General features: G+C 63.3%; 86 protein-coding genes and 1 pseudogene (1 of these 87 cut by a window edge). 43 read left to right on the forward strand and 44 right to left on the reverse strand.

Annotation, left to right across the window (positions count from 1 at the left end; genetic code table 11):
* On the reverse strand, nt 1-1520 hold the 5' end (the start) of the coding sequence (locus VT03_RS05715) for an error-prone DNA polymerase (RefSeq protein WP_231870605.1). It extends 1657 nt beyond the left edge of the window; the window shows 1520 of its 3177 coding nt (coding positions 1-1520); its start codon is at nt 1518-1520; the stop codon falls past the left edge of the window.
* Nucleotides 1504-3069, reverse strand: a complete 1566-nt coding sequence (locus tag VT03_RS05720; RefSeq protein ID WP_082845969.1) for a Y-family DNA polymerase — start codon at nt 3067-3069, stop codon at nt 1504-1506. Before VT03_RS05720 ends, VT03_RS05715 begins: the two co-directional genes overlap by 17 nt.
* A gap of 646 nt (nt 3070-3715) precedes the next feature.
* Between VT03_RS05720 and VT03_RS05730 the strand changes: the two genes are divergently transcribed.
* The gene (locus tag VT03_RS05730; RefSeq protein ID WP_075092105.1) at nt 3716-4501 is read left to right on the forward strand and encodes an SOS response-associated peptidase; all 786 of its coding nucleotides are present in this window, start codon (nt 3716-3718) and stop codon (nt 4499-4501) included.
* A gap of 330 nt (nt 4502-4831) precedes the next feature.
* Nucleotides 4832-5644: an IS5 family transposase gene (locus tag VT03_RS05735; protein ID WP_075092106.1), complete on the forward strand. Its 813-nt coding sequence runs from the start codon at nt 4832-4834 to the stop codon at nt 5642-5644.
* A 50-nt stretch (nt 5645-5694) separates the two neighbouring features.
* Here VT03_RS05735 and VT03_RS05740 read toward each other — a convergent pair whose 3' ends face one another.
* From VT03_RS05740 to VT03_RS34090, 5 genes are all read right to left on the reverse strand, one after another.
* Nucleotides 5695-6045 carry a carboxypeptidase-like regulatory domain-containing protein gene (locus VT03_RS05740; RefSeq protein ID WP_156514313.1) on the reverse strand — a complete coding sequence of 117 codons (351 nt, stop codon included), beginning with the start codon at nt 6043-6045 and terminating at the stop codon, nt 5695-5697.
* Between the two features lie 214 nt (nt 6046-6259).
* Nucleotides 6260-7249 carry a DUF1559 domain-containing protein gene (locus VT03_RS05745; RefSeq protein WP_075092108.1) on the reverse strand — a complete coding sequence of 330 codons (990 nt, stop codon included), beginning with the start codon at nt 7247-7249 and terminating at the stop codon, nt 6260-6262.
* Between the two features lie 382 nt (nt 7250-7631).
* Complete coding sequence (locus VT03_RS05750) at nt 7632-8324, reverse strand: response regulator (protein ID WP_075096948.1); 693 nt, start codon at nt 8322-8324, stop codon at nt 7632-7634.
* A gap of 103 nt (nt 8325-8427) precedes the next feature.
* Nucleotides 8428-8631: a hypothetical protein gene (locus VT03_RS05755; protein WP_075092109.1), complete on the reverse strand. Its 204-nt coding sequence runs from the start codon at nt 8629-8631 to the stop codon at nt 8428-8430.
* A gap of 446 nt (nt 8632-9077) precedes the next feature.
* Entirely contained in the window at nt 9078-14144 is a 5067-nt protein-coding gene (locus tag VT03_RS34090; protein WP_075092110.1) for a PAS domain S-box protein, read from the reverse strand.
* A 251-nt stretch (nt 14145-14395) separates the two neighbouring features.
* Between VT03_RS34090 and VT03_RS05765 the strand changes: the two genes are divergently transcribed.
* Complete coding sequence (locus tag VT03_RS05765; protein WP_197489209.1) at nt 14396-18214, forward strand: PAS domain-containing protein; 3819 nt, start codon at nt 14396-14398, stop codon at nt 18212-18214.
* A gap of 1470 nt (nt 18215-19684) precedes the next feature.
* Here VT03_RS05765 and VT03_RS05770 read toward each other — a convergent pair.
* Nucleotides 19685-20230 (reverse strand): DUF1003 domain-containing protein, encoded by a 546-nt coding sequence (locus VT03_RS05770; protein ID WP_075092112.1) that lies wholly within the window; start codon nt 20228-20230, stop codon nt 19685-19687.
* Between the two features lie 128 nt (nt 20231-20358).
* Here VT03_RS05770 and VT03_RS05775 point away from each other — a divergent pair, with 128 nt between their 5' ends.
* Nucleotides 20359-20649 (forward strand): hypothetical protein, encoded by a 291-nt coding sequence (locus VT03_RS05775; protein ID WP_075092113.1) that lies wholly within the window; start codon nt 20359-20361, stop codon nt 20647-20649.
* Between the two features lie 75 nt (nt 20650-20724).
* Here the strand turns inward: VT03_RS05775 and VT03_RS05780 are convergent, their stop codons facing one another.
* The 5 genes from VT03_RS05780 to VT03_RS05800 form a co-directional block, all read right to left on the reverse strand.
* Complete coding sequence (locus VT03_RS05780) at nt 20725-20913, reverse strand: hypothetical protein (RefSeq protein WP_075092114.1); 189 nt, start codon at nt 20911-20913, stop codon at nt 20725-20727.
* Between the two features lie 51 nt (nt 20914-20964).
* Entirely contained in the window at nt 20965-21654 is a 690-nt protein-coding gene (locus VT03_RS05785) for a response regulator transcription factor (protein ID WP_075092115.1), read from the reverse strand.
* A 421-nt stretch (nt 21655-22075) separates the two neighbouring features.
* A complete protein-coding gene (locus VT03_RS05790) occupies nt 22076-22780 on the reverse strand; it encodes a response regulator (protein ID WP_075092116.1) in 705 nt (234 codons plus the stop codon).
* A gap of 385 nt (nt 22781-23165) precedes the next feature.
* Nucleotides 23166-24209 (reverse strand): DUF3459 domain-containing protein, encoded by a 1044-nt coding sequence (locus VT03_RS05795; protein ID WP_075092117.1) that lies wholly within the window; start codon nt 24207-24209, stop codon nt 23166-23168.
* Nucleotides 24210-24278: 69 nt separating this feature from the next.
* Nucleotides 24279-24683, reverse strand: a complete 405-nt coding sequence (locus VT03_RS05800; RefSeq protein WP_315850211.1) for an alpha-amylase family glycosyl hydrolase — start codon at nt 24681-24683, stop codon at nt 24279-24281.
* 5 nt (nt 24684-24688) lie between these two features.
* On the opposite strand from VT03_RS05800, the gene istA (VT03_RS05805) reads away from it, so the two are divergent.
* Nucleotides 24689-26179, forward strand: a complete 1491-nt coding sequence (gene istA / locus VT03_RS05805; protein WP_075092119.1) for an IS21 family transposase — start codon at nt 24689-24691, stop codon at nt 26177-26179.
* Nucleotides 26176-26937, forward strand: coding sequence for an IS21-like element helper ATPase IstB (istB, locus tag VT03_RS05810; RefSeq protein ID WP_075092120.1), 762 nt, complete (start codon nt 26176-26178; stop codon nt 26935-26937). Before istA (VT03_RS05805) ends, istB (VT03_RS05810) begins: the two co-directional genes overlap by 4 nt.
* Before the next feature lie 391 nt (nt 26938-27328).
* Here the strand turns inward: istB (VT03_RS05810) and VT03_RS05815 are convergent, their stop codons facing one another.
* The 3 genes from VT03_RS05815 to VT03_RS05825 all read right to left on the reverse strand — a co-directional run bounded on the left by VT03_RS05815 (nt 27329) and on the right by VT03_RS05825 (nt 32805).
* Nucleotides 27329-28054 carry a hypothetical protein gene (locus VT03_RS05815; protein WP_156514314.1) on the reverse strand — a complete coding sequence of 242 codons (726 nt, stop codon included), beginning with the start codon at nt 28052-28054 and terminating at the stop codon, nt 27329-27331.
* Nucleotides 28055-28158: 104 nt separating this feature from the next.
* Nucleotides 28159-32220, reverse strand: a complete 4062-nt coding sequence (locus tag VT03_RS05820) for a serine/threonine-protein kinase (RefSeq protein WP_075092122.1) — start codon at nt 32218-32220, stop codon at nt 28159-28161.
* Nucleotides 32221-32232: 12 nt separating this feature from the next.
* Complete coding sequence (locus tag VT03_RS05825) at nt 32233-32805, reverse strand: sigma-70 family RNA polymerase sigma factor (RefSeq protein WP_075092123.1); 573 nt, start codon at nt 32803-32805, stop codon at nt 32233-32235.
* 375 nt (nt 32806-33180) lie between these two features.
* Between VT03_RS05825 and VT03_RS05830 the strand changes: the two genes are divergently transcribed.
* Nucleotides 33181-34194, forward strand: a complete 1014-nt coding sequence (locus VT03_RS05830; protein ID WP_156514315.1) for a hypothetical protein — start codon at nt 33181-33183, stop codon at nt 34192-34194.
* A 310-nt stretch (nt 34195-34504) separates the two neighbouring features.
* On the opposite strand, the gene VT03_RS05835 is transcribed toward VT03_RS05830, so the two are convergent.
* Nucleotides 34505-35062 (reverse strand): hypothetical protein, encoded by a 558-nt coding sequence (locus VT03_RS05835; protein WP_075092125.1) that lies wholly within the window; start codon nt 35060-35062, stop codon nt 34505-34507.
* Between the two features lie 55 nt (nt 35063-35117).
* Here VT03_RS05835 and VT03_RS05840 point away from each other — a divergent pair, with 55 nt between their 5' ends.
* From VT03_RS05840 to VT03_RS05860, 6 genes are all read left to right on the forward strand, one after another.
* The gene (locus VT03_RS05840; RefSeq protein ID WP_075092126.1) at nt 35118-35597 is read left to right on the forward strand and encodes a hypothetical protein; all 480 of its coding nucleotides are present in this window, start codon (nt 35118-35120) and stop codon (nt 35595-35597) included.
* Entirely contained in the window at nt 35594-35803 is a 210-nt protein-coding gene (locus VT03_RS33240) for a hypothetical protein (RefSeq protein ID WP_156514316.1), read from the forward strand. Before VT03_RS05840 ends, VT03_RS33240 begins: the two co-directional genes overlap by 4 nt.
* On the forward strand, nt 35800-36177 hold the full coding sequence (locus VT03_RS05845) for a recombinase family protein (protein ID WP_075092127.1): 378 nt from the start codon (nt 35800-35802) through the stop codon (nt 36175-36177). Before VT03_RS33240 ends, VT03_RS05845 begins: the two co-directional genes overlap by 4 nt.
* Nucleotides 36178-36250: 73 nt before the next feature.
* Nucleotides 36251-37741 (forward strand): IS21 family transposase, encoded by a 1491-nt coding sequence (gene istA / locus VT03_RS05850; protein WP_075092119.1) that lies wholly within the window; start codon nt 36251-36253, stop codon nt 37739-37741.
* Nucleotides 37738-38499, forward strand: a complete 762-nt coding sequence (gene istB / locus VT03_RS05855) for an IS21-like element helper ATPase IstB (RefSeq protein WP_075092120.1) — start codon at nt 37738-37740, stop codon at nt 38497-38499. Before istA (VT03_RS05850) ends, istB (VT03_RS05855) begins: the two co-directional genes overlap by 4 nt.
* 151 nt (nt 38500-38650) lie before the next feature.
* Entirely contained in the window at nt 38651-39370 is a 720-nt protein-coding gene (locus tag VT03_RS05860; protein WP_075092128.1) for a zinc ribbon domain-containing protein, read from the forward strand.
* A 404-nt stretch (nt 39371-39774) separates the two neighbouring features.
* Here VT03_RS05860 and VT03_RS05870 read toward each other — a convergent pair whose 3' ends face one another.
* From VT03_RS05870 to VT03_RS33245, 3 genes are read right to left on the reverse strand one after another with little or no spacing between them, the layout of a single operon-like run.
* Nucleotides 39775-40674: an ImmA/IrrE family metallo-endopeptidase gene (locus tag VT03_RS05870; protein ID WP_082845975.1), complete on the reverse strand. Its 900-nt coding sequence runs from the start codon at nt 40672-40674 to the stop codon at nt 39775-39777.
* The gene (locus tag VT03_RS05875) at nt 40601-41002 is read right to left on the reverse strand and encodes a hypothetical protein (RefSeq protein ID WP_075092131.1); all 402 of its coding nucleotides are present in this window, start codon (nt 41000-41002) and stop codon (nt 40601-40603) included. Before VT03_RS05875 ends, VT03_RS05870 begins: the two co-directional genes overlap by 74 nt.
* A complete protein-coding gene (locus VT03_RS33245) occupies nt 40999-41592 on the reverse strand; it encodes an RNA polymerase sigma factor (RefSeq protein WP_075092132.1) in 594 nt (197 codons plus the stop codon). Before VT03_RS33245 ends, VT03_RS05875 begins: the two co-directional genes overlap by 4 nt.
* A 147-nt stretch (nt 41593-41739) precedes the next feature.
* Here VT03_RS33245 and VT03_RS05885 point away from each other — a divergent pair, with 147 nt between their 5' ends.
* Nucleotides 41740-42228 (forward strand): lamin tail domain-containing protein, encoded by a 489-nt coding sequence (locus tag VT03_RS05885; RefSeq protein WP_075092133.1) that lies wholly within the window; start codon nt 41740-41742, stop codon nt 42226-42228.
* A 65-nt stretch (nt 42229-42293) separates the two neighbouring features.
* On the opposite strand, the gene VT03_RS05890 is transcribed toward VT03_RS05885, so the two are convergent.
* From VT03_RS05890 to VT03_RS05920, 7 genes are all read right to left on the reverse strand, one after another.
* Nucleotides 42294-42617, reverse strand: a complete 324-nt coding sequence (locus VT03_RS05890; RefSeq protein WP_075092134.1) for a hypothetical protein — start codon at nt 42615-42617, stop codon at nt 42294-42296.
* 46 nt (nt 42618-42663) lie between these two features.
* Nucleotides 42664-43347 (reverse strand): hypothetical protein, encoded by a 684-nt coding sequence (locus VT03_RS05895; protein ID WP_075092135.1) that lies wholly within the window; start codon nt 43345-43347, stop codon nt 42664-42666.
* Between the two features lie 123 nt (nt 43348-43470).
* Nucleotides 43471-44313, reverse strand: coding sequence for an HNH endonuclease (locus tag VT03_RS05900; protein WP_156514317.1), 843 nt, complete (start codon nt 44311-44313; stop codon nt 43471-43473).
* Nucleotides 44306-45913 carry an ATP-binding protein gene (locus tag VT03_RS05905; protein WP_075092137.1) on the reverse strand — a complete coding sequence of 536 codons (1608 nt, stop codon included), beginning with the start codon at nt 45911-45913 and terminating at the stop codon, nt 44306-44308. The genes VT03_RS05900 and VT03_RS05905 overlap by 8 nt, the downstream gene beginning before the upstream one ends.
* 12 nt (nt 45914-45925) lie before the next feature.
* Entirely contained in the window at nt 45926-46348 is a 423-nt protein-coding gene (locus tag VT03_RS05910; RefSeq protein WP_075092138.1) for an EcoRII N-terminal effector-binding domain-containing protein, read from the reverse strand.
* Nucleotides 46338-48263 carry a DEAD/DEAH box helicase gene (locus tag VT03_RS05915; RefSeq protein WP_075092139.1) on the reverse strand — a complete coding sequence of 642 codons (1926 nt, stop codon included), beginning with the start codon at nt 48261-48263 and terminating at the stop codon, nt 46338-46340. Before VT03_RS05915 ends, VT03_RS05910 begins: the two co-directional genes overlap by 11 nt.
* Before the next feature lie 134 nt (nt 48264-48397).
* Nucleotides 48398-48673: a hypothetical protein gene (locus VT03_RS05920; protein WP_075092140.1), complete on the reverse strand. Its 276-nt coding sequence runs from the start codon at nt 48671-48673 to the stop codon at nt 48398-48400.
* Between the two features lie 153 nt (nt 48674-48826).
* Here VT03_RS05920 and dcm point away from each other — a divergent pair, with 153 nt between their 5' ends.
* From dcm to VT03_RS05935, 3 genes are read left to right on the forward strand one after another with little or no spacing between them, the layout of a single operon-like run.
* A complete protein-coding gene (gene dcm, locus VT03_RS05925; protein WP_075096949.1) occupies nt 48827-50086 on the forward strand; it encodes a DNA (cytosine-5-)-methyltransferase in 1260 nt (419 codons plus the stop codon).
* Nucleotides 50079-50570, forward strand: a complete 492-nt coding sequence (locus VT03_RS35180) for a very short patch repair endonuclease (RefSeq protein WP_075092141.1) — start codon at nt 50079-50081, stop codon at nt 50568-50570. Before dcm ends, VT03_RS35180 begins: the two co-directional genes overlap by 8 nt.
* Nucleotides 50542-51789 (forward strand): type II restriction endonuclease, encoded by a 1248-nt coding sequence (locus VT03_RS05935; protein WP_075092142.1) that lies wholly within the window; start codon nt 50542-50544, stop codon nt 51787-51789. The genes VT03_RS35180 and VT03_RS05935 overlap by 29 nt, the downstream gene beginning before the upstream one ends.
* A gap of 137 nt (nt 51790-51926) precedes the next feature.
* On the opposite strand, the gene VT03_RS05940 is transcribed toward VT03_RS05935, so the two are convergent.
* Genes VT03_RS05940 through VT03_RS05950 form a run of 4 tightly spaced genes read right to left on the reverse strand, consistent with a single transcriptional unit; the run spans nt 51927 to nt 53093 of the window.
* Nucleotides 51927-52148, reverse strand: a complete 222-nt coding sequence (locus tag VT03_RS05940) for a hypothetical protein (protein WP_075092143.1) — start codon at nt 52146-52148, stop codon at nt 51927-51929.
* Nucleotides 52145-52342, reverse strand: a complete 198-nt coding sequence (locus VT03_RS33250) for a hypothetical protein (RefSeq protein WP_156514318.1) — start codon at nt 52340-52342, stop codon at nt 52145-52147. Before VT03_RS33250 ends, VT03_RS05940 begins: the two co-directional genes overlap by 4 nt.
* A gap of 5 nt (nt 52343-52347) precedes the next feature.
* Nucleotides 52348-52785: a DUF5675 family protein gene (locus tag VT03_RS05945; RefSeq protein WP_156514319.1), complete on the reverse strand. Its 438-nt coding sequence runs from the start codon at nt 52783-52785 to the stop codon at nt 52348-52350.
* Nucleotides 52782-53093 (reverse strand): hypothetical protein, encoded by a 312-nt coding sequence (locus tag VT03_RS05950; RefSeq protein WP_197489211.1) that lies wholly within the window; start codon nt 53091-53093, stop codon nt 52782-52784. The genes VT03_RS05945 and VT03_RS05950 overlap by 4 nt, the downstream gene beginning before the upstream one ends.
* A gap of 364 nt (nt 53094-53457) precedes the next feature.
* Between VT03_RS05950 and VT03_RS05955 the strand changes: the two are divergent.
* A pseudogene (locus VT03_RS05955) lies at nt 53458-53895 on the forward strand (ISAs1 family transposase); the annotation flags it as partial.
* An 85-nt stretch (nt 53896-53980) separates the two neighbouring features.
* On the opposite strand, the gene VT03_RS35185 reads toward VT03_RS05955, so the two are convergent.
* On the reverse strand, nt 53981-54454 hold the full coding sequence (locus VT03_RS35185; RefSeq protein WP_156514951.1) for an ISAs1 family transposase: 474 nt from the start codon (nt 54452-54454) through the stop codon (nt 53981-53983).
* Between the two features lie 383 nt (nt 54455-54837).
* Nucleotides 54838-56094, reverse strand: coding sequence for a hypothetical protein (locus tag VT03_RS05965; RefSeq protein WP_075092148.1), 1257 nt, complete (start codon nt 56092-56094; stop codon nt 54838-54840).
* A gap of 139 nt (nt 56095-56233) precedes the next feature.
* Between VT03_RS05965 and VT03_RS05970 the strand changes: the two genes are divergently transcribed.
* The 12 genes from VT03_RS05970 (at nt 56234) to cutA (ending at nt 85713) form a co-directional block, all read left to right on the forward strand.
* Complete coding sequence (locus tag VT03_RS05970; protein ID WP_156514320.1) at nt 56234-57718, forward strand: hypothetical protein; 1485 nt, start codon at nt 56234-56236, stop codon at nt 57716-57718.
* Nucleotides 57719-58341: 623 nt separating this feature from the next.
* Nucleotides 58342-60927, forward strand: a complete 2586-nt coding sequence (locus VT03_RS05975) for a heavy metal translocating P-type ATPase (protein ID WP_075092150.1) — start codon at nt 58342-58344, stop codon at nt 60925-60927.
* 603 nt (nt 60928-61530) lie between these two features.
* Nucleotides 61531-62190, forward strand: coding sequence for an RNA polymerase sigma factor (locus tag VT03_RS05980; protein ID WP_075092151.1), 660 nt, complete (start codon nt 61531-61533; stop codon nt 62188-62190).
* Nucleotides 62191-62292: 102 nt separating this feature from the next.
* On the forward strand, nt 62293-72090 hold the full coding sequence (locus VT03_RS05985) for a VIT domain-containing protein (protein WP_075092152.1): 9798 nt from the start codon (nt 62293-62295) through the stop codon (nt 72088-72090).
* A gap of 265 nt (nt 72091-72355) precedes the next feature.
* A complete protein-coding gene (locus tag VT03_RS05990; RefSeq protein ID WP_075092153.1) occupies nt 72356-74173 on the forward strand; it encodes an arylsulfatase in 1818 nt (605 codons plus the stop codon).
* Nucleotides 74174-74259: 86 nt separating this feature from the next.
* Nucleotides 74260-74640 (forward strand): BlaI/MecI/CopY family transcriptional regulator, encoded by a 381-nt coding sequence (locus tag VT03_RS05995; protein WP_075092154.1) that lies wholly within the window; start codon nt 74260-74262, stop codon nt 74638-74640.
* Between the two features lie 3 nt (nt 74641-74643).
* Complete coding sequence (locus VT03_RS06000) at nt 74644-77427, forward strand: M56 family metallopeptidase (RefSeq protein WP_075092155.1); 2784 nt, start codon at nt 74644-74646, stop codon at nt 77425-77427.
* A gap of 236 nt (nt 77428-77663) precedes the next feature.
* Nucleotides 77664-80069 carry a DUF1549 and DUF1553 domain-containing protein gene (locus tag VT03_RS06005; RefSeq protein ID WP_075092156.1) on the forward strand — a complete coding sequence of 802 codons (2406 nt, stop codon included), beginning with the start codon at nt 77664-77666 and terminating at the stop codon, nt 80067-80069.
* A gap of 61 nt (nt 80070-80130) precedes the next feature.
* Nucleotides 80131-81486, forward strand: coding sequence for a DUF1501 domain-containing protein (locus VT03_RS06010; RefSeq protein ID WP_075092157.1), 1356 nt, complete (start codon nt 80131-80133; stop codon nt 81484-81486).
* A gap of 109 nt (nt 81487-81595) precedes the next feature.
* On the forward strand, nt 81596-84520 hold the full coding sequence (locus VT03_RS06015) for a tetratricopeptide repeat protein (RefSeq protein ID WP_075092158.1): 2925 nt from the start codon (nt 81596-81598) through the stop codon (nt 84518-84520).
* 207 nt (nt 84521-84727) lie between these two features.
* The gene (locus VT03_RS06020; protein ID WP_075092159.1) at nt 84728-85387 is read left to right on the forward strand and encodes a metalloprotease; all 660 of its coding nucleotides are present in this window, start codon (nt 84728-84730) and stop codon (nt 85385-85387) included.
* Complete coding sequence (cutA, locus tag VT03_RS06025) at nt 85384-85713, forward strand: divalent-cation tolerance protein CutA (RefSeq protein ID WP_075092160.1); 330 nt, start codon at nt 85384-85386, stop codon at nt 85711-85713. Before VT03_RS06020 ends, cutA begins: the two co-directional genes overlap by 4 nt.
* A gap of 16 nt (nt 85714-85729) precedes the next feature.
* Here the strand turns inward: cutA and VT03_RS06030 are convergent, their stop codons facing one another.
* A complete protein-coding gene (locus VT03_RS06030) occupies nt 85730-86173 on the reverse strand; it encodes a PaaI family thioesterase (protein ID WP_156514321.1) in 444 nt (147 codons plus the stop codon).
* A gap of 392 nt (nt 86174-86565) precedes the next feature.
* Between VT03_RS06030 and VT03_RS06035 the strand changes: the two genes are divergently transcribed.
* The gene (locus tag VT03_RS06035; protein WP_075092162.1) at nt 86566-88740 is read left to right on the forward strand and encodes an alpha-amylase/4-alpha-glucanotransferase domain-containing protein; all 2175 of its coding nucleotides are present in this window, start codon (nt 86566-86568) and stop codon (nt 88738-88740) included.
* A gap of 152 nt (nt 88741-88892) precedes the next feature.
* Here VT03_RS06035 and VT03_RS06040 read toward each other — a convergent pair whose 3' ends face one another.
* On the reverse strand, nt 88893-89240 hold the full coding sequence (locus tag VT03_RS06040; protein ID WP_075092163.1) for an HPF/RaiA family ribosome-associated protein: 348 nt from the start codon (nt 89238-89240) through the stop codon (nt 88893-88895).
* A 679-nt stretch (nt 89241-89919) separates the two neighbouring features.
* Here VT03_RS06040 and VT03_RS06045 point away from each other — a divergent pair.
* The 10 genes from VT03_RS06045 to VT03_RS06090 all read left to right on the forward strand — a co-directional run bounded on the left by VT03_RS06045 (nt 89920) and on the right by VT03_RS06090 (nt 102543).
* On the forward strand, nt 89920-91242 hold the full coding sequence (locus tag VT03_RS06045) for an asparagine synthase-related protein (RefSeq protein ID WP_075092164.1): 1323 nt from the start codon (nt 89920-89922) through the stop codon (nt 91240-91242).
* Between the two features lie 74 nt (nt 91243-91316).
* A complete protein-coding gene (locus VT03_RS06050; protein ID WP_075096950.1) occupies nt 91317-92288 on the forward strand; it encodes a radical SAM protein in 972 nt (323 codons plus the stop codon).
* 9 nt (nt 92289-92297) lie between these two features.
* On the forward strand, nt 92298-93830 hold the full coding sequence (locus VT03_RS06055; RefSeq protein ID WP_075092165.1) for an NAD(P)/FAD-dependent oxidoreductase: 1533 nt from the start codon (nt 92298-92300) through the stop codon (nt 93828-93830).
* Nucleotides 93831-94019: 189 nt separating this feature from the next.
* On the forward strand, nt 94020-94862 hold the full coding sequence (locus VT03_RS06060) for a hypothetical protein (protein WP_156514322.1): 843 nt from the start codon (nt 94020-94022) through the stop codon (nt 94860-94862).
* Between the two features lie 109 nt (nt 94863-94971).
* The gene (locus tag VT03_RS06065) at nt 94972-95883 is read left to right on the forward strand and encodes a dihydrodipicolinate synthase family protein (RefSeq protein ID WP_075092167.1); all 912 of its coding nucleotides are present in this window, start codon (nt 94972-94974) and stop codon (nt 95881-95883) included.
* 461 nt (nt 95884-96344) lie between these two features.
* Nucleotides 96345-96941 (forward strand): hypothetical protein, encoded by a 597-nt coding sequence (locus tag VT03_RS06070; protein WP_082845981.1) that lies wholly within the window; start codon nt 96345-96347, stop codon nt 96939-96941.
* Nucleotides 96938-99139: a response regulator gene (locus VT03_RS06075; RefSeq protein WP_075092168.1), complete on the forward strand. Its 2202-nt coding sequence runs from the start codon at nt 96938-96940 to the stop codon at nt 99137-99139. The genes VT03_RS06070 and VT03_RS06075 overlap by 4 nt, the downstream gene beginning before the upstream one ends.
* Nucleotides 99129-100076: a diguanylate cyclase gene (locus tag VT03_RS06080; RefSeq protein ID WP_075092169.1), complete on the forward strand. Its 948-nt coding sequence runs from the start codon at nt 99129-99131 to the stop codon at nt 100074-100076. Before VT03_RS06075 ends, VT03_RS06080 begins: the two co-directional genes overlap by 11 nt.
* A 135-nt stretch (nt 100077-100211) precedes the next feature.
* Nucleotides 100212-101570, forward strand: coding sequence for a phytoene desaturase family protein (locus VT03_RS06085; protein ID WP_075092170.1), 1359 nt, complete (start codon nt 100212-100214; stop codon nt 101568-101570).
* A gap of 70 nt (nt 101571-101640) precedes the next feature.
* The gene (locus VT03_RS06090; protein WP_075092171.1) at nt 101641-102543 is read left to right on the forward strand and encodes an RNA polymerase sigma-70 factor; all 903 of its coding nucleotides are present in this window, start codon (nt 101641-101643) and stop codon (nt 102541-102543) included.
* A gap of 336 nt (nt 102544-102879) precedes the next feature.
* Here VT03_RS06090 and VT03_RS06095 read toward each other — a convergent pair whose 3' ends face one another.
* From VT03_RS06095 to VT03_RS06125, 7 genes are all read right to left on the reverse strand, one after another.
* On the reverse strand, nt 102880-103728 hold the full coding sequence (locus VT03_RS06095) for a glycosyltransferase family 2 protein (RefSeq protein WP_075096952.1): 849 nt from the start codon (nt 103726-103728) through the stop codon (nt 102880-102882).
* A 157-nt stretch (nt 103729-103885) separates the two neighbouring features.
* Nucleotides 103886-105022: an FAD:protein FMN transferase gene (locus VT03_RS06100; RefSeq protein WP_197489212.1), complete on the reverse strand. Its 1137-nt coding sequence runs from the start codon at nt 105020-105022 to the stop codon at nt 103886-103888.
* On the reverse strand, nt 105019-106668 hold the full coding sequence (locus VT03_RS06105) for a response regulator (RefSeq protein WP_075092172.1): 1650 nt from the start codon (nt 106666-106668) through the stop codon (nt 105019-105021). The genes VT03_RS06100 and VT03_RS06105 overlap by 4 nt, the downstream gene beginning before the upstream one ends.
* 3 nt (nt 106669-106671) lie before the next feature.
* On the reverse strand, nt 106672-107130 hold the full coding sequence (locus tag VT03_RS06110) for a response regulator (RefSeq protein ID WP_075092173.1): 459 nt from the start codon (nt 107128-107130) through the stop codon (nt 106672-106674).
* The gene (locus VT03_RS06115; protein ID WP_075092174.1) at nt 107123-108550 is read right to left on the reverse strand and encodes a sensor histidine kinase; all 1428 of its coding nucleotides are present in this window, start codon (nt 108548-108550) and stop codon (nt 107123-107125) included. The genes VT03_RS06110 and VT03_RS06115 overlap by 8 nt, the downstream gene beginning before the upstream one ends.
* A gap of 506 nt (nt 108551-109056) precedes the next feature.
* The gene (locus tag VT03_RS06120) at nt 109057-110280 is read right to left on the reverse strand and encodes a M20 family metallopeptidase (RefSeq protein WP_197489213.1); all 1224 of its coding nucleotides are present in this window, start codon (nt 110278-110280) and stop codon (nt 109057-109059) included.
* 89 nt (nt 110281-110369) lie between these two features.
* Entirely contained in the window at nt 110370-111119 is a 750-nt protein-coding gene (locus VT03_RS06125; RefSeq protein WP_075092175.1) for a glutamine amidotransferase, read from the reverse strand.
* Nucleotides 111120-111472: 353 nt separating this feature from the next.
* Here VT03_RS06125 and VT03_RS06130 point away from each other — a divergent pair, with 353 nt between their 5' ends.
* The gene (locus VT03_RS06130) at nt 111473-111772 is read left to right on the forward strand and encodes a hypothetical protein (protein ID WP_075092176.1); all 300 of its coding nucleotides are present in this window, start codon (nt 111473-111475) and stop codon (nt 111770-111772) included.
* A gap of 350 nt (nt 111773-112122) precedes the next feature.
* Here the strand turns inward: VT03_RS06130 and VT03_RS06135 are convergent, their stop codons facing one another.
* Together VT03_RS06135 and VT03_RS06140 are read right to left on the reverse strand one after the other, a co-directional pair.
* Nucleotides 112123-113145 (reverse strand): S1C family serine protease, encoded by a 1023-nt coding sequence (locus VT03_RS06135; RefSeq protein ID WP_075092177.1) that lies wholly within the window; start codon nt 113143-113145, stop codon nt 112123-112125.
* 261 nt (nt 113146-113406) lie between these two features.
* Complete coding sequence (locus VT03_RS06140) at nt 113407-113796, reverse strand: TraR/DksA family transcriptional regulator (RefSeq protein WP_075092178.1); 390 nt, start codon at nt 113794-113796, stop codon at nt 113407-113409.
* 319 nt (nt 113797-114115) lie between these two features.
* Here VT03_RS06140 and hpnH point away from each other — a divergent pair, with 319 nt between their 5' ends.
* Nucleotides 114116-115240, forward strand: coding sequence for an adenosyl-hopene transferase HpnH (gene hpnH, locus VT03_RS06145; protein WP_075092179.1), 1125 nt, complete (start codon nt 114116-114118; stop codon nt 115238-115240).
* The last annotated feature ends 103 nt before the right edge of the window (nt 115241-115343 follow it).

Genomic DNA, 115343 nt, shown 5'->3' on the forward strand with positions numbered 1-115343 from the left:
TGCCGCGGAAAGCCCATCATCTCGCGAACGAGGTGAATCAGTTGCCGGATGGTTCGCGTCGTTGGGTTCACTCCCGCCTCGCGGAACCGACGAGTGAGCTCCTCGGGCGTGTCGACGTGATCGACCGATTTGGCCAGCGTATCGACGCGGTCGAGCGACAATCCCAATGCCTTGCCCACGTCGCGAACAGCCGAGCGAGGCCGGTACGTGATCACCTCGGCCGTCATGCCGGCCCGTTCCCGGCCGTACTTCTCGTAGATGTACTGCAGGACCTCTTCCCGCCGCTGGTGCTCAAAGTCGATGTCGATGTCCGGGGCTTCCGAACGCTCCTTGCTGATGAACCGCTCAAAGAGCACGTCGATGCGGTCTGGATCGACCGAGGTGACGCCGAGGCAGTAGCACACTGCCGAGTTGGCCGCGCTGCCTCGACCTTGGCAGAGTATCCCTCTCCCGCGGGCGAAGTGGACGAGGTCCCAGACCGTCAGGAAGTAGGCCTCGTAATGCAGTTCCTCGATCAGGGAGAGTTCGTGTTCGATCTGGTGGTGCACCTTGTCCGGCACTCCCGCCGGATAGCGGCCCTGAGCCCCTTCCCAGGCCAGCCGGGACAGGAACGACAGCGGTGTATCACCGGCCGGGCAGAGCTCCTCCGGATAGTCGTACCGCAGTTCGTCGAGTGAAAATGAGCAGCGGTCGGCGATCTCCACAGTCCGGGCGACAGCGTCAGGGCACCCCGACCAGATCTCCCACATCTGCCGACCGGCCTTCAGGGCCCGCTCGGCATTCGGCTGGCGATCGTCTCCAAGATCCGTGACCGGCCTGCCGAGGCGAATCCCTGTCAGTACGTCCTGCAGGTAGCGGCGCTGCCGGTGGTGGTACAGAACCCGGTTCGCGGCGACGAGCGGGACACGGGCGTCCGCCGACATCTGCTGCATGCGGGCGAGAATCCATGCGTCATGGGGGCCGCGGTGCAGAGCTCCCAAGGCATAGGCCCGATCGCCGAACAGGTCCCGCCATTTGCAGAGTTCGTCCGCGTGATTCACCGACTTTCCGGGGTCGAGCAGGACGCCGGCCAAGAGCCCGTCCGAATACTCGGCGACATCCTCCCACCGAAGCAGGCACTGACCCTTTGGAGCCGAGGTTCGCCCGCGGGTGAGCAGGCGGCACAGGTTCCCGTAGCCTCGCCGATTCATGGCCAGCAGCGTGACGCGGGAATGTCCCACCGGCTGAATCTCAGCACCGACCAGCAGTTTGAGACCGGTCGCTTTGGCTGCGACGTGAGCCCGCACGACACCCGCCACACTGTGATCGTCAGTCACGGCCAACGCCGCGAGGCCGAGTTCCACGGCCCGGTTCACCAGCTCGTCCGGATGCGATGCCCCTGTCAGGAACGAGTAGTTCGTCTGGCAGCAGAGTTCCGCATAGGGCACAACCCTGCCGGCTACCGCTGGGACAACGGGAGCGTCAGCCTGTTGCTTCTCGGGAGGCGGCATCGGCATGGCATGCTCAATCAAAGAGGCCATGGACGAACCAGTCGCCCGTGGTCAGACACCGGAAGATCCACAGAAACTGCCCGCGGTCCGTGCTGACGCGGTAGTAGTCCCGCTGGACGTCCTCCGTTCGCTGCCAGCCCGTCTCAATCCGTTCGGCGGACGACGCGTTCGTGATCCCGAGCTCCTGCCCTTTCCAGAGCAGGCGGCGCGTTCCATCGGCTTTCTGTCGGAGGCGTTCCGGACGCGCGAGCAAGCGGAGAGGACGGCACCGGGCAGCTCCCCGTTCTGGTAGGCCTGAGTCGGCCGGACCGATCCGAAGGTCTAACGGGCAGTCCTCGATCGAACGGAGTTCGTAGGAGAGCTCTGGTTGCGGATCCGAGACCAGAACCGGCCGTCCCACCGCTTCGCTTCCGAGACGGCTGATGAGCCGGTCCAACCACGGCGCCAGCAGACGCTGGGCTCGGTCCTCCGGCTCATCGAAGAGCGTGATCTGACGAGGGTACGTTCGACCGGGGGCGGTCACGAGAACGCGGACCAAAACGACGCCTTCCGGAATCGGGTGCCGCTCCCGCTGGAGGTCGAGAAGGTCGAGCAGGTAGCGGGTCTCAAACGCCGGTCGGTGCAGTCGCAGCTCCAACCGGACCTGCCGCTTGTTCTCAGTGACGTGCAGGATCTCCAGCTCGCGGATACCGAGCCGCTGTTGAGCCAGCTTTGCCAGGACCTCGCTTAGAAGCTTCTCCCACAGATTCTCGAGGTAGGTCAGGCCATTGAGAGCCTCTTCGCTCGCCCAGGTTGCGGAAACGGGTTCCGCGAGCCGTTCCGTCGTGAATGACTCCGACACACACCCCAGGGCCTGATCGAGCCGCCGAAGGAGCTCCGGACCGAACCGAGACGGCAGCGACTCCCGCGGCAGGGATCGCAACCGGGTGATCGTGTTGACCTCCAGGGCGGCCAACTTGTCGAGACAGGCTGGAGGCAGTCGCAGCGCCGCAGGATGAAGAGGGCCGAGGCCCACGGCCGCCCGTCCCGTCGGAACGATCGTGTGCCGGCCGGAGCCATACCGCGAGACGGCCCAAGCCGTTCCCAGCGTCTCGGCAATGCACGCCACCGCTGATAGCCGCCGCTCCGAGAGCTCCTTCAATACAGCTCGACAAAGGGCTTCCTCCCCGCCGTACAGATGCACGCAACCGGAGATGTCGAGCAGGAGGCCATCCGGTGGCTCGACCGGCATCAATCCCACGAGCGGGCTGAAGACCTGCAGGAACTGAGCCAGGCTCTTCAGCCGGGCGAGGTCGCCCTCGGCGTCGTGCTCAAGGGAAACGACCTTCAGCCTTCGGCCATCGCCTGCTCCAAGCAGTGCCTTTGCCTCAGCCAGCGGCAGTCCCGCGTGGACTCCGTAGCGATTGAGACCTAGCGAGCAGGCGATTACGACCAGTCGCTGCCGTCGCTCGCCAAAGAGCAGAACGGCCGACCTCTCAAGCTCCGGCCGCTCGTTCAACAGTCGCTGTATGGGCCAATTGGGGAACCAAAGTGAGAGAACCCTCTGCATCACACACCTGCACGTGGAACGTTCCCTCATGGAATCCGCGGCAGTAATCCAATCCCACCTCAACTGTCCGACCTGCCAGATCCTGCTGGCCTCCTCGACTGCACCACCGTTGGTCGACGCCGGTTCCAGTGCTCGACTGCTCCGAACGGAACAGCACTCCTAAGCCGCCGCCGATCTCGGCGGCTCGCTTCCATCGCCGGAGCCAACGGTCCGCGTGGCGACCGACCTGGCACCAGGTCACGGCGACCGCCGGCGATCGCAAGCAGTGCTCGACGGCCCAGGCGACGTCCTCGTCACTCCGCGGTCGAATCACCACCGTGCGCTCGAGCGGGATCCCCCATCCCCAAGCCGCCGCCGGGACGAACTCTCCGCTGGCGTCCACAACCGCCCAGACACCCGGCCGCGACGCCAAGACGTCTCGGACAACTGACAAGCTGACCGTGGCCGCTCCGCTTCCTTCGCAGCTGTTCCATTCCACAAGCGATCCGGGTGGCGGAGCCTTCAGCGGGTCAGCATCGACGGCGACCGGAGCCGCGATCTTCTTCAGCTGTTTGCGAAGCGCTTCGATCTCCGGCCGGGTCATGGTGCTGCTCCACGGGAAGTGTTCAAATGTTTACTTTCGACGGGCTGGCGGCGTCAAGGGTGTTTTCGGAGACTGAAGTCGGAGGGCGGAAGAATGTGCACGCGGATCAATCAATTCGTTACGCCTGGCAACATCCAGGAGTGGTTCGACATTGCCAGTGATCGAATCCCCTCGTTTCCAGCTCATCACAACAACGCCATCAACACGAAGGAGCCGCAGATCATCACGATCCGGCAGCGCGACGGTGAGCGTGTTGCGGACGTTCGGCGGTGGGGTCTAGTTCCCCACTGGTGTCGTGATCCCAAGGATGCACCGGCGACGCACAACGTCCGTTCCGAGACCATGAAGGAGAAGCCCTCCTTCAAGACGGCCTGGAGTCGCGGCAACCGTTTGATCATTCCCGTCCCGGGCGTCTACGAGTGGCCGAAGCCAACCTGGGGCCCGGGCACGCCGGCCCGGTACATCTTCCGACAGGACGGGGAGCCGATGCTGATCGCTGGACTCTGGTGGGACTGGAAGCACAAAGCACCGGACGGCACGGAGGCCGTGCTGCCGACCTTCACCATGAACACCTGCGAGCCAAACGGCGTTCTCAAGTCGATCCCACACGACCGCATGCTCTGCATTCTCGATCGGAAGGACATCGACGCCTGGCTGGATCCGGAGAACGCGGCGGCGGACCAGCTGTTGCGGCCCTGCCCGGATGAATGGCTCGACTACTACGTGACCACGGGATTCGTGAATAAGTGTGACAAGGAGCACCAAGGGCCGGCGTGTATCGAGAAGGGACCGTCTGGATCCGAACTGCCTCCGCCGCCCAAGGAGACGAAGACGCAGGTCCCCAGGAAGAAAGCCGCTCCGGCCAAGGACACGGATTAAGAATGATCCGACGCTGCAGAGCAGGAAGTCGCCATAGAGCCGGCGGCGGGCGCGACGGGCGAGGTAGGCAAAATGGTCAGGCCCAGCAGCGGCATCGACGTCGATCGAGAGCGCTTACTGGATCGCTCGCATCTCACCAGATCGCCTAGCACATGAAAAGTTGCGGCGACGAAGGGACGGTAGGCTGGGGCCAACCTACCCACCACCCCTTCGCTCTCGGCCGTTGTTGATACCGGCCGTCGAACGCGAAACGAACGCGGCGCCTGGCTCCACAAGACGAACTAGAGCCTGTTGTGGAGTTTTGTCATGGCCTGGCGCTAGTTTGCGTCGATGGAAAAGCCACGGAAGGTCTATCCCAGCGATGTCAGCGACGAAGAGTGGGAGTTCGTCGTTCCCTATCTCACTCTCATGCGGGAGGACGCCCCTCAAAGGGAGCATTCCCTGCGGGACGTCTTCGACGCCCTCCGCTGGTTGGTCAAGACCGGCGGTCAGTGGCGATATCTCCCCGGAGACTTCCCTCCCTGGCAGGTCGTCTATCAGCAGGCCAGAAGATGGGTGGCTGCCGGCGTTTTCGAGGCCATCGTCCATGATGTCCGGGAACTGCTGCGTCTGGCGGGAGATCGGAAGGCGAGTCCCTCGGCGGTCATCCTCGACGCCCGAACGATCCAGTCGACGCCGGAGAGCGGATCGCGAGCGGGGTACGACGGACACAAGCGGCGGAACGGCTCCAAGGTCCACGCCGCTGTGGATCCGCTCGGTCATCTCCTGGCTCTGACGGTGACACCCGCCAGCGAGCAGGAGCGGGCTCAGGTGGCCGAGCTGGCAGAACAGGTCCAGCAGGCAACGGGGCGAACCGTGACGCTGGCCTATGTCGACCAGGGTTACACGGGGGAGGCCCCAGCCGAGGCGGCTCGCGCGAAGGGAATCGACCTGGAGGTGGTGAAGCACACCGAGGCCAAGAAAGGCTTCGTTCTACTGCCTCGGCGATGGATAGTGGATCGAACCTTCGGGTGGCTGGCCCGCTTCCGACGTCTGGCCCGGGACTACGAACGTCTCGACTCCACGCTGGCCAGCTGGCACTGGCTGGCCTTCGCCACTCTCATACTCCGCAGAATGATGAATCTCGTCGCCGATAGTGCATAACAGGCTCTAGGGAAAACCCCTGGTAATTCGGTCGGGACCGCTTCATTGAGCTATTTCGACTTGAGCTCAAAATCCTTCGTCGTCCCGCCCGCAGGCACGTCGACGTAGAGCTCCGAAACGTCGAAGTCGTTGTACCTCCGAGGCATCATTTCAACGGCGCCAACGTCGGCCGCTGATTTGTCTGGAGGAACCGGCGACCCATCTTTCATCCCCATCCGAGAGATGATCACCTTGTATTTGCCGGGTTGAACCCCCGTCTCTTGCCCACGCCATTTCAATTCATACTTTCCTTGGTCGTCGGTAAACCCTACCGCCCCTAGCCCTCCTTTCTGACCGTCGGCGACGTAGGTCACCGCAGCCGACGTGAGCGGTTTCCCGTCCATCACGATCTTTCCGGACACGGGAACGAGTGTTGACGGTGGCTTTGAGCCACCGCCGCAACCCAGCAGGCAGACTACGAGTAGAACAGCGAACGAGCGAGGCATTTTGGCAGCCTGAAAAATGTGTGTGGCGATGAGAGATGGAGCGGACGTAGCGCGGCCCGAACGGTACGCCCGCTTCTGATAAGCGAGACCTGGATGTCACACGGGAACACCCGTGTAGCGGCAAGGGTGTTCAGAATTCTCCGGGAGGCAGGCCGTCCGAGACGCGCGAGAGACGTTGACGGATCACTAGGTCAAGCGAATCTGTCACGAACCGAGCTGCACCATCCCCGAGGAGAACGGTCGCGCCTCCTGCATGCACGCTGCCGGGAGCGCTCCATGTGCCGAGCTTTGGGGGTTGCTGAGTAATCGGCAACGCCCAAGCGCAGCAGTTCCAATCATTGATTGGAACACCTCTCGCGAAGTCGACACCCATTCCGACCCACTTCGAATAGCCCCACGTTCCAGTGATACCGTCCCGGATGTCTAGGGTCGTTTCACTGATGGCGACCGAATTGCTCATTCCATCGGGGACGTCCCGGATACGAGCAGCACTGTTGACGCCGAACATTCGCTTGTCGGTGCTGGCGACAGCCTCGTAATTGGTGCACGTACTCGACCAAGCATGTGTGCTGAACTCGTAGCTGGCCTTCGCTCCAAAGCGACCGGCCGTCGCGCCGGTTGGAGTGATGGAGTAGTTGGTATCGGTAGTCGAGCGGAAGAAGCGATCGCCGAAGTCTGAGGGGCACAGGAACGTTGGGATTGAAGTGGAAACGACCTCCTCGTTTCGCGGGACGCATGTCCCGACAAGTGGCCCCCCACCGGATCTTGTGTAATTCGAGGCCGGCGCGTCGTGGTCGTACTTGTTGTAAAGCGTCTGCTGATCGACGTACGGCAGAAGCATCGTCCACCCCCGCGTGTTCTTCGCGAAGGGAGGAATGAACGTCGCAGTGCAGGCTCCAGGGTGAGCCACCGAAAACGGAAAAATTCCGTGTGTCTCGTGGTAGTTGTGTAGAGCAACCCCCATCTGTTTCAAATTGTTGAGACATTGAGATTTGCGAGCGGCCTCACGGGCCTGCTGGACTGCCGGAAGCAAGATGGCGACTAGGACAGCGATGATGGCGATGACGACGAGTAGCTCAATGAGCGTGAACCCGCGAGAGCCGAAAGCACAAGCCCGCATGCGAACCTCCAGAACGAGAGGACGAAGTGTCCGGCAGAAAGGAGCTTGATCGTCTCGCGCCGATCCATCAGTGTCAACTGATGGCAGAATGGGCGTGAAAGCAGAGAGCGCGGCAGGACCATTGCCGACCTCGTATCCTGCAGATGGAAGGAAATCCCGTTCAAGCGTTTTGTTTCAAGTGCCCGCAGAAACGCCCCGCCAGGAAAACCCGGTGGAAGGTGCCGGCCACGCGCCGGAACCTGTTCAACCGAATTGACGGCAAAGTTGGAACGGCACGTAGAGAGAGCCCCGGGGACCGCAACAACACTCCTCTGGCCAATGTCTCATGGTCCTCGATGACAAAATCGGTCTTCGCAGTAGCGGCCCCCGTCTGGACCGATGCCTATCGAGCGTCGTTCTCTTTGCCCAAGACGTGGGCTGTGGCATGTCGCACGAGGGCGGCGGCCGTGTCTAGACGTAGCTTCTTCTTGATGTTGAATCGATGGTATTCGACCGTCTTCGGGCTCAGGTGCAGTTCCTGCGCGATCTGCTTCGTTCCCATTCCCTGCCCCAGCCGCTGGTAAACGTCCATCTCTCGGTCCGAGAGGCGTTCGAGGGGTGAGCGTTCGTCCACATTGGCGCCGGCTTGACTCATTAGAACACGGTCCGTTGCGCGAGGGCTGAGGTAGAGTTTCCCGTCGAGGACCTTTTCAATCGCCGCTATCAACGTCGGCACTGGCTCTACCTTGCTGAGGAACCCATGAGCTCCGGCCCGCAAGGACCGCTCGGCAAAGATGTCCTCATCCAAAGAAGACAAGACGAGCATTCGGCAGGCAGGTGCCACTTCACGGATGTTCTTGATCAGATCCAAACCATCAGTGAAGCCGAGCCGGAGGTCGAGAACTGCCAGATGAGGAAGAGTGTCCTGGACCACTCGGAGCCCATCGATGGCGTTGGATGCCTCACCACAGAGTTCCCACCCTGGCCGATTACGGATTACGTGAGCGATGCCAAGCCGTAGCACCTCATGGTCTTCGATGATCACAATGCGTTTCGGTGGAAGAACGTCCGGAAGGGAAGAAGAGTTCGAAATCATGGGCATGGACCACAAATGAAGCGAGTGGTAGACGCTCCTCGTCTGGTTCGGGTTAGTCTCCTGCAACGGGGCGGCAGGTGACGAAATTACGCTACCAATTGACCTACTTCCCGCCAAGAACGTGGAAGAGCCAAGCGAACATGTCCTGCGCGATCGGAACGTTCTGAGCTAGCCAACGGAAAGGGGCGTACAGCACGCGGAAAGGCAGCGAGAGCCCCTCGGGGATAAGCCCCTTCTGATAGAGCACACCGATCACGATGAAACTTCCCATGTAGACCGCGCTCAGGAGAGCGCACCAGCCAACCAACCGTGCGTATCTCCGCCCTGAAAGCATGCCGTCCCCCTCTTTCGTTACCCCTACTGAGCCTCACCATCAGATTGTCGGCTTGAAGAATCGTTGGTCAACGTGCGAAGAACAACGCCCGGGGACGGGAACAGAGCGTGAGGCGGTTCGGCCTTCACTCTCCTCTCGACCATCCCCGGTCGGGCTGGTGCGCAAGACACCCGGCTAAGGGAGAAATCCTGGCCGAGTGGGAGCGTCAGTGGTTGCGGGCACACCCCAGACGGGACTGAAGCAAACGGCGTGTCGCGGCACCCCCAGAAACAGTCTTGGATCCGGCCGTCAGCGCTCTGACGAGGGACTTCTGCCCACGCGAAGGGCAACGGGATTACCACATCTTCTACGTGAAGGCAATCTGCTGAGAGTCACGGGGCGCTTTCCGGGCGACGTGGCGATCTAATCACCGCCTCGACTCATCGCTTAAGTTGGTTGAGGGTTGTGGAGAGATCGTTCATATCCACCGGCTTTACGAGATGATGATCAAAGCCCGCCTCCTGCGAGCGGCGACGATCCTCCTCTTGGCCCCAGCCGGTCAACGCCACGATCACCATCCCATGCGACCATGCTTGATCGCGGATGCGGCGGCAGGCTTCGTAACCGTTCAGTTTTGGGAGGCCGATGTCCATGAGGATCATCTCGGGGCGATATATTTCGGCGGCTTCGATAGCGGCGGGACCGTCGCCGGCGGTGCGGATTTCGTGACCCATGAGTCTGAGCATCATGCCCAGGCTTTCGGCAGCGTCCCTGTTATCATCCACGACGAGGATCCGCCGCCTAGACTCCGCGACCATTCCGGCGCTGCCCCCCCGATGCGTTGAACCTTCCGGATTCTCGCTCAGCACCGGAATGCGAACCGTGAATTCGCTCCCCGAGCCCGGCCCCTCGCTCTTCACCCCGACCGTGCCGCCATGCATTTCGGTCAGCCGTCGCACGAGCGTCAGCCCGATTCCCAGCCCGCCCTGCGCCCGCTCCATGTTTCGGTCGACTTGCGAGAACATCTCAAAGATGCGGGGCTGAGCCTCAGCCGGAATTCCCAGACCGTTGTCCGATATTCGGACGATGGCATCGGTCCCATTCGTTTCCGCCGTAAGTGTGATCCTGCCGCGGGGCTCGGTGTACTTGGCAGCGTTATTCAAAAGGTTTGAGAATACTTGGGCCAGCCGTACTGGGTCAGCGTCGAGGTGCACGGGGACTGGCGTCAGCATCACGGAAAAAGTGTGGCCGGACTGCTCAATCAGCGGGCGGCTCGTCTCGACGGCGCTGTGGATGACTGCGGCCAGGGACACCCGCTCTTTGCGAAGCTCCAGCTTGTTGCGAGTGATCCGGCTCACGTCGAGGAGATCGTCCACAAGGCGGACCATGTGGGTGAGTTGCCGCTCCATCATCGTGCGGGCCTCCTCCACCATCCCGCCGTCCCCTCCGGCCAGCCGCAGCACTTGCAGACCGTTGCGAATCGGGGCCAGCGGATTACGCAGTTCGTGGGCCAGCATCGCCAGGAACTCGTCTTTTCGACGGTCGGCGTCCCGCAGCTCCCGGTACAGTTGCGTGTTCTCGATGGCGATGGCCGCGCGGTCGGCCAGATCCTTTGCCACCGCAAGGTCCGTTTCGTCGTAAATGTGGTCGGACTCGGCGACGATGAATGTCAGCACGCCGAGCGTCTTGCCCCTTACGGTCAGCGGCACGCCGATATATGACTTCAGCCCGAGCTCCCGCATGATGCGGAGCAATTCGTCGTCCTTGATGGATGCCACGAGCATATCGTCGGTAATGACAGGGACGATCTCTGCCCGGCTGGTCCGGAGGATGCTCCAGACGCCGCCGGGAGCCGAAGGATCGGGCGAGAATCGGCCGTGAATCTCGTGAGCCAGTTGCACCTTTGCGGTTTCGACATGGGCCACTGCGACCCGCCGCAAGCTCCCGGTTTCCTCCAGCACATCCACGGCGACCCAGTCGGCAAAGTGCGGCACTGCCAATGATGCCAGCTTTTGAAGCGTGCTGTCGAAGTCCACCAGCACGGCGAGTGCAGCGCTGGCGTCGGCGAGGAACCGGGCGGTCTTCTCCGACCGTTTCCGTGGCGTCACATCCAGCCCGATACCGATCATGCGAAGGGGCTGCCCATCATCCCCATAAAACACCTTCCCCGACCCGGCGATCCAGTGGACCGCACCGTTTTGCCGCAGGTTGCGGAACTCAGTGTAGAACTCGCCGCCATTCTCAAGGGCCTGCCGGATAGCTAACTGAACCGCTTCCCGGTCGTCAGGATGGACAAGCTGCTGGAAATGCTCGAACGTGCCTCCGAATGTGCCGGGGGCCAGGCCGTGCAGCGGCTCCAGGCTGTCGGACCACTGCAGCTCTCCGGTGCGGACGTTCCAATCCCACACTCCCATGCGACCGGCTTCCAGTGCCAGCCGAAGCCGCTCCTCGCTCTCTCGCAGCGCTGTCTCAGCCTCCCTGCGGGCCGTGATGTTGTCATGGACCAGTACCACTTCCTGGATCGCCCCTGAGTCGTCCTTGAGAGGGTAGGCGACGGCGGCGACCCATCGCACTGGGTCTTCGTGGCGAGTTTGATTCGGAATCGTCTCGTTAGGGTCGTACTTGACGGCCGGGATAAACGATGGCTCACCGGCGAACGCTCTTTGGATGAACGGCAGCACGCCCTTGGCCTCAAGCTGCCAGTCTTCGAGAACGTTGTAGCCATCGATCTGCTCGAGGGTGACGCCCCACAGTTCTTCCCAGGCCCGGTTCACCCGGATCGTGCGTCCATCCGGCGAGAAGACTTGGACGCTAAAAGGGGCCTGTTCCATCAGCCCCCGGAACCTCGCTTCACTTGTGCGGAATGACTCCTCAAGACGTTTGCGGTCGGTCACATCCTGCACCACTCCGTGCATGCCGACGACCTGATCGGCAGCATCGTAAATCGCCCGCCCCAACACGCCGATCCAAACCTGCGAGCCGTCCTTCCTGTTCACCCGATACTCGATGTCGTATTGCGCCCGCTCGACGATCACCCGCTCAACTTCCCGCCTCGCCCGCACCCGGTCGTCCTCGTGGAGCAATCGTTGCATCTCGGCCCAAGTCATGTGCGGGCCGGGCGGGATGCCGAATACTTCTGCTGCTCGATCGGAGAAGGTCACCACGTCGCTGGCGGCGTCCCAACTCCAGTCCCCTAGGTCGGCAGCGTTCAGAGCGAGATTCAGTCGCTCCGCAGCCGCCTGGGTCCGCTGGTGGAGGCGTGCATTGTCTATGGCGATGGCTGCATGTCCGGCAATCCCGACCAAGAGGCGCTCGTGTTGAATCGTAAACACACCCGCGTCGGCGTGACCGAAGAACAATCCGCCTAAGACTTCGCCCGTGCGGGAGACCACAGGCACAGCGAGATAGCTCTTTACTGGCAAGTGACCTTCCGGCATTCCGTAGTGCGGGGCCGATTTGCCGTAGCGGTCGTCTTGCGTGACGTCCGAAAGTCGGACGACGCCTTCGCCTCGAAAGGTCGCCGAGAAAATCGCCGTATTTCGGGGCATTGGAAAGCGGTCGAACGCCTCACGAGGGACGCCTGAAATGGTGTAGAGCGTGTACGCCTCACCCTGCTCACCGACGACGTTGTAGAAGAAAGCTCCGAATTGCGCTCCGCAAAGCTGCGTGCTTTCGTCGGTGACGATCTGCACCAGCCGCTGTAGATCGAGTTCTTGCGACAGCAGTCTGCCGATCCGCAGCAGCGTCTCGGCGTTAGCCGTCTGTTCCCAAAGTCCCTCCTCAACCCTACGTCGCTCCAGGAATTGTCCCACGGCTCCAGCCACTGTCCCCATCATTTCCAGAAGACTGGCATCGGCCGGCTCGGTACGACGGGTGAAGAACTCGATCACCGCCAGAAGCCGGTCCTCAACCATGACGGGACAGGCGAAGGCGCTGTGAAGCCCTTCTTCAGCCGCCGGCGCAATCCTGGGGAAGTTGGTGTCGGTCGCCACGTCGAGGATCCAAGCGGGCTTTCCTGTCGCCCAGACTCGACCGGGCAGGCCCTCACCCTTACGGAACGTGCGACTGCAACTGTCCCGCTCGAACTTTGTTACCGGCACGTCCGGATGATGCCAACTCGAACGGCATGCCAGGGCCGAGCCGTTCTCCGTGACGGCCCACAGCAATCCCACGTCCCAATTAAGGTGTTCGCCCACAGCTTTCAAGACGCCCGCGGACCCTTCTGCCGCCGTCGTCGATGCCGTAAGCGCTTGCGTTACGGCGAGTCGGGCGTTGCGCTGCCGCTCGCCCCGCTGCCGCTCGCTGATGTCTCGAAGATACGCCGTAAAGAGCGGCGAACCATCGTTCGAGATGTGATTAATCGCCATCTCGACAGGGAACTCCGTACCGTCCGCTCGCAAGGCCGGAAGTTCCAGCCGCTTACCGACGACCCGCCCCTTGCCAGTGGCGAGGTAACGGGCCATCCCCTGTCGGTACTGCTCACGAAGCGAGGGCGGGACGATAAACGCCGCTAGCTCTTGCCCGACGATTTCCTCTCGACGATATCCGAACAACTTTTCCGCAGCAGGATTGAACTCGACCACCTGACCCTGGTGGTTCATTGTGATGATGGCATCAAGAGCCGTCTCCAGGACAGCACTCTTGCGGGCCTCGCTCGCCTGCAATTCCCGCTCCTTCCGTCGCCGCTCTCCGATTTCCCGGAAGACCAGCACACTGCCGAAGATGCGTCCCTCGCTGTCTCGAATTGGAGCAGCGCTGTCGTCAATGGGGTATTCCGTTCCGTTTCTTGAGATGAGAACGGTGTGGTTCGCGAGTCCGACGATCTTGCCGTCCCGCAGCGCCCGCAGTGCTGGGTTCTCCACAGGCTCACGCGTATTCTCGTTGACAATGCGGAATACGTCCTCGAGCGCCGTCCCAGTTGCTTCTTCCGACTTCCACCCCACAAGCTCCTCGGCGACTGTGTTCAAGAACTCGACCCGGCCTTGGGCGTCGGTGCTGATGACGGCATCGCCGATGCTTGCCAAGGTGACACGCAGACGCTCTCTTTCCTGCTGCGTCACCTCGCGGGCCGCGGTTTCTTCAGCCAACCGACGCGCATTCTCCTCAGCTTGCTTACGGGCCGTCAGGTCTCGGGTGATCTTCGAGAAGCCGATGAGCTTTCCTTGCTCGCTCTTCAGCGTGGTGATCACGACGTTGGCCCAAAACTGAGAGCCATCCTTGCGCAGTCGCCAGCCCTCGTCTTCGAATCGTCCTTCGGCAGTCGCCACCCTGAGTTCTTGCTCAGGCCAGCCCCTGTCAATCACATCTTGCGGGTAGAACTTCGAGAAATGCTGACCAATGATTTCATCTGCCTTGTACCCTTTGATCCGTTCAGCCCCCGGATTCCAGGTTGCAACGCGGCCGTTCGGGTCCAGCACGAAAATGGCGTAATCTGTGACGTTTTCGACCAGCAGGCGCAGGAGAGAGCTCTCAGCATCCCTGGGATTCTCTAGCTGCGGCTGAGACATAAGGCGATTCTCGTGTGCTCACTTCCATCGATCTGACTCCAGGCGGCTTTCCTCCTGTGAGCGCAACCGCCGATTTTACCCTAATCGCGTTGTTGACAGGAGGGTCACAGCATCGCTCTCAAGCATTGATCCCGGTAAAATCGTCCGTTTGCGACTGACAATCTGCCCACCACAACTGGCATCCGAGGGAGCGTCCCTTCCCAGAACGCAGCAGGATTGTGCGTAGCTCTTGAAGACGGGGACGGATGGCGATGAGCGATTCTCGTCAAGTCGGTCAGCAACGTGTAACGGCGGACTTTCTTACCCAGGGGCGGGAGAGCGAGGAACAGTTTCGCCTGTTCATGAGCCGCAGCCCGGCCGCCGCCTACATGAAGGACAGAGACGGACGCTATCTGTTCGTGAACCCCGTGATGGAGCGGGCGTTTAACCGCCCGCTGTCCGCATGGGTGGGCAAGACGGACTTCGACCTGTTCCCGGTGGCCGAGGCCGAGCAGTATCGGGCGAACGATCAACGCGTTTTGGCCGCCGGTGCGCCCATCGAGGTCGTAGAGGCGGCCACGCAAGAAGACGGACCTCACCACTACCTATCCTTCAAATATCCTTTCTTGGGAGGTGACGGGCGTGTCCTCCTGGCAGGCATGTCGCTGGACATCACCAGGCAGAAGCGGGCCGAGGACGCCCTTCGAGCGAGTGAGGAACGATTTGCCCGATTCATGCAGCACCTACCAGGGCTGGCGTGGGTCAAGGACGCGGACGGGCGTTACGTCTTCGCCAACGACGCCGCGGTCAAAGCTTTTGGCACACCGCGGGCGGACCTCTACGGGAAGACGGATGCGGAGGTCTTCCCGTTCGAGACCGCAAGCCAGTTCCGCGAGAACGACCAACAGGCTTTGGCGGGTGTGTCCGGCGTACGGACGATCGAAACGCTGGAGCATGACGACGGGTTGGTCCACCACTCACTTGTCAGCAAGTTTCCAATTCCCACTACTGCCGGACAACCACTAATGGTGGGCGGGGTAGCCATCGATGTGACCGAGGAGTTGAAGACGCGGGCCGTCTTGGAAGAGTCGGAAGAGAGGTTTCGGGCTACGTTCGACCAAGCGGCGGTTGGAATCGCCCATGTGGGAACGGACGGCCGCTGGCTGCGGGTCAACAAGAAGCTTTGCGACATCGTAGGCTACGCCCCCGACGAGTTGCTCCGACTCACCTTCCAGGACATCACCCACCCTGAGGACGTAGGTGCCGACTTGGCCCAACTCCGCCGCCTTGTGGCCGGGGAGATCGCGACCTATTCGATGGAGAAGCGTTATTTCCACAAGGATCGCCGGACGGTCTGGATCAACTTGACTGTCGCCCTCGCCCGTACTCCCGCGGGCGAGCCGAAGTACCTGATCTCGGTGGTGGAGGACATCACAGGGAAGAAGGCAATCGAAGGGGCCCTCCGCGACAGCGAGCGACAGTACCGCACCCTGTTCGACAATATGGCCGAGGAGGTCCACTACTGGAAGGTTGAGCGAGACGAACGTGGGCGGATTACAACGTGGCGCCTGGTGGACGCAAACCCACCCGCCCTCCGGACGTGGGGCAAGTCGCTCGATGCAATCCGGGGTCGGACGACGGATGAGATCTTCGGTCCTGGCAGCACCGAGCACTACCGGGCGGTCGTCGAAAAGGTCATGGCCGAGGGCATCCCACACGCCTATGAGGACTACTTTCCGGCCCTCGACCGGCACTTCCGGTTCACCACTGTCCCTGTCGGGGACTACTTCATCACGACCGGGGCTGACATCACGGCCATTCAAAAGGCCCACGAGTCGCTGCGGCGAAGTGAGGACCGCTACCGGACGGTCTTGCAGTCGATTACCGACGCCTTCTTCGCCGTGGACCGCGACTGGCGGTTCACTTACGTCAACCGGCAGGCCGAGACTCTGCTTGGCCGGACACCGGGCGAACTCTTAGGGCGCGGCCTGTGGGATGAGTATCCCGGTTTGGTTGAGAGCGAGTTCGGGCCAGCCTACCGGCGCGTCATGGCTGCGCGAGTCACGGAATCGGTCACTTCCTTCTATCCGGACCACGACCGGTGGTACGAGGTCCACGTCTACCCCGCCGACGACGGCATCTCGGTCTACTTCCGCGACGTGAGTGGTCGGATGCGGGCCGACGAGGCGCTGAGGGCTGGGGAGGAACGGTATCGCACTCTGTTCAGTTCGATGGATGAGGGGTACTGCATCATCGAGGTGATCTTCGATCCGCCAGAGAGCGGCTTGGCCGTCGACTACCGATTCATCGAAGTGAATCCAGCGTTCGAGGCCCAGGCCGGGATGCGTGGCGTTGTCGGGCGGCGCATGTTGGAGTTCGTGCCGACCATCGAGAATCACTGGCTCGAAAACTACGGCCGGGTGGCCCTCACCGGCGAGCCGATCCGCTTCGCTAATGAGTATACCGGGCTGAACCGCTGGTTCGAGGTCTACGCCTTCCGGGTCGGGGCTCCCGGAGCTCACCGCGTGGCCGTCCTGTTTACGGACATCACCTCTCGAAAGCGGGCCCAGCGGGAGCTGGCCGAGGCCCATGAGTTCCTACACTCCTCTCTCGACGCCCTCTCCAGCCACATTGCCGTGTTGGATGAGAGCGGCGTGATCCTGGCTGTAAACGACGCTTGGCGGCGGTTCGCCGATGAGAACCGGTATGACGGCCACAACTACGGGGTCGGGGCCAATTACATCGAGGCGTGCGAGCCAAACTCGGTCAAGTGCGTCGATGTTGGTATGGTGACGGGCCTCAAGGACGTGTTGGCGGGGCGGGTGCCTTACTTCGAGTTCGAATACCCGTGCCACTCGCCAACCGAGGAGCGGTGGTTCGTCATGCGGGCGACCCAGTTCAAGTCGCCGGGGCCGGTGCGGGTGGTCGTGGCCCACGAGGACGTGACCCAGCGGAAGAGGGCCGAGGAGGCGCTGAAGGACGCCGACCGACGGAAGGATGAGTTCCTGGCGACGCTGGCCCACGAACTGCGGAATCCGCTGGCCCCCATCCGCAATGGCCTTGAGGTTATGCGGCTTTCGAACGGTGACCGGGAGATGGTCGAGAAGGCCCGCGGAATGATGGAGCGGCAGCTGTCGCAGATGGTGCATCTCGTCGACGACCTGCTGGACCTGAGCCGAGTCAGCCGGGGCAAGATTGAGTTGCGGAGAGAACGAATTGACTTGGCGAGGGCCGTGCAACAGGCCGTGGAGACCAGCCGACCGCAGATCGAGACGAATGGCCACCACCTGACCATCTCGTTGCCACCCGGACCGGTCTATGTGGACGCCGATATCACCCGGCTCGCCCAGGTGTTCTCGAACCTTTTGAACAACGCTGCGAAGTACACTGAGCAGGGCGGACGAGTCGAATTGTCCGTACAGCGGCAGGTGGGCGAAGTCGCAGTCTCGGTCCGGGACAACGGTGTGGGTATCCCCGCGAACATGCTCCCCAGAGTGTTCGAAATGTTTGCGCAGGTGGACCGCAGCCTGGAGCGCAGCCAGGGCGGCCTTGGGATCGGGCTCTCGATTGTCAAAAAGTTGGTCGAAATGCACGGCGGCAGCGTCGCTGTCGAGAGCGGCGGCCACGGGGCGGGCAGCGAGTTCACGGTCCGCCTGCCGGTCGTTCTGTCGGTGGCGATGCCGACAGACGGCGACGAGGAACACGCTCTTCCGTCGAGTCGCCGCAAGATATTGGTGGTGGACGACAACAAAGACGCTGCGACGAGTTTGGCGATGATGCTCAAGCTCATGGGTAATGAGACAAAAACGGCCCACGATGGAGTGGAAGCGTTAGATGTGGCGGCGACGTACCGGCCAGACCTCATCCTCCTGGATATCGGTATGCCTCGACTGAACGGCTATGAAACGGCCAAGCAAATTCGGCTGCAGGCTTGGGGCAAGTCGATAGTTCTGGTTGCGTTGACGGGTTGGGGCCAGGAGGAAGACCGACGCAAGTCGAGTGAGGCAGGATTCGATTCGCACATGGTTAAGCCCGTTGAGCCGGCCGCTTTAGAAAGGCTGCTGGCAAGCATGGCAAACAGAACTGTCTAGCCATTCCTGTCTCTGGGACTCGCCGCTGACCGCTGATGTGACAGTTCGCGGATGGCCAGTGTGGAGCGATCACCATACCGCTCCCAAAACCTTTCACCTTGCTTCGATTCGCGAATTGGCAAGGTACTAGCAGGTTACGATGACGGGTGGGAGTCGCAACGATCGCAACCGCGCGATGCTAGGCCGAAGACGAACAGCCAAGCAGCCCGACTGGTGCGATCGCCGATCATTCCCCACCACTCTTCCTTGGTGGTCGGAGCCGCGCTGCGAAGTTCACCGTAGAGCCATCGCCTAGTAGCGCGGGCGAGGTAAGCCAGGTTTTCGTGTGTCAAAAAGGGCATCCCCCGCGATCGTAATCGCTGACTGGATGGCTCGCACCTGACCAGGACATGTAGCGCACGAAACGTCCCGGTGAAGAAGGGACGGCAGGCCGGGGCCAACCTACCCACCGTCCCTTCTCTCTCAGCCGTACAAGTGATATCGGCGACTCGACTCACGAACGGAAAACGCTTCGAACGAAGACAACGAAAACCCGGGAAAACCTGGGTCGCACTTGCTCCCACCCCAATTTTACTTTCTTCGTGTTGTGGGGGGCGGACGCCCGGACGTAGCACTCGTCTGAGCGTCTTCTTTGCAACTGGTGTATCCTGTCCCGGCGGTGACACCCCAGGTCCGGCAGCTTGGAGGAGGGACGTCGCCGGGACATTTCTTCCGCCCGTTCGCTGGGCCAGGACGTATGCTTGAGACCTTGAGACACGCTGGCCGGACGCGAGCACGGAGTGGCTGCTCCGCGCTCAAGCGTCCGGCAGCGGTTGCATCGTCAAATACTCAGTTGCTCCCGGTCGGGCCCGGCGGGCTTGTGCGCTTCGATGATGAACGCAACTGCGACAAAGATGCGCGGACGATATGACCGCCGCTCGTGACGAAACCGATGCGGAGCTTTCCTCGTTCAAACGGGGTCAGGGTCGCCCCAACCCCTGGCGCCACATCGGTCATGCAACCCTGTCTGATGGTGAATTCGACACCGTGCAAACCAGACTCGTCAACGCGGATCAACGTCGATTCGACCTCGCCAATCGACGCGACCACAAGTGTGAGGGTCTCGTCAATGACAACGCTTTGTCCCAAAGATCTGGAGAGTACAAACACGCCGTGGTTGCCCGAGGACCGAGGAGGACGGTTCCATCGTCCCGCAATCATGGCACAGTCTCAAGGCAAATGAAGAGAGGCGGGATCGGCGCGCACTCCGACCCCACCTCGGGCGAATCCGCCGAAACGAATTCGGTTCTTCGGTGAGCGATCTTTGAGCCGGCGTTCTCAGAGGCCGCTTTCGTCCCCGCCGTGAGAATGACTTTTCGTCCACAGCTTCCAGCGCAATTGGCGGCGAACCGGTCCCGCGCTGCCCGCAGCACTCTTCCTGCAGCTATCCGACAATTGTCGTGCAAGCTGTCCCACCACACCCCGCCCCTGTCAGGAGACGGCTTTCCGCCCTTCCAGGGTCTCTAGCTCCTTGAGCAGATCTCTCGGGCGGACGGTGGTCAGCAGTTCCTTCATGTCGTCATCTTCCGTCTCGTCGAGTTCCAGCTTCTTGGCGATTGCGGAGACGAGACAGAGCAGCCGTGTCACTTCGTATTCCGCCAGTAGGTCGATTTGCAGATCGAGGTCGGCCCGCTGCTCCTCTAACTTTGCCTCACGGTTCTGACTCACAAGGACCATGAGCGTCAGGAAGATGGCTTCCAGCGAAACAACGGTGGTCAACAGCACGAAAGGGAACGGGTCGAAGGCCCCCTCCCCTTCCCACAAGTTGACGGCGATCCAGATTGCGAACCAAGCACAGTGGAAGTATGCGAACCCCATATTGCCAGCCAGCTCTGTGATTTTCCGGGCAATGCGTTCGCTGGCCGACTCTCTCCGCTCGATCTTCTTCCGAGCGTGGATGACGTCCTGAATGTTTCGCTGAACTACCGTGTTGCAGCTTTGCGCTGGGGACGTTTGGCCCCGCTTGTTGTCGATCATGGTGACACCTCGACAGTGCCACCCCGCAGAGGCTGTTCCATTCTGCTGCGGCAGGCGCGCGGGATGCAGATCCTTCGCACAACTAGGTTATTTCCTGCCGGAGGGACCCAATAGAACGAGGGGCCAAGATGGTCGCGGCGCGGCCGGAGGACGACATCGTCGTCGCCAAGTCAGAACTCCACATGCTGCAACAGATTTGCGGACAAGAGACGCCAATGGCAACGCCGACCGGGATTGTCGACTTCCTTCATCTCGATGCGCTCGTGCAGCAGCGGCTCGTCGAATCAACGGCCGCCGGCTACGCATGCACGGAACTCGGATATACCGTTGCGGGAATGCAGCCGTCTGAAACCTACACGGCAGCACTGCTCTACCGAGCGGCTGACATTGCCTCAATCTTGTGGAAGCGTAGGAAGTGAGATTCCCGCCGCCTTGAATACAAGAAGTACACGCGGCACGCCCGCAATTCGCACGCGGTGCACTCGAAGCCGCGATCAGCCGTGGTCACCTTTGTCGCCCTGCCCCTTCTTCGCAACGGTTTTCGCATGCCGCTGTCGATCCTGGCTGAGTGACCGGCCAACGTCGTCGCTCTCCTTGAACTGCCCATTCTCGTCGCGGCGGACGTACCGCTTGTCAGTTCCCGTGTCGATCAGTTCGCGTTTCGCAGCTGCTTTTCGTGCCATGACATCCTCCGATGCCCTTCGCTCTACACGCGGGATGCCGGCGCATGAGTTTCAGGCCAAGACCGGCGGCGCCTGACCTAAGGCGTGCATTGTCGCGTGCCGAGTCAACTCCTTGCTGCCCGACAATCCCAACTTCTCCACGATGTTCTGGCGGTGATACTCGACCGTCTTGACGCTGAGCTGCAGTTGGTGACCGATTTCCTTGACGGTCATACCGCGCCCGAGGCACTCGAACACCTCCATCTCGCGATCGCTGAGGGTCTCCAGTGGCGATCGATCGTGACCCGGGCGCCCGGTGCGTATCGCCAAGAGGCGTTCGGTCATCCGCGCGCTTACGGCAATCCGCCCTTCCAGTACTTTTTGGATCGCTTCAACGAGTGTCAGCAAAGGATCCTGCTTGCTCACGAACCCCTGAGCACCAGCTCGTAGCACCCGTTCGGCGAACAAATTCTCTTCTTGCGCCGAGAGCACGAGAACACTACACGACGGGACATCCCGACGGATCTGCTTGATCAGCTCCATGCTGTCGCCACCGGGAAGGCGCAAGTCCACAATCGCCAGATCCGGACGTGTTTCCTGAATCAGCTGAAGTGCGCGAACACAGTCCCCGGCTTCGCCGCAGAGCTCCCAGCCAGATCGATTCCGGACCACATGAGCGACACCCAGCCGCATCAGCTCGTGATCCTCGACGATCACAATCCGGCACGTTGGCCCGCATTCGGTAACGGGGGATGACTGCATGGGATGGGCCTCGGGCGAACTCAGAGGATGGAGCATCTAGGGTAGGCGATCGTGCAAGCTACTCCATTGGCACAGATTTTCCCAAGGTTTTGCCTAGTCTCGACTCCTCTCGGCCGTCGTCGGCCGCCGCTCCTGTCCACCGCCGTAAGCTCGCTCGGCACTCCTCAAGTCGTATCATCTCGAGAACGTCACTCGACTGAGCCCCGGCAAACCGGAGGGCCATTTCAAGTTTCAAGCGGCTTGAGGCACGGCAGTTGAGGGCCGGCCGGAGTTGGCACCAGCTCGGAAGGGACTGGAACTGGATCCGGTCAGACCACCGGCCCGGACGATTCCAGGGCGCCTCCGCCTGTTTCCCATCCTGCTACGGGCGACGATCTGAGCCCCGCCCAAACCGCCAGCTGGACGGCCCGCAGATCCTGCTTCAGTTCGCCGTGGCCTGCAGGTCGTCGGTACGGCCAAGCACGTAGGCCGTCGCGAGGCGCACAACTGCGCTGCTGCCGGAGAGTTGCAACTTCTCTTTGATGTTCTGGCGATGGTACTCGATGGTCTTGATGCTTAGATGCAGCTCGCTTGCGATCTCCTTGGCCGCCATTCCCCGGCCCAATCGTTCGAATACTTCCATTTCCCAGTCGGAAAGGAGTTCAAGCGGGGACCTCGCCCCTACTGCACCACCGGACCTGCCCGCCAAAATGCGGTCAGTCATTCGCTGACTCAGAGCGATCCGCCCTTCAAGCACTTTTTCAATCGCAGCCATGAGTGATGGCAGCGGCTCCTGCTTGCTGATGAAGCCTTGCGCTCCGGCCCGCAGGACCCGTTCAGCGAACAACTCTTCCTCCATCGCGGAGAACACAAGAATACGGCACCAGGGGACGGTGTCGCGAAGGCGCTTGATCAAATCCAGACCGTCCCCTCTCGCCAGCCGAAGGTCGACAATCGCGAGATCCGGCCGCTCATCTCGAATAAGCTGAATCGCCTGCAGGCATTCCTCTGCCTCACCACAGAGCTCCCATTCGGCGCGGGTTCGGATGAGATGTGCGACCCCGAGTCTCATCAGCTCGTGATCGTCGATTACGACGATCCGCCGGCGGCGAGCCTGGTCATCAGAAAATCCATTGTCGAGGCTCATGAGGACACCTGAACTGCGCGGGCGAAATGCCGTGGGTTCCACCCAGGGACCTTTACAGTATCGCGTCGGGCGATGATCCATCCCCGGACTTCCCCTAGTCCCAGTCCCCTGCTGTTGCTGGATTGATTCAGCATCCGGACTCGATGTGCCGGAAACCCGGCCACTAGCTCTACCAGACCGTGCCACTCGTCGTCACTGACATCGCTGGGACAGACCTTCCGTGTCTCTTTTAACGACGCAAACTAGCGCCAAGCCATGACAAAAGTCCACAACAGGCTCTAGCGACCGGCCCCCCGAGAGACTCGTCAGAAACCTCCGCCGCGCGTGTGGAGATCTCCGGGGCAATCGCTCGGTAAAGCCGAGGCAACATCGTGTCAGCGGCTGATCAAGTGGCGTCCCGATGAACGATGATCACTGCAGCCTGTGGAGGCAGGTCGGCCCCATCGTCATTCAGCTTCGTTCCATGAACGGAAGCCAGAAGAGTGCGATACGCCTTCCAACGTCCAGGAACTCGACACGAGGCTTTTGAAAAGTTGACGAGAACCGCTAATGGGCCGCGTTCCATTACCAGCCAGCCCGCTTCAGCCTCGCTACGGGTTTCAACCAGATCGAGACGGCCGGACGTCAGGGCGGGCAGAGATCGCCGTAGCTGGATGAGCTGCTGGTACCACCGGAGCAGCGCCTGATGTTCCGGCTCATTCCGTTCGCCCCAGTTGAGCTTCGAACAGAGAAAGGTCCACAGATCGTTCGGGTCCGGAACCTCCGAGGCCGGCAGACTGAACTCCTGCTGTCGCCCCTTTCGCACCGCCTGGGCGAGTTCCGGCTCGTCAGAGAAGTCGACGAAGTATTGAAATGGCGATGACGCCCCCCATTCTTCCCCCTGGAAGAGCATTGGGATATACGGTGATAAGACCGTGAGGGCGGCGCCGATCATCGCGGCCTGTGATCCCGACAAGTGTCCGATCCGCTCTCCCAGACCCCGATTTCCCAATTGGTCGTGATTTTGCAGGTAAGTCACAAACTGTCGCCCGGAGACATCGCCAGGAGAACGGCCATGCGTTCGGCCCCGGAAGGTCGACTGCTGCCCGGCGTAGACATACGGGCGGCGCAGTGAGAGCGCGAGGTCGTCCATCGGGTGGAAGTCGGAATAGTAGCTGTGATGTTCTCCAGTGAGAGTGACGTGCAGGGCGTGGTGCATGTCGTCGCACCACTGAGCGTCGAGACCGTAACCGCCGACCTCGCGGGGCTGAATCACCCGCGGGTCATTCAGGTCGCTTTCCGCGATCAGGACAAGGTGCCGTCCCAAGTGCGCACTCCATTCAGCTGTCCGCCGGGCCAGTTCCTCAAGGATGTGAACCGCTGAGAGGTCCACGATGGCATGAATCGCATCCAGCCGCAGGCCATCAATGTGGTAGTCGCGAAACCACATCAACGCATTGTCAAGGAAAAAGTTGCGGACCTCGCCGCTTTGAGGACCGTCGAAATTAAGCGCCTGTCCCTAAGGCGTGTGATGCCGATCAGCGAAGTATGGCCCGAACTGGGTCAACGTGTTCCCAACCGGCCCTAGGTGGTTGTAGACCACGTCCAGGATGACGGCGAGACCGTGTTGATGGCAGGCGTTCACGAACCGCTTCAGACCATGCGGTCCACCATAGGCTTCGTGAGGCGCGTAGAGGCAGACCCCGTCGTAGCCCCAGCCTCGACTCCCGTGAAACGTGGCGACCGGCATGACTTCGATGTGGGTGACCCCGAGATTGTTGAGGGCGGTCCAAAATGGCAGCGGCGGGCGGGGATCGGGGCGGTCGAATCTGACAGCGCACAGTTGTGCATCTTGAGAACACGGCAGGATGGAGGCGTCAGCCTCCGTCCTGTCCGTCGTCCCCGAGGTGCCTAGGAGTGCGATCCGATATGGAGTTCTGGAAAGAAGTCCGGCAGCAGGTCCTGACCGGCCAACTCACCCAGCGCGCCGCCTGCCGCAAATACAGCCTCGGCTGGCGGACGCTCAAGAAGATCCTGGCCCACGCGGAGCCGCCGGGGTATCGGAAGAACCAGCCTCGCCCCAAGCCCAAGCTGGAGTCGTTTCTCCCCGTCATTCACCAGATTCTGGAAGCGGACCGCACGGCGCCCAGGAAGCAGCGGCACACGGCCAAGCGGATCTTCGAGCGTTTGCGGGACGAGCATGGCTATCAGGGTAAGCTGACCGTCGTGAAAGACGCGGTCCGGGACTGGAAGCAATCCCACCAGGAGGTCTTCCTGCCGCTCTCCCATCCACCGGGTGAGGCTCAGGTCGACTTCGGGGAGGCGACGATCCGGCTCGACGGCCAGGAACGGAAGGTGGCCCTGTTCGTGATGACGCTCCCCTACTCGGGAGCGATCTTCCTGCAGGCCTTTCCCCGGGAATGCACCGAGACCTTCCTGGAAGGACATCGCCGGGCGTTCGAGTTCTTCGGAGGGGTTCCGTATCGGATCAGCTACGACAACTCCGCCATTGCGGTGATCGAGGTTCTCAAGGGTCGGGAGCGGAAGCTCACCCGGGAGTTCCTGCGTCTGCAGAGCCACTACCTGTTCCGGGAGCACTTCTGCCTCGTCCGCCGCCCCAACGAGAAAGGGCATGTCGAACGCCTGATCGGCTTCGCCCGGAGGAACTTCCTTGTGCCGGTTCCGCAGGTCGGTTCCCTGGAGGAACTCAACGCCCAGTTGCGGGAGCGGTGTCGGACGGATCTCGCGGAGCGGGTCCGTGGGAGAGGGAGTTCCAAGCAGGACCGGCTTCCAGAGGATCAGGCGGCCTTCCTGCCGCTCCCGAAGCAGACGTTCGAGGCTCGACGTGTGGGAGAGCGAACGGTCGACTCCCAGTCCCTGGTGCGGTTCGACGACAACGAGTATTCGGTTCCGGTCCGGTACGCCCACCGCAAGCTTCTGGTCGTCGCCACGGTCCAGGAGATCCGGCTCGTCCATGAAGACCGACTGGTGGCCCGGCACCTGCGGTGCTGGGACCGGGAACGGACGTTTTTTGAGCCCGTTCACTATCTGGCTCTGCTGGAGCGGAAGCCTGGCGGCCTCGACTACGCCCGCCCTCTGGAGCAATGGGGACTGCCGGAGTGCTTCGCGGTGCTCCGGCGACGCCTGGAGGCGGGAGATCCCCGCTCGGGAACGCGGTCGTACATCCGGGTCCTGCGGCTGCTGGAGAAGTTCTCTCTGGCCCAGCTGTCGGCCGCGGTTGAGTACGCGCTGGACATCGATGTAATCGATCCGGACAGCCTCCGGACGATCGTTGAACATCGGGCGGAGCGCCCTGCAGAGCTGTTCCGGCTCGACGGCCGGCCGCATCTGGCTCATGTGCGGGTCGAGACGACCTGCGTCGCCTCCTACCAGGCCCTTCTGGAAGGAGGGACGCCATGACCGACACGAAGAGCACGGTGCTGCTGAAGCACCACCTCAAACAGCTCAAGCTGCCGACGATGCAGCAGGAGTGTGAGAAGGTCGCCCAGCGGTGCGCCTCTGACAATGCGGATCACCTGGCGTACCTGCTGCAGCTCTCGGAGCTGGAGCTGATCGAGCGGGAACGGAAGGCGGCGGACCGGCGGCTCAAAGCCGCCCGGTTCCCGGCGGCGAAGCTGCTGGACGAGTTCGACTTCGCAGCCCGTCCCAGCGTGAACAAGCCGCTCGTGTTGCTGCTGGCGAAAGGAGAGTACCTCGATCGGCGGGAGAACATCCTGCTGGTCGGTCCTTCCGGGACCGGGAAGTCGCACCTGGCGACGGCGCTGGGAATGGCGGCCTGCGCCCAGGGCCGCAAGGTGCGGTTCTTCCGGGTGACGGAGCTGATCACACAGCTCCTGGAAGCCAAGGAAGAACGCCAGCTTCTGCGGATGCGGCAACACCTGGCGAAGCTGGACCTCTTGATCCTGGACGAGCTGGGCTACGTCCCGGCCAGCAAGGCCGGCGCCGAGCTGCTGTTCGACGTGATCGCAACGGCGTACGAGCGGAACAGCCTGATCGTGACGACGAACCTGCCGTTCGAGAACTGGACGGAGGTGCTGGGGAGCGAGCGCCTTACGGGCGCCGCGCTCGATCGTCTGACGCACCGCTGCCACATCCTGGAGACGCAGGGCGAAAGCTACCGCCTGCAGGACGCCAAACGCCGGCGGAAGTCCGGCTGAGCGGCTTTCCCGGCTCGACTCCGGACGTTCCGGAGGTCGATACAAGCTTCAGGCCCCGATCCGTCTGGTGTTCTTCACCCCCTCAGCGCTGTCATTTTCGGCCGCCCGCCGCTGCCATTTTGAACCGCCCTCAACAAAAGGCTCGCGGAGCCTCATCGAGTTGCAGCTCGATGGGGCTTTTTTTCATGGGGTTGCTGCAAAAGCTGCTGCAAGTCCCTTTTCGCGTCGTCGTAAGTAAAGTCGGGGTGACAGGACACCAATTGAACTGCTACTGGATGCCGTGAGCGTCTGCTCCCACCTGTGGACGACCTCGATCATCTAGCGAATCCGAACTCTGTCTGTCAGACCAACCAGAGCCTGTTGCCTATTACCGATCGGCGGGAGCAATTGGCTACTTTTCAGGAACCAACTCAAACAGTGACAGGCCAAAGTGCACCGCTCCTCCATCCGACTGGCCGCCGAATCTCAGTCGAATCTTTGTGCCATTCAAATATCCGAAGTTGTCGACTCCTCGGCCGGGGCCTTTCTCGACGGTGACATCTTCCTTCGTCCACCAGATCCTCCGCCCCTTCACGTGGCCCTTTACGATTCGGGTGATTCCCGGGGTAATCTCGGCCCGGGCTGTGAACTCTCCACCCATTCGCTCGAGGACTGTCAGCCTTGGACGTGTCTCGAGCGTCGTCAACTTGCCTTGCGTAAACTGCAACGCAACCCCCCTCCAAACGGTCCCAACCTGAAGACGATCGAACATCAGGTCGGTGGCGGTCGCCTTGAATTCGGCGAGCTCCTTTTCAACCCTGTCTGCATCAGCGTCATTTTTGGCTCGTGTCAACCTGGCAATTACCCGGCGGAACGTTCCTTCCAACTCCGTCTGCGCCTGCTTCAGCGGCCGCTTCAACTCATTGGGCGCGGCGGCGGGAAGCGTATCATTCTCTTCGAAGACGACTCGTTCCGCGTCAAGCTGATCGACCAGGCGCTTGTCCCCGCTCTCCCGGGCAAGCCCTTCCCGCTTGTCGAACCAGTCGCAAGCACCTTCGCGGTAGTCTTGCATCGCGATTTGAAATTTCGCCTTGGCTTTACCTAGGACTTCTTCGTTCATCGCGTCGGCGTAGATCAAGGACGTCATCAGCACGACGGAGACCAATGCGATTAGTGACCTGCCTGTCTGCATCACTTCACCTCGACTACTGAGATCCACTTCGCTGACTGCGACTTCCGCCCTTACTCGGCAATTCCTTCGGCCACTGGCGCCGCCACCAACTCATCACTGCTGAATTCGAATTGTGGCCAGTTCATTTCGATCCATTTTGCCGCGGCGAAGACATTGGGAAACTGCCGCACAGGTCTCACGCTACGCCCGTCCTCGCTTTGCATGAGTGCATCGTCCGACAAAGCTGGTTGTCCGCCGTAGAAAACCAATTCCTCCAATCGTCGAAGAACGATATCGAGTCGTTCCCCCACACATTTAGGATGACAAAGAATCTTCGCAAGGTCTCGTGGATCATCGATAGCATCAACGGCATGATCAAACACGTCCTCTTTTTTCCAGCCACTCTTTACGGCAAGCTCTCCGGATTGCAGTTCCAGTGTGTCCTTATCCAGCAGACCAACAAGAATCGAATGCCACACCCGCCGCTGATTTCCTTTGCAAGCGGTCCTTATTATTGAATTCGAATGGAGTATGCCAAGGCTGTCACGACGATCATACTTGTCCACTATGGCCAAGATGAGCTCCATGCGCCGGGCTTCGCTTACCTTGTACCCATGTGTACTCAGTGCATGGATAAGACCTTCCCAAATCCGAGGCGCCTGGCCATTCTCATGGTGATCCACGACAGCGAATGCCGTAGACGTGAAGAGAGCCGCATCAAGTTCGGCCAGCGCCGAAAGGCTTGACCGAAAGGCGAGCTCAACTACAAAGTCATCTGGCAATGCGCCGGCATTTTTAGACGCGAAGTCGATGAACCATGTCGCATCCTTTGGGGTCAAGGAGCCTGTGGTGTCTAGCCACAGCCGGATCGCCTTGACTATCAAACCGGGACTTGCAGCGCCTTCGATCACGCTTACGCACGTACTTGAGAGCTCATGATCAATCTTGGGCAATTCTTCTAATGCAGACGTAAAAGTTGTCTTCATCGGTACCTTCAAGTGCCGACGCACACGGTCTGCCGCAATTAAGATGCACAATTTGCGTCCGTCCGTCGTTGCCTTCTTCAGCTTTTCGGAGATGGCTCGCAGTAGCCGCAACTGCGCCTCCACCCTCCGCGCTGCAGGGTCTTCACCGATTGCGGTAGGCGCCTCCTTTCCGCCACCTGGAACTGGTGGATCAGTTGCAGCAGATTGCGACATTGTGATTTCGGCGATTTCATGCGGCTCCAGTTTCTCCGCCAGAAGCTCGACGCAAGCGACGACATCCGCAAGCGATTCAGTCGGGACATCCAAAAGCGGCACAATGCTATGCCAATAATCGATGCATTTCTCGTGAGGTAGACGTTCGAGAGCCGCCCTTAGGAGAATCGATGCCGTATTCGCCTCATTGGGTGAAGATGCGAGTTGGCCAACTGCCAGTCTCCACTGCTGCTCCCATTGTTCGATTGTCAATCGTCCGGCGAGACCTATTTTGACATCGTCCCAACGAACACCTCCGGACTCGCTCCTCATCAAGCCAGAGATTTGGTTCCATCGTGTGAGCAATTCAGCGGTGGAGAGCTTCCTCATGTCTGCAGCGATTTCACGGAGAGCTATATCGCCGAAAGCTTCGTCCCACGCCGTCCGCGACACGGTAATCAAGAGGTCCCATCTTCGCAGTGAGTCCTTGAGTGATGGTGCCAATGCGAGTGCCATCAAACCTTGACAGTCATCGTTGTCAACATGAAGTTCCTTTTGTTTAGCAGCTTGCTCCAACAGAGCAGCTGCAATGCGATCGTCATTTGAGGTCCTACGAGTGGTAGCGATTCTCAATAAATCATCGAAGTCGTACCAGTTTATCTCCTCGGCGGTTGCGAGCCGCTTGAGCAGGAGATCCTGCAATAGTTCAACTTCCTCTTGCTTCATCCAGCGAACCAGTTGCGTTAGAAGCGATGCAAAATCGTGCTCCTTGTGGCGCGCGTGAGCGACGAGTGTTGCTTCTACGATCGGCCTGCAGGCCTCCGCCTCGATTTGGGGAATGAATGTGGAGAGCGCGCTGGCCGCGGTTTCGCTCACGTCAGCGTCGCCAGACAAAAGGGACGGCTTCAGTGAAGCGACGCATGTTCTGACGGTGTGCGTACGAATATCCTCTGGAAGTCGCATGATCGCGCTTGCGGCATCGCGCCAATCGCGGTGTCGATCGCGGGTGTCGATTATCTTTACTAATCCTTCGGCCAGAGATGAAAGCTGTGAACGATCCGTTCGCTCTATCACGCCAAGAGCCCGCTGCACGAATGGCTCGATCTGGGGGCTTCGGGTCGCGGTGAGAGCCTCCAGAAGCGAAAGTTGGCCGAATGAGTCTAATTCCAATGCGAAGCGGTACGCCGCGGCGCGGATCCGGAGGTCGGCATCTTTGTCACGTTGCACGGCAGCGAGGAACTGCAGAGCGTCTACTCGAACTTGTCGATCCAGCCCCGCCGTGACCCAGGCGATGATTCCCGCTCGGGTGGCGGACCACGTCGCCAGCGTGCCTCGAGAGAACAGTTCCTTGAATGTTCGTAGACGCACCTGCGGAGAACGCTTGGACAAGTCGATGAAGAGTGCCAGTTGCTCCTTGTCGTCCCGGGATGCTTCCATTTGAGCAATGTAGTCTCGACACAGAAGCTGCTCTGCAATTTCACGGTGCTTCTGCTCTTCCTGCATCGCCATCTCGGCTTTTCGGCGATGATCCGCCTCAAGTTTGAACGCCCGGTTCTTCTGCTCCTGCTCGATTTGTGCCTGCTTAAGCGATTCGGAGGCCTTCTGGTTCGCTTCTTTGGCTGCCTGCTCGGCCCTCAAAGCTCGGAAAAGCCCCAACGTCGTTCCCGCTAAACCTGACACCAAGAGTATGGCGGCGAGTGCTGTCGCAAGGACCTGCATGCGATACCGCGTCACAAATTTCCGAGCGCGATATGCCATGGTCGGCGAGCGAGCTTCGACCGGTTCTTCGTTGAGGAACCGGTCGAGATCTCTGGCGAACCCGGTTGCGGTCTCGTAACGCCGCGATCGCTCCTTTTCCAAGGCCTTCATTACGATCCAGTCGAGATCGCCCGACAGCGACCTCTGGAGTGCCTTGGGGTCAATGTTTCGCTGTGCGGCGACACTTGGCAGGCTCCTGCTGCCGCTCAGCCGCAGGCTGGGACGCGGGGCTTCGACATCCCGGATCAGCCGCAGGACCTCGTCGTAGGCCGCCTTTTGTAGTTGGTCCCGCTCCAGAGGCGTCGTGCCGGTCAGGAGTTCGTACAGGACGACGCCCAACGAATAGATGTCGGTTCGGGTGTCGATATCGAGGTTGTTCTGTTCCGCCTGCTCGGGGCTCATGTACCGCGGCGTTCCGACCATCTGGCCGTGACCCGTGTGGAGTGTCTGGTCCGTCAGGGGCTGGTGGAGCGCCTTGGCGAGGCCGAAGTCGATCACCTTTGGGACCGGCTTGCCGTCGTACAGACAAACCAGAATGTTCGTCGGCTTGAGGTCCCGGTGAACAATCCCTTTCTGGTGAGCGTGTTGGATTGCTTGGCAGACTGGAATGAAGAGAGCCAGCCGATCTCGGAGCGGCAGCCGGACCTGATCGCAGTAGTCTGTGAACGGAATCCCCTTGACGTACTCCATAACGAAGTACGGATGCCCCTGGTCGGTCACTCCGCCGTCGTAGACCTTGGCAATGTTTGGGTGATCCATCATCGCCAACGCCTGACGTTCCGCTCCAAATCGGGCCAGGACGTGCCGCGAATCCATTCCGGCCTTCACCAGTTTGACTGCCACCTTTCTTTTGACCGGTTGCTGTTGCTCGGCAACCCACACTGAGCCCATCCCCCCTTCGCCGATCCGCTCCAGCAACTTGTACCGCCCCCCCAAGACCATTCCAGCCTGCGGGTCGGCAGATCTTGGCCCAAGGACTGTCTCGGCTTGGGCCGGACCTACGTCACCAGCTGGACGAACAGCATCACGCATCCGGTCGAAGTCGGCGAAGAAGGCCCGCAGCTCCTCAGCGAACTGGGGATGATCGCCCAGGAGGCAGTCCTGGTCTGGACGTTCGCCACGTTCGAGGGCTTCCAGATACGCCGCCAGGACGGCGTCGAGAACTGGCTTGTCGGACGATGGAGACGGAACATTCATGGCGAGCCCGAATCACAGAAAGGAGTGCGGATCGTCCAGAATTTCGCGAAGTCTCGCCAGTCCGCGACGAAGAAGGCCGGCAACGGCTGCGGGAGTCTTGTGGCACTCGACGGAGATCTCGGCCAACGAGCACTGCCGCAAATGCTTGAGAATGACCACTGTTCGCTGATCGGAGTCCAAGGCATCAATGGCGTTCGCGAGTCGGAGGAGCTCCTCATTGCGGACGGTGATTGCGCTTGGCGACGGTTGGCACGCCGCCGCCAGTCCATTCAATGCTTCGGCCGAGTGATCGACATCTTGAACGAGTGACCGTTCCCGGGTGACGTCACGCCGTTGCCGATGGAAGTGGCGAACAACGTCGACAAGCTCCGCCTTGAGAATCGCTTGAAGCCATGTCAGAAGAACTTCGGGCGACCGATCGCGAACGTTCGAAAAGCCCTCATACGCTTTGACGAACACCGTCTGGACGATGTCGGATGGGTCGAGCTTCCCCTGAAGATCACGGTAAACCTGTGTGGCGGCAAGCGTTCGGAGATACGCCCGGTACGGCTCCAGGAGTTCGGCTGTTGAGGGATCGGGCGACATGCGGAGATCGTGATGGAAGGGGGCGATATGTCTCAAGACGACGGGGGAACGAGAACAGACCGCGCTTTCCGAGAAGAATCTTCATCTTTCCGAGAATAGCCAAGACCCACGGAATCCAAGGAACCTCACCTCAGCACTCTGGCCGTTTTTGCTCCCGAGCGGCAGGGCTCCCCTTTCTGAACATGACGGCGGCGAAGCCGTCCGTACCGTTCTGCTGAAGTTCTGATTTCTTGTTGGTCTGGCCGTCTCCGTTCGTCGCGTATAGGGCTCGCAACCGGGGTTCCCTGTACGCGACGGACGGAGGCGGCCCAAGCCACACGACGCCTTCGTCTCCTGCAGTATTCCCTCTCACGGCAGGCAACGGACCGGGGGGAGATGGAAGCCGCAGCAGGCGACCACGGGCGGCACACTGCATGCATTCCGGCTGACCACCGACGGCCAGGGATGCAATTTCAACTGCCACACGTGAAAGGATTGCACAAATGGGCAAAACGCCCTCGAAGAAGTTGCAAGGCGCCGGGGCCCGAGGACTACTTCAAGTTCTTCCAGATCCGGCGCGAGGGGCACTTTCACCAGCTTCGCACTTTCACACCCCTTGAGTGGGAGTCGCTCTACCTGAACCCCGGCAAGGCCGGACGCTTTGTCCGCCGGAACTGCGGTCGGTCAGTTCGCTCACTACGCATTCTGCAGGTGGGCGTCCGGTGGTTCCTCCATCGCTGGAACCGCCTGAATTCTCTCGACCGGGTCTCGCTCCTGTCTCGCCTGATGGCGGACGGAGCGAGTGACCTCGCCAGTTTGGAGACGTCGTCGGTGTCACTACGGGCGGAGTTCCAGAAAGGTCTTCGCGAACTCGATGCTGATGACGACATAAAGCTCGAGGATGTCGGTCGTCCCGAAGCTCAGTTCTTTGTCACAGTCTGGCTTCCGTCGATGTTGCTCCTGGGCAAATGTCCGGCAAAGCTCTATCGACAGGCCGGGGAAGGAGACCTGGCAGCTGTCTGCGAACTGATCCGCCTCGACCCGTTCGCCGTCCAGTTGCCTGCCATTCAGCAGCTTTATCGAGACCTCCTTCGAGAGAACAGTTCCGCCAAACTCGAGGCGTTCCGGCTTGCTCAGACCGAGTCTGTCGACCTGCCCAACGGGCGAGCCAAGTTTAAGGAACAGTTCGCCGCCAAAGTGATCACCCTCTCTCATGGCTGGTGCGAAATCATCGGCGATCCCAAGGCATGTCTCGATCCCGTTGATCTGTGGAACCTGTTCGACCTCGTGGCCAAGGAGCGTGGACACGGGAACGACCTCGTGGACCTGAAGAACTACGAGACGTTCCGCAAGCATGTGCGGGACTGTGAGATCGAGCTGTCGATGGAAGGCTGGGACATTTTCCGCTGATTCTTGTCCCGGGCTAAGTGGCGGGAGCAGAGCACGCTCCCGCCACGATGCCTAAACAAAAGAAGAGACCGAGTTCTGGAGCTCCGACACCGGGGGAATGCTTTGGAGTCGCCGCGTCCGGTGAGGAGCGACGAGCGTCCAAGCGAGGAGCGACCGAACCGGCCGCGGCGAGCCTGTGGGACGAACCGGCTGGTAGAAGCCCCAGTAACACCTACCCCCAGAGTAGTCAGCTGGCATCGGGGCAGGTGCCTCTGGCTGGTCGTCCTGGCTCATTCGTTTCCGGGGGATTGGCTGGTTTGAGGGCTCTTTCTCAGTCGCCTTGGATCCCATCACCCGAAGTCGCGTGATTCGGGAACTCGACGCGGTCAAGGCCCGTTGCCAGGAAACCGGCGTCCCAGTCGAGTACGTCCGCCTGCTGGGCTGCGTCGATGTCCGTGTCCATCGGCTGGGCATCAACCGCGGCGGAGAGCGGGGAACTCACTACGCCTATCAGATCTCGTACGCGGGCATCACGATCGGCCTGGGCGACTGGAACGCCGAGGAACGTCAGGCCGATAACCTGTTCGTTCGGATGACGGGCGAAACCTGTCTCCTCAAGGGGGCCTGGCAGGGTTACGACCTCGTTCGCGAACTGGTCGAGCAACTCGGCGGTAGGATTCTTCGAGAACGTTTGACGCGCGTCGATCTCTGTCTCGACGTCACCAACGTCGCGGCGGCCGAGCTTCAGCATTTGGTCGAAGCGGGCCACTTCATCACGCGGTTCAAAGCGGTCCATCCGCAGACCGAGCTGGTCGCCGGCCGGAGGACGGGGTTTACAGCCGGGAAGAGTCCCCAGCGTCTCATCTGCTACGACAAGCTCCACGAGCAACGGAACTCGTACAACGACCTGTACCGCCAGACGCTGATCACCCGGCGATACGGGGGTGTCGAACCGGAAACATGCTCTTCGCCTCGAAGCCCAGTGCAGCCGGGCCTTCCTGCTGGAGAAAGGGATCGACTCGCCAGCGGACTTGCGGGTCAATGCCTCCCACCTCTTCCATCACGTCTGTACCGACAAGTTTCGAATCACGGATCGGCCGGTCGACCGGGCTTCCAAGAACCAGTCCCGGGCCGCGATGCACGACCTGTGGACAGCGCTGGTCGCAGCTGGGGAAGTGGTCTTTGGCAAGATCGACGGGGACTTGATTCCTGTCGACCGGTCACTCATCAGTCCCATACGGGTTTTCAAGCAGGGCTTCGGATGCTTCGTCTCGGGCTTCAAGCAAATGGGGGTTCCGATCACCCGCCGGGCCGAGTTGGTGAGGCATGTCGTGAAGGCCATCGACGGTGTGATTGACTCATCCGACAAGTGGGCCGACTTCTTCGATGAGTATCGCTTGCTGCTGCAGGAGTGCGGCACATGAGCGCCGCCCCCTCCCCTCGTTGCTCCGCTCCGTCGACTTCTGTTCCCCAGGCGGCTCCGGCCTGGGTCACTCCCGAGCTCATCACCCACACTCTGCGAGTCTGGCAACGGTACTACGTCGAACCGTTGAAGCCCGAGGATGCCCTGGCGATGATCCTCGGTGTATCGAAACTGAATCGGGTGATCAGTGAAGGGTCTGGAGCATGAAGCGTTTCGTCGCACTGGCACGGGTCAGCAGTCGCGAACAGGAACGGGAAGGGTTTTCGCTTGAGGTACAGGAGGAGGCGCTCCGCCGCTATGCCCTCCAGCATGGGGGCGAGATCGTCCGGTTCTTCAAGATCGCGGAGACAGCCAGCAAGACCGACGAGCGGAAAGCGTTTCGCGAGTTGGTCCGCTACGCGAAGCAGAATGCCCCCGGCCTCGACGGGCTGTTGTTCTACAAGGTCGACCGAGCTGCGCGGAACCTGTTCGACTACGTCGAGCTCGAACGGCTGGAGTCGGTGTTGAGGGCGGTCCAAAATGGCAGCGGCGGGCGGGGATCGGGGCGGTCGAATCTGACAGCGCACAGTTGTGCATCTTGAGAACACGGCAGGATGGAGGCGTCAGCCTCCGTCCTGTCCGTCGTCCCCGAGGTGCCTAGGAGTGCGATCCGATATGGAGTTCTGGAAAGAAGTCCGGCAGCAGGTCCTGACCGGCCAACTCACCCAGCGCGCCGCCTGCCGCAAATACAGCCTCGGCTGGCGGACGCTCAAGAAGATCCTGGCCCACGCGGAGCCGCCGGGGTATCGGAAGAACCAGCCTCGCCCCAAGCCCAAGCTGGAGTCGTTTCTCCCCGTCATTCACCAGATTCTGGAAGCGGACCGCACGGCGCCCAGGAAGCAGCGGCACACGGCCAAGCGGATCTTCGAGCGTTTGCGGGACGAGCATGGCTATCAGGGTAAGCTGACCGTCGTGAAAGACGCGGTCCGGGACTGGAAGCAATCCCACCAGGAGGTCTTCCTGCCGCTCTCCCATCCACCGGGTGAGGCTCAGGTCGACTTCGGGGAGGCGACGATCCGGCTCGACGGCCAGGAACGGAAGGTGGCCCTGTTCGTGATGACGCTCCCCTACTCGGGAGCGATCTTCCTGCAGGCCTTTCCCCGGGAATGCACCGAGACCTTCCTGGAAGGACATCGCCGGGCGTTCGAGTTCTTCGGAGGGGTTCCGTATCGGATCAGCTACGACAACTCCGCCATTGCGGTGATCGAGGTTCTCAAGGGTCGGGAGCGGAAGCTCACCCGGGAGTTCCTGCGTCTGCAGAGCCACTACCTGTTCCGGGAGCACTTCTGCCTCGTCCGCCGCCCCAACGAGAAAGGGCATGTCGAACGCCTGATCGGCTTCGCCCGGAGGAACTTCCTTGTGCCGGTTCCGCAGGTCGGTTCCCTGGAGGAACTCAACGCCCAGTTGCGGGAGCGGTGTCGGACGGATCTCGCGGAGCGGGTCCGTGGGAGAGGGAGTTCCAAGCAGGACCGGCTTCCAGAGGATCAGGCGGCCTTCCTGCCGCTCCCGAAGCAGACGTTCGAGGCTCGACGTGTGGGAGAGCGAACGGTCGACTCCCAGTCCCTGGTGCGGTTCGACGACAACGAGTATTCGGTTCCGGTCCGGTACGCCCACCGCAAGCTTCTGGTCGTCGCCACGGTCCAGGAGATCCGGCTCGTCCATGAAGACCGACTGGTGGCCCGGCACCTGCGGTGCTGGGACCGGGAACGGACGTTTTTTGAGCCCGTTCACTATCTGGCTCTGCTGGAGCGGAAGCCTGGCGGCCTCGACTACGCCCGCCCTCTGGAGCAATGGGGACTGCCGGAGTGCTTCGCGGTGCTCCGGCGACGCCTGGAGGCGGGAGATCCCCGCTCGGGAACGCGGTCGTACATCCGGGTCCTGCGGCTGCTGGAGAAGTTCTCTCTGGCCCAGCTGTCGGCCGCGGTTGAGTACGCGCTGGACATCGATGTAATCGATCCGGACAGCCTCCGGACGATCGTTGAACATCGGGCGGAGCGCCCTGCAGAGCTGTTCCGGCTCGACGGCCGGCCGCATCTGGCTCATGTGCGGGTCGAGACGACCTGCGTCGCCTCCTACCAGGCCCTTCTGGAAGGAGGGACGCCATGACCGACACGAAGAGCACGGTGCTGCTGAAGCACCACCTCAAACAGCTCAAGCTGCCGACGATGCAGCAGGAGTGTGAGAAGGTCGCCCAGCGGTGCGCCTCTGACAATGCGGATCACCTGGCGTACCTGCTGCAGCTCTCGGAGCTGGAGCTGATCGAGCGGGAACGGAAGGCGGCGGACCGGCGGCTCAAAGCCGCCCGGTTCCCGGCGGCGAAGCTGCTGGACGAGTTCGACTTCGCAGCCCGTCCCAGCGTGAACAAGCCGCTCGTGTTGCTGCTGGCGAAAGGAGAGTACCTCGATCGGCGGGAGAACATCCTGCTGGTCGGTCCTTCCGGGACCGGGAAGTCGCACCTGGCGACGGCGCTGGGAATGGCGGCCTGCGCCCAGGGCCGCAAGGTGCGGTTCTTCCGGGTGACGGAGCTGATCACACAGCTCCTGGAAGCCAAGGAAGAACGCCAGCTTCTGCGGATGCGGCAACACCTGGCGAAGCTGGACCTCTTGATCCTGGACGAGCTGGGCTACGTCCCGGCCAGCAAGGCCGGCGCCGAGCTGCTGTTCGACGTGATCGCAACGGCGTACGAGCGGAACAGCCTGATCGTGACGACGAACCTGCCGTTCGAGAACTGGACGGAGGTGCTGGGGAGCGAGCGCCTTACGGGCGCCGCGCTCGATCGTCTGACGCACCGCTGCCACATCCTGGAGACGCAGGGCGAAAGCTACCGCCTGCAGGACGCCAAACGCCGGCGGAAGTCCGGCTGAGCGGCTTTCCCGGCTCGACTCCGGACGTTCCGGAGGTCGATACAAGCTTCAGGCCCCGATCCGTCTGGTGTTCTTCACCCCCTCAGCGCTGTCATTTTCGGCCGCCCGCCGCTGCCATTTTGAACCGCCCTCAACAGGAACCTGGGATCGAGTGCAGGCCATCGTCCGCGGCTGCGTCTATCACAGCCATGAGATGACCTACGCCGGCGAGTTCATGACGTGTGGCCATTGCGGACATCCGATCACGGGCGAGCGGAAGACTCGGCAGACAAAGAACGGCACGCGGGAATACGTCTACTACCGCTGTTCCCGATACACCGCCGCAGAACATCCTCGCACGCGGGTTCCCGAAGCCGAGCTCGACCGGCAGATCCTTGAGCTGTTCGGCCGGATGAAGATTCAGGATCCGGAGGTGGTGGAGTGGTTCCGCGCCGTGCTGCGGTCGCAGTCAAAGGATGCCCAAGAGGAAACGCTCTCCCAGCAGGGCGAGCTCAAACGCCAGCACACGTTGCTGAGCACCCAGCAGAGCCGTCTTGTCGACATGCGGATCGCCGAGGAGATCGATCAGGAGACGTTCGCTCGAAAGCAGACTGAGCTGCGCGACAGGCTCGCTTCGATCACTCTGCAACTCGAAGTGGTCGACCGCTCGCGGTCGGAGCTGGCCGACTTGGCGGTCAAAGTGTTTGAACTTTCGCAAACGCTGTCCGAGAAGTGGCTTACAGCGGACTATGCCACCAAGCGGCGGATCCTCGAAATCGTCTGTTTGAACTGCCGCCTTGATGGCGTAAGTCTCAGCCCGCAAATGAGAAAGCCCTTCGACGTTCTCGCCGAAGGGCTTCTCGTTCCATCAAGTCGGGGTGACAGGATTTGAACCTGCGACCTCCTGGTCCCGAAACAGCTCGACAAACCATACGGGCACGTCAAAGAAGGAATCGTCTCCAGTTCCGGACGACACCATCTTGAATTCCCGGTTCCTGATAACGCCGTAAGTGCCTCCCCAAACGACAGTTACGGATCACTGCGCGAGTGTGCCAGCTTCACGACGCTCGCCGACTGCATTGCACCGGCTTTCAAGACCGGGTTACCGCTGCTCTATCCACCTGCCAGTGTAACGACTTGCGGAAGGACGCGGAGGGGATTGGGGCGCAGATTGGGGCGCAGGCGTGTCAGTGCATGGCAGCGGGTGACGGCGACCTGCAGCAACTGATCGAGGCGTGGCCGACGCTGGACCATAAGACGAAGGTCAAGATCATGCGGTTGCTGCGTAAGAAGTGATCAATCTTCTTCGTCTTCCTCCTCTTCCTCGGCGAGCTCGTCCTCGTCGAGGGTGAGCAGGACCACCAGCGTTTCGGTCACCTGGACCGGGAGGTACTCTTCACCAACATAGATGTCATCGAGGTCTTCCTTGCTGAACGTGTCAAACCAGTCAGCGACAGTGCCATCGCCCTGACTCGAATCGGCCGAGCCGCCGGTCATCTCTTCCCACGGTTCTTCAGCGTTCTCGGGAATGCCTCCCCGTTTGGGATAGATACCAGCGTTGACCAGTGACTCTGACGGGAACATCCAGGCGACGCGACCATTTCGGATTCCGGCGAGAGCACACGGGTAATCGGACAATCGCACGCTGCGGATGGCGGCACTCACAAGAGACGCCCCGAAGTGTCCGGCGATGTCGCCGATCCGGTCCATTGAAAGCGGCGACTCATTCACCATGGGTCGCGCGAAGACCGTTGGCATCATGAGGCTGGCGGCGAACGCATCCGCCTCGCGTTCGATCTGGCGGTGGCTGCGGAACTCGTTCTTTGACCGGTGCGGCTTCACCCCGCGCCGAAGACACTGGTGATGATGGTCGATGAAGAAATGGCCGAGTTCGTGGCTGACGGAAAACAGCGTTCGGGGATGATGCTGGCCTTCTGTCAGACCGATGTCGTACTTCGTGTTGTAATACAGAAGGAAGAGGCCGCGCGACTTCACGTACTCCAGCTTGCCGTCGTACCGGCTGCCCAGATCGCCACCCGCGAATTTCAGGATGTCACTTTCGGTCTGGGCGATAGCAAGGGGGTTGATGGGCGGCTTCATCTTCAGCCGTGCGATCAGTTCGTCAGCCGTCTTCGCCGCCATCTCCTGGTGATGCTGCTCCTCCATCCAGTCCATCTTGCTCGTCAGTCGTTTCATCGTTGAGCATCCTTTTGCGCAGCTCTTCTTCCTTTGCGTCTGTTTCCGGATCGGCTTCTCCCTCCTCGCGGAAAACGGCCAGCATGTCCTCCTCTACGTCCGCGAGTTCGGCTTCCGGTGACCATTCCCGGACCTCCGGATCAAACTCCGGCCGCTCGCCTGTCACGACGGCGTCAACGATCCGCTCAATCTCTTCCGGGGACATCGGGATTTCCGGTGCGGCGTCGTAGGCCGCGTCCGCCTCCTCCGGAGTCATCGGGCAATACCCCTTGAGCTTCCGGTACTTCGGGGCGATTTCATTCCAAAAGCTGTCAGCGTCGGAGGTCATGGCTTCGCTCCTTTGCTGCGTCGCTGAATCTCATTCTCGACACATTTCTTGAGGTTCGCTCGCGCTTTGACGCGCGAGACGCGGATTGAATTTGCGGTTGAGCCGAGCTTCTGTGCGAGCCTTCCAGCATCAGCCACATCGTCAGACTTCAGGTCTTCACGGATGATGGCCTGCTGATTGCCTTCCAGCTTCTCGATGCAGCGTTCGAGATCGTCAATCCGCTGCTTTGTCTTCTTGTCGACCGGCTCGTCGCAGACTTCAGGTCGGTCGTGGTTGTCGAGGCTGAACTCAACTTCCTGCCGGTCTTTCCTCTCGTTCACCAAGTTGATGGCCTGATTCTGAACGATCCGCATGAACCAGGACTTCAGGGACTTTTTTGGATCGTAGGACGCCCCATACCGCCATGCCCGATCTGCCGCCTCGAAGAGAACGGCATCGATGTCGGCATCACAAAAACCGTATTGGTTGCGCAGGTAGCCCTTCGCGCGGGGGCCATGAAGTTCGAGCAACTTCCCAATGGCTTCGCGTTCCTGGCACTGAATCCGCAGATTCAGCGTCTCGTCGTCCTCTTCAGCGGTATTCGCAGACATGGGAGCACTGGCCCTCCTTACTTTCACTACCGCGGCATGTTAACCGGGAAACTTTTCCAAAAAAAGAAGCCCTCACGGTTAATGGGCGGCGGTAGTGCGGGCAGAGGCGGTCATTTCGATCGCCCAGCCACTGAGGAATACCGAAGAATGAAAACGATTCGCACGAACCAGCTGAAGCCGAACCCGGCCGGAAAAGACCGGACGCGGTCGGGAGCCAGCGAAACCCAGCTCGCGGCCGAGTGGGTGGACATCAAGAACACGGGCCGGATTGACGTCGACCTGAACGGCGTCACGCTGTTCCACAAGGCGTTCAAACGGGACGGAACCTTCGAATGGGAAGTTGTCCGCCGGCTGACGGGCACGCTCCCGGCCGGGAAGGTCCTCCGGATTCATTCCGGCAAGGGGCCTTATAGCGTCGTCCGGGATGAGGACAAGGCTGGCAGCGATTACTACTTCTTTACTGAAGAGAGCCGCTACATCTGGAACAACGACCGCGGCGACACGTCGCTGCTGTGGGAACCAGCCAGCAAGACGACCATTGATGAAGCTGCCTACGACTCGAATCCACCCGAGGGGGTCATCCTTCAGCGGGTTGGCGATAAGCTGGTGGCGCCGGTCGCCGCGTACCGCCGGTAGCCTGGACGGAAGGGGCAAGCGGTGGAAGAAAAGGGGGGAGCGATCCCCCCTTTTTCTTATGACCTTTAGCGCGCCCTTCCATGCGCCGATCTGGCGAACTGAACGACGCGCCGACGATTCTCATCGTTTTGAATGTCATCCAGCACTCGCCATTGGCCGTCGATCTTCTGAATCGACTCAGGCGGTGCATTGTCTTCCTGTGCTTGAAGGACGTTCTTCTGGACGGCTTGAGGAGTGAATCCGAGCCACTTTCCCCACGCGACTACGTACGGGTAGCGTGTCGCGTCTACCAAGCGGTCAATTGCGGCAATGTTCGCGGCGTTCGCGACTCGGTATGCCAAACCGGGGATGACCGAAGAATCTGTCGCCCTCACAATCTCGTTTTCCATATCACCTTTCCGCCCCGTTCTCGAACCGGAGCAAACATCGAAATCCTCAGTCCGTCAAACGATCTTTGCCCAGGTAACGCAGGAAAAGTCCGTCGATCCCCGACGGCGCTGCCTGCCCCCGCAACACGCGCATGATCTGCTCCTCGTCATTGTTCGGAGCGCATCGCAGCCATTCGCGCGGGAAGCCGAGTTCCTCGGTGAATTCCTCAAGGGTCTTACCGAGTCGCCGCATGTTTTCTGCGGTGTAATACTGCTCCGGGTCGATTTGGGAACCGAAACGGCGGTAGCACTCGTGGATGATTGCGGTGATGCTGACGAGATATTCCCGGCATGCTTCGGCGACGTCCCCTTCTGGAGCGCCAGGCAAAGGCTCGAAGGGACTTGTTGAGCAGAATCGATGCTCGACTCGGTGGTTACCCTCGGCGTCGCGGTATCCGACACCGCCGTTCAGATGCATGACCCCAATATGCTGTGACTCTGTTCGCGCGGTGCGGAAGAATCGTGCAAGGGGATCGGCTTTCAGAGCAGCCTGCTTCGTTGCGTACCAGTCGGCGAACCCTGGCAGGTCCGCCATGACCGCCTGTAGCGAGAATGTCACACTGCGAGCAGCGGCGACGAACGCGCTGAAATAGCATCTCGCTTCAAAGAAATCGGGCGTTGCGGCGAGCTGTTCGAAGAAAAACGCCGCCTCTTCCAGTTTGTCATCAACCAGACTGAACGACCGTGCCATCGAGTTGTTCCTCGGGACCATACCTCATGGATGACACTCTGAACTGATCCCGAGTTCGGGCTTAAGCTGACTCGAGCTTGATTCAATGTTCAGGGACGATTTTCCTGTGCAAATCCACAACGCTCACTTGAGGGCCAATGCCGCCGCGATCATGCTTTTCAATTCATCCACGGTAAAGGGAATGGGCCGACGCTTGTGGGCCATGCTGTGGCAGTTCGAGCAGAGCGGGACAAGATCGACTGTGGGGTCAAGGACCGTACCGGGGGCAAGTCGCGCCAGCGACTCTACGTGATGGACCTCGATGTACCCCTCACCGATCGTCCCGTAAACCTTTTTGAAATCAAACTCGCACACTTTGCAGGTGCGTCCGTGAAAGTCCATGCACGCTTGTCGGTTCAGGGTGCTGCGCTCGTACCGCGTAATCAGCGCCTGATGGCCTCCGCCTTCGGCTTCACCTGCTGGTTGTTGCTCAACTGGTTCAAGAGTCATCAGCGCGAGGACGCTGCCGAGCATGCGGCTGGTCCATAGAAGGGCGAGCCCGTCGACCACGTCCGGGTTCGCACTATCGATGGTCATCGGACCTTTTGAGAATCCGAATGTCAGAGATTTCCAGTCAGTCGGCCAGTTATCCGTTTCCGCGGTTCCTAGGTTTTGCCCGTTGACCTGAAAGGTTACGACCGCCCCGGCATTTATCGCCGCCTGCACGAAGGTGTGAAAAGTGCTTCGCTTCTCGGGTTCGGCATGGGCCATCGCGGACAACACTTGCTTGCCGTATGTAGCGGGAGCAAAGTTGACCTCCACGGTTCTCCAGCCAATGAGTATTCCGACGGAAAAGCCGCGGGTGTGCGGAAGATCGGCGGGGCGAAACTCCGCCCGCAATCCGTCCGCTTCCTTTCGAGCCTCACCGGTCATGTGAACGCCGTAGCGCTCTGTCAGAGCGTGAGAAAGGCTTGCGGCATCAAGCATCGCCGCCCTCACTCATGTCCGGTTCTGGCAGATCGTCAACGAGGTTTCGCAGCAGCCGCGAGACCTCGAATCGGAGTTCCTTAAAATGCTTGCGTGTATTGTCGGTTGTCGCACCCATCTCCGCTTCGCACAGCGCCCACAGCAGAGAATCCATGCCCTGCACGGTGACGCTGGAGTTGAGATTGGGAACGTACACCTTGTGGTAATACGGGTGACCGGTATTGATCTGTACGCCGTGATGGCCATCAATCAGGCATGGCTGCCAGAGGAGGCCATCATCAATACTCGGCACAGGCTGGACGCTTACTGCGCCGGTCTCGATGGCGCTGGTCACCGGCATCTTGATGCGGAAAACGCCTTGCTTGTTCTTGATCTCGACTTCGCCCTTGGTTGCATCGGTGATTGTTACTTCCGCCAGATGCAGGTCCTCTTCCTTTGCTGAGATAGTCGCATTGGAACTTGCGTGGGCATTCTTGGCCTTTTCCTGTGCCTTCTTCTTTTCGCCCTTACGATAGCGCTCCTCGGCAGCGCGACGCGGTCCCGGCAGGAATTTCGACAGGACAAAGTTGTACAACTCGTCCTTCAGCAGAATTCGTGACTTCTTGATGTCGACCTGAAACGCTTCATCAAGCCGGTGATCGAAAGAGAATTCTACACGCAGCAGCGAAAAGTGTGGCTCCTTACTGAACATGCCCATCCAGTCATGGGCGTGAATGAGTCGATTTTCGCGATAAACGTAGATTCCTTGCGTCTGATTCTCAAGGCGCGCTGCCTTTGCGTCTTCTTTGGTCGGGAACTCCTCCCGTCTTGGCAGTACGACTGCTCGAATCGTAAACGACGCCTCGCCTCCACTGGGCAAGTCCACAGTAATGGGCTTGTTACCAACTTCCTCTGCGCCTTCGACTTTGCTACAGAATGGGTCCCATGCTTCTAAGGCCGCCTGATTGATCGTCATTTCCATATTCCGCGCCCGACTATCGTCCGGGTCGAGGAAACGCTGATACACCATTGCTGCGTGCTGCTGGAATGCCTCGACGACTTTCTTCAGCGCATTCCTTGCAGGTTGGCCGCCTGCAGTTTGATAGTCCTTGATCAGGCGGTCCACTTTCTCCCAAACGATAAGTGTCCCGGCCCCGCCTTCGGCTGCCTCGTCCAGCAGTGCGAGCTCATCTTTCGACGGGGCGTCGATCAAGACCTCCCACGCTTTTTTCTTAACGACATGGTCAATGTCCCATGTCGCCTTACAGGCATTTGTGTCCTTCGAGCGTGAGATGACGGAGAGGCGGCGGGCGAACGCGGTGGACGCAGTTTTTAATCCGAGACCAAACTTGCCGAGCGCGCTCTTGTCCTTCTTGCCCTTCGCGCCGTAAGTCATGGCGTTCAGGAGGTCTTCTTCGTTCATCCCGTAGCCGTTGTCGGCCACGCTGACGGTCAAATCTCCGTCCAGATCCATACGAATCCAGATCCTGACCATCGTCGCTTTTGCATCGACCGAGTTATCGACGATATCGGCCAAGGCCGTGTTGAAGTCATAACCCGTGTCACGAAGGCCCTCGATCAATCGAGACGGGTCGGGTGGAAGGACGCGCACTTCTGTCATGTTTGGCCCCAGTTAGAAGTCTATTACTTTCCATGTCGTCCCGAGAGTCAGTCGGTCGCCATCGTCAGGTTCGTTCAGTCGCTCAAAAGTAATGTTGAATCGGTTTTCTTCGTCACGCGAGAGGATGAGCGTATCACCGGCACGCAGATTGTGAGAGCGGATAAAAGGCGTCATGCACGTCAGTCGGTACTCATTTCGCGTACCACCGAAAAGCTTGTTGTTGTAATAGATGAAGGAGAAGGTCCACTTCTCTCCAACCTCATCCCTGAATACCAAGCTGTGGCGGGGATTGTATTCTTTTGCATCGAGTGAAGGAAAAAAGCGGAGAACCGTGGGCTCGCGCGGAACAAGTATCCCTGCCTGATGTCCACCGGTTTCTCCGGTGTCATTCCGGCTCAGCTCTTTTCGAATCGCTTTCGGTCTCTCAATTGGCATTTTTTAGCCCCCCCATCACAGGCGACAGCTCGAGAGACCGGACAATATCGGCGATATCGTTTTCCGTTCCTTCAGTTCCGACGACGGCACTGCTGGCAATAACCCGCTTGCGGGCCGTTCGCTGGTCGATCACTTCCTCAACTGTGCCCGGATGAAACAGTCGATGGACCGTTACGGGTCTTGTCTGCCCACGCCTGTATGCACGGGCCGTTGCCTGATCTTCGAGAGCGGGGTTCCATTCCAGGTTGAAATGTACGACGTGGTTTGCGGCGGTGATGTTAAGGCCTGTCCCGGCGGCCTTGGGATTCAGAATCAGACCAGCCGATGTCGTGATCTGGCCGAAACGGTCCACAGTTGGTTGCCGGTCAGTGACAGGAGTTCGGCCGTCGATGATCGTGAACGGAAGCTTGTATCTTCGATGCAGGTCCTCAGCGAGTATGTCAGCCATCCTCGTGTATGACGTAAAGATCAGCACCTTCTCACCGTCGAGGAAGACCTCGTCGAGAATTTCCAGCAAGCGGGCGTACTTTGAACTATGAGGTAAGGGGTCACCGGTTTCGTCACTCAGCAGGAAGGGGTGAGTGCAAAACATCCGCAGCTTCGTCAAGGCGACGAGCGACGCCATTTTCCCGTATTCTGCGACCACTTCGTGACGGATTTCGTCGTAGCGATGTGCTGCCTCGTCGGACAATTGGATCGCTTGGGGAATGTCGATGCGGTCGGGCAGGTCCTTTGCCACGTCGGCTACAAGGCGTCGCAGGATCAGCGGACTCACCAGAGGCTCAAGCTCCGAGGCGTGATCCTCGTCGTCAAGGTAATGCGCCTCGAATTGATTTAAAGGGCCGAGAAGACCTGGAACAGCGAAGTCCATCAGCGACCACAGATCGCGGAGACGGTTCTCGACAGGCGTTCCAGAAACCGCAACTGCCATCCTTCGCGGTAGAGTCTTCAGCGTGACAGTACGTTGCGCGTCTGGCGTCTTGATGGCCTGAGCTTCATCAAGAACGACAATATTCCATCCGACCATCTCCATGATCGAGATGTCACGCATCGCTGTGTCGTACGACGCAATGACGACATCGAATTTCTGGAGGTTCCGAGGGAATCCGGTTCGTTCGCGGCCCTGATGAAGAAGCACGGCCAGTGCGGGCGCAAACCGGTTGAGTTCTCGACGCCAGTTCTCGAGCAACGTAGCTGGAGCGACCACGAGCGAGGGCGCCCCACGAGTCTTGGACTCGCGGAGGAGGAGTGCGATGATCTGGAGTGTTTTGCCAAGGCCCATCTGGTCGGCCAGGATGCACCCCAGTCCCTCGTCAGCGATCCGGCTGAGCCACTGGAAGCCCGTTTCCTGATAAGGGTAGAGATCGGCCTTTAGCCCCTCGGGAATACTTTCGGACCCGGATGGTCGCTCTTCCGCCTCGTCTTCGGAGTCGACTATCTTCACAAGGCTCGAATTGAGCCCGCGGAGGTCAAGATATTGCCGGAGGGTGAGTCGCCCCGGAGCCATTACGCGTACTGACGAGAGAAGGTCCCTGATTGCCTCAATCGACTCTGGTGGAAGGGGATACCAGTCCGTGCCGACAAGGAGCTGATCGCCGTCCAGAACCTGAAGAAGCTGGATTGGCTTGCCGCCATCGTAGACGCGTACGCAACATGACGGGTGCCCGGTCAACGGATCGGACGGCGGGGCGATCTCAATGGAAATGTCAGCCGGAAATCGACGGATGGCCAGATCGGGGAGCGCTTCTGACGGGGGGCGGGAAATTTCTTCACCGCGAATGGTCAGACGGCCCTTGAACTCGGCCCGCGTGATTTCGGAGGCGGTTGGAGCCACGACACCGCCTGACGGCAGGCGAAGCATCACCCTGCCGGAATCGATATGCCAATCAGTGTCTGACTCCCGGTCGTCGCCCACGGCAGAAACGATCCGATTTCTAGAGAAGCGAGCGCAATCCTCCTGTACGGCTCATCGCATCCGGGCCTTTTGAAGTGAGAAAGTCTACCGCAACTGGGTCCGTGATAAAAGGATCAGTCGTCGAGGTGCAGCTTTTACCGTGATCGACGGCTTACGGAATCACGCATGGCGCCGCCACTGCCCAGCCACTCGGTGACGAGATCCATTGCAGGATTCATCAAGTCGCAGAGGGCTGTCATCGCGCTGGAATGCCCCTCGTCCGTGTCCGGCACATCCGCGTCGAGCTCATCGAGCAGCGCTTCGATGCCCCCGTAGCAGTTGGCAGCGACGTAATCGTGGAGTTCTGAAAAATGCTTCACGGAACGCGGCACGACCCCTGCCCGCATATCGGCGAGGATATCTGCCTTCATTCTCTCTGCGAGTTCTGCGGGCGTGATCACACTTCGCCTATACCCCGCTCAAATGCCGATTTCAATGGGAGATTTGCACCGCCACCGCATTCCAGCTTGCCAGCGGGGAGTCCCACGGCCATAATGTCACAAAATCACCCAGTGGGGCCGGGAATGACACAGGTTACTGAATTTTCAAAGCTGCAGCAGCAATCCGGTCTCTCGCTCGACCTACTTGCGGAATCCCTTGGCTACTCCACCCGCCAGCTGCGGCGCTTTGAAAGCGGGATTTCGACTCCGCGGCCACCGGTGATCGAGGCAATGCGGCGCCTCATCTCGAAAAATGAGCCTCCTCAGCGGGAAGCGTTTCGGTTCATCGACCTGTTTGCGGGCATCGGCGGGCTTCGTCGCGGGTTCGACGGGCTCGGCGGCAAATGCGTTTTCACCAGCGAGTGGAACCCATACGCAAAGCAGACCTATTGCGCCAACTTCCACGACGGCGATGACCACGTGTTTCATGGCGACATAACCACGATCGACGCGAAGGACGTTCCCGATCACGACGTACTCGTGGCAGGGTTCCCCTGCCAGCCGTTTTCGATCGCTGGTGTAAGCAAGAAAAACGCACTTGGACGGGAACATGGCTTCAAATGCGAAGCCCAGGGAACGCTGTTTTTCGACGTTGCACGAATTATTGAACATCACAGGCCGAAGGCATTCCTGCTGGAGAACGTCAAGAATCTGGTGAACCATGACAAGGGAAAGACGTTCTCCGTTATCCACCGAACGCTTAAGGAAGAGCTCGGCTACAACGTTCACTGGAAGGTCATCAACGCGAAATCGTTCGTCCCGCAAAATCGCGAACGAATCTTCATTGTCGGCTTCAGGGAAGAGAACGATTTTTCGTTTGACGACATAGTGCTGCCCGACCCGCTGAAAGGGCCAAAGCTCAGCCAGATCCTGCACCCAGAGGACGGGACCGAATCACCCGAGGGGCACTATACCACCGGGCCAAAGGCGATGGTTTGCGACCGTTACACGCTTACAGATCATTTGTGGAAGTACCTTCAGGATTATGCTGAAAAGCATCGGCTTAAGGGCAATGGCTTTGGATTCGGATTGAACGGTCCAGAAGACGTGGCCAGGACGCTGTCCGCGAGGTATTACAAGGACGGTTCAGAAATCCTGATCAAGCAGAAGGGAAAGAATCCGCGACGACTCACTCCGCGGGAATGTGCCAGACTGATGGGATTTGACAAGCCGGGACAGTCAGACTTCAAAATCCCTGTCTCGGATATGCAGGCATACAAACAATTCGGCAACGCTGTTGTAGTTGCAGCCGTCGAAGCCGTTGCCCGCCATATGGCCCCGTGGATAGAGGGCAGCAATGGAATGTTGCCCTCCGGTCAGAGGTTGCTCACCTTCCATGCCTGATGTCGTCGATGCACAAACGCGAAGCCGGATGATGTCCGGTATCCGGGGGAAAGATACCCGGCCCGAGATGACGATCCGTCGAGCGCTGCATCGCTTAGGCTTTCGCTATCGACTTCATTCAAAAACACTGCCCGGCAAGCCAGACCTGATATTCCCAAGGCTGAGCGCTGTGATTTTTGTGCATGGTTGTTTCTGGCATGGCCATGACTGTCATTTGTTCAAATGGCCGTCGTCAAGAAAGGAATTCTGGCGGGAGAAGATCGAAGGAAACAGGACGAGAGACGCTGTATCATCCGGGAGAATTGAGGAAGCCGGTTGGCGGATACTCACAGTGTGGGAATGCGCGCTCAAGGGACGGACTCGCCAAAGTGAGGTGGCAGTCGTTGAGGCCGTCGCAAGCTGGTTGACGAGCGGCACAGGCAACATGGAATTGCGGGGCATCCGAGATGGCAGCAATGGCCGACCTGACGGACTGGATGGATGAGAATTCCGGTCCGCACATTGTGTGGTATGTGAAACGGCTTGCAGCCAATGACACGCTCGCGAATGAAAGCCATCAGGCAGGGCCGTACATTCCAAAAGAGTTCTTTCTTGGAGTATTCCCATCGCTCAACCGTCCACGGGATAAAAATCCAGACAAGAAAGTAGAACTGACGATAGATTCGCATTGCGATGCGCGGCCCGTTCGTGCCGTTTGGTACAACAACAAAACGAGCGAGCCGGATGCACCTGGGGCAAAGAAAAAAAGCAAGCGAGATGAATGCAGACTGACGCGTTTTGGAGGTGCGCGATCCGCACTTCTTGACCCGGAAAGCACTGGTTCGCTTGCAGTCTTTGCGTTCTATCGTGGGGAAACGGGGGAGTCAGAAGTCTGCCATGTGTGGGTGTGTGACACTGAAGTCGAGGCAGATTTGGTCGAGGACCGCGTTGGCCCTGTCGAGCCCGGAAAGCTGACAGTATGGACTGTTGATGAAAATGATCCGCTTCTGCCGAAGCGGTCGAGGCCGCAAAATAGCTGCTGGCTTGAACCGGAAGAGTTTCCTTCCGGATGGCTGTCAGTGTTTCCTACCGGTGCTGAGATCATCCGCAAAACGGTTGAATTGCGAAGCGGACACGGCCTGCCCGTGGATAGCCGGCTACTAAAACGCCGGCGCTGCGAATACGAGCTTTTTCAGAGCCTCGAGGAAGCGACTGAATTGCCAATTATTCGGAATGGTTTTGACAACATCGAAGACTTTCTTGCCAGGGCGCAGCACATATTGCAAAGACGAAAGTCGCGTGCCGGGCTATCGCTGGAGCTGCAGACGAGAGAGATATTTCTGGAGGAGAATCTTCTGCAGGGCACCGACTTCGATCATCAACCGGAATCGGAGCCCGGAAAGCATCCGGATTTCCTCTTTCCTTCAAAATCGCATTACAGCGATCCAGCGTTCCCCGCAAGCCGGCTTCGGATGCTTGCAGCAAAGACTACCTGTAAAGATCGTTGGTCGCAGGTACTGACAGAGGCGCAAAGAATTCCGGAAAAGCATCTCCTGACGCTTCAGGAAGGTATGTCCGTCAGACAGTTCACGAACATGACGGAGGCGGGCATTCGGCTTGTTGTCCCGACACCTATCATCGGAAAGTTTCCGTCCCAAGTGCGACCGCATCTGCAATCGCTTGAAAGCTTCATCGCCGATGTCCGGCTTCTTCGAGTCAATTAGCCGTGCAGTTTGCCTCAATCGATTCCTGCTGCCGGATCATCCGGTCGAGCCACGCATCGACGCAGGCGGGCGTTTCCGTCCGCTCCAGCCACCCAATGACACACTTGTCGGGCCACACCGGCACCGGGCAGTAGCCGCTACTCCCCGTGGTCGCGCAGGATGGCAAGCAACTCAGGCTTAGGCCGAGCAGGAGCAGCGTGAATCTCCGCCTCACGGCGGGTCTTTGCTGCCATGTCCTCAGCCAGTCGAAGCCGCTCTTCGATTTGACCGGCATCGTGGGCGTCCCTTCGGATGGCCCAGAGGATGACGATCCCGAATGCCAGGGCAAGGAATGCGACCGTGCCATAAAACTCGATCACTTCTTCGGCTCGAAGATCGAGAAGCGGACGATGAACGCCTTCAGCTTTCCGACGATCTCATCGTCCTTGGGCGTTTTGGTGAACGGCACGATGACGGAAGCGATGGCGACGAGGCTGCCGAGAACGCTCGACGCTGCGATCACATAGGTGCCATATTTCGTGGCGAGAAGCATACTGAGTAGTTCGGATTCCATAGTGGTCACTCCTTTGATGGTTTGAGGTTGGTTGCGTCTTGAATACCGAGAATGAATTGATCGGGAAGCAACTTCTTGAGCTTCGCGAGCGTGAGGCGGGAGTTCAGCACGGCCGGCTTTTCGCTGAGGTAACCGAAAGTCTGCCCGACAAGGATGCAGCCCTGCGTGTCGTCAATCGTGTAGCCTGCGTGAATCAGGATGGCGGAGCGGCCGGGAACGCCATTCACTTCCCAGACGCCCTTGTATTTCGTCCCGCTGTGGGGGACGCACAGATAACGGCCTGTGGGAATGCAGCTCTTGCCCCGGCGGTTATCGTTCCAGGGGTCTTCGCAGGTCACGCCCAGCTGTTCCTTGCTCCTGAAGAGGTGACCAAAGACTCCGTCGTCACCGCTGCGAATTCGTTTCAACGTCAGCGTTTCTCTTGGAAAATCATGTACGGTCATGTGTTGCCCCTCATAATTGTCACGATCTTTTCGGGCATCCCTTGGATCGAGTCGTCGACGTCATCGATCCGGGAATGAATCCGATCAAGGCTGTGATTCGTTTCCGCTCGAAGACTGCGAAGCTCTTCCTTTGTGGTGTAGTTCTCGGAGACATGCAGGCGGAGCATCGCGAGGTCGAGTTCGTTGCCCGAGATCCCGTCCGAGACACCGTTGATTCGACCATTCAAATAGGCGGCGACGGCGATGCCGCCAGCGACCACCCCGCCGATGATCCATTGAAAGAGGCCGAGTTCAGGTACGTCAGACATTGAGAATCCCATCCATGAGGTAAAGTGAGGCGATTGCCGCTCCGAAGGCGGATGCTGTGATTGGCTAGCAGTTCGTGAGACGATTGCGACTGAAAGATCTCTTGGCAATCAGGGCGAAGATCACTCACCCAGACTTGCCTCCTCTGGACGAGGATCTGCGGGGACAATCACGAGGAGTAGAGTGCGCTCAGTTCATTTTCATTTCCCCTCATCAGATGACTGATGTTTCCCAGGGCCAGGGTCACGGCTCTCTCGCTGCGCCGAGCGTCACAACGGCACCCGCTCCTTTCACCACACCACAGCTCACGTCCAATTCTCTTCAGCCAATTCCGCGGACGGTCCATTCTCAACATGGCGGAAGCCAACGAAGCAGATCTTCGTCCTCGATGACATCCTCGCGATCACGATTCTGGGCGTCACCTGCGGGGCCGACGACTGGACGGACCTGGAGCTGTTCGGCCGGCATCGCGAAGAGTGGCTCAGGACGTTTCTCAAATTGCCCGTCGGCATCCCGTCGCACGACACCTTCCAGCGGGTCTTGGGGCTGCTGGAGCCCCGGCAGTTCGCCGCAGGGCTCCTCCAGTGGACGCAAGCCATTCATGAAGCGACCGGCGGGACGATCCTGGCGATCGATGGCAAGTCGCTCAGACGCTCCTTCGCCAGGAAGTCCGGCCAGGCGCTGCATCTGGTGACCGCCTGGGCCAGCGAGAGCGGCCTGACGCTGGGGCCGGTCGCTTGCGAGGAGAAGTCCAATGAGATCGCCGCCACCTCAAACTGCTGTCGGTCACAAGTTGTACGGTGACGACCGACGCGATAGGGCGTCAGACGGCGATCGCCGAGCAAATTCGCGAGCAGGGAGGTCATTACCTGCTGGCCGCGAAGGGGAATTAGTCGACACTGGAGACCATGCGTTTGGCCTTCGCTCCGCGAATGCACGTCTTCTCTTGCCGTAACAGGCTCACCGCCAGACGCCGCACCGCCGCCAGGTTTGTCGCGCCGTTGCGGTCTTGCTGGCGCCGGACATCTTCGCTGAACGCCATGTCGAGCACCCAGTGCTGAGAGTTTTCGATGCTCCAGTGACGCCGGATCGCTTGCGCCAGCTTCTTCGCCTGCGGAAGGTGGCTCGATGAACAGACGGGCTTCGCACGTCTCTCGGCCGTCCGGAAAGGTCCGCCGCGTCCTGGAGCCCACCAGCATCCGCAATCCCTCCACTTCGCTCGTTGGGGATGGCCAGCGGGAATCGCCAGGGCATGGCAGGTCCGTTCTTCCGTTCGGCCGTGTCCCTTCTCGGAGGTCTCCCACCGGGTGTGCCGGAAGCCTTCGAAGTTCGCCTCCACCGCCTGATCGAAGAGCGACTGCAGGTCGGACTGCGCTCTCGATCCCGGTTACCTGCTCAAGGTCATGCACACCACCAAATTCGATGCGTAGGCCTGCCCAGACACCACAGTGGGGCATCGTTGACGGATCAACTTAATTTCCTCCCATTCTGCGTCATATATATTTGAGAGTCCCGTTACTTGGGAAAATGCTTTTTATCAGCTCCTCACGGTCTTATGCAGAAAGGGTCCAGACGTGAATGCAGATAATAATGAACCAAACGAGACGCATTCGGCGGCCCCGGTCCGCCCCGCCGAAGGCGTTGCGCCAATCGAATGGAAGCAGTTCGCCAAGGAACTGGGCAGGTTGATCGGACGTCGAGTGGCGGAAGAGGCGATATGCCGAAGAAAGAACGTTCCGAAATAGGTCACTTGTCTCGTCGATTGGATGCCGACGACTTCCTTCCGTCACCATTCTCAAGACGCTGAACCTCCACGAGCCGATCCTTAAGGATCTGAACCAAAGTGGCGCGATCCTGCTTGTCTCGGCCGTCCCGAGATTCACTAAGGGAAGGTTCCCCGGTCAGCTGGTCTTCGACACCCTGGCACGCCTTTCTTCGTCGATTGAGGGCCTGCCGAAGCTTTCGGACAGATTCTGCCCCCTTGGAAAGTGCCGACTTGGACTTCTCAGTCGGCTCCCAAAATGCGGCAAATGCGACTTCGACGTCATCCATTGAGCCCCTGAGCCTGTCCCTGTACCGTTGCTTCAATGCGAGATGCAGATACACATACAGTTGAAGCATTCGGCCATAGCGGATGTAAGACAGTTTCGATGACTTTCCGAACCACTCGTCAAGGTGGCGGAGGTCTGTCTTTTTCCGATGAAACTCGAAGAGCTCAGCGACGGTGAATGAGCGGTCGGCGAGTAAGGGCCACGGCAGGAACAGCGTGATTCCGTCTGAGCGAATGCCCGGCGACTGGATCGTGTCTCCCACCATCATGCCGGCACGGGTCGGTTCAGGAACGTGAAACGTGCAGCAGCCGCTCAGGCACCATCTGTCGAACAGAGCCTGAAGCTCCGCTTTCGCCCGTTCTACGTTCTTGTTCCGTCGCCGACCTTGGAATTTGGCCCCCACTGCAAACTGAGGTGAACACTCGCCGTACTCCGGCATGACAGCGTAGTGGGCTAGTTGGAAAAGGATGACCTCCCGCCAGTACTCGGGGTGCGTAACCAACCAGCCCGAATAGCCAAGCAGCCGCTCCCTGACTCGACTCTCAATGCTGTGTCGAATGGCGTACCGCTGCGCGGCCAAAGCTTCAGTGAACGCGTCGGTGGAAAGTACCTCTCGAAAGTCTCGGTCTTGATCTGCAAGAACTCGCTGCTGCCAATCACCAACGGCCTCGAGTTCATATTCGTTTGTGCCCCAGTCGTGGCCATCGAGCACGTCCGAGAAAACGGTTTGCTGACGGTAGAATCCGGTCGCACTGAGTTCGCGCAGACGCCGCTCGAATCGGAAATCGCTCGGCGGAAGAAGGCCCGGGCAGTGAGCTTCGATCGCGGTCAGGAGTTCCTTGGGAAGGGCGAAGAGCGGGTCGATCGCAAGCCTCGGATCCCCAGCGAACTCGTCATTGAGCTTCTGCCACTGACTCGGCGATGAGGAGGACGACCCGGTCGGCTTTCCCATAAACGATCACGCTTCGAACGGGAGGGAAAAACTTCTCGAACTTTTTCCCTGATACGGTTTTCCGCTTCACGGTTCACTGCCCCCCGTCTGATTCAGAGGACCGCTCCCGCGATCCTCTCAAGGATGATGAGACGGGACGATGGACGATACCCAGAACAGATGTGGTCGTGAACCGGAACGCGGGAAATACGCTTCCGTGCTCACCGAGTCTCCAGCGAGTGGCAACGCGGCCAGGAAGATGGTCAAGGCGGTGTTGATGGGCGAACACGAGCACGAGGCCAACGATGGCAAACGCGTCCAAATCTACATGCGAAGCGGGAAGTTCCTTGCCCGCCTGCGGCGCGGGGGACGTCAGTACGGTATGAACCTGGGGGCGGACGAGAAGTTGGCACGTGCGAAGCTCCTGACCCTCTTGACCAGCCTCGGCGATGGGACATTCGTGCCGCCATCGGAAGCTCGGAAGAGAAATCGCAATCGCAAGAGCACTCCTCGAGCGACCTTGCCGGAGATCGTGGATGAGTACCTGGCCCACGTCAAAAAGAAGAGAGGAAAACGCACAGCGAAATCCTATCAGGGCCGTCTGTGCCCGGTGCTGCACTTCGCGGATCTGCGCGAGAGCCGAAGGAAATGGCCGCTGGCCGCAGATATCGATCTCGCGTTCGCGACCGATCTGCGCGCCCATCTCGCTCAGCAGCTGGTCTCCAGAAACGGCTCCGACTTCGCGCCGAAAAAACACTTGATCTCATCGAGGCAGGTCTCCCACTGCCTCCAGACACTGGCCATGGCTCTCAACTGGGCGGTCAGCCCCTACGTGCGAATGCTCCCGTCTGAGTTCGTGAACCCGGTCACCCGGGACATCATCGGCTCCAAGCCGATCAAGAACCCGTTGCGCGAGTGTGTGCTTCCGATGGAGAAGCGAATCGAGATTGTCGGCCACATGGATCGATGGCAGCTGGTCAATCTCAGCACGCTGCTCGTCCTCCCCACGCGAACTGAAGATGTCTCGGGGGCGATCATCTCGGACTTCGACCTGGCAAACCGGACTTGGCGACTGGGAACCAGACTCGGAGGAAACGACTTCAACAAAGGGCGAGTGGACGTTGTCATGCCTCTCCCGTCGCAGATCATCGCAATACTGCGGATGGCTGAGGCAGGCCGCGTTGCCGGGCCCATGTTCCTGCGTAGGAAGTGCTCAAGTCGGAATCGGAAAGGGTTTCGCTCGGCTGACGAGTTCCGTTCGCTGTGCGACGCCCGCTTGGCGGCCGCGAAGGGGGGGGAAGTACAAACCGATCAAGACAGGAAACAAGTCATACGAAATCTCCTGTGCAAGTGCGGAGCTGTCACGGGCGACATGATCCATCGGGAGATCCGCGCGTTGTTCGATCAGGCGGGAGTTGCTTCCGGGATCCGACCGTACGATCTCCGCGGGGCCGTGACGACGGATATGAGTCGTGCCGGCGTTCAGCACCTGGAACGCCGTTATCTGACTTTGCACGCCACGAGCGACATCCTGAACGACTACCAGCCTCTCGATCCAGTCACCGAAATGGACAAGTACTTCCGCTTCATCATGCCGCTTCTGGAAGCACTTGACCGGCGGAGCCAGGAGCTGTTCCCGCGGTAGGGCGGTGCGATCGACGATTCGGCAAGCAACTGCGAGTCGGGCGAAGGTCGACAACGCAGCATGAGAAAGAGGCCTTTACGAAAGGCCAGAGTCGCGTAGATTGTGATTCAGAGTGGTACGAGGAACTCTGTTCTCAAAGCTGGTGCACAGTTGGTGCACGAGTGGTGCACAGGGGCTCCAAACGAACACAACACTCTGCGGCGCGGTGCCGCAGGGGAACGATCCACAGGATCGAACGAATTTCCAATGATTTCGCATCTCGGACGGCTGAGAGCGGTGGGTCGAGACAGCTGGAGCTGAAGGAATGCGGAGAGTCTCTCCCTCTCCGCTTTTTTCTTTACGGGCTGATCGCCAGAAGAATGAACGGACCCGGTTACGGTGCGTTCACGGCGAGCTTTGCTGATTCCCTGAATTTCGTAGAGGGGAATACGTCGCGACTGTCCGCCTCAGGCCCGCGGTGTGCGCGCCCCCCCGCCAGAGATCCGTTTCCCGCGTCGCGGCAAGGAAGACCGGATTCCCTTCCGGACCGGCGCTTCGACTCTTGACCCTGGAGTGTGGTCCAGGCCGTATCGTACGGACGGAGGTTGGTCCCCCCGACCCGCCTGCGATCAGGAGCCCCTCTCATGTCTCACGATCCCTCCTCGGCTGGAAACGGCTGCTGCCATAGTGGAGTTCCGGAACTCCCTGTTCTGGGACAACGACACATCGATCCGGTCTGCGGGATGTCGGTCGATCCGCAATCGGCTGCCGGTACGACTACGTACGAAGGCCAGGCTTACTACTTCTGCAGCGCGGGCTGCCGCGCGAAGTTCGTCGCTCATCCGGAGCAGTACGCGGGCTCAGGCCGGCCGGCTTCGCCAGAGGGGATGGCGAAGGGAGGCTGCTGCGGTGCCGGCGGGACGAAGCCCGCCTCTCATGCACAAGTGGCTGCCATCGACCCCGTCTGTGGAATGACGGTCGCGCCGGAGTCGGCCGCAGAGACGGCGGTCCATAAGGGGCAGACTTTCCACTTCTGCAGCACTGGCTGCTACACCAAGTTCCGGGCGGATCCCGAGCGGTATCTCGGTTCGAAGCCCCACGCCCACTTCCACAACGCTCCCGCGGTCCCCGGCACCCAATACACCTGCCCGATGCATCCGGAGATCGTCCAGGACGGTCCCGGATCCTGCCCGAAGTGCGGCATGGCTCTCGAGCCGATGCAGCCTTCGCTCCAGGAGGGGGCCGATCCCGAATACGTCGATATGCGGCGGCGGTTCGTCATCGGGGCGGCGCTCGCGGCTCCGATCTTCCTGATCGCGATGGGGGCGATGCTGCCGTTCCCGGCCCTCGCCCACTTCCTGCACGCCCGGATGGGGGCACTCAACTGGCTGCAACTGGTCCTGTCGTTGCCGGTGGTCCTCTGGTGCGGCTGGCCGTTCCTTGTCCGCGGATGGAATTCCGTGGTTCACCGCAGCCCCAACATGTTCACGCTGATCGCGATCGGCGTCGGGGCGGCCTTCCTCTACAGCGTGGCGGCGACCGTCGCTCCGCTGGCGTTTCCCGAAGGCTTCCGCGGTCCCGGCGGGAGCGTGGAGCCGTACTTCGACAGTGCCGCTGTGATCGTGGTCCTGGTCCTGCTCGGACAGGTTCTCGAATTGCGGGCCCGCTCGCAGACCGGGGCGGCGATCCGCGCGCTGCTGGGCCTCGCCCCCAAGACTGCCCGGGTGATCCGGGACGGGAACGAGGCCGACGTCCTCCTGGCGGACGTGCGGGTCCATGATCGCCTGCGGATCCGGCCGGGCGAGAAGATTCCCGTCGACGGCCTGGTCGAAGAAGGGGAGAGTGCGGTCGACGAATCGATGGTGACCGGCGAGCCGATGCCGGTCGACAAGCGGACCGGCGACCGACTCGTCGGCGGGACCGTCAATGGGACCGGGGGACTCGTGATGCGGGCGGAGCGAGTCGGCAGCGACACGCTGCTGGCTCAGATCGTGCATCTCGTGGGGCAGGCTCAGCGGAGCCGGGCTCCGATCGAGAAGCTGGTGAACCGCGTGGCGGCCTACTTCGTCCCGGCGGTGCTGGCGGCGGCGGTCGTGACGTTCTTCGGCTGGGCTGTCTGGGGAAGCGAGCCCCGGCTGGCTCACGCGCTTCTCAACGCGGTGGCGGTCCTGATTATCGCTTGCCCGTGTGCGCTCGGTCTGGCGACGCCGATGGCGATCATGGTCGGAACCGGCAAGGGAGCCTCGATGGGGGTGCTGTTTCGAGACGCCGAGGCGCTTGATCGGCTCCGGCAGGTCGACACCCTGATTGTGGACAAGACCGGGACGCTGACCGAAGGAAAGCCGAAGCTGGCGGGCGTCACGCCGGCCGCGGGTTTCTCTGAGAGCGAAATCCTGTCGGTCGCGGCGGGGCTCGAACTGCAGAGCGAACATCCCCTGGCGCGGGCGATCGTGGCCGCCGCGAAGGAACGGCAGGTCGGGGTCGCGGAGGTTCCGGGGTTCCGCTCCGTCACCGGCAAAGGAGTGATCGGAACGAGCGGCGGCCGGCAGGTAACAATCGGCAATGCGTCGCTCCTCGAGGAACTGTCGGTCGACGCCTCTTCCCTGACCTTGCAGTGGGACGCCCTCCGAAGCGAGGGGCAGACCGTGATGGCCGTGGCGATCGACAACCAGCTGGCCGGGCTCATCGGCGTGGCCGATCCGATCAAGGGGACGACTGTCGAGGCGCTGCGGGATCTCCGCGCGGAAGGGCTCCAGGTCTGGATGGCCACGGGGGACCACCCGCAGACCGCCCGGGCGGTCGCCACCGCGCTCGGGATCGATGAGGTGCGGGCCGGCGTTCTTCCGGAGGCCAAGAGCCAGATCGTCGAGGGACTGCAGAGGAGCGGACGAACGGTCGCGATGGCCGGCGACGGCATCAACGACGCCCCCGCCTTGGCGCAGGCGGACGTCGGAATCGCGATGGGGACGGGCACGGACATCGCGATGGAGAGCGCCGGGGTGACGCTGGTGAAGGGGGACTTGCGGGGGATCGTCCGGGCGATCCGGTTGAGCCGGAGCACGTCGGCGGCGATCCGCCAGAATCTCGTCCTGGCGTTCGCCTACAATGCGATCTGCATTCCTGCCGCCGCCCTGGGCTGGGTGTCGCCGATCTGGGCGAGTGCGGCGATGAGCCTTAGCTCCGTCAGCGTCATTGCGAATTCCCTTCGGCTGCGTCACGTCCGTGTTTGACTGCGAAGGGGGCGGGGTGCCGTATCGCGGACGGGTGGATTCGCCGATCGATGGTCGCCCAATTCTGGCCGAACCGGGTCCAGGGGCACCCTGGTGGGGAGTGCAGAGGGGCAACGCCCCTTTGCCCGCCGGAGGCTTGGCCCTCGAGAGACGTCTGAAGGAGTGAGTGTCCAAGCGCGGACACCGTACCGTATGCCCTCTCACCAACCCGCGGGGATTGCAAAGCGAGCGGTGTGGTGTGAAGGAGTCCTCATAGCTGGTCCCACAAAGGGAACGTCCGTCGTCTGCCACGGTTCCGCTACGAAAATGCCTCCGGCGGCAAGGGGGCGAGGCCCCCTTGACCCCAGGCTCCCGTGGCACATTGGGTTTGAGCGATCGGAGCTGCGCCGGCAAGAACGCGGTTTGAGCCAGCGGGACAATCCATCGCGGACCGCTTTCATTCGCCGCGATTTCTTCACGAGAAACGGCTTCCGACCTCCATCCCCGCCCCCCGACCTCCGCAATTCCGTCAATTCATTGACCACTTTCCGGAATTCCGCGACACATTCCCGCGTCATCTCGCCAATCCCTTCTGACTCCAAATCCAGTCGCCGCGAGCGATGATTGCCTGACTCATGGGACGAGCGCGCCGTGGCCTGCGGACTGCAGAACGGCGATCGGGAGGCGTGGACGTTGCTGTACCAGCACAACAGCGAACGTGTGTGGCGCTACGTCGCCCGCCTCGTCGGCAGCGACCGCTCGGCGGTGGCCGACATCGTCCAGGAAACCTTCGTGGCCGCCGCCCACTCCGCCCGCAACTATGACGCCGGTCGCGGTCCGCTCGCCCAGTGGCTCCTCGGAATCGCCCATCACCACGTCGCACAGTATTGGGCGGCCGCGGCCCGGCATTCCGCTCTCCCTCGTCTCATTCAGACCGGGCTCGTTCAGTCGAGGCTCGTCCTCGCAAGCGGGCCGGGGGAGGCGGGCCTGACCGAGGCGGACGATCCAGCGAGACTCCTGGAACAGAGCGAATCGGCGGAACTGGTCCGACGGGTCCTGTCGGAGCTGCCGTCCGAAGCGGCGCTCGTCCTGTGCGGCAAGTACCTCGATGACCTGAGCGTCGAAGACCTCGTCGCCCGAGACGGCGGGACGGTCGAATCGGTCCGCTCCCGGCTGGCCCGCGCTCGACGGGATTTTCGCGAACGATACGAACGGCTGGCCCGGTGGGATGAGGTGGCCGCCGAACCCAAGCCGCGTCATCCCCCGTCGGAGGACGCCTCATGAGAGCGATCCCATCTGTTTCGATGGCTGACTCCGGTGGTTATCTGGAGTTTGAGCCCCTGTTCTTTCATCCCGTTCTGTCCCTGCGCACGACGCACCCAACCGTTGTCCACTGAACCCGCCCACGACCGCGATGACCAGGAGATCGGCCGGCTGCTCCGGACGATTGCCGAAGACGCTGCGCCGGTCGATCCGGCGGCGCTCGATCGCATCGCCGCCCTGGCCGGCAACCTGTTCCCGTCGGCTGCCGACGCCGAGCCCTCTCGGCCGGTCGGCCCAACTCATTCCCAACCTCTCCCCCGCGCTTCCGGGAGTCGTCCCATGTTCTTCTCTGTAACCCGTCTGCTGGCCACGGTCTCGGCCGCCGTCGCTGTCCTCGTGATGTGGTTCTCCGCGGACTCCGTCGTCCCGGCGAACCTCGCCCTGGCGGACGTCCTGCGACCCGTCGTCGACGCCCGGACACTCCAGCTCAGCATCGCGCGGGACGGGCTCGTCTCGAACGTCTTCGTGCAGCATCCAGGGCTCGTCCGGGTCGAGGAGAGCCCCACGCGGTATCTCGTGGCCCGCGGGAGCAATTTCTGGCAGATCGACGGCGACTCGACCGAAGCGGCCGCCTCCGACGACCGCCACTGGGTCCGGCCGGACGGAGCGGTCGATCTCCTGGGGCTGCTGGGGATCGATCCGCGGGAGCGGCCGACGTTCGATCATCTCCGCCCCTCGGGCCGCAAGTCGTTCGCCGGCCGCGACGCCTGGACCTTCACCCGCCGCGTCGTGCAGGAGGACCGGTCTCTGCGGATCGACCTCTATGCTGATGTTAAATCCCACGAGTTCCTGGGGATCACGGCCCGCGATGCGAAGGCACCGGCTGGTGGACCGCCGCTCGCCGAGCTGACGCTCGTCGCCCTCAATCCGCCGCTGGCGAACACGTTGTTCGCCGTGGCCGACACCCTCAACGTCGAGGGGATCGGCAAGGTGACCGATGTGCAGGGGATCGTGACCCTCCGGCCCCTCACCTCGGACCGCTGGACGGTCGTCTGCCGCGAAGTCCCGTTGCAGCAGGGAGACTGGATCCGCACAAGCCCCCGCGGAGCGAACGCGGCCCGGGTCGTACTCACCGGCGGGACAACACTCACGATCGGTCCGGACTCACTCCTTGAAGTGCAGGACGCTGGCAAGGTCCGGCTGACGAGCGGCGAGTGCCAGATCGATCGGGGCGAGGGCGGGGGCGAAAAAACGCCGTTCGAACTGCTGGGTCCGAAGGATGGAAGCGAGCGGATCGCTGGCGGGAAACACCTGTTCCGCGTCACGAAGGACGAGACGCTGGCTAAGGTGGCCGAGGCTCCGCTGTGGCTGAAGGGGTTCGAAGGGGCGACGAGCAACGAGTCGATCGGCTCGCTGATCGTCAATGTCGACGGCCGGAACGAGCCGCTGACGGTCGGCGAGCACAAGGTGACGATCGACATCCGGGACCAGATCGCCCGGACGACGATCGAGGAGACGTTCGTCAACCGGACCAAGAGCCGGCTGGAGGGGCAGTTCCATTTCCCGCTCCCGCAGGACGCGTCGATCAGCGGCTTCGGGATGTGGATCGGCGATCAGCTCGTCGAGGCGGACATCGTCGAGAAGCAACGGGCGCGGGAGATCTTCGAGACGATCCTCCGCGAGAACCGCGACCCCGGCCTGCTCGAATGGGCCGGCGGCAACATTTTCAAGGCCCGGGTCTTCCCGATCGAGCCGCTCTCGGAGAAGCGGATCAAGATTACCTACACGCAGGTCCTCCCGCTGCGGGCCAACCGATACCGATACTCCTACGGACTGCGGAGCGAACTGCTCCAGAAGTTCCCCCTGCGGGAGCTGTCGGTCCAGGTGAACGTCCACTCGGCCCTGCCGCTCAAGAGCGTCACTTGCCCCAGCTATCCCTGCCGGTCGCAGGCGACACCCCATTCGGCCCGGCTCGACTTCACGGCGAAGGAGTTCACGCCGCAGCGGGACTTCGACGTCGTCTGCGAAGTCGACGGAACGAACTCGCAGGTCGTGGCCATTCCGCACCGGCGGGGGGATGACGGCTACCTGATGCTGCAGCTCATGCCGCCATCGGGAGAGGGGAACTGGCAGCGGGAAGTCCTGCCGAAGGGGGAGCCGGCTGACTTCCTGATCCTGTGCGACACCTCCGGCTCGATGGACTCGGCGATGCGGAAGACGCAGGCCGAGTTCGTCACCGCGCTCCTCTCCGCCCTGGGGCCCAAGGACCGGTTCAATATTGGTGTCTGCGACGTCGAGACGGCGTGGCTATTCCCCGAGGCGATGACGCAGAAGGACGACGTTCTCGCCCAGGTCCAGTCGAAGCTCGCTGAGCGGGCGTCGCTCGGCTGGTCCGATCTCGACAAGGGGCTCGCCTCGGCCCTCGACAAAGCGCAGGGCCTGATGACGGAGACGAAGCGCAATTCTGTGCCGCAGATCGTCTATGTCGGCGATGGGATCGTGGCGGGGGTGAACTCCGATCCCCAGGCGTTCGCCGCCCGCGTCCGGCAGCTCGCGGCGACGCGGCGGAAAGTCGTCGACGGGAAAGAGCAGCCGATGCCGACGATTCATTCGGTGTCGGTCGGCAGCACCTATGAAACGGTCTCGCTCAAGGCGATGGCCGCGATCGGCGGAGGCTCGATGCGGCAGATCACGGGCGACCAGACGCCGCCCGTCGTCGCTCATGAGCTGCTCAACGAGATCCTCCAGCCAGGCCTCAAGGATCTGGCGGTCGAGTTCAAGGGGCTTCGCGTCGCGGCGATGTACCCGGAACGGCTGCCGAACCTCCCGGCCGGGATGCAGCAGATCCTTGTCGGCCGGTATCTGCCGGAACCGAACAAGGACGGGGCGCCCCAGTCGGGCGAAGTGATCGTCACCGGCACGCGAGGCGGCGAGACGGTTCGATACGCGGCGAGGATCTCGCTCCCGGCGGCGGCAAACGAGGAGCGGCCCGATGAAAACTCGTTCATCCCGCGGCTCTGGGCCCGGGCCCACCTCGACCAGCTTCTGCTCCAGGGATCGAGCCCGTTCCTGCAGGACGAGATCATCCGCCTGTCGGAAGAATTCCACATCATCACCCGCTACACGTCGCTGCTCGTCCTAGAGTCGGACGCAGACCGGGAGCGGTTCGGCGTGAAGAAGCGGTACGAGATGCGGGACGGCGAGCGGTTCTTTGCCGATGGGAAAGCGGCGGTCCGCTATGACCTGGCCCAGCAGCAGATGCAGCGGGCGGGAGCGTGGCGGCAGGGACTGCGGCGGCAGATCCTGACGGCGTACGCGCGGCTGGGACGCGAAATGCCGGACGCGCGTGTCCGGCGGGGATTCAGCTCCATCCAGTTCGACAGACGCTCCCTGAGTTCGGACAGCTGGTCCGCGGACGAGTCCGGCATGAACTACTTCTCGCGGTTCAGCGGAGGCTACGCCGGGTCCGGAGAGGTCTTCTACGACAGCCTCCAGCTGGAAAGCCGCGGCACCATCGAAGATCTGGTGTCGGAGCGCAAGCAGCTTTCGGAACTGGGCCTCCGTCAGGAGATGAACGCGCCGTTCGCCCCCAGCGCTGCCCCGATGAGCGGCGAATACCTGGGATTCGATGTGGACGCGAAGAACGATGGTTACGCCGATGGCCTCGACGTGAGCCGCGATTTCCAAACCGCGCTTCCCGCCCTTCAGAAGGCACTCGGAGACAGCGATGCCGAATACGTCAGTCCGCTGTGGGACGGAGCGGAGCTCGCCGCGGCCGCCAAGCGGTACTCGGTTCGAGAGGCCGAAACGCCGTTGTCGATTCTCGATCCCTATGGAATGGATGGCTCCTCCCCGGAACTTCCGTGGGGACGGCTGGGCGCGTTCTCCAGCGAGTATGCGATCGGACGGGGTACTGTCTCGCTGAAAGAGGTGGGGTTCTCGCTGACCGCGATGGGCCGGGCGAAGCGGGAGGCGTACCCCAGAATCGGAATCGAATGGCTCGGCCTGTTCCCCACGCTGCCCCCGGTGCTGGCGGAACGGAAGCCGGTCCGGCCGCCGTCGTGGTGGACCGCCGAAGCCCTGGAGCTGGCGCGGCTCCTCGACCGCGCGGAAACCCTTCAGGCTCTCCCGGACGGTCTCGAAGTGGTCCGCACAACCCGCAATTTTCACGAAGGCTGGCGGCGGATGATCGAGGGAACGACCCATCGGGAACTCCGCCGCGGGACGACGTGGCTCGACCGCGAGACCGGCCAGGGGAATCCGACGACGATCCACTGGCACGACGGCAAGGAGCGGGGCGTCCTGACCGTGTCGCTTCCGTTCGGGGTGACCCGGCCGGCGGAGAAGCGGGATGGCGAGCGGCTCGATTCGGTCCTGGCTTCGCTCGACCTCACGCGGATGTATCGCAACCACGTCCCGACGATCGAACGGCCCGAGGCGAATCGCGCCGTCCTGACGCTGACCTCCCGCGACGACGCCAAGGTCGTGTTCCGGGTCACGATCGACACGGAGAAGAAGCACATCCTCAAGCAGGAAGCTCTCCATGACGGCAAGCTCCTGAGCACCTCCGAGTTCAGCGACTTCGTCGAAGTCGCCGGCCTGTGGTTCGCCCGCAAGTCGATGACCCGCGACGGCGACGGGTTCGAGATCGCTTCGGCGACGATTGAGATCGAGCGGTTGGCGGCCGACGAATTTGAGCGCCGCTACAAGGCCGAGCTCGCGGTCCGCGAACGGACGCTGCTGTGGACGCAGCCGATGTCGAAGCTCGCCGCCGCCCGGGCCAGAGCGGCGGATGGAACCGCCAGCCTCACCGACCGCCTGCTGATCCTGGCGGAACGGACGGCGCGGCAGCAGTGGGACGACGCGTTCCAGCAACTGGCCGCGATCGAGACCTCCCAGGCGGGACAGCCCGGTCTGCCGTGGTTGCGGATCGGGCTGGAGAAGGTCGCCGGCCGGCACGAAGAGGTCCGTGGGCACCTCATGCAGCGGCTCGATGCGGCCCTGACCGACATGTCCGGCGAGGCCCTCCATCGCGTGCAGCACATCCTTGACACCTTCTATTCGAACAGCGGATGGCATGAATATGGAAAATTCGTCGAAAAGGCCCGGCCGGTCTACGAGCGGCAGCCCGATCCGGCGGTCGGTCTCCACGAATGGAAGCGGCGGCAGGTCGAGTGTCTCCGCTACACGGGCCGACTGGAGGAATCCGTGGCGCTCCGCAAGGAGTCCGCGGCCGAACTCCCGGGTGACGTTGGAGAACAGACCGTCTGCGCCACCGCCCTCTGGGAAATGGGGAAGAAGGCGGAGGCGTACGAATGGCTCGACCGCACGCTCGCCTACGGAGCCGGGAAGCATGAGCGGCCGCTCGGCTGGAACGAGTGGACCTACCGCGACATCCACGCCACGCGGGCCCGCCTCTTGCGGAACGACACCCGCTGGGGAGACCTCCTGCGGCATGTGGCGGGCTGGATCGAGCAGAACCCGACCTTCGCCGAGCCGTACTCCGAGTATCTCAGCGCCCGGATCTACAACGACGAAATCGCTCAGGCGGAGGAACAGGTCCGCCAGTGGCTCGCCGCGTCGCGGGTCGAACGGAAACTGACCGAACCCGAACGAGCCCGGCTGAGTGCGGCAGTCGGCTTTGCGCTGGGGGACATCTCCCACATTTCGAGTCGCAACGTCCTCGTTCCGCAGTGGTCCCCCGCTCTGGAGGAGACCGCGGCGTACTTCGTCAAGCACCCGGACCATAGCGACGTGACGCGGCAGATCGTGTCGCATCACCGGTTCCAGGGGACCGATGCGGCCGACCGCGTGCGGGGGCTGATCCGCCTGCGGCTGAATGAGGCGGCCGGGACGCTCCCGGCGACGACGGTCCACGCGTTCGTGGAGCTCGTCCTCAACCACCGGTGCGTGATGGTCGAGGGGCCCGATCGGCTCAAGGTCGAAAGTATTCCGCTCTCCGAATGGGCGGCGTTGACGAAGACGCTCCGGACCCGCTGGGACGCGGAGCCCAAGACCGAGGACCGGCGGACGATCGCCGCGACGCTGACGTCGATCTATGCCCTGCACTTCGCCGACACGGAACACCTCCCGTTCCTGCGGGCCCGCCTGCAGCGGGCTGAAGAGGCGCTCGCCGCCCGTCCCGCGGACCTCGATCTGGAAGCCCGACCCGAGAAGGACCTGGGGGACTACATCGAGTCCGAGCGATCGGAACTGTACGAAGCCCTCCTGGCCCGCCCCTGGACGGAGGCGATCGAAACGGAGCTGTTCGCGCAGCTCCCGCGGTTCGGCGCCGGGATGGAGGCTCCGCAGCGGCTGGACGTTTGGCTCGGGCGGTTACAGACGCTCGTGGACAAGATGCTGGCAGGTCGGCAGGCCGCGCGGATGACCGAGCTGACGGACTCGGGCGAGACCGAGAAGCTGACCCGCACCCAGTTGCAGGAGAAGCAGACCGAGTTTCAGAAGACGGCCCGCCAGGACCTGGCAAAGCGGCTCCAGAGCGAGGCGGAGGCGCAGCGGGCCGATGCGGACCGGGCCGGCTGGCTCACGATGGAACGGGCCCGTCTCGACATCCTCCTGGAGCAGAACCTCGAAGGGGTCTGGGGCGAGATGCAGGAACGGCTCGGACCGGCGCCGGCAGCGATGCCGGAGAACGACGAAGACTGGGGGCCGGACCGCGTGGCCCACGAGCTGTCGCAGACGCTGCTCCGCTCCCGGGCCCTCGCGGCCTCGCTCTTCCTGGCCTCCCGGGACAAGGCTCCCAAGGACTGGGCCGACAAGGTCCTGAGATACCTCGACGCCGGAATCGCCAAGGGGGGAGCGGCGACCGCCGCCTGGAAGAGTGGAAAGTACCAGTTCCTTGTCGCTCTGGATCGCGTCGACGACATCGAGACGTCGCTCAAGGCGTGGACCGCGGACGATCCGCAGGCCCCCGTCTGGAGGCTGGTCCTGGCCCGGATCCGGGCGGAGCGGGGGGACGTCCCCGGCGCGATCGCGCTGCTGGAGGAGGTCCAGAAGGGTGCGCCCCTCACGCCCCCCGATCTGGCGATGCTGGCCGACCTGTACCTGGCCGCGAATCGCAAGGGGGACTTCGAACGGACCCGGCTGGCGAAGTTCGAGCAGATGGAGGAGTGGCGGCTCTCGAACTGGATCGGCCAGCAGCAGAACCGCTTCACGAACCACGGGGGAGACCTCGACGAAGAGCTCCTCGCTGCCGTCCAGGCGCTGTTCGCGAAGGCGAGCCATCCGGAGAACTACCTCTACCAGATCCGGACGCTGTACCAGGCGACGCGGGACTTCCGCGTGCTGCGGATGGTCCCCGACCTGACGATCGGCCGGACGCGGGAACGGATCTACGGCACGCTCCAGCACCTCGACGGGCAGGTCCTGTGGGACCTCAAGGAGGCGGCCGCGGATGAGATCCTGGAGCGACTTCGGCTGGTCCGAAAGGAGACCGCCGCCGCGCTGGCCGCGATTGCCGACACCGCTCCCGACGCCGACATCCTTCGCCGCGCCAGACGGCTCGACCTGCGGGCCCTGGATCTGATCGAAGGAATCGTGGAACGGCGGTCGGCCGAAGTCCCCAACAGTCCGGACGTTCACGCCCGGGCCGCGCTCGCCGCCTTCCGCCGGGCCTTCGATGGCGACTGGCAGGAGGGAGAACGCCGGATGATGTCCGCCGTCCTCAAGGACCTGCGGAAGATCGCCCATCCGGGACTGGCCGAAGAACGCCACCGCGAATTCCGCGAGTTGATCGCCGGTTCGCCGCCGCTCAGCGACGAGGCGCTCGCGGTCACGGCGGACTTTGCCCACATCCGCTACTGGTACGACATGGACTTCCCCCGGCCGAACACCGGCCGGCCGGCGGCGCTGATGCTCCTGTCGAACGCGATCCGGGACCGCCTGCAGCAGGACATGGGGATCTGGCCGGTAGCCCTCAACGGTGTCCTGGGCGAATACCTCGGCCAGCTCCGCGATGCCCGGCAGTACACAACCGCCGAGGAGTTGCTCGAAAAGATCCTCGCGGCACTCCCCGAGGATCAGCGGCCCGCCATCGAGTCCGAGCGGTGGGCGACGTGGGTCCACGCCCTGGAGCACGACGGCCGGGTTTCGCTCGGCGAGGGGGAAGCGCTTCTGACCGCGCTGTATGAACGGTCGCTCGACCGGATCCGGGCCGCGGCGGACAACGAGCGGTATTCGCGGATCGTCGAGACCACCCAGCTCCTTTCGACCGCCTCGCAGAAGGGGCTGCCCAATGCCCGCCCGCTGCTCTCGCGGTTCGCCTTCGACACGCTGCCCGGGCTCCTGACGCCGTCGATGCACAACTACGACTCGGACATCTCCCAGGTCTCCTCGATCGTGCGGCAGCATCTCGACCGGCGGGAGGACCTGCGGTTCCTGCTCCGGTCGCTCCAGAAGTATCCGGTCTGGTTCCAGTACTCCTACAGCGACGGCTGGAACTACCACGGCTCGCAGATGGCCTCCCTCCGCACGGAGATCGGCGACATCGGGGACCTGGAAGCGCCGCTCCTCGAACTGGTCCTGAGCTACCTGCGGAAGGAGCTCCTGACCCGCGACGCGCGGAACCAGAGCTTCACCCGCGCCAACTACGGCTACTTCTGGAGCGAGAAGCGGGCGGACTTCCTCCGCGTCGCCGAAGAAGTCCTCGCTGCCGAGAAGAACTCGCCGCGGATCATCGAGTACGTGGCCGAGTACCTCTTCCGAGGGCTCAACGCCCAGCCGCGGGCGATCGAGGTCCTGTTCATCGCCCATCGCCGCGGGCTCCTCGACGATCGCGGAATCGACACTCTCGTCCACTACCTGATGGAGGAGCGCCGCCACGCCGAAGCGGCCCCGCTGCTGGAAGGTCTGGTCGACCGCGAGCCGGAGAACCTCAACCACCGGACCGACCTCCTGATCTGCTACCACGAGTCGAAACGGCCGCAGCAGGTGAAGGAGCTCTACGACCGGACGCGGGCGGACTTCCAGAAGAAGGGCCGCTGGACGGCCGACGCCATGGCCCAGATGGCGGATGCCTGTCGGCGGAGCGATCTGCCGCAGGAGGCCCGGGATCTCTACACCGGCGCCATCCAGCGGCGGCAGCGGGAGTCAGCCAACCGCGGCATCGGCGACGAGACGCTGTCGCGTTGGTATCAGCATCTGGCCGCGATCCATTCGCAGCTCGGCGACACGGCCGCGGCGGTCGAAGCGGCGTCGGGGGCGATCGTCTGCTGGTCCCCCCGCCACGATCAGCGGCGGCAGGCGATCGAGGCTCTGGAGTCGGTCGTCGCGTCGGCCAAAGACCTCGACGCCTATGTTGCGACGGTCGACGCCAAGTCGCGGGAATCGGGCCAGGACAGTCCGATCATTCGGGCCGCCATCGGCAAGGCGTGGAGAGACCGGATGGCCTGGGACAAGGCGATCGCGCAGTACGAACTCGCCCGTCAGCTCCAGCCGAACAACCGCGCGATCAACGAGGCGCTCCTGGCGTGCTATGACGCCAAGGGGGACAAGCCGGGGGCGGTCCGGCAACTGCTCGGGATGATCGACCTCGACCGGCACAACCTCGACCTCCTCAAGCAGCTCGCCGAGCGATCGAAGGAAGACTCGTCCCTGGCCGAACGGGCGGCGACATCGATCGTCGAGTCCGCTCCGAACGAAGCGGAGCACCACGCGGCGCTCGCGGAGCTGCGGCAGACGCAGGACCGCTGGAACGAGGCGATTCCGCACTGGGAGCAGGTCGCGGAGCTGCGGAAGCTCGAGCCGACCGGCCTGATCCAGCTCGCGAAGGCGCTCGTTCACGTCAAGCAGTTCGGACGGGCGAAAGAGGTCCTGGCGCAGTACCGGAAGAAGGAGTGGCCAAGCCGCTTCGACAACCTGCAGGAAGAGGTCCGCCGGCTGGAGACTTCGCTTTCGCAGTGAGTGTCGGATTCCGGGGAGGGGAAATGAGCCACAGATAAACACAGATGAACACAGATCAGGAGAGGGAGACGCGAAAGCCGCATCCCGAGCGTCTTCTTTCAGGGGACGCCTCTTATCCGTGTTCATCTGCGTGCATCTGTGGCTCTCTCCTTTCGTCGTTGAGTTGGAGTCGCAACGCGCCTATCGTCAGCGCGCTCGTGCTCTCCCTCGCCGCGTCACTGGGTTCGGCGCTCGCGTCCGGGGAGAGGAGCGATGGAGACGCTCGATGATCCGTCTGATGCTGCTCGCGGCGGTCTGGCTCACAATCGCCGCCCATTCCCCAACCGAGGCCGCCGAAGCCCCCCGGCCCAATCTCGTCGTGTTCCTCGCCGATGATGCCGGGTGGGGAGACTACAGCCGCAACGGCAATACGCAGGTCTCGACGCCGAACATCGACTCCCTCGCCCGCGACGGGGTGACGCTCGACCGGTTCTTCGTCTGTCCCGTCTGCTCGCCGACCCGGGCCGAGTTCCTCACCGGACGGTATCACCCGCGGACCGGCGTCTACGGCGTCTCGACCGGCCAGGAGCGGATGAGTCTCGACGAGAAGACCATCGCCGATGCCTTCCATACCGCCGGCTACGCGACCGGGGCGTTCGGCAAGTGGCACAACGGCAGCCAGTGGCCCTATCACCCGATGGCCCGCGGCTTCGACGAATACTACGGCTACACCGCCGGGCACTGGGGGGAGTACTTCGATCCCCCGCTCGAGCACAACGGGCAGCCGGTCCGGGAGAAGGGCTACATCGTCGACCTGTGCACGAGCCAAGCCCTCGACTTCATCGACCGGAGCCGGGGAAAGCCGTTCTTCTGCTACGTCCCGTTCACGACCCCGCACTCCCCGTGGGGCGTCCCGGATGAGGACTGGCAGCGGTTCAAGGACAAGCCGATCGCGCAGCGCGGCACGCAGCCGAACCAGGAGGACCTCGACGAGACGCGGTGCGCCCTGGCGATGATCGAGAACCAGGACCGCAACGTCGGCCGCGTGCTGAAGTGGCTCGAGGACCTGGGGCTCGCGGAGAACACTATCGTTCTTTACTTCTCGGACAACGGCCCCAACAGCTGGCGGTGGAACGGCGGCATGAAGGGGCGAAAGGCGTCCACCGACGAAGGGGGGATCCGCTCGACCTGCTTCCTCCGCTGGCCGGCGAAGCTGCCGAAGGGCCGGACCGTCCCGCAGATCGCGGGAGCGATCGACCTCCTGCCGACGCTGACGTCGCTGGCGGGCGTGACTCGCGTCGGAGACAAGCCGCTCGACGGCCGGGACCTGACGCCCCTCTTCCTGACGGAAGACACGCTCTGGCCGAAGCGGATGCTGTTCTCCACCTGGGCGGGCAAGGTGAGCGTCCGGACCGATCGCCACCGGCTCGACAGTCAGGGTGTCCTCTTCGACATGCAGGCCGATCCAGGGCAGACCACGCCGATCACGGCACAGGACCAGGAGACGACGAAGCAACTCACCGCCGCAGTGAGCCAATGGCGCAAAGACGTTCTCGGTGAAGCCTCCGAACCGAAGGGAGCGCCGCGGCGCGAACGGAAGGGACCGGGGAACGCCGTCGATCCGCGCCCGCTCACGGTCGGCTACCGCGAGTTCCCCCGCACCTGGCTCCCCGCCCGCGACGGCGAACCGCGGGGTGGGGTCCGGCGGAGCTCCAGCGCGCCGAACTCTTCATACTTCGTCCACTGGACCTCGAAGGAGGACTCGATGGTCTGGCGGCTCGCGGTCCACACACCGGGCCGGTACGCGGTCGAGATCCTTTACACCTGTCCAGAAGCGGACGCGGGCTCGAAGGTCGAGCTCGCCTTTCAGGACCGGCGACTCGCAGGGACCGTCGCCCCGGGCTGGGACCCGCCGCTCTATACGAACCAGGACACGATCCCCCGTCCTCCGGCGGAGTCGCAGATGAAGGAGTTCCATCCACTGCGGCTCGGTGAGATGACGCTCCCCGCGGGCGAAGGGGACCTCGTCCTCAAGGCGACCGACATCCCCGGCGGCTCGGTCATGGATGTGCGGGCCATCACGCTGACGCTGCTCGGCGACTGAGAGATTCTGAAACAAGACTCTTGACCTCATGATTCGCCGGCGGCAGAATGCCTAAACTAATAGTTTAGTTGAAAGGGCCGATCGGAATGGCCGAAGTCAGTCCCAGCGAACGGGAGCTCGACATCCTCAAGGTCCTGTGGGACCGGGGGGAGTCGAAGGTCCGCGACGTACACGAGGCCCTGTGCCGCCACCAGCAGACCGCCTTCACGACGGTGCAGACGCTGCTGCGGATCATGGCGGACAAGGGGCTCGTCCGGCAGCGGATCGAGGGGCGGACCCTCTACTACGCTCCCCTCCACACGCGCGAGCAGGTGAGCTCGCGGTTCCTGAGCCGGGTCTTTGACGGGGCCCTCGACGAGCTCGTCCTCAACATGCTGCGGGCGGAAGACGTCTCGCCCGATGAGATGCGGGACCTGGAACGGCTGATCGCCCGGGCCCGCCGCGACAAACAGACTCCCCCGGAGTAGCACATGACCACTGCACAGTTGCTCGTGTTGACGTGGATGGAGTGGGCCGCCGCGGGAGCCGTACTGCTCCTCGTGGCGCGACTGGCGCTCGGTCGGATCACCCAGCCGGCCGACCGGATTCTGCTGATCCTGATGGCCTTCGGCACGGCGACGATGCTCCCCGTGCTGGCGATGCTCGCCCCGATTCCCGCCTGGCGGCTGGGGGTTGTTTCGTCCTCCCGCACCGAGGCGATCATCGCACCTGCGGTTTCGACGGACGTCCCGACCGCGGCCATGCCACGGTCGTCCGCGCCTGTTGCGGCTGCGCCCCCACAGCGGCCGTCCGCTCTCGATCACACCCCAGGCTCCTCCGTCGCGTCCCCCGCGGCGGTGAAGACGGAGACGAGCCGCCCCCGTTCTACTTTCGATTTGTGGTCGCTCGCGGCGGGCGTCCTGGTGACCGCCTACGCCGGGATCGCGGTCGTCTTCGCGGCGCGATGGATCGCCGGATCGATTCGCCTCCGGCGGCTCGTAAACGACTCTGCTCCGGCCAGCGACGAACTTCGGGCGATCTGGAACGAAGTCACCGCGGGCCGCGGCGCTTCGGTCGCGCTGCGGGTTTCGAACGATGTCGACACCCCACTCGCCTTCGGCTGGCTCTCTCCGACGGTCGTTGTCCCGGCCACGGTCGCCGCGGCGGACGCCCGGACGCTCCGGTTCTGCCTGGCCCACGAATGGTCGCATCTGGAACGGCGGGACCTCCCCGCGTGGGGTCTGGCGCGGCTCTGCCAGTTCGGACTGTGGTGCCAGCCCCTCTACTGGACGCTCCGCCGCGAGCTGCGGGTCTGCCAGGACATCCTCGCCGACAACCGGGCCGCCTCCGCCGGCGGAGATTCGATCGAATACTCCGAGCTCCTCGTCCGGTTCGCCCGGAACCGGATGGCGACTCCGCTCGCCGGAGCAATGGCGCTCCTCGATCGACCGAGCCAACTGACCCGCCGGGTGAAAATGCTCCTCGCCTCCGGACGCAGCCTGCGTCTCCGCTCGGGCGGACTGTTCCGCGCTCTCGCGGGGGCGGGGGTCCTGACGGGAGCGGTCCTGCTGAGCGCGGTCCGTCTCTCGGCGCTGCAGGCCGCCGACGGGCCCGAGAAGACTCCGGCCCCCGAGGCGAAACCCGAGACTCCCCCGGCGGAGAAGCCGAAAGACAAACCGGCCGAGGAGACGCTGCACTACGGCGGCGTGGTGGTCAGCAAGGGGACCGACAAAGGAATTCCGGGAGCGACGGTGACGGTCCGCCGGTCCAAGCTCACCGCACAGGAGAACTCGATCATCGAGGAGTCCCGCCACACGACGGACAGCGACGGCAAATTCCAGTTCGTCATCCCGCCGGAGCAGGTGGCGATCCCCTGGCTGTACATCGAGCTCGACGTCGAGCATCCCGACTACGCCGCGAAGAAGGGGCACGGCTACGCCCTCTCGATGATCCGCAAGAACGAGCCGCTGGGAGAGCGTCCCTTCTTCGAGAAGACGGAACTCAACCCCTCCGACCCCGTCACCGGAACGGTCGTCGATCCGGGCGGAAAACCTCTTCAGGGAATCAAGCTCCAGGGCTACTCCACATCCAACGCCGCCGATTTCCGGGAATACGGTTCCTTCACCGATACCGTGACCGACGAATCGGGCCGGTTCCGTCTCCCGATGATCAAAGGGGGCGTCGGCGTGATGTGGATCCTCCCCAAGGACTTCGCCAGCACCTCCCGGGCGATCCACAAGGATCGGGGCGAGCTCGGGACCATCACCCTGCGGCCTGGAGTGCGGACCGGCGGCCGGGTGATCGGCGTCTCCGGCGAGCCGGTGGCCGGGATCCCGGTGAACATCGAGTACCAGGGGGAGGGCAATGAGACCGTCAACGACCTCCCGGTCGCGACGTCGATCGTCCGCAGCGCCGTAACCGACAAGGAGGGACGGTTCGCCTTTGATCCGCTCCCCAGCGGTTCCTACCGCGTGATCCCGGACGAGCACCGCCGCGATCCGATCGACCGGGACCGGACCCAGTACAAGATCCCGGGGGTCTTCCTCCCGCTCACCGTCAAGCTCCAGGAAGGGACGGAGGCCGCTCCGATCGAGGTCCAGGCTGCGCCGCACGTCGTCTTCCACGCCCAGATCTATGACAGCAGCGGCAAGAAGTCGCGGGGGCATGAGTTCTTCCTGTTCGGCGAGATCGACAAGCAGTTCTGGTTCGGCCAGGGAAAACCCGACATGGAGGGGACGATCGCCATGGAGGTGCCGCACGGACTGCAGAACGTCCGGATTCAGCTCATGACCAACGAGCACGGGGCCTTGCGGTTCCGCCGCGGCAAAGGGAAAGAACTGGAGAACCGGAAGGACGACATCGAGTTCGGCACGCTGAACGAGGATGTCGAAGGCTTCGAGATCATCAAGTACAAGGCCCCGATCGTGATTGTGAAAGCGGTCGACGAGAACCAGGTCCTGGTCCCCGGATTCCGCGTGTCCGCCGCGTACCCGTGGGGACAGCAGCGGTACATCCTGGAAGGAGAACAGCGGTCGGACCTCTCCTTCGAGAAGCAGAACGACGGACGCTACCGGACCTCGCAGATGCTTCCCGACGAGGATGTGAAGTTCACCGTGGAGGCCGCCGGATACGAGACGGCGAGCGAGACGGTCCGGCTGCCGGAAGGGGAGCTCAAGGAGCTGGTCCTGACGCTCAAGAAGGCGAAGGAGGCCCCGGCCGCTGCTCCCGCGACGCCGCCAGCGGATGCCAAGCTCCCTCCCCCGAAGCCGGAGTGATGAGGTTTATGGAACTCCCGACGACCGCGTCTCGGGAGGGCGAGGCTCCCGTCGAGCCGCAGCGGTGGAAGAGGCGACCGTTCTCCCCAGCCGAAAGCTCTTCGTCGTGATGCGATTCATCGGGGAAGCGCATCAGCCCGAGGACAGATTGGACACGGTCAGGAACCTGCGCGGCTCAGCAGGAGCTTCGCCCTCCCGGGTTCGGCGATCCGTTTCAAATTCCAGAGTGACCAACGATGCCCGGCGCTCCCCTCATTGCGGCTCTGCTCGTCGGGTTCGTCGCGACGTGCCTGCCGTCGGTCAGTTGCGCTGATGACGTTGCCGTGCCAGCGGGCGCGTCCGCCGACGCGGAGGCGATCCGGACCGTCGACTTTGAGCGGCACGTCGAGCCGATCCTGGGACGGCTCGGCTGCCGCGCGGGAGCGTGCCACGGCTCGTTCCAGGGGAAAGGCGGCTTTCGACTGAGCCTCTTCGGCCAGTCCCCGACGGCGGACCACGCCGCGATGGCGGGGGACCGCGGCTCGAAGCGGGTGATCGTCGAGACGCCGCTGGAGAGCCTGATCCTGGCCAAGCCTTCGGGGCGAATCGAGCACGAGGGGGGGCTGCGGCTCCCCGCGGACTCCTTTGAATATGAAGTGCTGCGGCGATGGATCGCGGCTGGAGCGGTCCATGTCTCGGGACGAGGCGAACTCCGCGAGCTTCGGCTGGAACCGGCGGTGAATGGGCCCCTGAAACGGGGAGAGTCCTTCGGCCTCCGAGTTATGGCCAGCTTCCTCGACGGCGAGACCGAAGAGGTCACCCGCTTCAGCGAGTTCCGCAGCCGGGACGAGACCGTGGCCACGGTCGACGGACGCGGGACCGTGAACGTTGTCGGACACGGCGGGACGTCGGTGCAGGCGACCTATGGAGGCCGGTTCGCCCACCGGTCGGTCAGCGTCCCCTGGCCGACCGCTCAGCCGCTCCCGCCGCGCGCCAAACCGGCCAACCTGATCGACGTCGAGATCGACCGCCGGCTCGATGAACTGGGACTGGCGGCGAGTCCCCCCGCCTCCGACGATGAGTTCCTGCGGCGGGCGACGATCGACCTCCTGGGGACGCTCCCCGCTCCCGCGGACGTGCGGGCGTTCCTCGCCGATCCGAGTCCGCTCAAGCGGTCGGCGGCGATCGACCGGCTCCTGGCCGATCCGCGCCGCGCGGTCGTATGGGCGTCGAAGATGTGCGACGTCACGGGCTGCAACGTCGATACGATGGAGGAACCCGCCGCGCTCCGCCCCAAGCGGGCCCGGATGTGGCACGACTGGTTCCGCCGCCGGTTCGCTGACAATGTCTCGTATGACGAACTCGTTCGCGGCGTGCTCTGTGCGACGAGCCGCGGCGGAGTGCCGATCGGAGACTGGGTCGAGCAGGAGGCAGCGCGGCAGGCGGCCGCGGAATCGAAGTTTGAATCGGACTACGCCGAGCGCGATTCGCTCGATCTCTACTGGCGGCGGCTCCGCGCCGAGGGGACCTTCTCGGTCGAGGACCACGCCGAACTGGCGGCGTCGGCGTTCCTCGGCCTGCGGCTGCACTGCGCCCGCTGCCACCATCACCCGTACGACCGCTGGTCGCAGCGGGACTTCGCCGGGTTCGCCCAGACGTTCTCCCGCATCCAGTTCGGCAGCTCGACGGAGCTCCGGACCGAAGTGATGCGGCAGCTCGACCGCCGCCGCCAGGCCCGCGCGGCGGGGGAATCGCTCCCGCCGCTCGTGCGGGTCCAGGAGGTCTATGTCGCGGCCACCCCCTGGCAGCTCGTCGACGCCGCGGCCCAGGCGGATGCACCGCCGCAGGCTCCCGGAGGTCCGCTCCTGGCGGAGTCCGCGGATCCGCGGGAGGACCTCTGGCGGTGGCTCGTCCGCCCGGACAATCCGCTCTTCGCCCGGAGCTTTGTGAACCGGGTCTGGGCGAAATACTTCGGGACGGGCCTCGTCGAACCGGTCGACGACCTGTCCGCTTCGAACCCCGCCACGCACCCCGAGCTGTTCGACCGGCTGGCGACGGAGTTCGTTCGATCCGGCTTCGACGTTGCGGCGCTGGAGCGGCTGATCCTCTCGTCCAACGCCTACCAGCGCTCGTCGCGGGCCGTGGACCCGTCGCGGCCGGCCGGTCCCTGGCTTGCTCACGCGCCCGTTCGATCGCTCCCGGCCGAGACGCTCCTCGACGCGCTGAACGCCGCGCTGGAGACCACGGAAGACTTCGGTGCCGAAGTGCCGCCGGGGAGCACGGCCCACGAGGTCGCGCCGAACCGGCTGGCCGACGCGCGGAGCCAGGCGCTGTTCACGCTGCTGGGACGCGGCGACCGCCGTTCGCTCTGCGAGTGCGACCGGGAGAGCGGCCCCTCGATCCGGCGGTCGATTTACCTCCTCAGCGACGAACGGGTCCTGACGAAGATCCGCGAGGGACGTCTCGCTCGGCTCCTCAGCGCCAGCCGCTCCGACGACGAGATTCTTGACGAAATGTTCCTGGCGACACTGTCGCGGCAGCCCAACTCCGGCGAGCTCTCGTTCCTGCGGAGCGAACTGGCCGCGGCGGCGGACCGCCGGGAGGCGCTGGTCGACATCGTCTGGTCGCTCCTCAACACCCGCGAGTTTTCCACGAATCATTGACGCGTCGATCCGGCCTCCTGGCCGTTCTTCGGCGTCCGCTCCCCCTGCGAGGGCTTCGATCATGTCTGGAACCTTCGGCCTGTGGTCTCCCGGAGAGCTGCGTCCTTCCCGGCGGAGCTTCCTCCGCATCGGCGCCGCTGGACTGGCGGGGCTGACGCTCGGCGAGGCGCTCCGGGCGGAAGACAAACCGGCGACCGCATCTCCGCCGGCCCGCAACGTGATCATGCTCTTCCTGACCGGCGGGCCAACCACAATCGACATGTGGGACATGAAGCCCGAGGCTCCTGCGTCGATCCGCGGGGAGTTCCGGCCGATCGACACCTCGGTCAGCGGGCTCCAGATCTGCGAACACATGCCGCAGCTGGCGAAGGCGATGCACCTGGCGACCCTGGTCCGCTCCGTGACCCATACGATCGCGGAGCATACGCAGGGGCAGCGGTACCTTATGACAGGGAATGCTCCTTCGCCGGCGGTCGAGTCCGCTTCGCTCGGCTCGCTGGCAAGCCACCTCATCCGGGACCGGAAGGGAATCCCGCCGTATGCGACGCTGGGGGATGTACCGGCTGCCAACTCCGGCGATCTCGGAGCCGCGTTCAATCCGTTTGCGATCCCGTCGCTGGAGCGGATCATTCGAGGAAAGGACAAGGAGGACGAGGCCGGCGGGGCGGAAAAAGGGGGGAGCGACCGGATCGGTCTGCCGGAGGGGGTGACGCGGGAGGATTTCTTCCGGAGGCTCAAGATTCGCGATCGGCTCGATCAGCGGATGGCGGGAGGGGCGGCGGCGGACCTGGCCGGACAGCTCGACCGGTTCCATGCGGAGGCCGTCGAGATCCTGCGGTCGGACGCGATCAACGGGGCGTTGCAGATCGGCCAGGAGGGGGCTGCCGTTCGGGAGCGGTATGGGGAGTCGGACCTGGGGCGGCGGATGCTGGCGGCGCGGCGGCTGGTGGAGGCGGGGGCACGCTTTGTCACGATCGGATTTGGAGACTGGGACACGCACCTCAACAACTTTTCGCGGATGCAGCAGTCGCTGCTTCCACAACTGGACCGGGCGCTGGCGTCGCTGCTGACCGATCTGGAGGAGCGGGGGCTGCTGAAGGAGACGGTTGTCTACTGCACGGGGGAGTTCGGGCGGACTCCGGCGGTGAATGGCAATGCGGGGCGGGACCATTGGGCACGGACGATGACGGCCCTGGTTGCCGGCGGCGGGTTCCGGCGGGGGATTGCCTACGGCGCGACCGATCGGGAGGGGGTAGAGCCGACGAGCGGTCCCTGTTCCCCAGATGACTTGAGCGCGACGATCTTCCGGCAGCTCAGTTTTGGTCCGGCGCATCTGGCGACGACTCGGACAGGTCGGCCGATCCGGATCTTCCCGGCGGGAACGCCAGTGGAGGGTTTGATTGAGGCTGGTGTCTGATCGGTCAATCAATCCCATCGCCCCACGACCACGCCGATGCGGCGGGACGCTGGTATGCTGGAGAGCACGAGTCGGACCTCGGTAACCACCCGTTCTCCTCCGTCCCGCCATGACCGCTTTTCGAGTTCTCATTGCCGTCGGCCTGGGCTTCTTCGCCGCTTGCGGGATCCTGGCCGACGAGCCGGCTCCCCTCGGCCCGATCCGCGACCATCTTCAGCATGGACGCTACGAGCAGGCGAACGAGGCGATCGAGCGTCTCATTGCAGTAGACCCCGCTGCCGCCGACCGGGACGAGATCGTTGAGATCCGCACTCGCCTCCTTGTCCAGCAGGACCGCGTTGACCAGGCCCAGTTGCTCCTGAAGACCGCGGTCGAGCGTTCGCCAAAGGAGGTCCCGCTCCTCGCCCGCCTGGCCGAAGTTCAGTTCAGCGCCGGCCAGTTCTCTGAAGCGGGCCGTTCGGTCGACGCGGCGCTGGAACTCAACCCGGAGGACCGCCGCGCGCGGCTGGTCCGCGCGAACCTGAAGCTTGAAACGGGCCAGGTCGCCGAAGCGATCGAAGAGTTCCGCTGGTTCGTCACCTTCTACAACCGGATGCAGCCCGAGGATCCGGAGACACTCCTGCTCGTCGGCGAAGGATCGCTCCAGTACGCCCGCCTCAAGTCCGTCAGCCCGATCTTCAACTTCGTCCTCAACACGCTCTGCCCCGACATCCTCAAGGCCGACCCGCTGCGGTGGGAAGCCTCCGTCCTTTCCGGCCGACTGCTGTTGGAGAAATACAACCGGTCCGAAGCCAGAACGGAGTTCGAAGCGGCCCTGGCGATCAATCCCCACTGCGCCCCGGCCCTGGCGGGACTGGCCGAACTGGCTCTGCAGGACTCGAACCTCGAAGAGGCCGAGCGCCAGGCCCAGGCTGCCCTCAAGGTCCATCCGAACCTTCCGGAGGCGATCGCCGTGCGGTGCGACGTCGCTTTCCTCAACGACCAGCCGGAGCAGGCCCGGCCCCTGCTCGAAGCCGGCCTGCGGCACAATCCCTCGCATCAGGGACTCCTCGCCCGCCGGTCCGCCTGTGACCTGCTGGAGAGGGAGAGAGCGCTGCCGCCGATTGCCGAATGGAAGGCGCTCCTGGCCCGAGCCCCGGACGCGGCCCGGGAGTCTTCTTCACCCCCGGCCCCGTTCGCGACGACGTGGCGGGAGCTGCTCGCCCGCAATCCCTGCCCGGCTCCGTATCTCTCGGACCTCGGGGAGATCCTGGAAGCGGAGCGGCAGTTCGAGCATGCCGAGGCGTGTTACGACGCCGCAGTTCGCCTGATGCCGGAGTTCGCGGCGTCGCGTTGCCAGCTTGCCATGCTCTACCTGCGGACCGGGCGGACCATCGAGGCGGGCACGCTCCTCGACGCGGCGTTCAAGGCGGACCCGTATCATGTCCGCGTCAGCAACCTTCGTAAGGTCGTCGGCGTCCTCAAGGAGTATGACACGGTCTCGACGGACCATTTTGTGATCCGCGTCGATCGGTCGCAGCGGGTGCTCGGGGAGCTGGCGGCGGAGCAGCTCGAAGCGGCGTACCCGGAGCTCGTCCGGCAGTACGGCTACGAACCGCCGCTGCGGACGCAGTTCGAGATCTACGCCAAGGCCAAGGGGCAGTCCGCGCACGCGTGGTTCAGCGCCCGGATGACCGGCCTGCCGTGGATCCAGACGATCGGGGCCTCGACGGGCCGCGTTGTCGCGCTGGCCTCGCCGCTCGATTCTCCGGAGCCGTTCAACTGGGCGGTCGTCCTCAAGCATGAGCTCGTCCACGTCATCACGCTCCAGGCGACGGAGTTTCGGATCCCCCACTGGCTGACCGAAGCCCTGGCGGTGAAGTCGGAGGGGGTGCTGATCCGGGACGACTGGCTGCCGATCCTCGCCGAGCGGTACCCGGACCGGCTCTACCGCCTCGACACGATCAACAGCGGCTTCCAGAAGCCTCGCCAGCGGCAGGACTGGGACCTCGCCTACTGCCAGAGCCGACTGTACCTCGCGTTTCTGGAGAAGACCTACGGGGCGGATGTCGTTCCGCGAATGCTGGCTGCCTATCGCCAGGGGAAATCAACCGGCGAAGTGCTGCGGGAGACACTCCAGACGAGCCCCACGCGTTTTGAATCCGAATTCGTCCGGTTCGTGAAGGAGACGATCGATACCGAAGGGGCCAGCCGCGAGACCCCGCGCCCGACCCTCGCGGCCGCGAAAGCCGCCTTCGAAGAATCTCCGGAGCAAGCGAACGCGCAGGGGGCCTATGCCTACGCGCTGTTCGTCAACAAGGAGGCGGCGGAGGGGCTGAAGCGGGCCGAGCTCGTCCTGCAGAAGGCGCCGGGAGAACCGTGGCCGGCCCTCGTGGTGGCGATCGCGAGACTGCGGGAGAAGCAACCGGCCGAAGCTCTGGAAATCCTCAAAGCGGCAAGCGACACGCAGCCGACCAACTCCCACCTCCTGCTGCTCTACGGAAGCCTCCTGCACTCCGAGGAGAAGAGCGAGGCGGCCACCCAGGTTCTGGAGCGGGCCAGGACGGCGTTCCCGAAGAACCGGGCCGTGCAGGAGGAACTGGCTGAGCTCTATCAGGAAGCGGACCGCATGACCGAGGCGAAATCGCTCTGGGAGGAACTGGCGGCGAGTGACTACGACGACGTCGAACCGCGGAGGACGCTGGCGGAGACGGCGTGGCGGGAGGAGGACGCCGAAGCGACCGCCCGCTGGGCTCGCGAGGCGCTGATGATCGACGTCGGTAGCGCCGGACTGCATACGCTCCTGGCCCGCGCGGAGTCCCGCCGCGGCCGACATCGGGAGTCGGCCCGCGCGTGGAAGAGCGTTCTGTGGCTCGATCCGCGGCACACGGAGGCTCCGCTCGAATCCGCCAGGGAACTGATCGCCGCCGGAGAAACCGGCGAAGCGCGAGAGGTCCTCAAATCGCTCCTGAAAGACCAGCCGCGTCACAAGGCCGCGAGCGAGCTGCTCCGCCAGATCGACGAAGGGGCAGCGGGCGATGCCTCGCGACGCTGACGAGCGGCGCGCCGGCCTCCGCTTCCCCTCGCATCGTGGCCGATGGATTTGATCCGAGGTCGAAGTCCCGCCGTATCCCTCCAGACGGGGAGACATTTTCCAGGGAGCTGCCATAATTCGGCCTCCGGGAGCGCCGCGTCCATACCGGTCGATCCCCGCTTCCCGGTCCCTCCGTGAACGACTGACAGCATCCGAGAAAGCTGCCGCGTGTTTCCCTCCTCCGGCTCGTCCGACTTCGACCTGCGATTCAACCTGTTCGGGATCCCCGTGCAGGTCACCCCCATGTTCTGGCTCATGGCGGTCATCCTGGGGCTGCCCTATCTGCAGGAAGCGGGACCGCTGGCCCTCGTCACCTGGGTGGGGGTCGTGTTCATCTCGATCCTGGTTCACGAACTGGGACACGCGCTCGCGGCACGCAGCGTCGGACACCATCCCGCGATCCAGCTCACCTACTTCGGCGGGCTGGCCTACTTCCAGCAGTTCCGGCTGACGCCGTGGCGGCTGGTCTATATCTCGGCCGCCGGTCCCGCCGCCGGCTATGCGCTGTACCTGCTCTGCTACAACCTGGCGATCTACGGCTACATCCCCGTCAGCATGACCGTTCAGCAACTCGTGACGGTCAACTTCTACTGGACGATCTTCAACCTGCTCCCCGTCTACCCGCTCGACGGCGGCCAGATCCTGCTCGGCCTGACGCAGGCCCTGCTGCCGCGCTTCTCGCCACAGATCACGCACGGCCTGGGAGCGATTGTCGCCGCCATCATCGCGATCTTCGCCTTCCGTTCCGGCGACATTTTTCTGGTCGTCATGTTCGCGATGTTCGCCATGCTCAACATCCAGATGCTGCAGAGCCGGAGGATGTGGTGAGCGAGCCGGTCCCTCTCGCCGTGATCTACTCCACGTTCGGTTCGGCCGACGACGCCCAGCGCGTTGCACGAACCCTCGTCGAGGAGCGGCTCATCGCCTGCGCGAACGTCGTGCCGGGAGTGACGTCGATCTACCGGTGGAAGGACGAAGTCCACGCCGACGCGGAAGTCGTCTTGATCGCCAAGACCCGGGCGGATCTCGTGGAGCCGGCGATGGCTCGCCTCGCAGCGATTCATCCGTATGACGTCCCGTGCATCACGTCGTGGCCGCTCTCGCAGTGCCACCCCGCTTACGCCGACTGGGTGCGGGCCGAGACCTCCTGCTGACGCCCCCGCGAGCGGGCTACCCCTGCACGGGACCGTCGAGAATGAACATCGTCGCGGTCGCTAGGCCGACGAGCTGCCCTTCGGCCGTCCGGATTTCGCCCCGGCAGACCATCGTCCGCTTGCCGCGATGCTCGACGTGCCCCCGGGCAAACAGCGTATCGCCGACCTTGGCGGTCCGGACGTAGTTGATGTTGAGCTGCCCCGTCACGAGATCCTGCGTCTCCGGCAGCATCGAGGCTCCGGCGAGACCGCAGGCGGAGTCGAGCAGCGTGGCCGTGATCCCGCCATGCAGGATCCCCCCGGTCCGGCAATGCTCCGGCCGGAGCGTCAGCCGCAGCGTGACGTTCCCCGGCTGGAGGTCCCCCTCGCTCATCTCGACCCCCAGAAGATGCAGGAAGGTCGTCGGCGGCCCCTGGATGCTGGCAATCAGGGGATTGGCGGGGATGTTCGGATCGGGCATGGAAGCGGAAACCGCGGGAGGGAGGCGGAGAGGAGGAACAGAGGAGCGAGAGGGGACGGCGAGGCTGCGGGCGGTTGTCAAACCGACAAACGGCTGGTCGGTCACCGCCAGGAAACCGGCCCGGACGGCCGTTCGGCGGGTTCCGCCGGTCCGTCACAGATTACCGCGTCGGCACGTTCACCGGCAGGTCGCCTTGGCGCAGAAGCGGCTGGAGCAGATCGCTGGGAACCTCAAGGAAGAACTGTTCTATTCATGGCCTCGCGAAAACCTGCTATGACCATGCTGGCGCAGAATTTGCCCGCATTGGCGGCGGGCGTGGGCATCGAACCTCGCGCCCGGGGCGGCAGGTGCCGCGATCAACGGATGGACCGGCCCGGATGGGCGGAGTTGCAATGTCTGCTTCGATTCGTCTCGTCCTCGCTCTCCACAACCACCAGCCGGTCGGCAACTTCGACGGCGTCATCGACGCCGCCTACCTCGACAGCTACGGACCGTTCCTCGACCTCCTCGAGGAATTCCCCGAGATCCCGATCTCGCTGCATACGTCCGGCTGCCTGATGGAGTGGCTCGTCGCCCGCCGGCCCGAATACATCGAGCGGCTGCGGACCTTTGTCCGGCGGGGGCAGATCGAGCTCCTCGGCGGACCGTTCTACGAGCCGATCCTGGCCTGCATCCCCCGCCGCGACCGCGTCGGCCAGATCCAGCTCTACAGCCGCTTTCTGGAACAACTCTTTGGCGTGAAGGTCCGCGGGATGTGGGTCCCCGAGCGGGTCTGGGAACCGAGCTTCGCCGGCGACATCACCGAAGCGGGGATCGAGTTCACCCTCGTCGACGACTCCCACTTCAAGGCGGCCGGCCTCCACGAGGACAAGCTCCACGGCTACTACCTGACGGAGGACGAAGGCCGGCTCCTCAAGATCTTCCCGGACAGCGAGAAGCTCCGGTACACGATCCCCTTCGCCGAGGTGAACGAAACGATCGACTATCTCCGGGCCCTCTCGGAGAATGTCTCGAACGCCGTGGCGGTCTTCGGCGACGACGGCGAGAAGTTCGGCGTCTGGCCGGGAACGCGGGAACACGTCTTCGAGAAGGGCTGGCTGCGGTCCTTCTTCGAGGAGCTGCGGGAGAACCGCGACTGGCTCCGCACGATCACGCTCGGCCAGGCGGTCGACGAAGTTCCCCCCCTGGGCCGGGTCTACCTGCCGAACGCCAGCTACCGCGAGATGACGGAGTGGGCTCTCGATACCGACCAGCAGATGGCGTATCGGGAACTCGTCGAGCAGCAGGAGAAAGAGGTCAACTGGGTCCAGCTCCGGCAGTTCGTCCGGGCCGGGTTCTGGCGGAACTTCCTCGTCAAGTACCCCGAGAGCAACGAGATGTACTGCCGGATGCGGGAGGTGAGCGACCGCATCGCCCGCGCGGGGACCGACGGGACCGCCCGCCCGGACCTCCTGGCCCAGGCCCAGACCGAGCTCTTCCGCGGCCAGTGCAACTGCCCCTACTGGCACGGCGCGTTCGGCGGCCTGTACCTCCCCCACCTGCGGAACGCGATCTACCGCCACCTCATCGCGGCCGACACGCTCCTGGAGCAGGTCGACGGCCGGACCGGCCGTTGGGTCGACATCACCGCCGAGGACTACAACCTCGACGCCCGCAAGGAAGTCCGGCTGGCGAGCGACCGCCTCGTCGCCTACTTCGCCCCGGCCCGCGGCGGACACCTCTATGAGCTCGACCTCCGCTCCACGCAGGTCAACCTGCTGGCGACGCTCAACCGCCGCCCCGAGCCGTACCACGCCAAGGTGATCGCCGCCGCGGAAAAGCAGAAGCAGGTCCAGGACGGAGACATCCTCGACCTCAACGATCAGGTCAAGTTCAAGCAGCCCGACCTCGACCAGAAGATCCAGTACGACACCTGGCCCCGCAAGAGCCTCGTCGACCACTTCCTGCAGCCCGGCCTTCCGCTGGAGGACTTCCAGCGGGGCCGCGGCGAGATCGGAAGCTTCGTCCAGGGGGTCTATGAGACCCGTCTCCGCCGCTCGGACACGCGGGTCGAAACGGTCATGACCCGCGAAGGCTACATGGGCGAGCACATCGTCCGGGTGACCAAGACCGTCGGTCTCGACACGACGCTCGGGAGTCTGCTCGACATCGAGTACGTCCTCGAAAAGCTGCCGGTCGGCGAGCGGATCCACTTTGCGGTCGAGTTCAACTTCGCCGCGATGGCCTCGGGGGCGGACGACCGCTACTTCTACGGTTCGACCGGTCAGCAGATGGGCCAGCTCCAGACGGTCCACGACCTCGAGGAGCAGGACCGCATCGGCCTCGTCGACGAGTGGCTCGGCGTCGACGCCTCGCTCGACCTCTCGCAGCCGGGCGGAATCTGGACGACGCCGATCCAGACCGTCAGCCAGAGCGAAGGGGGCTTCGAACTCGTGCACCAGAGCACGGCGGTGATTCCGCACTGGAACTTCGTGGCGGACGAGTCAGGCCGCTGGAGCGTCCGGATCCGGATGACCCTCGACACCTCGGCTGCCCAGGCCCGCATGCTGGCGACGGCCGGCGTCTGATCGTCCAGCCTGACCGCCGAGCGGAATCGCAACCTTTCAAGCACAAGAGGCCCGGCCCCCAGAAGGGGACCGGGCCTCTCTCATGTTGGTTCGGTCTTCAGGCGGCGGCCAGTCTCCGAGATCGCACCCGTTACGGGCAGCCGCCATCTTGACTATCCGGGGACGTGGCCGAACGACGGACGCCCCTTCTTCTCGCTCACCTTGCCGAGCTGTCGCTCCAGCATTTCGATCAGGCGGTCCAGCGTTCCGTTCACCGCCTGCATGACCGCGGGGGCTTGGAAGGAAACTGCGTAGGGCTTCAAACCGCCGATACGGGCTTCCATGAGACACCGCTTGTCGTCTCCGACCTCCTTCTCGCCATTCTCGTCGGCGAGGTGCACCTCGACGCGCGTGACCTGGGGCGAGAACCGGCTGAGTGCGGAGGTCACGGTCTGCTGAATCTCTTCCACGAGTCCGGCATGGGCCGCGATGTGACGATCGGTGCTGACCTGAACAAGCATCTCTTCTCTCCTTCCAACAACACGGAACGGAATCCGTCGCAACGGTCACAGATGACCGCAAACGACGTTCCAGACTTCGTCTTCGAGGGTTGGGCCTTCGAGGAGGAGCGACACGCCGATGCCCGGTTGCCGCTCCTGTGAATTGTACGGGGTGGCCGGGGCGGTGGATCACAGAATCGGGGGCCTGTGGGGGCCATTCTGCAAATCGGAGCGGGCCGATGCTGGTGTCTCAGACATCTCGTTGCCGGCGCGGCTCTGCTACCTCAAACCCAACGTGCGACGGCAGTCGGGTCAAGGGGGCCTCGACCCCTTGCCGCCGGAGGCACTTCCATGAGGAACCGTCGGACACAACGGACGTCCGCTTGGTGTCACCGGCGTTGAGGACTCACGGCCCGCTTTGCGATCCCGGCGGGGTGGTGAGGGGGGCATACGACACGTCGTCCGCGCTTGGGCACTCGCTCCTTCAGAACGATCGAGACGAGACGGGCCTCCGGCGGGCAAAGGGGCCTTGCCCCCTTGCATCCCCCACCAGGGGTACCCCCTGGACCCCGGTTCAGGGGCAGCGTCGATCGTCTGCCACCTCGGTGCTGACAGCGGCTGCTCGGTTGCCGATTCCGACCGCCCGTTCGACAATCGCCCATACTCCACTCCACACCTCCCTTCCGTCACGACGCGCGCCATGCACTCCGAATACGTCGAACGACTCGTCAACCTGATGCAGCCGGAGCGCAACGCCATCCTCGGAATGACGCAGGCCGAAGCCGAAGAGCGGGTCCGCTCCGGCAATCCCGCCCGCGTCCGCGAGATCGATGGCCACTTCGCCATCGTCACCAAGGACGGGAAGAGCGTCCGGATGGCCCGCTCCCTCGGCCGTCCCATGCGGTACTTCCTGGCCAAACGATCCGAGGGACCCTGCCTCATCGTCGCCGAACGGATCGACGAGATTCACCGCTTCCTGCAAAGCGAAGGGCTCGACGGCCAGTTCCACCCCTCCTACACCCGCATGGTCCCGGCCCACCACCTCCTGGAACTGCAGCTCATCGGCTGCCCCGACCCGAATCCCGGCCTCACGCGGTTCTTCGTCCCCGAGCGGAACCGCCTCTCGTCCGACCTCGACGACATCGGCCGCCGCTACATCGGAGCCCTGGCGACCGAAATCAACCGCTGGCTCGACCGCGTCGAACCCCGGGCCCCCATCGGCGTCCTGTTCTCCGGAGGGATCGACAGCGGAGCGGTCTTCCTGGCGGCCTATCACACGCTGCTGAAGCGGGGCGAATCGCCCGCGCGGCTCAAGTGCTTCACCCTCACCGTGGAGGGAGGAGCGGACGGCGATCAGGCCCGCACCTTCCTGAAGGAACTGGGACTCGAGCTGTTCCTCGAGACCGTCGCCGTTCCGCCAACGGCGCTCGACTTCCGCGAAGCGATCCGGGTCATCGAGGACTACAAGCCGCTCGACGTCCAGGCGGCCACGATGGGACTCGCCCTCTGCCGCGAAGTCCGTCGCCGCTATCCCGAGTGGCGATATCTCATCGACGGCGACGGAGGAGATGAGAACCTCAAAGACTACCCGATCGAAGACAACCCGGAGCTGACGATCCGCAGCGTCCTGAACAATCCGCTCCTCTATCACGAGGGCTGGGGAGTCGGAGCAGTGAAGCACTCGCTGACCTACTCCGGCGGCCAGAGCCGCGGCCACGTCCGCTCCTCCGCTCCTCCGGCGGCGTTCGGGTTTGAAGGGTTCAGCCCGTTCGCGCTCCCGAACGTGATCGACGTCGCCGAGGGGATTCCGTTCATCGAGCTGACCGACTGGAGCCACGAGAAGCTCTACTCGCTCAAGGGAGAGATCGTCCGCCGCGGCGTCCGGGCTGTGACCGGACATGAAATGCCGGTCTACGAGAAGCGCCGCTTTCAGCGGGGGGCGGTCGCGGACTCGCTGTTCGAGGGCCTCTTTCCCCGCGACGAACTCACGTACCGCCGGGCCTTCGCGGCGCTGTACGAGTGACACGGCCGGTGGAACATCGTCCGATGAACGCGGTCCGATCGAAACCGGTCGGACGAGGAATCTCTCCGTCGACCGTGCCCGCTCCCCGCTACACCACCGAGCAGATCCTGGCCGCGCGGGGAGACCGGAACGATGTCGCGGCCGACCGCCCCTATGCGTTCTTGGTCGAGCGGGAACGGGCGGCAAGTGGCGACATTGTCGACGTCGCGACGCTGTTCCTGACGAACCGCGAGTGCCCGTTCCACTGCCTGATGTGCGACCTGTGGAAGAACACGACGCAGGAGTCCGTTCCCCCGGGCGCCATCCCGGCCCAGATTGACCATGCTCTCTCGCGTCTCCCGCCCACGCGACACATCAAGCTCTACAACAGCGGCAACTTCTTCGACCCGAAGGCCATCCCCCACGAGGATCACGCGGCGATCGCCGACCAGGTCCGCCGCTTCGATCACGTGATCGTCGAGAACCATCCGCGGCTTGTCGGCGACGAGGTCCTGCGTTTCCGCGACCGGATCGCGCCGGCCACGTTCGAGGTCGCGATGGGACTCGAAACGATCCACCCCGAAGTGCTGCCCGCCTTGAACAAGGGGATGACGCTCGACGACTTCGATCGGGCGGCGGAGTTTCTCCGATCGAACGGGATCGCGGTCCGGGCCTTCATCCTGCTGCGACCGCCATTTCTCTCCGACGATGAAGGGCTCGACTGGGCCCTGCGATCGATCGACCATGCGTTCGCCGTCGGCGTCAGCTGCTGCTCGGTCGTCCCGACTCGTGCCGGCAATGGCCTGCTTGAGGAACTGCAGCACCGCGGCGAGTTCGCCCCTCCGTCGCTCCAGTCGATGGAGCGCGTGCAGGCCGAAGGGATCGCCCGTGGCCTGCGGCTCCGACCGGAGGATGCCCGAGTGTTCCTCGACACCTGGGACCTGGAGCGGTTTGCTCCCTGCCCACAGTGCCGCGACGCGCGGCGGGCCCGGCTGGAGACCATGAACCGGGAGCAGGTTGTCCTTCCTTCCGTGTCGTGTCCTGGCGACTGTCTCCTCCACTCCTGAAACCTGTCGATGACACCGGAACCGTTCGATATCGCGATCCTCGGCGGCGGCTTCGGCGGAACGATCACCGCCCTCGTCCTGCACCGGCTGGGCTTCCGCGTGATCGTGATCGACCGCGGCGTTCATCCGCGGTTCGCGATCGGTGAGTCCTCGACCCCGATCGCGGACCTGGTCCTCCGCGATCTGGCGATCCGGTACGACCTCCCGCGGCTGCTGCCCCTCGTCAAGTACGGAACCTGGAAGGCGGCCTACCCGGACGTGACGTGCGGCCTCAAGCGCGGGTTCTCGTACTATGAACAGCCCCAGGGGGAGCGGTTCGCGCCGCGGGAGGATCACGCGAACGAACTGCTCGTCGCGGCCAGCCACGACAATGCCCGGTCCGACACCCACTGGTTCCGGGCCGACGTTGACGCCTTCCTGGCCCGCGAGGTGACCGACGCCGGCATTCCGTACCTCGACCGGACCGAGGTGACGATCGGAGCCACGGGACCATGGCTCCTGATGGCCCGCCGCATCGGCGAAATGAGACCGATCACGGCGCAGTTCCTGATCGACGGAACCGGAGATGCGGGAGTCCTCAAGGGCTATCTCGGGCTCCGCGATCAGGCGGAGCGGCTCAAGACGCACTCACGGGCGCTGTTCGCACACTTTGCCGGTGTGAAACGGTGGGGGCCGCTCATCGAGGAACGGGGCGCGAACGTCACCGACCATCCGTTCCCGACCGACGACGCCGCCCAGCACATGGTCCTGCCGCGGGGATGGATGTGGCAGCTCCGGTTCGATACCGACGTCACGAGCCTGGGGTTCATGCTCGACACGCGGCACGACCCGCTCGACACGTCCCTCTCCCCCTCCGAGGAATGGGAGGAATGGCTCCGCCGCTTCCCGTCGATCGCCGACCAGCTTGCAGGGGCGGCGCTCGTCGATCCTCCCGGCGGACTGCGGCGGACGGGACGGATCCAGCGGTGGATTGATCGGGCCGCGGGGCCCGACTGGGCGCTGCTGCCCCACAGTGCGGGGTTTATTGATCCGCTCAACAGCACCGGGATCGCTCACACGCTCTGCGGGATCGAGAAGCTGGCCCTCGCCTTCGAAAGATCGTTCGGCAAACCGGCGCTCGCCGATGAGATGGCGACGTACGCCGAAGCGGTCTCCCGCGAGATCGAGCTCATCGACGAACTGATCTCCGGCTGCTTCGACGCCATGCCGCACTTCCCCGCATTCGTCACGTGGTCGATGGTCTACTTCGCCGTTGTCACCAGTTACGAGCATGGCCGTTCGATGGGGGAGATCCCTCCCGGCACGCCGTTCCTCGGCGCCGACTCGGAAGCGCGGTGGAGCATGGTCCGAGGCGCTCGCCAAAAACTGATGGACCGGCTCTCTCGCATCGAAGACAAAGCGAGCGAATCATCAGCGCGCTCAGAAGCCGACGCATGGTTGAGTGAACATGTCTGCCAGGCGATCGCCCCTTACAACATCGCCGGGCTCTGCAATCCGCAGGTCAAGAACATGTATCGATATACGGCGGCCGACAAAGGGTGACTAGCGCGCGAACCACGTCCTTTCTTGAGAATTTGCGAGCCGATTTGATCCGCCGCCCCTGACGCCCCGTTTATGGCGAGATCGTTTTTTTCGGGCCATCGAAGGATCGAACGGGATGAAAAGGAATTCGGGGCCGCGGCGTGACTGGTGCCGCCCCCTTCTCGCGATCTCCAGTCGCACGAGTCGATCATGAGGGTGGAATTTCTGGGAGCGGCGTTTCTGGACGAGGCGAGCGGCCGAGGACTGGCCGGCGTCGCCGGGGTGCTGGCGGGGAGTCTGATCACCTGGGCGGTCGCCCAATGGAAGCGGCGTAAGGAGCGGCAGTCGGTCCTCTCGGGGAACGCGCGGGACTCGGTCGTCATTGCGCAGCACATCGTGGAGTCGGAGGAGCGCGAGTTCCCCGACGGCACGAAGCGTCGCGTCGCACGGACCATGCGGATCCGCTCGCTCGGTCAGGAGCGGTTGTCGGCGGTCATTCCCAACGGTCACCTGGCATCGATCTTCTCGGAACGTTCGGAAGAAGTGACGATGTCCGATCCCCTGATCTCGATGGACGGGGTCGAGGGGACGTTCCTCCTCGAAACGCTGACGAACTTTGTCTGCGACCGGATCGGCAACGAGCCGTTCGATCACGACCAGTACGTCATGACTCCCTGCTGCGAACCGGCCGAGCTCGCCCAGCATCAGCCGATCACGATCCTGCTGGTCTCCCGTTCCGACCTCGAGCTGTTCGAGTCGTTCGAGACCTGCCGGGAGGTGCAGGTGGAGCACAGCTCGGACGGCGCGCGGATCCTGACGCTGATGACGATGGCGAGCCAGTTCCGCGAAGAGCAGAAGGTGATCCGGCAGCGCCGCGCCGAGGGAGAGAGTGTCCGCTTCGCCGAGACGATGTACCTCCTGGACCTGGCGCTCGACCGCCGGGCCGCGTCGTTCCCGTCGAAGTCGGTCCAGTGGCAGCGGTACGAGGCCCTTCTTCCGGCGACCGCGTCGCCCGATCGTTCCGCCGTGTCGGCCGAGCCAGTGGCCATCTGACGGCCGAGGGATCGGAAGCGGGATCGGTGGTCAGCCCCGGCGTTCGGCCTTATTCTCGAACGCCGGGGTCTTTCCTCCCCGTGGCTGTCCTTACCTCATCGTGGCTCCGATGTTTCCCAAGCTCACCGGCCTGATTGCCGCCACCCACACCCCGTTTCATGACGACCGCTCGCTCAACCTGGACGTGATCCCGCGACAGGCGGAGCACCTCGCCGCGGCGGGAGTCTCGGCAGTCTTTATCTCCGGGACGACCGGCGAGTCTCACTCGCTGACGGTCGAGGAGCGTCTTGCCCTCACGCGGCGATGGACGGAGGTGGTCCGCGGCACGCCTCTGAAACTCATCGTTCACGTCGGGCATAACTGCCAGGCGGACGCGACGGTGCTCGCCGGCGCGGCCGGCGAAGCGGATGCGATCGCGTCCCTGGCGCCGTCGTTCTTCAAGCCGAAGAATGTCGACGAACTGGTCCGCTACCTGGAGCCGCTCGCCCGCGCGGCGTCCGACATCCCCTTCTACTACTACGACATTCCTTCGATGACCTCCGTGACGCTCCCGGTCACGACGTTCCTCGAAGCGGCCCCGGCGCGGATTCCGAATCTGGCGGGAGTGAAGTACACAAACGCCGACCTGATCCAGCTTCAGGAGTGCTTCGCGGCGGCGGGGGGGAAATTCGACATCCTGTTCGGGATCGACGAAATCCTGCTCGCCTCGCTGGCCTTCGGAGCCCGGGGTGCGGTCGGGAGCAGCTACAACTTTGCCGCACCGATCTATCGGAAGGTCATGGCCGCGTTCGAAGCGGGGGATTGGACGATGGCGCGGAAGGAGCAGGCGCGGGCGGTCGCGCTGATCCGCCTGCTGGTCCGCTATGACTACCTGCCGGCGGCGAAGTTCGTGATGTCGCTTCTCGGCGTTCCCGTCGGGCCGGCCCGCTCGCCGCTTCCCGACCTGGGACAGGAGGCGAAGACCCGGCTGGAGCGGGAGCTGCACGAAACGGGACTGTGGGACGCGCTGCGGGCCTCCTGAGACGCGTGGATCGCGCGAGTCGCGGCGGTCGACCAGAAGAGACGGGCGTGTCGGTCGAGACCTCGCGGACAAGACCGCATCGCCCCGACACGTCTCCCGCGCCGGCATAAGCGTTACGATCCGCATCGTCCTCCCGATCGGAATTCACCGCAGGGAGAATGGTGTCTTTGGGCAACATGTAGCGGCCGAATTCACGACACGGTGTAAGTTTTTGCATCAACGTCACAACCGGCCCCGATGCTCGACAGAACCTTTCCGCCCGAAGCGGGACTGTGCCGAGCCGGGACGGAGGCGATGTCAAAGGCTGCTCAGTGTCCGTGTCCCACGCTTCCGCTCTTTCGTCGGCGATCGCCGATGCTCTCGAATACCACCCGTCGCCCTCCTCGCCCCTTCCCCCAGTCTCAACCAGGCCGGCCTCCCGCGGGACCTGGACTCCTGCCCGGGAACACATCTGGGCCGGAGTGTGGGTTGTCTGCGTCGTCGCGGGTCTGGGCGGGATCCTCAGTTATGAGATGACTCCCGCGGAGTCCGGGAACTCGGCTTCCCACTGGCCGGCCGCGACTTCGATCCCGCTGGCGGCCGACCGTCTCACGCTGGTGATGTTCGTCCACCCCCGCTGCCCGTGCACCCGCGCCAGTCTCACCGAGCTGTCGTCCGTCCTGCAGCGGTCCGACCAGCCTGTTTCCGCCCATGCCGTCATCCTCCGGCCCGACCAGGTCGACCAGACGTGGGGTAACGGTGCGATCCGCGATCAGGTCGGCGCGATTCCCGGCCTCGCGGCGCGGGAGGATGCCGGGGGAACGGAGCACCGCACCTTCGGAGCCCGGACGTCGGGCGAAGTCTTCGTCTTCCGTCCTTCCGGCGAACTCCTCTTTCACGGCGGAGTCACGGCGGGACGCGGGCACGCCGGGCCGAACGCCGGCACCCAGGCCCTCGACAACCTCCTGATCGGGCTCGCCCCGCGAGTCCGGCAGACGCCGGTCTACGGATGCGGCCTCGAATGCCGAGCGTCGCGAACCGCGCACGCTGACCTCCTCCCGAACGGAGCGACGCGATGAAGAGCGACTTTCCTCCTGAGATCCTCCGGCCGCGGGCCCGTTCCGCTTACCTCGTGTATCGTGAGCGGATCCACCGCCGGACCGACCGGATGTTCGCCGTCCTGCTCCTCCTGGAGTGGGCGGGGGCGGTCATCTGGGCGCTGCTCGCCTCGCCGCGGACGTGGTCCGGGACGGAGAGCGCGATCCATCCGCACGTCGTCATGGCAGTCGTGGGTGGCGGCCTCCTCTGCAGTCTGCCGGTCCCCCTGGCGTGGTTCCGTCCCGGCCAGGCGGTGACGCGGTACTGCATCGCGGTCGCCCAGATCCTCTTTTCGTCGCTGCTGATTCATATCAGCGGCGGGCGGCTCGAGACGCACTTTCACATCTTCGGATCGCTGGCGTTCCTGGCGGCGTACCGGGACTGGGGGCTCCTGATTCCCCCCACGATCATCACCGCCCTCGACCACTTCGTGCGGGGCTGGTTCTGGCCGGAAAGCATCTATGGAATCTCGTCCGCCAGCCACTGGCGGTGGATGGAGCACGCCGCGTGGGTGCTGTTCGAAGACATCTTCCTCGTGATCTCGATCCTGCAGAGCCGCCAGGAACTCCAGCTGCTCTCCGAGCAGTCGGCCGAACGGGAACTGCACCAGGAGCGTCTGGAACAGATCGTCGCGTCCCGCACGGAAGAGCTGCGGGGGGCCAAGGAGGAGGCGGAAGCGGCCAGCCGGGCGAAGTCCACGTTCCTGGCCAACATGTCGCATGAGATCCGGACCCCGATTACGGCGATCACCGGCTACTCGGAGCTGCTGCTCGATCCCGCGCACGCCGACGACGACCGGGCGGAGTCGCTGCAGATCATCCGCCGCAGCTCCCGGCACCTCGTCGACATCATCAACGACATCCTCGACATCAGCAAAATCGAGGCGGGAAAGATGTCGGTCGAGCGGATCCCCGTCGCCGTCCCGAACATCGCCAGCGACGTCGTGTCGCTGATGCGGCCCACCGCGATCACCAAGGGGCTCTCGCTGCGGCTGAGCTTCGGCGGCCCGGTCCCGCGGAAGATCCAGTGCGATCCGGTCCGGCTCCGGCAGATCCTCGTCAACCTCGTCGGCAACGCCGTCAAGTTCACCGAGCAGGGGCAGATCCATCTCAAGCTCTCGACGCACGTCGAAGAGAACCAGGGCTGGCTCCGGTTCGAGGTCCTGGACACCGGCATCGGCATGACGCCGGCCCAGCTCGGCCGGATCTTCCAGCCGTTCACCCAGGCGGACGAATCGACGACGCGGCAGTTCGGAGGCTCGGGACTGGGGCTGGCCATCTCGAAGCGTCTGTCGGAACTCCTGGGGGGGCGCCTGACAGTCGACTCCGTCGCCGGACTGGGAAGCCGGTTCCAGGTCGAAATCCCCATCGGACCGGCTGCGGAGCTCGACCTGGTCGATGCCGAGAGCGAAACGGGGCTGCTCGTCTCCGAACCGGCCGCCGTCACGAACACGATCCGGCTGAAGGCCCGGATCCTGCTGGCCGAGGACGGCCCGGAAAACCAGAAGCTGATCTCGCTCCATCTCCGCAAGGCGGGAGCGGAGGTCGTGATCGCGGAGAACGGACGGGTGGCGGTGTCGCTCGCCTCGTCCCAGCCGTTCGACCTGATCCTGATGGATATGCAGATGCCCGAGATGGACGGGTACGCCGCGACTCGGGAACTCAGAAACCGCGACGTGGCCCTCCCGATCATCGCGCTCACCGCCCATGCGATGGCCGAGGACCGCAAACGGTGCCTCGACGCCGGATGCACCGACTACCTGACGAAGCCGATCGACCGCCAGACGCTGCTCGCCACGCTCGCCCGGCATCTCCCGGCGGAGGCGACGGAAGAGGCGGCGCCGGTCCTGCTGATGAGCTCGTACGCCGACGACCCGGACATGCTCGAAGTCATCGAGGAGTTCGTCGAGTCGCTGCCGGCGAAGGTCACCCTGCTGCGGCGGCTGCTCGACCGGGAAGAGACCGCCGAGCTGCAGCGGGTCCTGCACCAGGTCAAGGGGGCTGGTGGGGGCTACGGCTTCGCGATGATCACGGCCCGCGCGGACGCGGCCGGAACAGTGCTCAAGGAGGGGAAGGAGATGACCCAGGTCCGGCAATCCGTCGAGGAGCTGATCGGCGTCATGGAATCGGTCGACGGCTATGTCTTGTCCGGAGAACGGGAGGTCGCGCATGTCGGTTAGCAACATTCTCATCATCGATGACTCGCCGGAGATTCACGCCCTGGTGCGGGTCCGTCTCAAGAACGAGCCGGTAGCGATCCATTCCGCGTTCAACGGAGCGAGCGGAGTCGAGCTGGCGCAGGCCCTCGGCGTCGACCTGATTCTCCTCGACGTCGAGATGCCCGAGCAGGACGGCTTCGAAGTCTGTTCAATCCTCAAGAACCACGCGGCGACGCGAGACGTTCCGATCATCTTCCTGACGGGCTCGGGCTCGACCCAGGACAAGATCCGCGGGCTCGAGTTGGGAGCGACCGACTACGTCACCAAGCCGTTCGACCCGGCGGAACTGCGGGCCCGGGTGCGGGCCTCGCTCCGGACCCGGCACCTGATGGACCTTCTGGCCAAGCGGGCGATGATCGACGGCCTGACCGGCCTCCACAACCGCTTCTACCTGGACGCCCAGCTGACGCTGGCGCTCACGGCGGCCCGACGGTCCGGCGAGCCGCTCTCCTGCGTCATGGCGGACGTCGACTACTTCAAGCGGATCAACGACGAGTGCGGCCACCAGTTCGGGGATGATGTCCTCCGGAAGATCGGTTCGATCCTGACCGACGTAAGCCGTGACGGGGACATCGTCTGCCGCTACGGCGGCGAGGAGTTCACGATCCTGATGCCGAACACGTCGCTGCGGGTCGCCATCGCCGCCACGGAACGGCTGCGGCGGGCGATCGAGACGACCGAATTCTGGTTCCACGACCGCCGCGTGCCGGTGACGTGCAGCTTCGGGGTTGCCCGGCTGGGCGAAACGATCCCCCCCACGGTGATCGAGCTGGCGGACCAGGCCCTGTACCGCGCGAAGCGGGGGGGCCGCAACCAGGTCCAGATGTGTCTCCTGAACGATCCCGACGCGGAAGTCGAGGTGGCTCCGGAGGCAACGGCGGACCTGTCGCCGCTCTGATTCGCCGAACCGGTCGTCGACCCGCACTCCGCCGTGTCTTCTGCCGCCTCGCGAAAAAGTTCTCCGACCCTGTCACAAATTCCCGGCCTCGTCCGTCCTTCCTGGTGAAGACCGAGACACGCCGGGAGAGATGACATGAACGGACGACACGACTTGCGGGGAACGGACGGAGAGATCGTCATTGTGGGAGGCGGAATGGCAGGCCTCGTGGCCGCCAACTTCGCGGCCGGATCCGGGCACAAGGTCCTCCTGCTGGAGAAGGGCCAGGAGATCGGCGGGCGAGCCGGAACGACGGTCCGCGACGGCGTGTCGTTCAACATGGGGCCGCACGCCCTCTACTGTCACGGGGCGCTCTTCCGGGCCCTGCACGAGCTCCAGGTTCCGTTTCACGGCGCTCCCCCCAATCCGGGACGGAGCCTGTTCCTGACGGAGCAGAGCGTCTACCGCTTCCCGCAAACGTTCTGGCAGGTCCTCGTCTCGCGGCTCCTGAACTTCCGCGAGCGACGGTTGTTCCTGCAGATCCTGGGACGCGGCATCGCTACCGATCCGCGAACTCTCGATTCCACGTCGGTCGCCGACTGGATCCGACAGCTGGCGGGGACCGGACGCCTTGCCGACCTGTTCCACACTCTGATGCGGCTCACGACCTTTGTGAACGACCCCGAGCACCAATCGGCCGGGGCGACGCTGGAGCAGTTCCAGATGGGGCAGAAGGGGGGCGTCTGGTATGTCGACGGGGGCTGGACGTCGCTCGTCGAAGGCCTGCGGCGGCGAGCGGTCGAACGAGGTGTCGCGGTCCGCTCCAGCGCGGCGGCCAAGCATGTCCGCACCGGCCCGAATGGCACGGAGATCGAGCTGACGGACGGGACGCGCGTCAGGGCCGGGGCGGCCATCCTCGCGGTCCCGCCGGCCGAGGCGGTCGGCCTGCTTGACCTCGATGAAGACCATCCGCTCCACGGGTTCAATCGCACGCGGCGGGTGGGCCGGTGCGCGTGTCTCGATATCGCCCTGAAGCGTCTCCCCCGGCCGGACGAGCGGTTTACGCTGGGGCTCGATTCCCCTCTGTATTTCTCCGTCCACTCGTCGGCCGCGAAGCTCGGTCCCGACGGCGTGGCGGTCGCTCACGTCATGAAGTATCTCCCGGCCGACGAGCCGGTTCAGCATGAGGAGACGCGGAACGAGCTCGAAACCATGCTCGATCGCATCCAGCCCGGCTGGCGAGCGGAGGTCGTCACGTCACGGTACCTCCCGAACATGACGGCCGTCCCCGCGATTCCGACGATCGACACCCGTGGGACGCAGGACCGCCCGGACACGGCCGTCGTCGGCCGGCCGGGGATCTTCCTGGCGGGGGACTGGGTCGGTCGGCAGGGACAGCTCGTCGACGCCTCGGCGGCGAGCGGTCGGACGGCCGCCGCGGCCGCGATCGGGTCGCTGTCCGGCAGCACGGCGCCCGCGACCCGTCGTCACGGTCCCGTGCTGCTCGACGTTTGACTTATCATCCCGGAACTTGCGGTCCCGGCCCCGCCGGATTGACCAAGAAAAGCGTTGCAGGAGAGCGATCGTGGTCAGCGGACCTTCGGACAACCTGGCGGAGTATCAGGCGCTCCGCGACGAGCTCGGACGGATCGCGTACCGGATGCTCGGCTCGCTGGCGGATGTCGACGACGTCCTCCAGGAGGCGTACCTGCGGTGGTCGCGAGTCGACCTGAAGGAGGTCGAATCTCCGCGGGCCTTTCTGATCTCGATCGTGACGCGGCTCTGCATTGACCGACGGCGGGAGATCGACATTCGCAAGGAACATTACCCGGGGCCCTGGCTCCCCGAACCGATCGTGACGTCATCCCAGGGGGCAGGCGTGCCTGTAGAGCGGGACGAGTCGGTCTCGCTGGCGTTCCTGTACGTCCTCGAGCGGCTGACGCCGGTGGAGCGGGCGGCGTATCTGCTTCGGAAGGTGTTCGACTTTGAATACGCGGAGCTGAGCAGCATCCTCGACAAGTCGGTCGACAACTGCCGGCAGATCGTCTCGCGGGCCGAGACGCGGGTCATGGAAGGCCGTCCGCGGTTCACTCCTTCTTCGCAGGACGTTTCCGACCTGAGCGAGCGGTTCCTGGCGGCGTGCGCCTCGGGGGATCTGCAGGGGCTGCTGTCGATCCTCCGCAGCGATGCCGAGCTGATCTCGGACGGTGGAGGAAAGGCGACGGCGGCGCGGCGGCCGATTCTGGGCGCGGACGCGATTGCCCGGTTCTTCCTGGGGATCTTCCGCAAGGCGCCGCCGGGAGGTCGGGCGGAGCGGATCGAGGTCAACGGGCAGCCGGGGTTGGCGTTGCTGGTCGGGACCGCGATGGTGGGGATTTATGCCTTCGATGTGGAGGAGGGGCAGATTCGCGGGATTTATGTGATCCGGAATCCGGACAAGCTGGTGCGGGCTTCGATTGGCGGGCCGACGGGAGAGAGTGGTGCCTAGCATCGGGGTCCAGGGGGTACCCCTGGTGGGAGTGCAGAGGGGCAACGCTCCTTTGCCCGCCGGAGGCCTGGCCGTCGAGAGATGTCTGAAGGAGTGAGTGTCCAAACACGGACACCGTGCCGTGTGCCCCCTCACCAACCCGCTACGAGTGCGGAGCGAGCGGAGAGTTCTCAACGCAGGTACCACAAAGGGGACATCCGTTGTGTACCACGGTTCCTCACAGGAAGTGCCTCCGGCGGCAAGGGGGCGTGGCCCCCTTGACCCCAGGCTGCCGTCGCAAGTTGGGCTTGAGCTATCAGAGTCGTGCCGGCATGAACGCTATTGAGCAAGCGAGACTCAGTCGTAGAGCCCGTACCGAACGATGCACCACAGCGCCTGAAAGCCATCCTTCAGACCGATCTTCTTCCCCTCTTCGTACGTTCGGCCGTGGTAGCTGATCGACATCTCGAAGACACGGTAGCGGCGACGAGCAACACGGGCCGTCAGCTCCGGCTCGATCCCGAACCGGTCCTGCCGCAACTTCGGGCCGATGTCGTCCAGAACGCTCTTCTTGAACAGCTTGTAGCACGTCTCCATGTCGGTCAGGTTGAGATTCGTGAAGCAGTTCGAAAGCGTCGTCAGAACCTTATTCGCAAGGTAGTGCCAGAAGTAAAGCACGCGGTGCGGCTGATCCCCCAGGAACCGGCTCCCGAAGACCGCGTCCGCCTCCCCTTCGACGATCGGCTGCAGCAGCCGCGGAATTTCCTCCGGGTCATACTCCAGGTCCGCATCCTGGATGATGACCGCGTCGCCGGTCGCCTTCGCAAACCCGGTCCGGACCGCCGCCCCCTTGCCCCGGTTCCGCGGGTGGTAATGAACCGCCAGCCGGTTCAGCGGATCGTTCCACGCCGCCGCCTCGGTCTCGATCTCCTTCAGGATCTCGATCGTCCCGTCGCGGCTGCAGTCCTCGACGATCACGATCTCCTTCCGGACCGGAACGGCACGGACACGGGCCAGGATGTCGCGGATCGTCCGCTTCTCGTTGTAGACCGGGATCACGACCGAGAGAACGAAGTCTTCCGGAATCGCGTAGAACCCCAGCTGACGACAGGCTCCTTCGCCCAGCATCCCACGCAGCGACAGGTACCAGTCACGGGTGTAGGGGGTGCCGTGCAGGTCGGGCCCCGAGCCGTTCCCCAGCAGCATCGTGACGTTGCCCGCCCCATCGATCGACGGAGACGACGGCGTGGAGACCGGCGGAACGGGGGCGGACGAGGGAACGTCTTGAGACATCGCGCACTGGCACGGAAGTCAGGGGAACGGAGACACCCCTGACACATGAGCCACGGGCGACAGGCTAAGCTTACTGCGAAACCGGCGTGGCTGTCGCGTGTTCTTCCAGCTCCGGGAATCCCCGCGAAACGACCCGCCGCGGCATTCCGTCAACCACGACGACGAAGCTGCACTCAAAGCCCGGCATCGACTCGACGAACTTCAGCCCGCGCTCCACGCCGAGGACGCTGACTCCCTTCGAAAAGGCATCCGCATCGACCGCTTTCGATGCGACAAGGGTCACGCTGGCGCGGCCCGTCAGCCCCATGCCGGTCTCGGGATCGACGATGTGCGAGTACCGCTTTCCATCGATCTCGACGAAGCGGTAGGCGTCCCCGGAGGTGGTCACGGACCGGTTCCGCAGACTGAGCAGGACCGGCTGGGACCCGTCTTCGAGAAGCGGCTGCACGGCGACGCGCCACCCGGACCGGCCGGGGGGAGGATCGCCGCAGAGGATGTCTCCGCTGGCGTCGATGAGGAATTGATGAATTCCGCGATCCTTCAGGCGTCGGCCCACATCGTCCAGCGTCCAGCCGACGCCGATCCCCCCCAGGTCGAGCTGCATCCCCGGCTCGGAGAACGTGACGGTCGAGTTCCGCTCGTCGAGCCGCATCTTCTCAGAGCCGACACGAGCCAGCGCCTGCCGCAGGATCTCGGCGTCCGGGAGCTTGCGGGTGCGGCGGGCCTGCCGCCAGAGCCGGATGACCGGTGCGAGCGTGACGTCGAACAGTCCGTCGGTCGCTTCGGAGACCCGCTGGGACTCCTTGAGCACCTGAAAGAGATCGGAGCTGATCGATACGGGCTCCCCGACACGGTAATCGCGGCAGAGCCGGCTCAGCTCGCTCTCTTCCTTGTAGTCGCTGAAGGTCCGGTCCAGTTCGGCGAACCGGTCGAACACGACCCGCGAAGCGGCCTGGGCCGCTTCGTCGTCCGCGGCGTACAGAACGAGGATGATCGGCTGCCCCATGTGGAACTCGCGGGCTTCATACCGCGAGAGTTCCGGAGCGGGCTTCGCCGTTTCGGCGGGGGCTGTCGGCTTCTGAGGGCCGTGAGGTTCGGCCCCCGAGACCGCCCCAAGGAATCCAACGACCGCGCCGAGAAGTCCCGCCGCCACCCACTGACACCTCTTGACGTCCAGCAGTCGGCGCGGCGCGGGAACGGTCGTCACGGCGACTCTCCGAGACTGGTGAGGAGCTGATCGAGAACGGCGGAAGGGACGGGCTTGACGAAATGATCGTCGAATCCGGCCTCCCGCGATTTGCGGCGATCCTCCGCCTGCCCCCATCCGGTGAGGGCGACGATCTGCATCCCCTGCCCCCAGGGTTCGGTGCGGATCTGCCGGACGACATCGTATCCGTTCCAGCCCGGGAGACCGATATCCATGAAGATCAGGTCGGGACGGAACTCGCGGGCCGTCTCCACCGCCGCGACGCCGTCGTGCGCCACCCGGACATCCTGCTCCTTGAGCGCGAGAAGCCTCGAAAGGGTGGTCGCGGAATCGACGTTGTCGTCGACGATTAACACCCGCCGTCGCGGCGTTCGTCCGAGAGTCTGCGTGGCGGAATCCGGAGCGACGGCTCCAACAGTCGCCGCTCGCGTCCCTTTCGCCGCCGCCGCCGGAGTCCGAGGCAGACGGATCGTAAACCGGCTTCCCTGTCCGGGACCGTCACTCGCCGCCGTCAGGGTGCCGCCGTGCATCTCGACCAGCGTCCGGGCCAGCGTCAGTCCGATCCCCAGCCCTCCCTGCGACCGCTCCAGGGTCGATTCCACCTGAGCGAACAGCTCGAAGATCCGCGACAGCGCGTCGGCCGACATCCCGATGCCGTTGTCGGCCACGTGGATGATGACGGCGTCCGGATCGGCCGCCAGGGAGACCGTCACCGTTCCCCCCTCGTCCGTAAACTTGGAGGCGTTGTTGAGGAGGTTGCAGATGACCTGCGTCATCCGCGTCGCGTCGGCGAACAGCGGAACGACGTCGTCGGCCACTTCGACCTCCAGACGCTGCCCCTTCTTCTCAATCAGCGGGCGGGCCGACTCGATCGCGTCGCGCGTGATGGCGCGGGCATCGCAGGTGCCGAGCCGGAGTTCGATCTTCCCCTGGCTGATGCGGCTCACCTCCAGGAGGTCGTCCACCAGCCGGGTCAGGATTCCGACCTGCCGCCGCATCGTGTCATGAATCTCGGCCCGGATCCCGGCATCGTCCGCCACATACGGGATCAGGCCGACGACGTTGGCGATCGGCGCCAGCGGGTTGCGGAGCTCGTGGGCCAGGATCGCCAGGAACTCGTCCTTCCGCTGGTCCGCCAGCCTCAAGGCGGCATTCGCCCGTTCCAAGTCCCGGGTCCGTTCCGCGACGCGCGTCTCCAGCACTTCGTTGAGACGTTTCAGCTCGGCTCGGTCACGGTGCCGCTCCAGCGAGTGCCGCAGCGTCCGCTCCAGCGTGGCGGCGGTCAGCCCGTCCTTGGTGAGGAAGTCCGCCGCACCGAGGCGCATCGCCTCGAGGTCGACCTCCCGCTCCCCCTGGCCGGTCAGGAAGATGATCGGCGCGTTGCAGTTCCGGAGGTCCGGTTCCCGCAGCAGGTCGAGGCCGGTCCGCGCACCGAGCCGGTAGTCCAGCAGGTACGCGTCATGCTGACACTCGCGGACCGCGGTGAGAGCCGCCTCGTAGGTCGAGACCCAGTCCAGATGAACGCGGTCCCCCATGGACTCGGCAAGCAGATCCCGCGTGAGGATCTGGTCCTCCTGATCGTCGTCGATGAGGAGGATCCGCAGCAGGTTCGCGGTGCTGGGGGGGCGGGGGCCGGAGCCTTCCATCCGTCAGTTTCCCGATCGGCCTTCGTCGAGTTCGACGATCTCCAGCCAGTACTTCCCCAGCGTCTTGACGACATCGACCAGGGACTCGAAGGTCACCGGCTTCGTAATGTACGAAGCCGCCCCCAGATTGTAAGTCCGGTAGATGTCTTCTTCCGCCTTGGAGGTGGTCAGGACGATGATCCGGATGTTGCGGAGGTCCGGATCGCTCTTGATCTCCTCCAGGACTTCCCGCCCGTCCTTCTTCGGCATGTTCAGGTCGAGCAGGATGATGCTCGGCCGGGGGGACGAGGCGGGATCGGAGTACGGGCCGCGCCGGTAGAGGTAGTCCAGCAGCTCGACGCCGTTCTCGACGAACCGCAGCTCGTTTTTGAGGTGGCTGGCTTCGAACGCCTCCCGGGTCATCAGGCGGTCGTCCGCGTCGTCGTCCGCCATCAGAATGGTGATCGCGCGTTTATCAGGCATGGTTCGTTTCCTCCGTATTCTGCTGGACGGGAAGCGTCACGATGAATTCGGCTCCCTGTTCAGGACGGCTGCGGGCGGTAATGGTCCCTCCGTGACGTTCGGCGATCTTCCGGCAGATCGCGAGACCGATCCCGGTCCCTTCGTACTCGTTTCGGCCGTGCAGCCGCTGGAACACCTCGAAGATCCGGTCGAGGTAGACTTCTTCGAACCCGATGCCGTTGTCCTTGACGGTCAGCTCCACCTGGGCCCCTTTGCGGGATGGGGAGAGCATCTGCCCGGCGACCTGGACCACCGGCGGGACATCAGGTTTATGGAATTTGAGGGCGTTTCCGATCAGGTTCTGGAACAACTGGCGGATCTGTGTCGGATCCGCCTCGATCTCCGGCAGGGGGCCGATTTCAACGCGCCCCGAGACCTGCTGCAAGCGCCCCTCCAGGTCGGAGACCACCTCGCGGGCGACTTTGTCGAGGTTGATCCGGGCGAAGGGCTGAGCCCGCGTCGTGACCCGCGAAAAGCTGAGGAGATCGTTGATCAGGGTCCGCATCCGCGACGCCGAAGCGAGGATCCGCTCCAGGTAGTCGCGGCTGGTTTCCTCCAGCGTCGTCGAGCGGGTCTTCAGGCGATCGCCGAAGGCTTCGATCTTCCGGAGCGGCTCCTGCAGGTCATGCGAGGCGACGGAGGCGAACTGTTCCAGTTCGCGGTTGCTGGTCCGCAGGGCCGTGTTCATCTCGTTCAGCTCCTGGGTCCGCTCCTCGACCTTCCCTTCGAGTTCCTCGTTCGCCTTCCGCCGCGTCTCGAGTTCCTGGCGGCTCATCTGGAACGCGACGGCGATCATCCCCAGTCCCAGGAGGGCCGTCGCGACGTTGATCCATGTCGCCGATCGGTGGCTCGTCCGGAGGTCCCGGTCGCGCTCGGCGAGAAGTTTTCGCTCCGCGGCTTCCATTTCCGAGACGGTCTCGCGGATCTGGACCATCTGTGCCCGGCCGATCCCGGCCAGTACGTGCTTCATTCCCGCGGCCTGCCCTTCTTCCTGCGTGACCTTGACCCCTCGCTGGAGAGTCTGCAGCCGGAGGTCGACCTGCTGGCGGAGGCGACCGGTCCGTTCCGCTTGCGGCGGGTTGTCCTCAACGAGGCTGTCGAGGCGATCCAGTTGCTCCGAGACGGTCGGCAGGGCGGTCTTGAACAACGTCAGGTAGGCGTCGTTCTCCGTGATGATCAGGCCCCGCTGCCCGGTCTCGGCGTTGACGATCTGCAGAAGGATTTCGTCGAGGCAGTCGATGACCTCGAAGGTGTGGACGACCTGTTCCTCATTCTGCCGGATCCCGGTCAGGTTGAGGTGCACGACGATCGCCGCCACGACGACGGCGGCCGCGGCGAGAGCGAAGCCGACAGCGGCTCCTTTGCCGATCAACGATTTCATGCGGGGGCGCAGGGGAAGACGAAAACGGAAGACGGAAAGACCGGCAGGTTCTCGCCATCGCAGACCGCTCACTATGGCGAGCGGTTGGCGGAGGTCAAGGACGGGGGCGGTTGCTCCCGTGTCTCGCCAAGGTTGGCCGAACCGCGTCCTTGCCGGCACGGCTCCGTTTGCTCAAACCCAACGTGCCACGGCAGGCTGGGGTCAAGGGGGCAACCCCTTGCCGCCGGAGGCACTTCAGTGAGGAACCGTTGTAAGCAACGGACGACCGCTTTGTGGAAGCGGCGTTGAGGACTTACCGCTCGTTTTGCAATCCTCGCGGGTTGGTAATGGGGGCATACGGCACGTTGTCCGCGCTTGGACACGAGCTCCTTCAGACAACTCTCGACGGCCAGGCCTCCGGCGGGCAAAGGGGCGTTGCCCCTCTGCACTCCCCACCAGGGTGCCCCTGGACCCGGATGGTTGGCGTACGCAGTCCGACGTTGCCGCGTCGCGACTCTTCGACGCCGTCAGCTCGCCGGAGAAATGCGCTGAGCGACTCGCGCCGCCGCCAGCAGCAGAATCTGAGATCCAATCAACAACGCCTGCTCATCAATATCAAACGTCGGAGCATGCAACTGCGGCCACTTCTCCCCACCCGGCCGGGCACACCCCAGCCGCAGCATCGCGCCAGGAGCCTCCGTCAGAAACCCGCCAAAATCCTCCGCCCCAAGACTCGGCCAATCCAGAATTCGGACCCCCGCCTCCCCGACGACGAACTTCGCCGCATCGTGAAGGGACTCGGTCACCGCCCGGTCATTGATCACCGCATCCAGCGGACAGAGGAACTGAAGGTCGATCGTCGCCCCCGTCGCTTGGCTCACTCCCGCCGCAATCTCCCGCATCCGCCGCTGAAGCGTCGCCCGGATCACATGATCGACATTCCGGAGAGTCCCCAGGATCTCCACCCGGTCCGGAATGACATTGCAGAGCGTGCCGCCCGCGATCTTCCCCGCCGTAAAGACCGAAGGGCTCCGGGAATCGACCGCCCGCGGCAGAAGCGTGTAGTAAGCCGAGAGCAACTGGACCGCAGCAGCAACAGGATCGTCCGTGTAATGCGGCCGGGCCGAGTGCCCCCCCCGGCCCGTGATCGTGATCTGGACCTCATCGAGATTGGCGGTCAGCGCCCCATACCGGATGCCCACGGTCCCACACGGCAACTCCGGCTCGACATGAAGTCCGAGGATCGCCGACACCCCCGCCATCGCCCCCTGCCGAACCATCGAGACCGCCCCTTCGCCGGTCTCCTCTGCCGGCTGAAAAATCGCGCGAAGCCGGAAAGGACGCGGCGGAGTCGCCCCCTCGGCCAGAACGCGGACGGTCGACAACAGCCCTTCAAGGACCATCGTCGTGTGGCAGTCGTGCCCGCAAGCGTGGCAGATCCCGTCCCGCGTCGAGCGGTACTCACAGCTCTTCTGGTCCTGGAGCCGCAGGGCGTCGATGTCCGCCCGCAGCGCGATGACCGGGCCGGTTTCGGCGGCATTGCCTACCGCCAGATCGGCGACGACCCCCGTCCCCCCTTCCATCAGCCGGGCCGGAACCGCCGCTGCCGAAAGACGAGCCAGGATGTAGCGGGAGGTCTCGTGCTCAAACCGGCTCGGCTCCGGATTGCGATGGATGTGACGGCGCGTCGCCACATAGTCGTCGAACCGTCCGCGGACACAGGTGGCGACGGACTGGTCGAAAGCGTTCATATCGGAGCTCGTCGCTGCGGACAGTCCCCTCCCGGTGCTTTCCGGGAGAGGCAGGGGCATGAGGACTTCGGTTGCGGTCGGAGCGGAATTCAGCGTTTCATCGCCCACTCGAGCAACTGAGTGAAGAACAGGGCATACAGGCTCCCCACTTCGACTTCGCCTGCTCCGGGAGCCTGGGCCGTGATCCGCGCGTCTCCCCAGTCGACCAGCGGCCCGACCCAGTGGGGGGCGACATCGGTCATCAGGCAGGCGACGCGACCGGAGCCGTGGTGCGAGACCGCCAGGAGCGGCGTGCGGTCCGTCGGGGTCGCTTCGAGACCCGCGGGTGTAAAGCGCGCCCGGACATGGACCCCTTCAAGGAGGACCTCCGCGCCGGGCTTCGGACGGACCTGATTGAATCCACCAATCAGCGGGGGGCGATCTTTCCAGGGGAGGCCGCGGAGGATCGGGTGATCGGAAACCGGCTGCAGGAAGACCGGATGGTCGCAGTTCCGGCGATCGTCGGCTGGAGAGATGTCAACGGGGAGGATCTTCGCGACCGCCGAGCGGTCCCAGTCTCCCCCCAGACCGTGGTACGACTCCCAGCCCCCGAGCATCACGAGGCCGGTGCCGCGGGAGACCGCCTCCACGACCGCCTCCGCGACGCCCGGGCTCATCCTGGCCGACGGATAGTCGCTGAGAATCACGAGCGACCGTCCGTCGACGATCTCCGGAGCGTCGCTGGCAACGTCGCTGGCGACGTAGTCGAAGATCCAACCCGCCTTCGCGAGGAGGCCCCCGAGGTACGCGGCGGCGGTGGTCAGGCTGGTGTCGCCGAAGTAGAGAATGGGGGCCGGCATGGAATGGATCGTGTGCGGAACGGCAGAGTCGCGAGGATGATGCACTGTACAGAGCGGTGTTCGCGTCCGCATGTCTTTCCCCGCTTCACTCTCTTCCTGGCGAAAGCTTGAGGGGCCGCGAGAAAGTGACGGGCGGGGGGACTGTCCGGATCAGTCGGAGCAGAACGGATGAGAACACTCTTCGGGTCGTCGCGGAGGGGGAGCGGAGGGCCAAAGACGGGGGCTCGGCGGGTCGATACCTTTCTGCCCCTTCATGATTGAGGAGGGGGCTGGGCTATCGCGGTCCCCGATTCGGTGGAACGCAGCGATGGCTCTCCGGTTCTCGATAACTCCTGGTCCCTTCAGGAATCGCCATGCTGGAAGAGACGGTCAAACTCGCGAGCCTCGACGAGCTTCGAACGTACATCCATACCCAGCTGTGCGACAAAGAAAATCTTCTCCCTGAGCAGTTCCGTCTGCGGGAGGAGGCCCTGATGATGCGTGGCCGTCAGTGCGGCATGCAGTTCACGGTGAAGGGGCCCCGTAGTATTCGGCTGGGGGCGATCTGGGCGGCGGACCAGATGGTGATCAATTTCTATGACACGCGCGGCGAGCGATATCTGAAGGTTCGCCTGGAAACGCCGATCGAGCTTCCGACGTCAGCGGCGGCGTAAGCAGATCCGGGTCCAGGGGCACCCTGGTGGGGAGTGCAGAGGGGCAACGCCCCTTTGCCCGCCGGAGGCCTGGCCGTCGGGAGATGTCTGAAGGAATGAGTGTCCAAACCCGGACACCGTGCCGTATGCCCCGTCACCAACCCGCGGGGATTGAAAAACGAGTGGTGAGTCCGGAACGCCGGTTCCACAAAGCGGACGTCCGTTACTGACCACGGTTCCTCATGGAAGTGCCTCCGGCGGCAAGGGGGCGAGGCCCCCTTGACCCCAGCGGCCGTCGCACGTTGGGCTTGAGCAATCAACGTCGAGCCGGCAAGGACGCGACCTGGGCCCGTCCTGACATCAGCCGGCACCTACCGGCGATCATTCCCCGTCGGCAGGTCAATCGTCACCGAGACAAGCTGGTTCTTCCGCCGCACCACGACATTCAACCCCGAACCGGGCCGCGCACGGCCAAGCTCCGACTGAAAGGCCCGGATCGACGGAACAACCTCGTTGTTCACAAACACGATCAGGTCGTCCGGCCGAAGATCGACTCGCGAAGCCAGCGACCCCGGAACCACCTGATCAATGTAAGCCGGCGTCCGGTAGACGACGTCCGGCACCAGGATCAGCCCGAGTTCCAGCGACGAAACGGTCGCCGAGGCCGACGGAGGCATGTCGTTCTCAAAGCTCGACCCGCTGAACTTCCCGCTGATGATCTCGCGGATACGCGGAGTAAGCTGGTCCATCGGGACCACGTAATTGAGCCACAGGTTCGTCTCCCGGCTCCGCAGCTCCCGGCCAATGACGCCGAGCAGCTTGCCATCCAGCGTCGCCAGCACTCCGCCGCCGGCGCCCGGATTGTTCGTCACCGCATCGACGATGTAGACCGGTCCCGAATACGGAGCCTGGAACCGGCCGCGGCGGGCATCCAGCTGCGAACGGGCCGCGATGACGCCGTGAAGGACCGAGACCGGCTCGTCACCGGTCGCGACTTTGAACAGGTTGCTGTAGGCCAGGACCCGCGTCCCGACCCCGGCCGGCGCCGACTCGTCGAGATTGAAGTGCGGAAGCCCCTCGGCCTCGATCTTCAGCACCGCCAGATCGATCCTGGGATCGACGCCGACGACCTTCCCGTAGAACCGGCGGCCGTCATCGAGGACGACCGTCACGACGTCGCCGTCGAGGATATGACTCCAGACCGTGACAATGTGCCCCTCGCCAGAGACCAGGAACCCCGAGCCGTACGCATGCAGCCCCTTGATCCCGCCGGCCCCAAAGAGCTTCACCACGCGTGACTGGACCTGGGCGATCGCCTCCTGCGTGGCCCCGGCTCGAACGGCCGGGACAAATGCGAGGTTCAAAGCGGCGATCAGAGCTGCCACACGCCACATGCCGATGTCTCCGTAACGGCACTTCCCACACGGACTGGGAGTCCGCTGCGTAAAGTCTTCACACATCGTACGCAAAGTGCGGGCCACTTGCGCAGCCGAATTCACGCCCTGCCGCTTTCGATGCGGCTTGCTGCCAGCTTTCCACGGCCAGTCATCCGCGACTCTGGGCCGAAACGAACGGCAACCTGCTCGCTGACGGGGAAAGAACGCGTCGGTTCCGACACAGGTCGGCCTGCCGGAGCCCAACCGGACGGCCCAGGCCTACCGGTGCGAGTGCGATTCCCGCTTCCGTTCGCATTCTACGCAGTTACGGGCGTACGGAATGACCTTGAGCCGGAGCTTGGGAATCGTCGATTTTCCGGGAGGCTTACCCGCTTCGACACACCGTTGGCAGAGCCCGTAAGTCCCCTTTTCGATCCGATGCAGCGCCTGCTGGACTTCGTCAAGGATGTCCTGCTCGCTCTCCATCATCCGGAGGGAGAATTCCTGCTCGTACGTTTCCGTCCCCAGTTCCGCCATGTGGGTGGGGGTCTTGGAATCCTGGCCGTTGTCGAGCGCTTCCCGCGTCAGATCCTGAACGTCGCCCCGAAGCCGTGCCTGCAGAGTGAGCAGCAGTGACCGAAACTGCTCCAGTTCATTGGCCTTGATCATTTGACGATCCGAACCCGTTGACGCAGAAATCAGAGAATTCTGATTATCGCCGACGGCCCACCTTTTGCAATCAATGTGCCGCAGTCTGTCATCGAAATCTTGACCCGAGCGACGGGATTCGCCGGGAAAGTCTCTCCAGGGGCTCCAGACTGAGCCCGTGCCCGGTCTCCGGCGGCCGACCTCGTCCCGGGCGGTTCGCGCGCAACGCTTGGTGACAAAACCGGTTCCAGATGCTATCACCTCCCCTGTCTCGACGTCGGCCGGGTCCGAAGGGGACCTGCCGCCGTGGTCCGGGACGGCTCCAGGAGGGGGTTGGGGGATGGGTGTTCCGGTCTCGCAGATGTGGACGGTCGCCAAGTACGTCCTGACGCAGCGGCTGCGCGGCGTCAAACGCTACCCGCTCGTCCTGATGCTGGAACCGCTGTTCCGCTGCAACCTCGCCTGCGCCGGCTGCGGCAAGATCCAGTTCCCGGCGGACATCCTCAAAAAGAATCTTTCGCCCGAAGACTGCTTCCGGGCGGTCGACGAGTGCGGCGCTCCGATGGTTTCGATCCCCGGTGGGGAGCCGCTGCTGCATCCGCAGATGGCGGAGATCGTCGAGGGGCTGGTTGCCCGCAAGAAGTACGTTTACCTCTGCACCAACGCCCTGCTGTTGGAGAAGCAGCTCGACCGGTTCAAGCCGTCGAAGTACCTCTCGTTCTCCGTCCATATCGACGGGCCGCGGGAGGAGCACGACGTCGCCGTCTGTCGCGAGGGTACGTACGACATTGCGGTGAACGCGATCAAGGCCGCCATCGCCAAGGGGTTCCGCGTCACGACGAACAGCACGCTGTTCAACAACGCCGAGCCGGCGCGGATGCGGCAGATGTTCGACGAGATGACCGACCTGGGGGTCGAGGGGATGATGCTTTCCCCCGGCTACCAGTACGAGAAGGCTCCGGACCAGGAGCACTTTCTCCAGCGTCGGCAGACGGTGGACCTGTTCCGGCGGATCTTTGAGAAGCCCAAGTCGCGGTGGACGTTCAACCAGTCGCCGCTGTTCATGGAGTTTCTGAAGGGGAACTGGGAGCTAGAATGCACGCCGTGGGGGAACCCGACCTATAACGTCTTCGGGTGGCAGAAGCCGTGCTATCTGATTTCCGATGGTTACGCGCAGACGTTCCGTGAGTTGATGGAGACGACCGACTGGAACGCGTATGGCCGCAAGAGCGGCAATTCGCGGTGCCAGGACTGCATGGTGCACTGCGGCCATGAGCCGACGGCGGTGCAGGAGACGTTTTCGTCGCTCAAGGGGTTGTTTGGTGCGGCCCGGGTGGTGCTGTTTGGGCCGCTGAAGGGGAAGCCGCTTCCGGAGCTTCCGCAGCAGCCGGTGTCGCGTCCCGTCGGCGATTTGATTCAGCTCGACTCGTTCGCAAATCGCGAAACGTCAGAAAGCGCTGCCTGACCTCATCCGGGTCCAGGGGCACCCTAGTGGGGAGTGCAGAGGGGCAACGCCCCTTTGCCCGTCGGAGGCCTGGCCGTCGAGAGATGTCTGAAGGAATTCGTGC

The organism is Planctomyces sp. SH-PL14, from assembly GCF_001610835.1.
Taxonomy (GTDB): domain Bacteria; phylum Planctomycetota; class Planctomycetia; order Planctomycetales; family Planctomycetaceae; genus Planctomyces_A.

Bases quoted from the DNA above. Each gene is read 5' to 3' on its own strand.
- VT03_RS05935 (WP_075092142.1), top strand. From the start codon at position 50,542: ATGGCCGACCTGACGGACTGGATGGATGAGAATTCCGGTCCGCACATT.
- VT03_RS05900 (WP_156514317.1), bottom strand. From the start codon at position 44,313: ATGCTTGATGCCGCAAGCCTTTCTCACGCTCTGACAGAGCGCTACGGC.
- VT03_RS05735 (WP_075092106.1), top strand. From the start codon at position 4,832: ATGGAAAAGCCACGGAAGGTCTATCCCAGCGATGTCAGCGACGAAGAG.
- istA (WP_075092119.1), top strand. From the start codon at position 36,251: ATGGAGTTCTGGAAAGAAGTCCGGCAGCAGGTCCTGACCGGCCAACTC.
- VT03_RS06040 (WP_075092163.1), bottom strand. From the start codon at position 89,240: ATGCTTGTTCAGGTCAGCACCGATCGTCACATCGCGGCCCATGCCGGA.
- VT03_RS05945 (WP_156514319.1), bottom strand. From the start codon at position 52,785: ATGACCGTACATGATTTTCCAAGAGAAACGCTGACGTTGAAACGAATT.
- istB (WP_075092120.1), top strand. From the start codon at position 37,738: ATGACCGACACGAAGAGCACGGTGCTGCTGAAGCACCACCTCAAACAG.
- VT03_RS33240 (WP_156514316.1), top strand. From the start codon at position 35,594: ATGAGCGCCGCCCCCTCCCCTCGTTGCTCCGCTCCGTCGACTTCTGTT.
- VT03_RS05785 (WP_075092115.1), bottom strand. From the start codon at position 21,654: ATGCAGTCATCCCCCGTTACCGAATGCGGGCCAACGTGCCGGATTGTG.
- VT03_RS33245 (WP_075092132.1), bottom strand. From the start codon at position 41,592: ATGTCTGCGAATACCGCTGAAGAGGACGACGAGACGCTGAATCTGCGG.
- VT03_RS05910 (WP_075092138.1), bottom strand. From the start codon at position 46,348: ATGCCAATTGAGAGACCGAAAGCGATTCGAAAAGAGCTGAGCCGGAAT.
- VT03_RS05965 (WP_075092148.1), bottom strand. From the start codon at position 56,094: ATGGGAAAGCCGACCGGGTCGTCCTCCTCATCGCCGAGTCAGTGGCAG.
- VT03_RS05920 (WP_075092140.1), bottom strand. From the start codon at position 48,673: ATGAAGGCAGATATCCTCGCCGATATGCGGGCAGGGGTCGTGCCGCGT.
- VT03_RS05720 (WP_082845969.1), bottom strand. From the start codon at position 3,069: ATGAGGGAACGTTCCACGTGCAGGTGTGTGATGCAGAGGGTTCTCTCA.
- VT03_RS05830 (WP_156514315.1), top strand. From the start codon at position 33,181: ATGGAAGCCGCAGCAGGCGACCACGGGCGGCACACTGCATGCATTCCG.
- VT03_RS05875 (WP_075092131.1), bottom strand. From the start codon at position 41,002: ATGACCTCCGACGCTGACAGCTTTTGGAATGAAATCGCCCCGAAGTAC.
- VT03_RS06105 (WP_075092172.1), bottom strand. From the start codon at position 106,668: ATGGAAGGCTCCGGCCCCCGCCCCCCCAGCACCGCGAACCTGCTGCGG.
- VT03_RS06110 (WP_075092173.1), bottom strand. From the start codon at position 107,130: ATGCCTGATAAACGCGCGATCACCATTCTGATGGCGGACGACGACGCG.
- VT03_RS06065 (WP_075092167.1), top strand. From the start codon at position 94,972: ATGTTTCCCAAGCTCACCGGCCTGATTGCCGCCACCCACACCCCGTTT.
- VT03_RS06095 (WP_075096952.1), bottom strand. From the start codon at position 103,728: ATGCTGCTGGGGAACGGCTCGGGGCCCGACCTGCACGGCACCCCCTAC.
- VT03_RS06080 (WP_075092169.1), top strand. From the start codon at position 99,129: ATGTCGGTTAGCAACATTCTCATCATCGATGACTCGCCGGAGATTCAC.
- VT03_RS05975 (WP_075092150.1), top strand. From the start codon at position 58,342: ATGTCTCACGATCCCTCCTCGGCTGGAAACGGCTGCTGCCATAGTGGA.
- VT03_RS05895 (WP_075092135.1), bottom strand. From the start codon at position 43,347: ATGGCACGGTCGTTCAGTCTGGTTGATGACAAACTGGAAGAGGCGGCG.
- VT03_RS06135 (WP_075092177.1), bottom strand. From the start codon at position 113,145: ATGTGGCGTGTGGCAGCTCTGATCGCCGCTTTGAACCTCGCATTTGTC.
- VT03_RS06140 (WP_075092178.1), bottom strand. From the start codon at position 113,796: ATGATCAAGGCCAATGAACTGGAGCAGTTTCGGTCACTGCTGCTCACT.
- VT03_RS06120 (WP_197489213.1), bottom strand. From the start codon at position 110,280: ATGAACGCTTTCGACCAGTCCGTCGCCACCTGTGTCCGCGGACGGTTC.
- VT03_RS33250 (WP_156514318.1), bottom strand. From the start codon at position 52,342: ATGGAATCCGAACTACTCAGTATGCTTCTCGCCACGAAATATGGCACC.
- VT03_RS06075 (WP_075092168.1), top strand. From the start codon at position 96,938: ATGAAGAGCGACTTTCCTCCTGAGATCCTCCGGCCGCGGGCCCGTTCC.
- VT03_RS06125 (WP_075092175.1), bottom strand. From the start codon at position 111,119: ATGCCGGCCCCCATTCTCTACTTCGGCGACACCAGCCTGACCACCGCC.
- VT03_RS05780 (WP_075092114.1), bottom strand. From the start codon at position 20,913: ATGGCACGAAAAGCAGCTGCGAAACGCGAACTGATCGACACGGGAACT.
- VT03_RS05845 (WP_075092127.1), top strand. From the start codon at position 35,800: ATGAAGCGTTTCGTCGCACTGGCACGGGTCAGCAGTCGCGAACAGGAA.
- VT03_RS05970 (WP_156514320.1), top strand. From the start codon at position 56,234: ATGGACGATACCCAGAACAGATGTGGTCGTGAACCGGAACGCGGGAAA.
- istB (WP_075092120.1), top strand. From the start codon at position 26,176: ATGACCGACACGAAGAGCACGGTGCTGCTGAAGCACCACCTCAAACAG.
- VT03_RS06015 (WP_075092158.1), top strand. From the start codon at position 81,596: ATGACCGCTTTTCGAGTTCTCATTGCCGTCGGCCTGGGCTTCTTCGCC.
- VT03_RS05750 (WP_075096948.1), bottom strand. From the start codon at position 8,324: ATGATTTCGAACTCTTCTTCCCTTCCGGACGTTCTTCCACCGAAACGC.
- VT03_RS05730 (WP_075092105.1), top strand. From the start codon at position 3,716: ATGTGCACGCGGATCAATCAATTCGTTACGCCTGGCAACATCCAGGAG.
- VT03_RS05790 (WP_075092116.1), bottom strand. From the start codon at position 22,780: ATGAGCCTCGACAATGGATTTTCTGATGACCAGGCTCGCCGCCGGCGG.
- VT03_RS06005 (WP_075092156.1), top strand. From the start codon at position 77,664: ATGCCCGGCGCTCCCCTCATTGCGGCTCTGCTCGTCGGGTTCGTCGCG.
- VT03_RS05770 (WP_075092112.1), bottom strand. From the start codon at position 20,230: ATGATCGACAACAAGCGGGGCCAAACGTCCCCAGCGCAAAGCTGCAAC.
- VT03_RS06045 (WP_075092164.1), top strand. From the start codon at position 89,920: ATGCACTCCGAATACGTCGAACGACTCGTCAACCTGATGCAGCCGGAG.
- hpnH (WP_075092179.1), top strand. From the start codon at position 114,116: ATGGGTGTTCCGGTCTCGCAGATGTGGACGGTCGCCAAGTACGTCCTG.
- VT03_RS35180 (WP_075092141.1), top strand. From the start codon at position 50,079: ATGCCTGATGTCGTCGATGCACAAACGCGAAGCCGGATGATGTCCGGT.
- VT03_RS06085 (WP_075092170.1), top strand. From the start codon at position 100,212: ATGAACGGACGACACGACTTGCGGGGAACGGACGGAGAGATCGTCATT.
- VT03_RS06060 (WP_156514322.1), top strand. From the start codon at position 94,020: ATGAGGGTGGAATTTCTGGGAGCGGCGTTTCTGGACGAGGCGAGCGGC.
- VT03_RS05775 (WP_075092113.1), top strand. From the start codon at position 20,359: ATGGTCGCGGCGCGGCCGGAGGACGACATCGTCGTCGCCAAGTCAGAA.
- VT03_RS06010 (WP_075092157.1), top strand. From the start codon at position 80,131: ATGTCTGGAACCTTCGGCCTGTGGTCTCCCGGAGAGCTGCGTCCTTCC.
- VT03_RS06000 (WP_075092155.1), top strand. From the start codon at position 74,644: ATGACCACTGCACAGTTGCTCGTGTTGACGTGGATGGAGTGGGCCGCC.
- VT03_RS06035 (WP_075092162.1), top strand. From the start codon at position 86,566: ATGTCTGCTTCGATTCGTCTCGTCCTCGCTCTCCACAACCACCAGCCG.
- VT03_RS05995 (WP_075092154.1), top strand. From the start codon at position 74,260: ATGGCCGAAGTCAGTCCCAGCGAACGGGAGCTCGACATCCTCAAGGTC.
- VT03_RS05870 (WP_082845975.1), bottom strand. From the start codon at position 40,674: ATGAAACGACTGACGAGCAAGATGGACTGGATGGAGGAGCAGCATCAC.
- VT03_RS05745 (WP_075092108.1), bottom strand. From the start codon at position 7,249: ATGCGGGCTTGTGCTTTCGGCTCTCGCGGGTTCACGCTCATTGAGCTA.
- VT03_RS06130 (WP_075092176.1), top strand. From the start codon at position 111,473: ATGCTGGAAGAGACGGTCAAACTCGCGAGCCTCGACGAGCTTCGAACG.
- VT03_RS05885 (WP_075092133.1), top strand. From the start codon at position 41,740: ATGAAAACGATTCGCACGAACCAGCTGAAGCCGAACCCGGCCGGAAAA.
- VT03_RS05990 (WP_075092153.1), top strand. From the start codon at position 72,356: ATGATCCGTCTGATGCTGCTCGCGGCGGTCTGGCTCACAATCGCCGCC.
- VT03_RS06030 (WP_156514321.1), bottom strand. From the start codon at position 86,173: ATGCCCGATCCGAACATCCCCGCCAATCCCCTGATTGCCAGCATCCAG.
- VT03_RS05795 (WP_075092117.1), bottom strand. From the start codon at position 24,209: ATGTGGTTTCGCGACTACCACATTGATGGCCTGCGGCTGGATGCGATT.
- VT03_RS05890 (WP_075092134.1), bottom strand. From the start codon at position 42,617: ATGGAAAACGAGATTGTGAGGGCGACAGATTCTTCGGTCATCCCCGGT.
- VT03_RS05905 (WP_075092137.1), bottom strand. From the start codon at position 45,913: ATGACAGAAGTGCGCGTCCTTCCACCCGACCCGTCTCGATTGATCGAG.
- VT03_RS05825 (WP_075092123.1), bottom strand. From the start codon at position 32,805: ATGTCGCCCGATCCCTCAACAGCCGAACTCCTGGAGCCGTACCGGGCG.
- VT03_RS06115 (WP_075092174.1), bottom strand. From the start codon at position 108,550: ATGAAATCGTTGATCGGCAAAGGAGCCGCTGTCGGCTTCGCTCTCGCC.
- VT03_RS05950 (WP_197489211.1), bottom strand. From the start codon at position 53,093: ATGTCTGACGTACCTGAACTCGGCCTCTTTCAATGGATCATCGGCGGG.
- istA (WP_075092119.1), top strand. From the start codon at position 24,689: ATGGAGTTCTGGAAAGAAGTCCGGCAGCAGGTCCTGACCGGCCAACTC.
- dcm (WP_075096949.1), top strand. From the start codon at position 48,827: ATGACACAGGTTACTGAATTTTCAAAGCTGCAGCAGCAATCCGGTCTC.
- VT03_RS05820 (WP_075092122.1), bottom strand. From the start codon at position 32,220: ATGAATGTTCCGTCTCCATCGTCCGACAAGCCAGTTCTCGACGCCGTC.
- VT03_RS06055 (WP_075092165.1), top strand. From the start codon at position 92,298: ATGACACCGGAACCGTTCGATATCGCGATCCTCGGCGGCGGCTTCGGC.
- VT03_RS05765 (WP_197489209.1), top strand. From the start codon at position 14,396: ATGAGCGATTCTCGTCAAGTCGGTCAGCAACGTGTAACGGCGGACTTT.
- VT03_RS34090 (WP_075092110.1), bottom strand. From the start codon at position 14,144: ATGTCTCAGCCGCAGCTAGAGAATCCCAGGGATGCTGAGAGCTCTCTC.